The sequence below is a fragment of the Polaribacter sp. M10 genome (assembly GCF_054968445.1).
This window is the reverse complement of record NZ_JBSSBG010000016.1, coordinates 1-94,866: the sequence shown is the minus strand read 5'-3', so window position 1 is coordinate 94,866 and position 94,866 is coordinate 1. Positions and strand designations below refer to the sequence as shown.

At 30.0% G+C, this 94,866-nt stretch carries 99 protein-coding genes, 1 tRNA gene and 3 pseudogenes; 35 read left to right on the top strand and 68 right to left on the bottom strand.

Going from position 1 to position 94,866, the window contains the following annotated elements:
• Positions 1 to 284: pseudogene (locus ACWYN7_RS13745) on the top strand (sodium/glucose cotransporter); the annotation flags it as partial.
• Between the two features lie 60 nt (positions 285 to 344).
• Here ACWYN7_RS13745 and ACWYN7_RS13740 read toward each other — a convergent pair.
• Positions 345 to 791 carry an acyl-CoA thioesterase gene (locus ACWYN7_RS13740; protein WP_462860548.1) on the bottom strand — a complete coding sequence of 149 codons (447 nt, stop codon included), beginning with the start codon at positions 789 to 791 and terminating at the stop codon, positions 345 to 347.
• Between the two features lie 71 nt (positions 792 to 862).
• Positions 863 to 3,001 carry a carboxy terminal-processing peptidase gene (locus ACWYN7_RS13735; protein ID WP_462860547.1) on the bottom strand — a complete coding sequence of 713 codons (2,139 nt, stop codon included), beginning with the start codon at positions 2,999 to 3,001 and terminating at the stop codon, positions 863 to 865.
• A gap of 338 nt (positions 3,002 to 3,339) precedes the next feature.
• On the opposite strand from ACWYN7_RS13735, the gene surE reads away from it, so the two are divergent.
• Genes surE through ACWYN7_RS13710 form a run of 5 tightly spaced genes read left to right on the top strand, consistent with a single transcriptional unit; the run spans position 3,340 to position 8,050 of the window.
• Positions 3,340 to 4,110 carry a 5'/3'-nucleotidase SurE gene (surE, locus tag ACWYN7_RS13730; protein WP_462860546.1) on the top strand — a complete coding sequence of 257 codons (771 nt, stop codon included), beginning with the start codon at positions 3,340 to 3,342 and terminating at the stop codon, positions 4,108 to 4,110.
• Positions 4,098 to 4,385 carry a hypothetical protein gene (locus ACWYN7_RS13725; protein ID WP_462860545.1) on the top strand — a complete coding sequence of 96 codons (288 nt, stop codon included), beginning with the start codon at positions 4,098 to 4,100 and terminating at the stop codon, positions 4,383 to 4,385. The genes surE and ACWYN7_RS13725 overlap by 13 nt, the downstream gene beginning before the upstream one ends.
• Positions 4,385 to 5,497, top strand: coding sequence for a lipid-A-disaccharide synthase (lpxB, locus tag ACWYN7_RS13720; RefSeq protein ID WP_462860544.1), 1,113 nt, complete (start codon positions 4,385 to 4,387; stop codon positions 5,495 to 5,497). The genes ACWYN7_RS13725 and lpxB overlap by 1 nt, the downstream gene beginning before the upstream one ends.
• A 4-nt stretch (positions 5,498 to 5,501) precedes the next feature.
• The gene (locus ACWYN7_RS13715) at positions 5,502 to 5,993 is read left to right on the top strand and encodes a C40 family peptidase (protein ID WP_462860543.1); all 492 of its coding nucleotides are present in this window, start codon (positions 5,502 to 5,504) and stop codon (positions 5,991 to 5,993) included.
• Between the two features lie 38 nt (positions 5,994 to 6,031).
• A complete protein-coding gene (locus tag ACWYN7_RS13710; protein WP_462860542.1) occupies positions 6,032 to 8,050 on the top strand; it encodes a ComEC/Rec2 family competence protein in 2,019 nt (672 codons plus the stop codon).
• Here the strand turns inward: ACWYN7_RS13710 and ACWYN7_RS13705 are convergent.
• The 3 genes from ACWYN7_RS13705 to ACWYN7_RS13695 form a co-directional block, all read right to left on the bottom strand.
• Positions 8,047 to 8,571, bottom strand: a complete 525-nt coding sequence (locus tag ACWYN7_RS13705) for a thioredoxin family protein (protein ID WP_462860541.1) — start codon at positions 8,569 to 8,571, stop codon at positions 8,047 to 8,049. The genes ACWYN7_RS13710 and ACWYN7_RS13705 overlap by 4 nt on opposite strands.
• Before the next feature lie 121 nt (positions 8,572 to 8,692).
• Positions 8,693 to 10,117, bottom strand: coding sequence for a peptide MFS transporter (locus tag ACWYN7_RS13700; RefSeq protein WP_462860540.1), 1,425 nt, complete (start codon positions 10,115 to 10,117; stop codon positions 8,693 to 8,695).
• 35 nt (positions 10,118 to 10,152) lie between these two features.
• Positions 10,153 to 12,339: a S9 family peptidase gene (locus ACWYN7_RS13695; RefSeq protein ID WP_462860539.1), complete on the bottom strand. Its 2,187-nt coding sequence runs from the start codon at positions 12,337 to 12,339 to the stop codon at positions 10,153 to 10,155.
• Between the two features lie 143 nt (positions 12,340 to 12,482).
• Between ACWYN7_RS13695 and ACWYN7_RS13690 the strand changes: the two genes are divergently transcribed.
• Complete coding sequence (locus ACWYN7_RS13690; RefSeq protein ID WP_462860538.1) at positions 12,483 to 14,210, top strand: hydroxymethylglutaryl-CoA reductase, degradative; 1,728 nt, start codon at positions 12,483 to 12,485, stop codon at positions 14,208 to 14,210.
• 3 nt (positions 14,211 to 14,213) lie between these two features.
• Here the strand turns inward: ACWYN7_RS13690 and ACWYN7_RS13685 are convergent, their stop codons facing one another.
• Positions 14,214 to 15,416 carry a C40 family peptidase gene (locus tag ACWYN7_RS13685; protein ID WP_462860537.1) on the bottom strand — a complete coding sequence of 401 codons (1,203 nt, stop codon included), beginning with the start codon at positions 15,414 to 15,416 and terminating at the stop codon, positions 14,214 to 14,216.
• Between the two features lie 115 nt (positions 15,417 to 15,531).
• On the opposite strand from ACWYN7_RS13685, the gene ACWYN7_RS13680 reads away from it, so the two are divergent.
• From ACWYN7_RS13680 to ACWYN7_RS13625, 12 genes are all read left to right on the top strand, one after another.
• A complete protein-coding gene (locus tag ACWYN7_RS13680; protein WP_462860536.1) occupies positions 15,532 to 16,335 on the top strand; it encodes a M23 family metallopeptidase in 804 nt (267 codons plus the stop codon).
• 56 nt (positions 16,336 to 16,391) lie between these two features.
• Entirely contained in the window at positions 16,392 to 17,651 is a 1,260-nt protein-coding gene (kynU, locus tag ACWYN7_RS13675) for a kynureninase (RefSeq protein WP_462860535.1), read from the top strand.
• Complete coding sequence (locus tag ACWYN7_RS13670; protein ID WP_462860534.1) at positions 17,648 to 18,859, top strand: S41 family peptidase; 1,212 nt, start codon at positions 17,648 to 17,650, stop codon at positions 18,857 to 18,859. The genes kynU and ACWYN7_RS13670 overlap by 4 nt, the downstream gene beginning before the upstream one ends.
• Entirely contained in the window at positions 18,843 to 20,267 is a 1,425-nt protein-coding gene (locus ACWYN7_RS13665; protein ID WP_462860533.1) for an FAD-dependent oxidoreductase, read from the top strand. The genes ACWYN7_RS13670 and ACWYN7_RS13665 overlap by 17 nt, the downstream gene beginning before the upstream one ends.
• A gap of 142 nt (positions 20,268 to 20,409) precedes the next feature.
• Entirely contained in the window at positions 20,410 to 20,931 is a 522-nt protein-coding gene (locus ACWYN7_RS13660; protein ID WP_462860532.1) for a DUF1697 domain-containing protein, read from the top strand.
• A gap of 1 nt (position 20,932) precedes the next feature.
• Complete coding sequence (locus ACWYN7_RS13655) at positions 20,933 to 21,337, top strand: RidA family protein (protein ID WP_462860531.1); 405 nt, start codon at positions 20,933 to 20,935, stop codon at positions 21,335 to 21,337.
• Positions 21,338 to 21,426: 89 nt separating this feature from the next.
• Positions 21,427 to 22,869 (top strand): aldehyde dehydrogenase, encoded by a 1,443-nt coding sequence (locus ACWYN7_RS13650; RefSeq protein ID WP_462860530.1) that lies wholly within the window; start codon positions 21,427 to 21,429, stop codon positions 22,867 to 22,869.
• On the top strand, positions 22,862 to 23,080 hold the full coding sequence (locus ACWYN7_RS13645; protein ID WP_462860529.1) for a DUF6500 family protein: 219 nt from the start codon (positions 22,862 to 22,864) through the stop codon (positions 23,078 to 23,080). The genes ACWYN7_RS13650 and ACWYN7_RS13645 overlap by 8 nt, the downstream gene beginning before the upstream one ends.
• A 2-nt stretch (positions 23,081 to 23,082) precedes the next feature.
• The gene (locus ACWYN7_RS13640) at positions 23,083 to 23,859 is read left to right on the top strand and encodes an SDR family oxidoreductase (RefSeq protein ID WP_462860528.1); all 777 of its coding nucleotides are present in this window, start codon (positions 23,083 to 23,085) and stop codon (positions 23,857 to 23,859) included.
• Between the two features lie 149 nt (positions 23,860 to 24,008).
• Positions 24,009 to 24,539, top strand: coding sequence for a 3-hydroxyanthranilate 3,4-dioxygenase (locus tag ACWYN7_RS13635; RefSeq protein ID WP_462860551.1), 531 nt, complete (start codon positions 24,009 to 24,011; stop codon positions 24,537 to 24,539).
• On the top strand, positions 24,540 to 25,382 hold the full coding sequence (locus tag ACWYN7_RS13630) for a metallophosphoesterase (RefSeq protein WP_462860527.1): 843 nt from the start codon (positions 24,540 to 24,542) through the stop codon (positions 25,380 to 25,382).
• Positions 25,383 to 25,419: 37 nt separating this feature from the next.
• Positions 25,420 to 26,505, top strand: coding sequence for an amidohydrolase family protein (locus ACWYN7_RS13625; RefSeq protein WP_462860526.1), 1,086 nt, complete (start codon positions 25,420 to 25,422; stop codon positions 26,503 to 26,505).
• A gap of 115 nt (positions 26,506 to 26,620) precedes the next feature.
• Here the strand turns inward: ACWYN7_RS13625 and ACWYN7_RS13620 are convergent, their stop codons facing one another.
• The 12 genes from ACWYN7_RS13620 to dnaK all read right to left on the bottom strand — a co-directional run bounded on the left by ACWYN7_RS13620 (position 26,621) and on the right by dnaK (position 40,211).
• Positions 26,621 to 27,244 carry a tetratricopeptide repeat protein gene (locus ACWYN7_RS13620; RefSeq protein WP_462860525.1) on the bottom strand — a complete coding sequence of 208 codons (624 nt, stop codon included), beginning with the start codon at positions 27,242 to 27,244 and terminating at the stop codon, positions 26,621 to 26,623.
• A gap of 11 nt (positions 27,245 to 27,255) precedes the next feature.
• Positions 27,256 to 27,873, bottom strand: coding sequence for a DUF2306 domain-containing protein (locus tag ACWYN7_RS13615; RefSeq protein ID WP_462860524.1), 618 nt, complete (start codon positions 27,871 to 27,873; stop codon positions 27,256 to 27,258).
• Positions 27,873 to 28,295, bottom strand: coding sequence for a DUF2141 domain-containing protein (locus tag ACWYN7_RS13610; RefSeq protein ID WP_462860523.1), 423 nt, complete (start codon positions 28,293 to 28,295; stop codon positions 27,873 to 27,875). The genes ACWYN7_RS13615 and ACWYN7_RS13610 overlap by 1 nt, the downstream gene beginning before the upstream one ends.
• A 251-nt stretch (positions 28,296 to 28,546) precedes the next feature.
• On the bottom strand, positions 28,547 to 30,703 hold the full coding sequence (locus ACWYN7_RS13605) for a TonB-dependent receptor (protein WP_462860522.1): 2,157 nt from the start codon (positions 30,701 to 30,703) through the stop codon (positions 28,547 to 28,549).
• Positions 30,704 to 30,797: 94 nt separating this feature from the next.
• Positions 30,798 to 31,157 (bottom strand): hypothetical protein, encoded by a 360-nt coding sequence (locus ACWYN7_RS13600; protein WP_462860521.1) that lies wholly within the window; start codon positions 31,155 to 31,157, stop codon positions 30,798 to 30,800.
• 1 nt (position 31,158) lies between these two features.
• Positions 31,159 to 31,458 (bottom strand): hypothetical protein, encoded by a 300-nt coding sequence (locus ACWYN7_RS13595; protein WP_462860520.1) that lies wholly within the window; start codon positions 31,456 to 31,458, stop codon positions 31,159 to 31,161.
• 7 nt (positions 31,459 to 31,465) lie between these two features.
• Positions 31,466 to 32,752 carry an NAD(P)/FAD-dependent oxidoreductase gene (locus ACWYN7_RS13590; RefSeq protein WP_462860519.1) on the bottom strand — a complete coding sequence of 429 codons (1,287 nt, stop codon included), beginning with the start codon at positions 32,750 to 32,752 and terminating at the stop codon, positions 31,466 to 31,468.
• Between the two features lie 51 nt (positions 32,753 to 32,803).
• Positions 32,804 to 33,337: a hypothetical protein gene (locus ACWYN7_RS13585; RefSeq protein ID WP_462860518.1), complete on the bottom strand. Its 534-nt coding sequence runs from the start codon at positions 33,335 to 33,337 to the stop codon at positions 32,804 to 32,806.
• On the bottom strand, positions 33,338 to 34,225 hold the full coding sequence (locus tag ACWYN7_RS13580) for a metallophosphoesterase (RefSeq protein WP_462860517.1): 888 nt from the start codon (positions 34,223 to 34,225) through the stop codon (positions 33,338 to 33,340).
• Between the two features lie 298 nt (positions 34,226 to 34,523).
• Complete coding sequence (locus ACWYN7_RS13575) at positions 34,524 to 35,264, bottom strand: LytR/AlgR family response regulator transcription factor (RefSeq protein WP_462860516.1); 741 nt, start codon at positions 35,262 to 35,264, stop codon at positions 34,524 to 34,526.
• Complete coding sequence (locus tag ACWYN7_RS13570; RefSeq protein WP_462860515.1) at positions 35,257 to 38,148, bottom strand: sensor histidine kinase; 2,892 nt, start codon at positions 38,146 to 38,148, stop codon at positions 35,257 to 35,259. Before ACWYN7_RS13570 ends, ACWYN7_RS13575 begins: the two co-directional genes overlap by 8 nt.
• A 155-nt stretch (positions 38,149 to 38,303) precedes the next feature.
• Positions 38,304 to 40,211 (bottom strand): molecular chaperone DnaK, encoded by a 1,908-nt coding sequence (gene dnaK, locus ACWYN7_RS13565; RefSeq protein WP_462860514.1) that lies wholly within the window; start codon positions 40,209 to 40,211, stop codon positions 38,304 to 38,306.
• 249 nt (positions 40,212 to 40,460) lie between these two features.
• Between dnaK and ACWYN7_RS13560 the strand changes: the two genes are divergently transcribed.
• The gene (locus tag ACWYN7_RS13560; protein ID WP_462860513.1) at positions 40,461 to 40,799 is read left to right on the top strand and encodes a DUF2853 family protein; all 339 of its coding nucleotides are present in this window, start codon (positions 40,461 to 40,463) and stop codon (positions 40,797 to 40,799) included.
• 87 nt (positions 40,800 to 40,886) lie between these two features.
• A complete protein-coding gene (locus tag ACWYN7_RS13555; protein WP_462860512.1) occupies positions 40,887 to 42,311 on the top strand; it encodes an L-serine ammonia-lyase in 1,425 nt (474 codons plus the stop codon).
• A 65-nt stretch (positions 42,312 to 42,376) separates the two neighbouring features.
• Here the strand turns inward: ACWYN7_RS13555 and yaaA are convergent, their stop codons facing one another.
• On the bottom strand, positions 42,377 to 43,135 hold the full coding sequence (yaaA, locus tag ACWYN7_RS13550) for a peroxide stress protein YaaA (protein WP_462860511.1): 759 nt from the start codon (positions 43,133 to 43,135) through the stop codon (positions 42,377 to 42,379).
• Between the two features lie 214 nt (positions 43,136 to 43,349).
• Here yaaA and ACWYN7_RS13545 point away from each other — a divergent pair, with 214 nt between their 5' ends.
• From ACWYN7_RS13545 to ACWYN7_RS13515, 7 genes are all read left to right on the top strand, one after another.
• Positions 43,350 to 43,859, top strand: a complete 510-nt coding sequence (locus ACWYN7_RS13545; RefSeq protein ID WP_462860510.1) for an RNA polymerase sigma factor — start codon at positions 43,350 to 43,352, stop codon at positions 43,857 to 43,859.
• A gap of 41 nt (positions 43,860 to 43,900) precedes the next feature.
• Positions 43,901 to 44,434, top strand: coding sequence for a hypothetical protein (locus tag ACWYN7_RS13540; RefSeq protein ID WP_462860509.1), 534 nt, complete (start codon positions 43,901 to 43,903; stop codon positions 44,432 to 44,434).
• Positions 44,435 to 44,517: 83 nt separating this feature from the next.
• Positions 44,518 to 45,393: a hypothetical protein gene (locus ACWYN7_RS13535; RefSeq protein WP_462860508.1), complete on the top strand. Its 876-nt coding sequence runs from the start codon at positions 44,518 to 44,520 to the stop codon at positions 45,391 to 45,393.
• Between the two features lie 45 nt (positions 45,394 to 45,438).
• Entirely contained in the window at positions 45,439 to 45,912 is a 474-nt protein-coding gene (locus ACWYN7_RS13530; RefSeq protein WP_462860507.1) for a hypothetical protein, read from the top strand.
• A 13-nt stretch (positions 45,913 to 45,925) separates the two neighbouring features.
• Positions 45,926 to 46,846: a hypothetical protein gene (locus ACWYN7_RS13525; protein WP_462860506.1), complete on the top strand. Its 921-nt coding sequence runs from the start codon at positions 45,926 to 45,928 to the stop codon at positions 46,844 to 46,846.
• Between the two features lie 92 nt (positions 46,847 to 46,938).
• Positions 46,939 to 47,265 (top strand): ArsR/SmtB family transcription factor, encoded by a 327-nt coding sequence (locus ACWYN7_RS13520; RefSeq protein WP_462860505.1) that lies wholly within the window; start codon positions 46,939 to 46,941, stop codon positions 47,263 to 47,265.
• Between the two features lie 21 nt (positions 47,266 to 47,286).
• Positions 47,287 to 47,754, top strand: a complete 468-nt coding sequence (locus ACWYN7_RS13515) for a DUF6428 family protein (protein ID WP_462860504.1) — start codon at positions 47,287 to 47,289, stop codon at positions 47,752 to 47,754.
• A gap of 91 nt (positions 47,755 to 47,845) precedes the next feature.
• Here the strand turns inward: ACWYN7_RS13515 and ACWYN7_RS13510 are convergent, their stop codons facing one another.
• From ACWYN7_RS13510 to ACWYN7_RS13385, 26 genes are all read right to left on the bottom strand, one after another.
• Positions 47,846 to 48,208, bottom strand: a complete 363-nt coding sequence (locus ACWYN7_RS13510) for a SnoaL-like domain-containing protein (protein ID WP_462860503.1) — start codon at positions 48,206 to 48,208, stop codon at positions 47,846 to 47,848.
• Between the two features lie 116 nt (positions 48,209 to 48,324).
• Complete coding sequence (locus ACWYN7_RS13505) at positions 48,325 to 49,626, bottom strand: cryptochrome/photolyase family protein (RefSeq protein ID WP_462860502.1); 1,302 nt, start codon at positions 49,624 to 49,626, stop codon at positions 48,325 to 48,327.
• A gap of 30 nt (positions 49,627 to 49,656) precedes the next feature.
• Positions 49,657 to 50,127: an SRPBCC family protein gene (locus ACWYN7_RS13500; RefSeq protein WP_462860501.1), complete on the bottom strand. Its 471-nt coding sequence runs from the start codon at positions 50,125 to 50,127 to the stop codon at positions 49,657 to 49,659.
• A gap of 5 nt (positions 50,128 to 50,132) precedes the next feature.
• Positions 50,133 to 50,930 carry a DUF3050 domain-containing protein gene (locus tag ACWYN7_RS13495; protein ID WP_462860500.1) on the bottom strand — a complete coding sequence of 266 codons (798 nt, stop codon included), beginning with the start codon at positions 50,928 to 50,930 and terminating at the stop codon, positions 50,133 to 50,135.
• Positions 50,931 to 50,944: 14 nt separating this feature from the next.
• The gene (locus ACWYN7_RS13490; protein WP_462860499.1) at positions 50,945 to 51,406 is read right to left on the bottom strand and encodes a TspO/MBR family protein; all 462 of its coding nucleotides are present in this window, start codon (positions 51,404 to 51,406) and stop codon (positions 50,945 to 50,947) included.
• A gap of 2 nt (positions 51,407 to 51,408) precedes the next feature.
• Positions 51,409 to 51,579 (bottom strand): Lacal_2735 family protein, encoded by a 171-nt coding sequence (locus ACWYN7_RS13485; RefSeq protein WP_462860498.1) that lies wholly within the window; start codon positions 51,577 to 51,579, stop codon positions 51,409 to 51,411.
• Position 51,580: 1 nt separating this feature from the next.
• On the bottom strand, positions 51,581 to 52,054 hold the full coding sequence (locus ACWYN7_RS13480) for a glutathione peroxidase (protein WP_462860497.1): 474 nt from the start codon (positions 52,052 to 52,054) through the stop codon (positions 51,581 to 51,583).
• A 14-nt stretch (positions 52,055 to 52,068) separates the two neighbouring features.
• Entirely contained in the window at positions 52,069 to 52,752 is a 684-nt protein-coding gene (locus ACWYN7_RS13475) for an SDR family NAD(P)-dependent oxidoreductase (protein WP_462860496.1), read from the bottom strand.
• 5 nt (positions 52,753 to 52,757) lie between these two features.
• The gene (locus tag ACWYN7_RS13470; protein WP_462860495.1) at positions 52,758 to 52,973 is read right to left on the bottom strand and encodes a hypothetical protein; all 216 of its coding nucleotides are present in this window, start codon (positions 52,971 to 52,973) and stop codon (positions 52,758 to 52,760) included.
• Between the two features lie 77 nt (positions 52,974 to 53,050).
• On the bottom strand, positions 53,051 to 53,278 hold the full coding sequence (locus ACWYN7_RS13465; protein ID WP_462860494.1) for a hypothetical protein: 228 nt from the start codon (positions 53,276 to 53,278) through the stop codon (positions 53,051 to 53,053).
• A 3-nt stretch (positions 53,279 to 53,281) separates the two neighbouring features.
• Positions 53,282 to 53,980 (bottom strand): GTP cyclohydrolase I FolE, encoded by a 699-nt coding sequence (gene folE, locus ACWYN7_RS13460; protein ID WP_462860493.1) that lies wholly within the window; start codon positions 53,978 to 53,980, stop codon positions 53,282 to 53,284.
• 58 nt (positions 53,981 to 54,038) lie between these two features.
• Positions 54,039 to 54,311 (bottom strand): TIGR03643 family protein, encoded by a 273-nt coding sequence (locus ACWYN7_RS13455; RefSeq protein ID WP_462860492.1) that lies wholly within the window; start codon positions 54,309 to 54,311, stop codon positions 54,039 to 54,041.
• 11 nt (positions 54,312 to 54,322) lie between these two features.
• Entirely contained in the window at positions 54,323 to 54,757 is a 435-nt protein-coding gene (locus ACWYN7_RS13450) for a hypothetical protein (RefSeq protein ID WP_462860491.1), read from the bottom strand.
• 90 nt (positions 54,758 to 54,847) lie between these two features.
• Entirely contained in the window at positions 54,848 to 56,335 is a 1,488-nt protein-coding gene (locus ACWYN7_RS13445; protein WP_462860490.1) for a cryptochrome/deoxyribodipyrimidine photo-lyase family protein, read from the bottom strand.
• Positions 56,325 to 57,812, bottom strand: a complete 1,488-nt coding sequence (locus ACWYN7_RS13440) for a cryptochrome/photolyase family protein (RefSeq protein ID WP_462860489.1) — start codon at positions 57,810 to 57,812, stop codon at positions 56,325 to 56,327. The genes ACWYN7_RS13445 and ACWYN7_RS13440 overlap by 11 nt, the downstream gene beginning before the upstream one ends.
• A complete protein-coding gene (locus tag ACWYN7_RS13435; RefSeq protein WP_462860488.1) occupies positions 57,813 to 59,123 on the bottom strand; it encodes a DASH family cryptochrome in 1,311 nt (436 codons plus the stop codon). It lies immediately after the preceding gene.
• Positions 59,093 to 59,233 carry a DUF2256 domain-containing protein gene (locus ACWYN7_RS13430; RefSeq protein ID WP_462860487.1) on the bottom strand — a complete coding sequence of 47 codons (141 nt, stop codon included), beginning with the start codon at positions 59,231 to 59,233 and terminating at the stop codon, positions 59,093 to 59,095. Before ACWYN7_RS13430 ends, ACWYN7_RS13435 begins: the two co-directional genes overlap by 31 nt.
• An 11-nt stretch (positions 59,234 to 59,244) precedes the next feature.
• Entirely contained in the window at positions 59,245 to 60,666 is a 1,422-nt protein-coding gene (locus ACWYN7_RS13425; protein WP_462860486.1) for an SDR family oxidoreductase, read from the bottom strand.
• Positions 60,663 to 61,292: a flavin reductase family protein gene (locus tag ACWYN7_RS13420; protein WP_462860485.1), complete on the bottom strand. Its 630-nt coding sequence runs from the start codon at positions 61,290 to 61,292 to the stop codon at positions 60,663 to 60,665. The genes ACWYN7_RS13425 and ACWYN7_RS13420 overlap by 4 nt, the downstream gene beginning before the upstream one ends.
• On the bottom strand, positions 61,292 to 62,596 hold the full coding sequence (locus ACWYN7_RS13415; RefSeq protein ID WP_462860484.1) for an ABC1 kinase family protein: 1,305 nt from the start codon (positions 62,594 to 62,596) through the stop codon (positions 61,292 to 61,294). The genes ACWYN7_RS13420 and ACWYN7_RS13415 overlap by 1 nt, the downstream gene beginning before the upstream one ends.
• A 6-nt stretch (positions 62,597 to 62,602) precedes the next feature.
• A complete protein-coding gene (locus ACWYN7_RS13410; RefSeq protein ID WP_462860483.1) occupies positions 62,603 to 63,259 on the bottom strand; it encodes a TetR family transcriptional regulator C-terminal domain-containing protein in 657 nt (218 codons plus the stop codon).
• A gap of 401 nt (positions 63,260 to 63,660) precedes the next feature.
• A complete protein-coding gene (locus ACWYN7_RS13405) occupies positions 63,661 to 65,385 on the bottom strand; it encodes an alpha-amylase family protein (RefSeq protein WP_462860482.1) in 1,725 nt (574 codons plus the stop codon).
• Positions 65,386 to 65,416: 31 nt separating this feature from the next.
• Positions 65,417 to 66,355, bottom strand: coding sequence for a carbohydrate kinase family protein (locus ACWYN7_RS13400; RefSeq protein ID WP_462860481.1), 939 nt, complete (start codon positions 66,353 to 66,355; stop codon positions 65,417 to 65,419).
• A 52-nt stretch (positions 66,356 to 66,407) separates the two neighbouring features.
• Positions 66,408 to 67,724, bottom strand: coding sequence for an MFS transporter (locus tag ACWYN7_RS13395; RefSeq protein WP_459485637.1), 1,317 nt, complete (start codon positions 67,722 to 67,724; stop codon positions 66,408 to 66,410).
• Positions 67,714 to 68,079, bottom strand: a complete 366-nt coding sequence (locus ACWYN7_RS13390; protein WP_462860480.1) for a glutaredoxin family protein — start codon at positions 68,077 to 68,079, stop codon at positions 67,714 to 67,716. Before ACWYN7_RS13390 ends, ACWYN7_RS13395 begins: the two co-directional genes overlap by 11 nt.
• A gap of 172 nt (positions 68,080 to 68,251) precedes the next feature.
• Positions 68,252 to 70,876 (bottom strand): TonB-dependent receptor domain-containing protein, encoded by a 2,625-nt coding sequence (locus ACWYN7_RS13385; RefSeq protein ID WP_462860479.1) that lies wholly within the window; start codon positions 70,874 to 70,876, stop codon positions 68,252 to 68,254.
• A 180-nt stretch (positions 70,877 to 71,056) separates the two neighbouring features.
• On the opposite strand from ACWYN7_RS13385, the gene ACWYN7_RS13380 reads away from it, so the two are divergent.
• Positions 71,057 to 72,088 (top strand): LacI family DNA-binding transcriptional regulator, encoded by a 1,032-nt coding sequence (locus ACWYN7_RS13380; RefSeq protein WP_462860550.1) that lies wholly within the window; start codon positions 71,057 to 71,059, stop codon positions 72,086 to 72,088.
• 238 nt (positions 72,089 to 72,326) lie between these two features.
• Here the strand turns inward: ACWYN7_RS13380 and ACWYN7_RS13375 are convergent, their stop codons facing one another.
• Positions 72,327 to 72,524, bottom strand: a complete 198-nt coding sequence (locus tag ACWYN7_RS13375; protein ID WP_298765752.1) for a hypothetical protein — start codon at positions 72,522 to 72,524, stop codon at positions 72,327 to 72,329.
• Positions 72,525 to 72,682: 158 nt separating this feature from the next.
• Here ACWYN7_RS13375 and ACWYN7_RS13370 point away from each other — a divergent pair, with 158 nt between their 5' ends.
• The 3 genes from ACWYN7_RS13370 to ACWYN7_RS13360 are packed head-to-tail and all read left to right on the top strand — an operon-like array spanning position 72,683 to position 74,056.
• Entirely contained in the window at positions 72,683 to 73,438 is a 756-nt protein-coding gene (locus tag ACWYN7_RS13370; protein WP_462860478.1) for a hypothetical protein, read from the top strand.
• Between the two features lie 2 nt (positions 73,439 to 73,440).
• Entirely contained in the window at positions 73,441 to 73,878 is a 438-nt protein-coding gene (locus ACWYN7_RS13365; protein WP_462860477.1) for a DUF5675 family protein, read from the top strand.
• Positions 73,841 to 74,056 carry a hypothetical protein gene (locus ACWYN7_RS13360; RefSeq protein ID WP_462860476.1) on the top strand — a complete coding sequence of 72 codons (216 nt, stop codon included), beginning with the start codon at positions 73,841 to 73,843 and terminating at the stop codon, positions 74,054 to 74,056. Before ACWYN7_RS13365 ends, ACWYN7_RS13360 begins: the two co-directional genes overlap by 38 nt.
• A 220-nt stretch (positions 74,057 to 74,276) precedes the next feature.
• Here ACWYN7_RS13360 and ACWYN7_RS13355 read toward each other — a convergent pair whose 3' ends face one another.
• Together ACWYN7_RS13355 and ACWYN7_RS13350 are read right to left on the bottom strand one after the other, a co-directional pair.
• Positions 74,277 to 74,627: a DUF2493 domain-containing protein gene (locus ACWYN7_RS13355; RefSeq protein ID WP_462860475.1), complete on the bottom strand. Its 351-nt coding sequence runs from the start codon at positions 74,625 to 74,627 to the stop codon at positions 74,277 to 74,279.
• A 39-nt stretch (positions 74,628 to 74,666) separates the two neighbouring features.
• A complete protein-coding gene (locus ACWYN7_RS13350; RefSeq protein ID WP_462860474.1) occupies positions 74,667 to 75,173 on the bottom strand; it encodes a DUF6943 family protein in 507 nt (168 codons plus the stop codon).
• Between the two features lie 371 nt (positions 75,174 to 75,544).
• Here ACWYN7_RS13350 and ACWYN7_RS13345 point away from each other — a divergent pair, with 371 nt between their 5' ends.
• The 3 genes from ACWYN7_RS13345 to ACWYN7_RS13335 are packed head-to-tail and all read left to right on the top strand — an operon-like array spanning position 75,545 to position 77,019.
• Positions 75,545 to 75,763, top strand: a complete 219-nt coding sequence (locus ACWYN7_RS13345; RefSeq protein ID WP_462860473.1) for a helix-turn-helix domain-containing protein — start codon at positions 75,545 to 75,547, stop codon at positions 75,761 to 75,763.
• A complete protein-coding gene (locus ACWYN7_RS13340; RefSeq protein ID WP_462860472.1) occupies positions 75,750 to 76,085 on the top strand; it encodes a HipA N-terminal domain-containing protein in 336 nt (111 codons plus the stop codon). Before ACWYN7_RS13345 ends, ACWYN7_RS13340 begins: the two co-directional genes overlap by 14 nt.
• The gene (locus ACWYN7_RS13335) at positions 76,078 to 77,019 is read left to right on the top strand and encodes a HipA domain-containing protein (protein WP_462860471.1); all 942 of its coding nucleotides are present in this window, start codon (positions 76,078 to 76,080) and stop codon (positions 77,017 to 77,019) included. The genes ACWYN7_RS13340 and ACWYN7_RS13335 overlap by 8 nt, the downstream gene beginning before the upstream one ends.
• Before the next feature lie 800 nt (positions 77,020 to 77,819).
• Here the strand turns inward: ACWYN7_RS13335 and ACWYN7_RS13330 are convergent.
• From ACWYN7_RS13330 to ACWYN7_RS13235, 20 genes and pseudogenes are all read right to left on the bottom strand, one after another.
• Complete coding sequence (locus tag ACWYN7_RS13330; RefSeq protein WP_462860470.1) at positions 77,820 to 78,479, bottom strand: P-loop NTPase family protein; 660 nt, start codon at positions 78,477 to 78,479, stop codon at positions 77,820 to 77,822.
• A gap of 78 nt (positions 78,480 to 78,557) precedes the next feature.
• Positions 78,558 to 79,094, bottom strand: coding sequence for a hypothetical protein (locus ACWYN7_RS13325; RefSeq protein ID WP_462860469.1), 537 nt, complete (start codon positions 79,092 to 79,094; stop codon positions 78,558 to 78,560).
• A gap of 78 nt (positions 79,095 to 79,172) precedes the next feature.
• Positions 79,173 to 79,439, bottom strand: coding sequence for a helix-turn-helix domain-containing protein (locus tag ACWYN7_RS13320; protein ID WP_462860549.1), 267 nt, complete (start codon positions 79,437 to 79,439; stop codon positions 79,173 to 79,175).
• A gap of 185 nt (positions 79,440 to 79,624) precedes the next feature.
• Positions 79,625 to 80,166 (bottom strand): annotated as a pseudogene (locus ACWYN7_RS13315) (RteC domain-containing protein).
• 30 nt (positions 80,167 to 80,196) lie between these two features.
• Positions 80,197 to 80,481, bottom strand: coding sequence for a hypothetical protein (locus tag ACWYN7_RS13310; RefSeq protein WP_462860468.1), 285 nt, complete (start codon positions 80,479 to 80,481; stop codon positions 80,197 to 80,199).
• Positions 80,482 to 80,665: 184 nt separating this feature from the next.
• Positions 80,666 to 81,409 carry a LytR/AlgR family response regulator transcription factor gene (locus ACWYN7_RS13305; RefSeq protein WP_462860467.1) on the bottom strand — a complete coding sequence of 248 codons (744 nt, stop codon included), beginning with the start codon at positions 81,407 to 81,409 and terminating at the stop codon, positions 80,666 to 80,668.
• Positions 81,390 to 82,388: a sensor histidine kinase gene (locus ACWYN7_RS13300; protein WP_462860466.1), complete on the bottom strand. Its 999-nt coding sequence runs from the start codon at positions 82,386 to 82,388 to the stop codon at positions 81,390 to 81,392. Before ACWYN7_RS13300 ends, ACWYN7_RS13305 begins: the two co-directional genes overlap by 20 nt.
• Positions 82,388 to 83,056: an ABC transporter ATP-binding protein gene (locus ACWYN7_RS13295; RefSeq protein WP_462860465.1), complete on the bottom strand. Its 669-nt coding sequence runs from the start codon at positions 83,054 to 83,056 to the stop codon at positions 82,388 to 82,390. The genes ACWYN7_RS13300 and ACWYN7_RS13295 overlap by 1 nt, the downstream gene beginning before the upstream one ends.
• Positions 83,057 to 83,066: 10 nt before the next feature.
• Positions 83,067 to 84,302: an ABC transporter permease gene (locus tag ACWYN7_RS13290; RefSeq protein ID WP_462860464.1), complete on the bottom strand. Its 1,236-nt coding sequence runs from the start codon at positions 84,300 to 84,302 to the stop codon at positions 83,067 to 83,069.
• On the bottom strand, positions 84,299 to 85,372 hold the full coding sequence (locus ACWYN7_RS13285; RefSeq protein ID WP_462860463.1) for an efflux RND transporter periplasmic adaptor subunit: 1,074 nt from the start codon (positions 85,370 to 85,372) through the stop codon (positions 84,299 to 84,301). Before ACWYN7_RS13285 ends, ACWYN7_RS13290 begins: the two co-directional genes overlap by 4 nt.
• A 1-nt stretch (position 85,373) precedes the next feature.
• Positions 85,374 to 86,717, bottom strand: coding sequence for a TolC family protein (locus tag ACWYN7_RS13280; protein WP_462860462.1), 1,344 nt, complete (start codon positions 86,715 to 86,717; stop codon positions 85,374 to 85,376).
• Between the two features lie 138 nt (positions 86,718 to 86,855).
• Entirely contained in the window at positions 86,856 to 88,028 is a 1,173-nt protein-coding gene (locus tag ACWYN7_RS13275) for a hypothetical protein (protein ID WP_462860461.1), read from the bottom strand.
• Between the two features lie 189 nt (positions 88,029 to 88,217).
• Positions 88,218 to 88,664, bottom strand: a complete 447-nt coding sequence (locus ACWYN7_RS13270; protein WP_462860460.1) for a hypothetical protein — start codon at positions 88,662 to 88,664, stop codon at positions 88,218 to 88,220.
• Positions 88,665 to 88,685: 21 nt separating this feature from the next.
• Entirely contained in the window at positions 88,686 to 89,345 is a 660-nt protein-coding gene (locus ACWYN7_RS13265) for a hypothetical protein (RefSeq protein ID WP_462860459.1), read from the bottom strand.
• Entirely contained in the window at positions 89,332 to 89,757 is a 426-nt protein-coding gene (locus ACWYN7_RS13260) for a hypothetical protein (protein WP_462860458.1), read from the bottom strand. The genes ACWYN7_RS13265 and ACWYN7_RS13260 overlap by 14 nt, the downstream gene beginning before the upstream one ends.
• Before the next feature lie 42 nt (positions 89,758 to 89,799).
• The gene (locus ACWYN7_RS13255; protein WP_462860457.1) at positions 89,800 to 90,177 is read right to left on the bottom strand and encodes a DUF2147 domain-containing protein; all 378 of its coding nucleotides are present in this window, start codon (positions 90,175 to 90,177) and stop codon (positions 89,800 to 89,802) included.
• A gap of 157 nt (positions 90,178 to 90,334) precedes the next feature.
• Positions 90,335 to 93,142, bottom strand: a pseudogene (locus ACWYN7_RS13250) (TonB-dependent receptor).
• Positions 93,143 to 93,312: 170 nt separating this feature from the next.
• On the bottom strand, positions 93,313 to 93,867 hold the full coding sequence (locus ACWYN7_RS13245; protein ID WP_462860456.1) for a site-specific integrase: 555 nt from the start codon (positions 93,865 to 93,867) through the stop codon (positions 93,313 to 93,315).
• A 53-nt stretch (positions 93,868 to 93,920) separates the two neighbouring features.
• Entirely contained in the window at positions 93,921 to 94,559 is a 639-nt protein-coding gene (locus ACWYN7_RS13240; RefSeq protein ID WP_462860455.1) for a phage integrase SAM-like domain and Arm DNA-binding domain-containing protein, read from the bottom strand.
• A 231-nt stretch (positions 94,560 to 94,790) separates the two neighbouring features.
• Positions 94,791 to 94,865: transfer RNA gene (locus tag ACWYN7_RS13235), tRNA-Pro, on the bottom strand.
• Position 94,866: the final 1 nt, after the last annotated feature.

Sequence of the window (94,866 nt, the reverse complement as noted above, 5' to 3'; positions counted from 1 at the left end):
CCAACAACGCAGCAATTTGGGGAGCTATTTTATCAATTCCGATTGCATTAGCATTAAAGTTTTTACCAATTGCGGCTTTAGAACCTTGGATGCATCAAATGGGAATTGCAACTTTATTATCTATGGCAGTAACTATGATATTAAGTTATTTACAAAACAAAGGTGCAGATGATGAAAAAGGTATAGAGATTTCTAAAAACCTATTTAAAACAACTCCATTATTTAATATGGGGTCTATAGTAGTCTGTATTTTATTAGCAGTGTTGTATTCGTTATTTTGGTAAAATAACTTACCATATTCATTTTTACAGAAAACGCCTAATATTTAAATTAGGCGTTTTTTTTTATTTCTTTTTGATGATGATTTCTTCAAAGTCATCAGTTTTGTCAACATTTAAAAAAAGATTTTGAGCTTCTTTTGGTGGTAATGTTAATTTACGAGTTCTTAAATCTAACCAAGCTCCATATACTTTCACAATTGCTGATAATTGCCCTTTTTGATTAAATATTTCGTGTGTTATCTTCCAGCGTTCGTTGTTTTTAGAAAGACCTGAAACTTTAAAGTTTGCAGAAATATTTTCGCCCATATAAATTTCTTTTCTAAAAGAAGTTTCTTCTGTAAAAAGTATTGGTCCAATATTGTGTTTGCTAAAATCTTCTAGTGTAAAGTTTTGGCCTGCAAAAAAACGAACTCTAACTTCTGCTGCATAATCATTGTAAGCTGTATGACGCATGTGTCTGTTTGGGTCAAAATCAGACCATTTTGTTGTAAAATCTACTTTAAATTCCATATTATTTTAAAATAAAAAAAAGCCTGTTAGGTTTAGAACCTATCAGGCTTATCAATTAATTTTAAGGATTGTTAGTTTTTAACAATCTCGCTTTTATCTTTTAATTTTAATTCGCTTAAAACATTTAGTGCTTCTGATACATACATATCTTTAGATAAATTTTTGTGCCAAGCGACTCTTTTATCCTTTAAATCTTCATTTTCTTTAAATAAAGATTGCTCGTATTTTGGCGAAGTAAATGTTAAGTTTGATTTATAATCGAAAACAGATTTAAATTTTTCTGCTTCTTTTTCTCTCATTTCACTTTCTTTAAAATAGGTTTTATAATTTAAAGAATACGAAGTATCATCTTGATTTTTCTTTAGCCATTTTGCGTATTCATTTACCAATTTAAAGTTTGTACTATTGGCAATTCTTTGTTTGCTATTGTAAACAACATCATTAAAATTTGCATAGGTATTGGTTTGTGTATAGTTGGCTTGTGGTACTTTATCCCAATCTAGAGCATCTTCTAAATCGCGTTCGCCATATTTCATATAACTTAATCTACTTGGCATTGCTATATCTGAGTAAACCCCTTCTTTTTGAGTAGAACCACCATTAACTCTATAAAATTTTTGAATGGTCATTTTTAAGTATCCTAAGTCATTTTTATATTTTGGATAAAACTGATTGATAGGCAATACATTTTGTACAGTTCCTTTACCATAAGTTTGGTTACCACCTAAAATAACTCCTCTTTTATAATCTTGCATTGCTGCTGCAAAAATTTCTGAGGCAGAAGCAGAAAATTCGTTTACCAAAACAACCACAGCTCCATCCCATTGAGTTTTAGGATCTATATCATTTTTAATAATAGGGCTTTCTCCTCTATATTTAACTTGTACAATTGGTCCTTCATCAATAAATAATCCAGATATTTCTATGGCAGTTTTTAAAGAACCACCACCATTATTTCTTAAATCTATAATTAAACCATTTACACCTTCTGCTTTTAATCTTTCAATTTCTTTTTCCATGTCTTTTGCAGAATCTCGATAGTTATTATCAGAAAAGTCGATGTAAAAACTTGGTAAATCTATAATGGCATATTTTTTTCCATCTTTTTCTACAATGCTCGATTTTACAAAAGTTTCGTCTAATTGCACTACATCTCTAATTATAGAAATTACTTTTGTAGTTCCATCTAACTTTTTCTTAACCGTTAATCGAACTTCAGTTCCTTTTTTACCTTTAATAAATTTTATGGCATCATCTAAACGCATACCCACAATATCTAAAGGTTCTTCATCACCTTGAGCTACTTTTAAAATAATATCTCCAGGTTCTAATTCGCCTTGTTTAGAAGCAGGGCCACCAGCAACCAATTCAAATACGTGTGTGTAAATTCCTTTCTTTTGCAAACGCGCTCCAATTCCTTCTAACTTACCAGAAATGGTTTGGTCAAAACGTTCTTTTATAGAAGGGTCCATATAAGTTGTATGAGGATCGAAAGCACCAACTACCGAATTTAAGAATGTAGAAAACCAATCATCATGTTCTAATTCTTCAATTCTAATGTATAATTCATCCATGTTTTCTAGCACTTTAGCTCTTGCTTCTTTTTCTAAAGTGGCAAAAGATTTTGGCTTGAATGATTTGTCTTTTTTAAGTTTTTCTTCTTGTAAATTGGTTTGTTCTTCAATTCTACTTAATGTTTGTAGTTTTAATTGTTTTCTCCAATAATCAATTAATTCGTTATCATTTTTAGCAAAAGGAACTTTTTCATAATCTAAATCGATTACTTCATTTTTATTAAAATTAAAAGGTTGTGCTAATAATTCTCCATAATAAGATTTTGCATTTTTAATTTTGGTTAAAAAACGGCCATAAACTAAATTGTAAAAAGATAAATCGTCTTGTAAAAGCTGATTGTCTATTTGGTATTTGTATTTAGAAAATTCCTTAATATCTTTTTGCGTAAAGTATCTTTTGTTGCTGTCTAAACCGTCTATAAAAGAATTAAAAACGTGTTCAGAAAAATCATCATTCATATCTTTTACAACAAAATGTCCTCTAGTTAAAATGTTTTTTAAAACATAAATTAAAACTTTGTCTTTTTCTGGATCAAGATTTGTTATTTCAAGTTTTTCTGATGCGTTAATTGCAATACTATTTATCAACAAAACAATTGCTAATAATAAGGTGCTAAATTTAAATTTCGTCTTCATAAACCTACTGTCGTTATTTGTATTTAAAAATTACTAATCTTACTTGCTAATCTACTAAAATAGTGCCAAATTTTTTAGAAACCAACTCTTTTTAAAAATACTCTTAAAATTTAAGAATTGATTATGTTTTATCTTCTTTAGTCTAAAAAAATATGTAAAGAAATTAAATTAAGAAAAATTAAGAATTATAATCTGCTCGCTTTAAATTATTTATTTAACTAACAATATTACTTAAATTTTAAGGTATTCGTTCTTTATAAAATGTTAAAAAGAAAATCAATTAAAATAAATTAGATTTAAGCAAAAGACTTAAATTTAGAGTTTAAAAATGATTCTTTATGAACGAAAGACCTTTGATTTTAGTAACCAATGATGATGGCATTACTGCTCCAGGAATTAGAGCTTTAATTAAAATAATGAACAAAATTGGAGAAGTTGTAGTGGTTGCTCCTGATAGTCCACAAAGTGGAATGGGACATGCAATTACTGTTGATAATGTATTGACATGTAATCCTATAACTATAGATGATGGTCCGCAATTAGAATATACTTGCTCTGGTACGCCTGCAGATTGCGTAAAAATGGCAGTTAGCGAAATTCTAAATAAAAAACCAGATTTGTGTGTTTCTGGTATTAATCACGGACCAAATTCTTCGATTAACGTTATTTATTCTGGAACAATGAGTGCTGCAATAGAGGCTGGTATAGAAGGGATTCCTGCAATTGGTTTTTCTTTATTAGACTTTAAATGGCATGCAGATTTTAAACCTTGCGAAAGCTTTGTTAAAAATATTACCTTAAATACTTTGTTAAACGGATTGCCAGAAGGAATTGTTTTAAACGTAAATATTCCTGATTTAAAGAAAGAAGAAATTAAAGGAACCAAAATTTGCAGACAAGCAATGGGAGTTTGGAAAGAAGATTTTGACAAAAGAAAAAGTCCTTTTGGTAAAGAATATTATTGGCTTTCTGGCGAATTTGTAAACAGAGATAAAGGTCAAGACACAGATATTTATGCGTTAGAAAATGGTTATATTTCTATTGTACCTGTTCAATTCGATTTAACTGCACATCATATGATTCAAAAATTAAATTCTTGGGAACTGTAAAAAAAGAAATATTAATAGGAGTTTTAGTTGCTGTATTTGCCACACTTGCTGGTTGTTATTTATATGTAGAATATTTTTCTAATGTGGGTTTTAACGAAACTCTACAATTGATAGAAGATGGAGATTTATATGGCAAAATACTATCTATAGCTGCAATTCCTAATTTATTTGTGTTTTTAGTTTTTATTAAAAAAAAGCAAGACAATAGAGCTAAAGGTGTTTTGTTAACCACAATAATTATTGCTTTAACCACCTTAATTTTAAAGTTTATCTGATGAAATATTACATTATTGCAGGTGAAGCCTCAGGAGATTTACATGGTTCTAATTTAATGAAAGCTTTGTACAAAGAAGATGCTGATGCAGAAATTAAATTTTGGGGTGGTGATTTAATGAAATCAGTAGGAGGTACACTTGTAAGTCATTATAAAGAAAGAGCTTTTATGGGTTTTTTCGAAGTGCTAAAAAATCTAAATAAAGTACTTGTTTTTATTAAGTTTTGTAAAAGCGATATCGAATTATTTCAACCAGATGTAATTATTTTTATCGATAATTCTGGATTTAATTTGCGTATTGCCAAATGGGCAAAACAAAAAGGGTATAAAACCAATTATTATATTTCTCCTCAAGTTTGGGCAAGTAGAGCTACAAGAGTAAAAGCCATAAAAAATGATGTAGACAAAATGTTTGTAATTCTCCCTTTTGAAAAAGAATTTTACAAAAAATATGATTACGATGTAGATTTTGTGGGTCATCCTTTAATTGATGCCATTGCAGATCGAGAACAAACTGATGTAGAAAAATTTAGAGAAGAATATAATTTAGGAGACAAACCCATTATTGCATTATTACCAGGAAGCAGAAAACAAGAAATTACCAAAATGCTTTCTGTAATGTTATCTTTAGTAGATGATTATCCTTATTATAAATTTGTAATTGGTGGTGCTCCAAGTCAAGATTTTTCTTTTTATCAAAATATAATCGGAACCAAAAAAGTAAGTTTTATCAATAATAAAACCTACGATTTACTATCCATTTCTACAGCAGCTGTAGTTGCTTCTGGTACAGCAACTTTAGAAACCGCTTTGTTTAAAGTGCCTCAAGTGGTTTGTTATAAAGGTAGCTTTATTTCGTATCAAATTGCAAGACGAATTGTAACTTTAAAATACATTTCTTTAGTAAATTTAATTATGGATAAAGAAGTGGTTACAGAATTAATTCAGAACGATTATACCAAAACAAATCTTAAAAAAGAATTATCTAAAATACTTGATGAAGAACACCGAGAAAAATTGTTTTTGGATTATTTTGAATTAGAAAAAAAGTTAGGAGGTAAAGGTGCATCAGCAAAAACAGCGAAACTAATTATACAGAATTTAAAGCCTTAAGGCTATGAATAAAAATTTACTTTTTATTATACTATTACTTTTTATTTTAAGTTCTTGTTCTTCTACTAAAAGTGTTGTAAATAATCATAGCAAAACAAAATCTAAATCTATTTCTAAAGCAGATCTTGTTGTTGCAAATGCGTTACAATATAAAGGTGTAAAATACAAATACGGAGGCACAACAAGAAAAGGAATGGATTGCTCTGGTGTAGTTTATGTTTCTTTTGGAGCAGAAAATATTCCATTACCTAGATCTTCTAGATACATGGCAAAAGAAGGTAAAAAAGTTGCTTTAGGTAAAGTTAAAAAAGGCGATTTATTATTCTTTAAGATAAGCAAAAATTCCAACCAAATTAATCATGTGGGCTTGGTAACTGAGATTAAAAACGGACAAATTTTCTTTATTCATTCTACAAGTTCTAGAGGTGTAATTGTTTCATCAATGTCGGAAAAATATTGGAAAAACTCCTTTGTAAAAGCAACTAATATACTGTAAGAAAGTCTGTTAAAATTTTAGTATCTTTATCAAGCTATATGAAAAAGATACTGAGTTATTTACCTCTTCACTTCGTGATTTTTATAATTTTAGGAATTATAACACAATTCTATACAAGTATTTGGCAGTTTGGTTTTGCTAAAATTACGGTCTTATTCTTTATTTTTTTAAGTTTATTGTTGTTGATAAATCAAAAAGTTATCAGAACTATTTTAGCATTTATTTTTTTCTTTTGTATAGGGATTTTTACTGTTTTTGTAAACAACAATTTGAATTATGAAAACTATTATCAAAACCATTTAAGTGATAAGTCTGTAGCTATTTTAAAGGTTGATAAAATTTTAAAACCGAGCATTTATCACTATAAATTTGAAGCTGAGGTTTTGCAAGTTAATCGCATTAAAACAAGAGGTAAAGTACTTTTAAATTTATCAAAAGATAGTGTAATAGAACCTTTTAAAGTAGATGAATTATTAAGTGTACCAGCTGATTTTATTCCAATTCAAAAGACTTTAAATCCACATCAATTTGATTATCGATTTTATCTGCAAAAGCAAGGAATTCATCAACAAGTATACCTTACAAAAAATAACTTTTTAAGAGTAGGTTTTAAAAGCTTTTCGTTAATTGGTTTATCAGCAAAAGTTAGAAGTAAAATTCAAGAATCATTAAAAAAGTATCAATTTAAAGAGGATGAATTAGCAGTAATAAATGCGCTTTTATTAGGGCAAAGACTAGAAATTTCTAAAGAACTTTTAGCAAATTATTCTAAAGCAGGCGCCATTCATATTTTAGCAGTTTCTGGTTTACATGTTGGTATAATTTTGTTGATTTTATCGTGGTTCTTAAAACCTTTAGAAAGGTTAAAAAAAGGAAAACTCATAAAAACCATTTGTATTGTTCTATTACTTTGGATGTTTGCCTTTATTGCTGGTTTGTCTGCTTCTGTAACAAGAGCTGTTACTATGTTTACTTTTTTAGCAATTGGCATGTCTTTTCAACAGAAGAATATTTCTTTATTTTCGTTATTAACATCGATGTTTTTCTTATTGATTTTTAAACCAATGTTTTTATTTGATGTTGGTTTTCAAATGAGTTATTTAGCAGTTTTCGGAATTATTTTAGTGCAACCCAAATTGTATAAAATTTACATACCTAAATTTAAAATTGATAAAAAAATCTGGCAATTAACTTCGGTTTCAATTGCAGCTCAAATAGGAGTTTTGCCTTTAAGTTTGTACTATTTTCATCAGTTTCCAGGATTATTTATGCTTTCTAATTTAATCATTATTCCGTTTTTAGGAGCTATTTTAATTTTCGGAATTTTAATTATACTATTGGCCATATTTGGAGTTTTACCTCAATTTTTGGCAAACCTTTATGGTGATGTTATCTCTACCATGAACAGTTTTGTAAGTTGGGTTTCGCATCAAGAACAATTTTTATTCAAAGAGATTTCGTTGTCATTTTTTATGATGTTGTTAACCTATGCTGTAATTGTATTCGGAATCTTTTTTTTGACGAAAAAATCGCCCAAAAGATTCATTTATTTTCTGGCTTCTGTTTTTGGTGTACAAAGCTTTTTTCTGTTTGAGAATCATCAAAAGAAAACAAAAGATGAATTTATAGTTTTTCATAAAACTAGAAATTCAGTTCTTGGAAAAAGAATTGGAAATCAAATTGAAATAAATCACGACTTAGATTCTTTAGTTATCCAAAATACGGGTTTGTTAGTGTCTTATAAAATAGGTGAAAACGTAAAGGAAACTATAAAACATCACATTGATAATGTTTATCAATTTAAAAATAATACAATTTTGGTGGTAGATAGTTTAGGTGTGTATCAATTAAATGGGTTAAAAAATCCGATAGTATTGTTGCAACAATCACCAAAAATAAATTTAGAAAGATTGATAAGAATAATTGAACCCAAACAAATTATTGCAGATGGTTCTAACTACAAAAGTTATGCAAAAAGGTGGCAAAAAACAGCTAAGAATAAAAAAACTCCTTTTCATGACACTGCAGAAAAAGGAGCTTATATTTTAAAGGATTAACTTTTTATATTGCTTTTAAAATCTTTTTCAAAATTAATCCATTCTTGATCTTTATACGCTTTGGTGTTAAAAAAAGCGAGAATTTTCTCAAATCTCTCAGCAGATAAATAACCAGGTATTTTTTGTAACATTTCTTCTTCTGCAGACATAAATATTGTTGAAGGATAAGATAATTTACCTTCTAATAAAGCCGCTGATAATTCATGAAATTCTGTTCTGCCTTCTTTTTTATATTTAAATGTGTAGCCTTTGTAATTTATATCTTCTTTGCCTTCTCCGTTTAATTTAATGGCATAAAAATTTGCGTTTACATAGTTTATAATTATTGGATTAGAATAAGTTTCTTTATCCATTTTTTTGCAATAACCACACCAATTTGTATAAACATCTATTAAAATTGGTTTTGGGTTTTCTTTGTTTAAAGCGATTGCTTTTTCGAAAGAAAGCCAATTGATTTCGTTTTGTGCATTGCTTGTAAAACTAGCGAATACTATCAGTATTAGTAAATATGCTTTTTTCATGAATGAACATTTACAAAGTATACACCAAAGTTAATAAATATCTGCTGATTTAAAATTTTCCTTATTTTTGAGCATAAAAAAAAACTCATTAATTTTAGTTTATGAGGTTTTATAATACTATTTATTCATCAGCTAATTCGAATCCTTCAGTTTCTTTGTCTCCTGTAACAGCAATGTTTTCTGCTCCATGAGTTAATCTTTTTAGAGGTTTAAGAATAGCTATAATTAATAGACCAAAAAGGGTACAAGTAATTGCTATTCCAGTAAATACTTCAAAATCTCCAGCATTTTCAGATAAACCACCAATTAGACCAGCTACTTTATTACCTAAACCAGTAGCAGCAAAATAGGCTCCCATCATAAAAGATGCATATTTAATAGGAGCTAGCTTTGTAATGAATGATAATGCTACAGGAGATGCACAAAGCTCTCCAATAGTATGGAATAGATAAGCAAGTACTAACCAGATCATTGCAGATTTTTCTGCAATTTCATCTCCATTCATAATTACTTCTGATGCAGCTTTGCTCATAAAGAAAAAACCAAATGCCATAATAATTACACCAATTGCCATTTTAAATAATGATGATGATTCTTTTCCCTTTTTTTTCCATCTATGCCAAAAACCTCCAACAGCTGTACCTAAAACAATTATAAAAAATGCGTTAATAGATTGAAAAACAGCAGCAGGGATTTCATTACCAATTAAAGGTAGTGTAAAAGGTATAATTCTATTTGTTTTTTGCTCAGTATATAAACTCATTAATCCTCCAGCTTGTTCAAAAGCTCCCCAAAAAACAATAATTATTAAAAATGATAGAAACATTACTAGCATTCTATCTTTTTCTATTTTATTTAAAGGTTTTTTTAATAAATCTTTATCTGGAGAATCCGCTTTACCAATAAAATCACCAACAGTTCGTAAATATTTTAACCCATACATATATACAATTTGACCTAATGCCATTCCAATACCAGCTAATCCAAAACCATAATGCCAACCATATTTAGCAGCAACAGCACCAACAATTAAAGCACCTAAAAAAGCTCCAAGATTAATACCTATATAAAAAACGTAAAAACCTCGATCTCTTCTATCATCACCTTGTTTATACAAACCGCCAACCATTGTAGAGATGTTTGGCTTTAGAAAACCTACTCCTATAACAATAAAAACTAGTCCTGTAAAGAATGCCCATTGCGCATCAACTGCTAAAATTCCATGGCCTATACAAAGAAGGATTCCACCTAACATTACTGCTTTTTTCTGTCCAATAAACTTATCTGCAACCCAGCCTCCTGGAATAGAAGTTAAATAGACAAACATTGTATAAGTACCATAAAAAGAAAGTGTTTCTCCATTTGTCCATCCAAAACCAGATTGAGGGTTTCCTAAAATAACAGGAGCTGCAAGATATAATGTTAAAATTGCTCTCATTCCATAGTAAGAAAATCTTTCCCACATTTCTACAAAAAACAAAACATACAATCCTGCAGGATGTCCAAATAGTTCTTTTTGATGTGGTAGTTTAGCTGTATTGCTCATAAAATATATCCTTTTATTTCTTTAGTTTTATTCGATTATTTTAATAAATGTTCTACAACAAAATTAGTCATTTTGGTGTATAAATTTAATCTTGTATTTCTTCCTTTGTAAATTCCGTGAGTTCTGTCTGGTACAATAAACATATCGAATTGTTTGTTGGCTTCAATTAAAGCATTTATCATTCTCATTGAGTTTTGCACGTGTACATTATCATCTCCAGTTCCGTGAACCAATAAGTAATTTCCTTCTAGTTTATCTGCATAATTTATAGGAGAATTGTCATCATAACCACTTGCATTTTCTTGTGGAGTTTGCATATAACGTTCTGTATAAACAGTATCGTAAAAACGCCAAGAAGTAACTGGAGCTACAGCAATTGCAGTGGTAAAAATATCATTACCTTTTAGCAAAACATTTGTGCTCATAAAACCACCATAAGACCATCCCCAAATACCAATATTCTCTTTGTCTATATAAGGCAATTCTGCTAATTTTTTAGCAGCTGCTATTTGATCTTCAACCTCAAATTTACCTAGTTCTTTTTGAGTAACTTTCTTAAAATCTGCACCTTTTAAACCTGTTCCTCTACCATCTACACAAACTACAATCATTCCTTTTTGGGCTAACATATTATGCCAATAATCGTTTGCAGCATTCCATCTATTACCCACTTGCTGAGAACCTGGTCCAGAATATTGAAACATAAACATTGGGTAAGATTTGCTTTCATCAAAATCTACAGGTTTAATCATCCACATGTTTAAATCATTACCATTAATATTAATGGTAGAAAATTCTTTAGGACTCATTTTGTATGCTGCTAATTCTTCCTTTAATGCTGCATTATCTTTAATCACCTTTAGCATTTTTCCTTTGGCATTGTATAAAGAATAAATTGGTGGAGTTTCAGCAGAGGAATACGTATTGATAAAGTAATTTAAATTGGTGCTAAAAGCGGCAGAATTTTGCCCATCTTCATTACTTAAAAGCTTTTTGTTTTTTCCATTTAATTTGATAGAATAAACACCTCTGTTGATAGATCCGTTTTCTACAGATTGATAATAAATTGTTTTTTTAGATTCGTTAAAACCATAATAACGAGTTACTTCCCAATTTCCTTTTGTAATTTGATTGATTAATTTTCCATCAAAATCATAATGATAAATATGGTTGTACCCATCTTTTTCGCTGGTCCAGATAAAAGAATTATCAACTAAAAAAGTAAGGTTGTCTGTAATGTCTATATACGCTTTATCAGTTTCGTTTAATAATACAGATGTTGTATTTTTTACTGCATCAACTTTATGTAATTTTAAATCATTTTGATGACGATTTAAAGTAGTTGCCACTAAAATTTTATCATCATTAGACCATTTTATTCTTGGGATATATTCATAATCACCCAAATCGATTTTTTTACTGTTTTCTGATGCAATTGTGTACATGTGTAAAGTAACCACTGCATTTGTTTCTCCTGCTTTTGGGTATTTAAAAACTTGTTGACTTGGGTATAAATCTTTCCCAACAATATCCATAGAAAAAGTGGGTACTTTGCTTTCATCGAAACGTAAATACGCTAAATATTTGCTGTTATTACTCCACTCAAAAGCTCTAACAAATGCAAATTCTTCTTCGTAAACCCAATCTGTAATACCATTTATAATGCTGTTCTTTTTTCCGTCTTTGGTTACCTGAATAATTTTGTTTTCAGAAAAATCTTTGATAAAAAGATCGTTGTTTTTAGCGTAAGCTACTTTTTGATTGTCAGGAGAAAAAATCGGCTCTTGAATATCTTCGCCTATTAAAGTTGCTTTTTTTGATGCAATATCGTAAGCATAATAAGTACCTGTATAAGAATGTCTGTAAATCTTTTTAAAGTTTGTGCCTAATATAATTTTGGTTTCATCATTGTTAAAACTGTAAGATTGAAATCCATCAATTTCTGGTAAATCTTTGCTATTTACAATGGTTTCTACTTTTTCTAAAGTGGCATAACTATATTTATCAACAGAGCTGTTTTTGTCTTTATCTCTATTTAAAAGCGAATAAAAATCGCCATTCATAGAGTTTAAAGAGTTCATTCTTTTGGCAGAAAAAGTCCCATCCCAAATTTCTTCGAGAGTAATTTCTTTGGTGCCAGAAGTGTTTTTTGATGCTTGTTGTGAGTAATTTAAAGAAGTGATCAATGTGAAAATTGTTACTAAAATGGTGCTTTTTTTCATTTGAGACTTTGTTTTTAATAAAGATTTGCCAAGTTTACGGAAAAATCCACAAAAAATATCTTAAAAACCCAGAAAAGTTGATTATATCATACTTTTTGCAAGGTTTCAATTATATTTGTTCTTTATAGCTTATAGATATTTAAATGAGTAAAATTATATCTGGTTTTTCGAAGTTTACCAAAGAAGAAAAAATTGATTGGTTAACTAAAAACTACTTTCACAATCAAACAGAAACTGTAAATATTATCAAGCAATATTGGAATGTTGATACTGATTTACAAGATTTACACGACGATTTTATAGAAAACACAATTTCTAATTTTTACATGCCTTATGGAGTTGCGCCTAACTTTGTAATTAATGATAGAACCTACGTTATTCCTATGGTTGTAGAAGAAAGTTCTGTGGTGGCTGCAGCGTCTTTAGTAGGTAAATTTTGGAGCACAAGAGGTGGTTTTAAAACGACTGTAATTTCTACAACAAAAATTGGTCAGGTTCATTTTATGTTTGCTGGCAAAAAAAATGATTTAGAAACTTATTTTAATCAAAATAAAACTGAATTGTTTGCAGCAACTGCTTCCATCACCAAAAATATGAAGAAAAGAGGTGGAGGAATTTTAGATATAAAATTGATTGATAAAACTGATAAGCTTGCCAACTATTATCAATTGCACGTAACTTTCGAAACTAAAGATTCAATGGGTGCAAACTTTATTAATTCTTGTTTAGAAGCAATTGCTAAAAAGTTTGAGAAAGATGATATCGAAATTGTAATGAGCATTTTGTCTAATTATGTGCCTGAGTGTTTGGTTAGGGCAGAAGTGAGTTGTAAAATTGAAGAATTAGGAGGAGAAAATCCGCAAAAATTTGCAGAAAAATTTTATCAAGCTGTACAAATAGCAGAAGTTGAACCTTATAGAGCAGTTACGCATAACAAGGGAATTATGAACGGAATTGATGCTGTAGTTTTAGCAACTGGTAACGATTTTAGAGCAGTAGAAGCTGGTGCACATGCTTATGCTTCTAGAAACGGTTCTTATTCTAGTTTGTCTCATTGTTCTATAGATGATGGCATTTTTAAGTTTTGGATAGAAATTCCTTTAGCATTAGGTACAGTTGGTGGTTTAACAGCTTTGCATCCTATGGCTAAAATGTCTTTAGAAATGTTGCAAAAACCATCTGCAAGAACTTTAATGCAAATTATGGCAGCAGCAGGTTTAGCGCAAAATTTTGCAGCTTTAAGAGCATTAACCACCAAAGGAATTCAGCATGGACACATGAAAATGCACTTGCAAAACATTCTAAATCAATTGGGTGCAAATGAGCAAGAAAAAGAAGAAATTACCAAATATTTCGAAACCAGAACTGTTTCTCATTCTGCTGTGGTTACTCAATTTAATCAATTAAGAAAACCGAAAATAAATTGGGTAGATTTTTTAAATATAGATGAAATTTCTGATAAATTAAGTGGTTTAACAAGAACAACAAAACCTGTTTTTGGTAAAATGAATGGGCAACAAGTTATTGAGCATTTAAGTTTGTTGATGCAAATTTCTAACGGAAAAATTGATGCAGATTATTATGTTTCTGATGAAAAAACGGCCAGAAGAAAACCATTTTTAGATACAGATGGCGAATTGCATATTGGTTTTAGAGCAGCAATCTTGTCTGACGAACCAACTCCAGAAAAATTTAATTCTATTTCAGAAGCGATAGCTGATTTAGTTAAACAAATAACTGATTTTAAACATCATTTTAAAACTGCTAAAACAGAAAATCATCCGTTTTTCGGTGAATTAGATTTCGAGTATTGGAAAAAATTTCACGTAAAACATTTTACGCATCACTTTAAACAATTCAATTTATTGTAAAATTTAATGCTTAAATTTTTGGTTGATAAAATTTTGGTTTTCATTACCTAAATATCTTCTGCTGCCTAAGTATCTGTTTTTATTAAAATCATCATAATTGGGTTCATTAACATCCATAGAAGAAATGTGCACATTACCTGAAGCATGAATAAATTCTTGTTTTCCATTGCCTAACCAAATACCAACATGTGTTACACGTTGTTTTGTATTTGATGTTGACTTTTTGCCAAAAAACAATAAATCACCTTTTTCTAAACCTTCAAATTTTAATTTTTTATCTACAATTTTACCGGCATTTATTTGTTGAGAAGCATCTCTAGGAATGATAAAACCATTCATTAAATACACCATTTTTGTAAATCCACTACAGTCTATACCTTTACTAGACGTACCACCCCATAAATAAGGAAAACCCAACATTTTTTTGGCTTCTAATTCTATGTTTTCTTGTTGACTTGTTTGTACAGCATTAGAAAAATTATAGAGTTTTTCTTGCCAAAGATCTCTAATAGAAGCTTCATCAATTTTAACAAAGCCAATTCTTTTATCAGGATAAACTACTTTATAAAATTCTTTATCTTCTTTCAGTATTTTTAAACTGCCTCCTAAAGTAATATCTGAAACAATTTCTTTAAAATTAGAATCGGCATATACATAGCCAAAGTTTTGGGTAAAAGTTATTTTTTTTGATGTGTTCCATTTATCAAAAACAACTTTGTTCATTCTTGTAATTCCGCCTTTATCAACCCAAGAAATATATTTATCAGGAGTTTGAACTCTATAAAAATCGCCTTTTTTATCTAATACTTTTAAAGGCATTCCTAATAAACCTTGTGTGCCTAATTCTGCAGAATGTTTGGGTTGAGAACGAATGTTAATTACAGAATTTCGAGCTACAGCATATTTTAAATCTCCAACAGCAGTATCTGGTAAAACACGAATATTGTTAATGAATTTTAAGTTTCTATTTTGTAAACTATCCAACAAAAAAGTATACGCTTTTTTCGAGGTAGTTTCTCCTTCTATAATGAGTTGATTGTCTGTTTGTTCAAAATGAATATCAAACAATTCAACACGTTTGTCTGGTGCAAATTCTTTTTTTATGGTAGAATGAATATTTTGTAATTCATTTACTAAATTCGAATTTTCTGAACAAGAAAGAATTATAAAACAAAGTGAAAAAAGTAAGAATTGTATATTTTTCATTTTTCTGATTTTTAGCGAAAATACAAAAAATATTATCTCAAAAAATGGATTTCAACTCCAGAAAACTTATTTTTAAACCATATTTTAGTTACTAAAACTTATTGAAAAATAATCTATGAAAAAAATCTATGTATTAGTTCTATTTGTAATTTCTATAAAAAGTTACAGCCAAATAAAGTTAAAAATTTATAACGATAAAATTAAAGGAGGTTATCAAATTTTTGCAGATAACCAAGAATATTGTCCTGTTGCAGTAAAAATTGATTTTACTCTGAAAAACATGAGTTCTTCTATGGGTAACCATAAGATTTTTGTAATTCCACCAAGATCTGAAAGAAATTTTATTTCTGAATTAAAATTGATTAAAAATGGTAAATATGGTTTCAGTTATCAATCAAAATTTAATTATGGAAATCCAGCTTTAAAAATAGACACAAGTTATGTTTATACTTTGCCTTTTAAAACAACAAATTCTTTTAAAATTTCTCAAGGTTATTTTGGTAAAAGAACACATATCAGAGAAAGAGCATTAGATTTTTCTTTACCTATTGGCACTCCAATTTATGCAGCTAGAGAAGGGGTTGTGGTTAAAGTAGTAGATAAGAATACCAAAACTTGTTACAAAAAAGAATGTGCTAAATTTAATAACGTAATTATTATTTATCACAAAGACGGATCGTTTTCAGATTATGCACACATAGATACAAATTCTGCTCAAGTAAAAGTGGGGCAACAGGTATTAAAAGGTCAGCTTATTGCAAAAAGTGGTAATATTGGTTGGTCTTCTGGTCCTCATTTACATTTTTGCGTTTACACTCAAATATTGAGTAAAAGAAAATTTTATGAAACTAAATTTCAATTTTATGAAGATGGAGTACCAGTTGTTTTAAGAAGGGAAGGACTTTATTATTTGGATTAAAATTAATATTCTAATTTTAGATTTTTTATATTTGAGAACAATCCTATTTTTTATTGATGATTTACAAAAACACATTGGCTTTTGCCCAACAATTAGATAAAGAAGATCCGCTAGCACATTTAAGAAATCAATTTTACATTCCGAAAGACAAAAACGGAAACAATTGGTTGTATTTTACAGGCAATTCTTTGGGTTTACAGCCAAAATCAACAAAAGAATACATCAATCAAGAATTAGAAGATTGGGCAAATTTAGGTGTAGAAGGTCATTTTGAGGCTAAAAATCCGTGGTTAAATTATCATGAATATTTAACAGAAAAAATGGCAAAAATTGTAGGAGCAAAACCAATTGAAGTTGTGGTAATGAACACCTTAACCACAAATTTACATCTGTTAATGGTGTCATTTTACAGGCCTACAAAATCAAAATACAAAATTGTAATTGAGTCAGATGCTTTTCCTTCAGATAGATATGCTGTACAATCGCAATTAAAATTTCACGGTTTTTCTGAGGATGATATAATTGAATGGAAACCACGAAATGGAGAGGAATTATTACATATTCATGATTTAGAAGAAATCGTTAATAAACATGGTGATGAAATTGCTTTGTTGTTAATAGGTGGCGTAAATTACTATACAGGTCAGTATTTAGATCTTAAAAAAATTGCTGAAATAGGGCATTCTAAAAATTGTGTAGTAGGCATTGATTTAGCTCATGGAGCAGGAAATATTCAACCCAATTTACACGATTCAGGTGTAGATTTTGCTGCTTGGTGTACCTACAAATATTTAAATTCAGGTCCAGGAAGCTTAGCAGGTTTATTTGTTCACGAAAAACACGCCAAAAATAAAGATTTACCACGTTTTTCAGGTTGGTGGAACCACAACAAAACCACTCGTTTTAACATGCGAATGCCTTTTGATGTTATGGAAGGTGCAGAAGGATGGCAATTGAGTAATCCACCAATTTTATCTATGGCAGCCATAAAAGCATCATTAGATTTGTTTGATGAAGTTGGGATGGAAAGTCTACGAGAAAAATCAGAAAAATTAACAGGTTATTTCGAGTTTTTAATCAATGAAATTGGGGCAGATAGCATCAAGATTATTACACCAAATAATCCGAAAGAAAGAGGTTGTCAATTATCCATTCAAGTTAAAAATGCAGATAAAAGCTTGCATCAAAAATTAACAGCAAAAAATATTATTACAGATTGGCGAGAGCCAGATGTAATACGTTGTGCGCCAACACCAATGTACAATTCTTTTGAAGATGTTTATAAAATGGTAGAAATTTTAAAAGGCATTTTATGAAAAAAAACATCATTTTAATTTATACTTTGCTGCATGCTGTTTTTGTTTTTTCTCAAAACAAGTACCAATCAGATTTCAATTATTTTTGGGAAACCATTAAAATGGAATATGCTTATTTTGATGTAAAACAAACCAACTGGCAAAAGGTAAAAGATGTTTATGGCAAACGCTTAAAATCGATAAAAGAAGATTGGGAGTTTACTTATTTAATTGAGTTAATGAAACACGAACTTTATGATGCGCATTTTACATTAAATAAAAATCTTACTTTTTCATTTCGATTAATTCCTAATGATGTGGATGCTTTTGTATCAGTAAAAAACAATAAATATTATATTTCAGATCTTAGAGAAAATTATACAATAACCAATTTTAATATCAAAATTGGAGATGAAATTGTTGCTATAAATGATGTTTCTTTTGCTGATGTTGTACAGATGAATTTGCCAGTATCAATAGAAAATCCAGACCATAAAGTAAAAGAATATTTTGCCAATTTAATTTTTGCAGGCAAACATAATCAACCAAGAAAAATCAAAATAGTACGCAATAAAAAAGAAATTACGTTAACATTGCCAAAGCCAAAATTGAAAAAAGAAGCAGCTAACCTAATAGATTATAAAAGATTGCACAATAATATTGGTTATGTGTTTTTTAATAATTCTTTAGGAAATAATAATGTTATCAAACAATTTCCGAAAATAATAGACACTTTACAAAACACAAATGCTTTAATTATCGATTTAAGAAATACTGCAAACGGAGGTAATACAGATGTAGCAAAATCTATTATGGGTAAGTTTATAAAACAAGAAATGCCTTACCAAATTCACGAAAGAGTAGGTTTAGAAAGAGAATTTGGTATCAAAAGAAAATATATAGAAATCTTATCTCCACTTCAAAAGCCGTACCTAAAACCAGTATATGTTTTGGTAAGTAAATGGACAGGAAGTGTGGGAGAAGCTATTGCACAAGGGTTTTCTAATATAGATAATGTAACTGTTGTAGGTACAACAATGGCGCAATTATTAGGCGCTATTAAGTGCAAACAATTGCAGAATTCTGGCATTAGATTTTGTTATCCTTTCGAAAAATTATACAATATAAATGGTGTGCCAAGAGAACAATTTACAACAGATGTTATAACAGAAAGTTATAAAGAAACATATACAAAAGCATTAGAATTAATCAATGAAAAAACAAGATAAAATACTGATTATAGGAGCAGGATTGTGTGGTTCTTTACTCGCTTTAAGATTAGCACAAAGAGGCTATAAAATAGATTTGTACGAAAGCAGACCAGATTTAAGAAAAGTAGATATTTCTGTTGGTAGATCTATAAATTTGGCATTATCAGACAGAGGTTTAAAAGCGTTACGTTTATGTGGCATGGAAGAAAAAGCCAAAGAAATTAGCATACCCATGTATGGCAGATTAATGCATGATAAAGAAGGCAATACGTTTGCATCAAATTATTCTGGTAGAGAAGGTGAGTACATTAACTCAATTTCTAGGGGAGATTTAAATGCAATTTTGTTAGACGAAGCAGAAAAGCATGAAAATGTGAATATTTATTTTAACTGTGCTTGTAAAAAAGTAGATATAGAAAATACGCTTGCTCATTTTAAAGACTATACAACCAAGAAGAAATTTTTTGTAAAAGCCGATGTTATTTTTGGTGCAGATGGTGCAGGTTCTGCCTTAAGAAAGAGTTATATTTCTGAACGTAAATTTTTGTTTAGTTATTCGCAAAACTATTTAAATCATGGGTATAAGGAGTTAGAAATTCCTGCAGACAATTTAGGCAAACACCAAATTAGCAAAGATCATTTGCACATTTGGCCAAGAGGCGATTATATGTTAATTGCATTGCCAAATATGGATGGCAGTTTTACAGTAACACTCTTTTTAAGTTATAATCAAGGCAAATTCAATTTCGAAAATTTAACATCCGAAGAAAAAATAACAAGCTTTTTTGAGGAAGAATTTCCAGATGCATTGGCTTTAATACCAAACATAAAAAAGGAATTTTCGAGCAATCCAACTGGTGCGTTAGGTACTATAAAATGCAGTCCTTGGTCTTATTTGAGCAAAACTTTATTAATGGGTGATGCAGCTCATGCCATTGTTCCTTTTTACGGCCAAGGTATGAATGCTTCTTTCGAAGATGTTTTTGTGTTCGATAAAATTCTAAATGAATTTGAGAGTAATTCAGCAACAAATACTTGGAAAGATGTGTTTAAAGCTTATCAAAAAAATAGAAAAAAAGACACAGATGCCATTGCAGATTTAGCTATTGACAACTTTTACGAGATGAGAGATCATGTAGCAAATCCGTTGTTTAAAGAAAAAAGAAAAATTGAAATGGACTTAGAAAAAATGTTTCCAAATCAATATTTTTCCAAATATTCTTTAGTCACTTTTAATGAAAATATTGGGTATTTTGAGGCTATGAAAAGAGGTAGAGCTCAAGACAAAGCCTTGTTAAATTTAATTGTAGATAATGAAGTACACACCCATTTAAATATGACGAAAGAAGAACTTAGAATTATTTTAGACAAAGTAATTCACGAAACAGATAAAATATTAGAAGAAGATAAAATTGCAGGTTTGTAGTTTATAAATTTTTGTTTTTTGTAGCTATTTCCTGCTTTCGGCAGTCGCTCTTTTCAAGGAGCTCCAACAAAGCCTCAATCAGGGCTAAACTGATTAACCAAGGTTAGTACTAACAGAAACACAAAGAAAGTTTATACATCAAATGAAAAGATACATTGTTTTACTTCGCGGAATAAATGTTTCAGGTAAAAATAAATTACCAATGGCAGAATTGCGAGACATGTTAAACGAGTTGAACTATAAAAATGTACAAACTTACATTCAAAGTGGAAATGTTATTTTAGAATCAAGTAAAACAAAATCAGTAACTTGTAAAACAATAAAAATAGGAATTAAAGATAAATTTGGTTTTGATGTTCCTGTAATTGCAAGAACAATTCCAGAATGGGAAAAAGCGATTAACAATTATCCGTTTTCAACAGAAAACGAAAAAATAGTTGCTTTTACTTTTTTAGAGCAATCATCAGAAGAAACAATTCTAGATATTAAAAGTATAGGCGAAGATCAGTACAAAATTGTTAATGATGTTGTGTATTTATATTGTCCTTCAGGTTTTGCAAAAACAAAACTAACGAATAATACTATTGAGAAAAAGTTAAAAGCAATAGCAACAACAAGGAATTTAAGAACCACTTTAAAATTGCTAGAGTTATCAAAAAAATAATATGTCAGAAAAAAAAGTAACACCAAGAGGCGAATATCCACACGTAAAAGTTGTGGGAGATTTTATTTTTGTTTCAGGAACAAGCTCAAGAAGAGCAGATAACACCATTGCAGGCGTTGATATTATTGATGAAATGGGAACTAAAAAAATAGATGCTTATATACAAACTAAAGCTGTTTTAGAAAACATCGATAAAAATTTAAAAACTGTTGGTGCAAGCATAAAAGATGTAGTTGATGTTTCTTCGTTTTTAGTAAATATGAACGATTTTGCAGAGTACAACAAAGCCTATGCAGAATTTTTTGACAAAGAAACTGGTCCAACAAGAACCACAGTTGCTGTGCATCAATTGCCACATCCAGATTTGGTTGTTGAGATTAAGGTAACAGCTTATAAAAAAGAATAATTGAATATTAATAATAAAGAATAGAGCGTCTATAATAAAGATTGCAGTGGTCTTTTTCTCTCTTCTTTTTTCTTTAATCTTTTAATGAAATGAAAATTCAAAACTATATCAATGGTAAATTTATAAATCCAACTTTAAATGATTGGATTGATAACTATAATCCTTCAAATGGAGAAATATATTCTCAAACACCAAATTCATCAAAAGATGATGTAGAAAAAGCTTACCAAGCTGCAGCAAAAGCCTTTCCAAAATGGAGTAATTCTACCTTAGAAGAAAGAAGTAAAATATTATCTAACATAGCAGAGTTAATTTTAGAAAAAATAGAATTTTTAGCAGCAGCAGAATCTAAAGATAATGGAAAGCCAATAAGTCTAGCAAAACAAGTAGATATACCAAGAGCAGCAAGTAATTTTCAATTTTATGCAAATGCTATTACACAGTTTTCTACTGAAGCTCATGAAAGTGTGGGGTTAAATGCCATTAATTTTACATTGCGACAACCAATTGGAGTAGTGGGCTGTATTTCTCCTTGGAATTTACCACTCTATTTATTCACTTGGAAAATTGCTCCAGCTATTGCAGCAGGCAATTGCGTAGTTGCAAAACCAAGTGAAGTTACACCAATGACAGCTTTTTTATTGGGCGAAATTTGTAACGAAGCTGGCCTACCAAAAGGAGTTTTAAATATTGTTCATGGTATAGGGGCAACTACAGGTCAAGCAATTGTAGAACACTCAAACATCAAAGCAATTTCGTTTACAGGAGGTACAAAAACAGGAGTGCATATTGCTAAAATTGCAGCACCAATGTTCAAGAAAGTATCTTTAGAATTAGGTGGAAAAAACCCAAATATCATATTTGCAGATTGCGATTATGATAAAATGTTAGCAACCACTGTTCGTGCTTCATTTGCCAATCAAGGGCAAATTTGTTTTTGTGGCAGTCGAATTTTAGTTGAAGAGAAAATCTATGAAAAGTTTAAAACAGATTTTATCAAAAAAGTATCTGAGTTAAAAATTGGTCATCCATCAGAAGAAAATACAGATTTAGGCGCTTTAGTATCCAAAGAACATTTAGAAAAAGTAAAAAGTTACATAGATAGTGCGGAAAAAGAGGACGCTAAAATAATTTTTGGTGGTAAAAAAGTAGTGGTAAAAGGTGCTGAAAGCGGTTACTATTTACAACCTACAATTATTGAAGTTACAGACAATAAATGCAAACTAAATCAAGAAGAAATTTTTGGTCCAGTAGTAACATTAATTTCATTCAAAACCGATAAAGAAGCCTTAACTTTAGCCAACGATACCAAATATGGTTTAGCAGCAATGCTTTGGACAAACAATTTAAACAGAACCATGCAATTTTCAAAACAATTACAAACAGGCATTATTTGGGTAAATACTTGGTTGTTAAGAGATTTAAGAACCCCTTTTGGTGGAGTTAAAAATAGTGGAATAGGTAGAGAAGGAGGTTTTGAAGCCTTACGTTTTTTTACAGAACCTAAGAATGTTTGTATCGCTTATGAATAAAGAAATCAAAGAAAAAATCATCCAAGTTTGTAATGATAAAATTGCCAAAAAAGGAGAAAATGTTGGTTTGTCTTTTTATGCTTTTTTCAAAAATAAAAACGATAATCCAAAATTATTAATGCAAGTTGCCACTTGGTGGATAGAAACACATCAATTAGATCATTTTGAAAAGGCAATTAAGATTAAAAGTATGATTCAGAAAAATTTATAAATATGAATTTAGAACTTAAAAACAAAAACGCATTAATTTGTGGTAGCACACAAGGCATAGGTAAAGCAGCTGCAATTTTATTAGCAGCAGAGGGTGCAAATATCACATTGTTAGCCAGAAACGAAGATAAATTGCAATCAGTTTTAGCAGAATTGCCAAATTCAGACCAAAAACATAATTATTTAGTTGCAGATTTTTCGCAGCCAGATGAGTTAAAAAAAGTGTTAGAAACATCAAGTTTACAGTTTCATATTTTGGTTAATAATACAGGAGGTCCTGCAGGAGGTCCAATTTTTAATGCAGAAATTTGTGAGTTCGAAAGAGCATTTACCCAACATTTAAAATGCAATCATATTTTAGTACAAACTGTGGCTCCATTTATGAAAACGCAATGTTTTGGTAGAGTAATTAATGTAATTTCTACCTCAGTAAAACAACCTTTAGAGGGTTTAGGAGTTAGTAATACAATTCGTGGAGCAGTTGCAAGTTGGTCTAAAACCATGGCAAATGAGTTGGGCGAATTTGGGATAACCGTAAATAATGTTTTACCAGGAGCCACGAATACAGAACGTTTAAACGAAATCATTAAAAATAAAGCAGAAAAAACTGGCTTAGCAGTAGAAAAAGTAGCAGAAATTATGATGAATGCTTCACCAGCAAAACGTTTTGCAAAACCAGAAGAAATTGCAAATGCTATTGTGTTTTTGGCTAGTGAAAAAGCAAGTTATATTAACGGAATTAACGTGCCTGTAGATGGTGGAAGAACAAAAAGTTTGTAAGCCTATCCCTAACCCTTCCAAAGGGAAAGGAATTAAGTTCTGAAAAATAATTACATTAGTAATTGAAATTTAAAAAAAATATTAATCAAGAATTCCAATTCCCACCCAGATTGGAGTTCCTTCCTTTTGGGAAGGTTAAGGATGGGCTTATTATGAATCTAGTACAACCAATAAATTTTAAAAAATGGATAGATGAACATCGTCATTTATTAAAACCTCCAGTAGGTAACAAACAAGTTTGGGATAATGGCGAATATATTGTTATGGTTGTTGGTGGGCCAAATAATAGAAAAGATTATCATTATAACGAAACACCAGAATTTTTCTATCAATTAGAAGGCAATATGATTTTAAAAATCATAGACGATAAAGGCAAACAGATTGATGTAGAAATTAATGAAGGCGATATTTATTTACTGCCAGGTAAAGTACCACATTCACCACAAAGAAAAGAAAATACAGTAGGTTTGGTAATTGAATATCCACGTTCAGAAGGTATGTTAGATGCTTTAGAATGGTATTGCGAAAACTGTGGAAACCAATTGTATAGAGAAGAGTTTAAACTCGATAATATAGAAACAGATATGCCTGTTATTTTCGATAAATTTTATTCTGATAAAGAAAAATGTACTTGTAGTAATTGTGGAACGATAATGCAAAAACCGCAAAAAATAAAATAAATGAATAGAAAAGCTTTTTTAAAAAAAAGTATGTATTCTGTTTTAGGGCTCAGCCTATTTACAGGTTTTTATTCTTGGCAATTAGAACCATTTTGGCTAGAATTTGTAAACCTAAAAATGCCAATCAAAAATTTACCAGAACATTTGGTTGGTAAAAAATTAATGCAAATTAGCGATATTCATGTAGGTAATCGTTTTGATTATAATTACTTAATAGACTCTTTTAAAAAAGCACAAAAGTTAAATCCAGATTTTGTGGTTTATACTGGAGATTTTATCGACTACGAAAGCGAAGAGCAATTTACCCAATTAAGGGCAGTTTTAAAACACGTAGTTACAGGTAAATATGGCACTGTAGGGGTTTTAGGGAATCACGATTATGGTAAAAATTGGTCAGAAGAAAATGTTGCACAAAATGTAATTTCTGTTTTAAAAGAACATAACATAGATGTGCTAAGAAATAGTAAAACTAGTTACCAAGGGTTAAATTTTATTGGTGTCGATGATTATTGGAGCACTAATTTTTATCCGAAAGAAGCAACCAAAAATTTTGATGTAAACCAACCTTATGTAGCATTGTGTCATAACCCAGATGTTTGTGATTTAGATGTTTGGAATGGTTATAATAGTTGGATTTTATCTGGTCATACACATGGAGGTCAAGTAAAACCACCTTTTTTACCACCACCAATTTTACCAGTAGAAAACGAGAGATATTCAGCAGGTAAAATAGATTTAGAAGATGGTAGAACATTATACATTAATAGAGCTTTGGGGTGTTTAAGACAAGTAAGATTTAACGTAAGACCAGAAATTACCATATTCGAATTAGAACAAGCATAAATAATTACTTTTTCAATAATTTAATTTTAAATTAAAAATGTCAAAAAGAAAATTACGCATTAACGGACATTCGCATTTGTTGCCTTATCCAGAAGAAATTCCTCAGTTTATGAAGGAAAAAGAAATTTTTTGGGTAGATGATGAACGAAAACACATGTTGCAAAAAGGCTGGAAAAGACCTGTAACAGACTCTAGTTTCTTTTTAGATGAAAAGCTAAAATGGATGGAAAGAAATAAACTAGATCATGCTGTTGTGCTGAATCTTTCTCAGTTATATGGTAATGGTTTGCGTTTAGAAGAAATGAAAAAAGCCTTGCGTTTTCAGAACGATTTTAATGCTAAAATTCAAAAAAATCATCCAAGTAAATTTACTTGTGGTTTTGTGGTTCATCCTGGTTTTATTTATGGTGCTCTAGACGAAATTAAACGTTGTGTAGAAGAATTAGATTTAAAAGTACTTTGTTTGCCAACACATTTTATGGATTCTATTGGACAATGGAGATGTGTTTTTGATAAAGAAAATGATCGAATTTTTGAATTGGCAGATCAATATAAATTGGCCATTGAAATTCATCCTTATGATGGAGATAAAATGATAAAATTAGAAAATACCAATTGGCGTTTTCATTTAATTTGGATGCTGGCACAATGTGGAGATGCTTATCATTTTTATACGTTAAACGGAATGCAAGAACGTTTTAAAAATATTAGAACTTGTTTTGCGCACGGAGGTCAATTGGCACAAATGAACTTAGGAAGAAGAATTCAAGGTTTTGATGGCAGACCCGATTTGTTTGAAGGTAAATACCATCCTAGAAAAGCTGTGGGGCATAAAAATATCTTTTTTGATACTTTAGTACACGATACAGATTCATTAAAATTGATGTTACAAAGACAAGGAACCAAACAAGTGTTAATGGGCTTAGATGATCCTTATCCTTTAGGAGAAATGGAAAGTGATAAACAATCTTCTTATCCTGGTAAAATTTTAGATCTAGCTATCGAAAAAAATATAATTTCTGAAGTAGAAAAAGGTCAGATTTGGGAAGATAATGTATTGCAATGGCTTTTTGGTGATGATGAAGTTGCAAAACAAAATTTAATTGATAAAATTCTTAGTTAGTATTATAGTTCTCAGTCTACAGTCTACAGTCTACAGTCTACAGTCAGCAGTCAGCAGTTGACAGTTCTTAAATTACTGCTAACTGCTAACTGCTAACTGCCTACTGTATACTAAACTATCCCTCACATTTTTGTAAAACTTCTTCAGCTCTTTTTAGTTGAAATTTAGGATAAAACTCTTGCTCTACTTTTTCAGCTTTTCCTAATTCAATTGCTCTTTTTATAGCATCGCAATAAGGTTTTGTAGATTTACCAAAGAATTTAGCAGCACCCATTTCCCATTCTGCTTTTCCTAAAATTACTCTTGGGTTATTTGGCGCAATTTCTAAAGCCTTAGCATATAACATATTGTTTTTTCCAGAAAGTGTCATTCCATATTTTTGACCATCAAAAGCAATATATCCTAAATTTAATAAAGCTTGAGTGATGATAAGTTCTGGATTATTTTCTGAATTTGATTTTGCTGCATCTAAAAACTCTTGAGCTTTGGTTAATTTTGCAGTTAAAACAGTTTCATCTTTTACCCCAAAACTGCTTATAATTTCTACAGTTGCTGCATAATAAGCAGGTAACCAATTTTCTGGTTCAGCTTTAGAAATACGCTCAAATAATTGCGATGCTTCTGTTAATTTATTTTGGTTCCATAAATCGAATGCTTTTTGCATTCCTTTTTGATATTTTGTTTGCGCAGAAATCCCTGTCGCAATAAAAATTGCGATGATAATTGTAAATTTTTTCATGATGTAAAAGTTTAAGTTGTTTTAAATTGATATTTAATAATAAAGTAGGCTACAATAATATTAGGAACCCAAGATAACCAAGCTACAATTCTGTATGCAGGTAAAAATTCGCCTAAAAAATTTGATAGAATTGGTAACCAAATTCTTAATGTAACAGCAGAAAAACATGCTGCATAACTGTAAATCATTAGTTTTTGATGTTTAGTTACATTACCTTTTGTAATACTCGTAAACCCAAAAAAAGTTGTAAAGAACCAAACTAAAGCCATTGTAGTAAATCCTAGTTTGGGACTAATTCCTCCAGTTGCGTGTAAGCCAATGTAGAAACCAGAAATAGCACTTAATAAAACAGAAATCACATAGAATTTACCAATTATTCTGTGAAGTTTAATGTTTTTTAATCTTAATTTTTTGTTGAATTGCAACCATCCTATAAGTAATGCAATTCCGCCTAAAACAATATGTGTGTAAAACATAATGTTCCAAAGATTGTTGGCTAAAAGTTCTGCGGATTTACTTGCCAATAATCCGAATTTTCTATCAGGAACTATAAAATATGCAAAAGGATATAAGCCTATTAAAACCCCACATAAAGCAATTAAATAAAAAGATGTTTTTTTAAGTAGCATTAGTTTACTTTTAAGGCTATTGTTTTGTTTTCAGCTAAATGAAACTTTGCGTCATCGTATTTTGGAGGGCCCATAAAACCTGTTGCGTTGTTAGAGCATCCATAATCTTCTTTTGGTATTCCTAGAAAATTGGTGTCCATTTTTTTATTGTCATTTTCGTCGTGTACAAAAGAAACTGCATATTCTCCTTTTGGTAGATTTTTAAAAACTACCACAGATTTTTTGTTTTTAATTTTTGCCAGATTTCCTTTAAATTGTTTTTTTAAGAAATCTTCTTTTTTGTTGTAAACAGCAACCATTAAAGTTCCTTTGTCAGAATTTAATTCTGATATGTTAACTGTTAAATCAAAGGTTTCTTCTTGTGCAATTGTTGATGAAATTCCGCTAAAGATAAAAACGATGATTAGGATTAGTTTTTTCATAATGTTATTTTTTATTGTTTTTGATTGATGATTCAAATATCTGATGTTTTTGCTTTAAATAAACAAGAAACATACCGAATTGTAATTTTTTGTTTCTGAACTGTTATTAAGGTTCTTTAATAGTACTATATTAACAATTCTGCCATTTGTTGATAAATAGGTTTAGCCCTGATTGAAGCATTTGTTTGAGCTCTTTTTTCTTTTTCAGAAAAAAAGCGAGTGCGAAAAGCAGGAAATAGCTTCTAAAAATATTATAAATTATCTAACTGATTCGATTTTTTATCATCGCTAATGGTCCAGAAAAAGCCTACAAAAAAGAAGCTGTCTGCATTGGGTACAATGGCTTGCCTATCGAAATTTCCATTGGTATTTGGTGTGTTTTTATAATTGTAGCCAAAAACATTTTTGGTACCTAAAGCGTTGTTTACAGAGAAATACAAAATCTTTTGTTGGTCTATTAAATACGCCCAGTTTAAACTCACGGAATTGTAATTTTTAGTTTTTTTGTTTAAAAAACCGGGCTCATTTGGGTTTGTGTAGGTTCTACCAGATGCAAAATTGTAAGTAATGCCTAATTGACTTTGCCATTTTTCTACCCAATGTTTACCCACAATCGATAAATTATGTGCAGATGCAAAATTGGGTGTTGCTGAGGTTGTGTAGTTTCTGTAATCTCTTTTTGTGTCTAGGAATGAGTAAGAAACCCAATAATCTGTGTTTTTAATTTTTTGATTTTGTCTCCAAAAAATATCAATTCCTTTGGCATAGGCAGATCCGTTATTTGAAAAATTAGAATCGAAACTAGCTATTTCTGAATCGTACTTTACCAAATCTTTATAGTCTTTATAATAGGCTTCAATTCTAAAGATTTGATTCTTTTTTGTATGTTGATAATTGGCAATTAAATGCGAAGTATTTTCTGCTTTAAAATCTTGATGAAACTTTAAATAATTATTGCCAGGATTTTGATAAAACAGACCATAAGCCAATGATAATTGCGAATTTTTACCAGTTTTATAAGATAAAGACGCTCTTGGTGCTATTGTAAACTCGTTTAGTAAATCAGAATTTTCTGCTCTAACACCAATTTTTGCGGCTAAATTTTTAGAGAAAAAGACATCTGTTTCTGCAAAAGAAGCAAATAGATTGTTATTGAAACCATACTCAAATTTTTGATTGTTGATAGGTGTGTAATCTTCGTTAAAATTGGTAATAAAATATTCAGAACCAAAGGCAATTCTAAATCTGCTAGAAAATTGTTTTCTTATTTTTACTTTAAAATGTGCCGAGTTTTCTGTGTTGTTTGCAACATCATCTATAATTTTTACGGTAGAATGATCATTGGTAAAACTTATACCACTTTCTATTTTCCAATTGTTGCCAAATTTATTCTTGTAGGTACTATTTATGTAGAGGTTTCTGTTTTGTAGGCCAAATCGAAATCCGTCTTCGAAATTAATATCCTCTTGAATAACATCCAAATCTGTATAGCTAAAAGCGCCATATACTTTTAACATAGAATCATCTTTAAAATTGTGTCTGTAAACAGCTTCTCCACTTGCAGCTTGGTAAGGTTTTAGCCAATGATTTCTATCTGGAAATGCAGCTGTATAAGGACCAAGATTTATGTAAGACGTATTTATACTTAAAGAATTGTTATCCCAAATTTGTGTGTTACCCACACCAACACCCAATGTCATTAAAGAAATGTCTGTTTTTTCTTGGTCTGGTTTGTCTATGGTTGTTAAATCTAAAACACCAGATAAAGCTTGCCCATATTCAGCAGAATAACCACCTGTAGAAAAGGTAATTCCTTTGAATAAAAAAGGAGAATAACGTCCACGAGTTGGAGTGTTGTTTGGTGTTGGGCTGTAAGGTGTAAACACACGAACACCATCTATAAAAATTTGCGTTTCTTCTGCATTACCACCTCTAACAAAAAGACGACCATCTTCTGCTGCTGCAGAAGTTCCTGGTAAGGTTTGTAAAGCTCCTAAAACATCGCCAACAGCACTTGCTGTTGTAACAATATCTAAAGGTTTTAAAACGGTTACTTTTGCTTTTTCATCAGCTTTAAAAGTACCTGCGTTTATAGTTACTGCATCTAAAGCATTTACATCGTCTCTTAATTTTATTTGTAAGTTTTTGAATGTAGAAACATCATCTATTTTTACAAAAGTTTCAAAAGAAACAAAAGAAATGACTAAGGTTTGTGTACCAATTTCTTCTGTTGTAAAAGAAAATTCACCTTTTTCGTTGGTTGATGTTCCATCGTAAGTGCCTTCTAAATATACACTTGCGCCTAAAATTGGTTGTTTTTTGGTGTCTGTAACTTTACCAGATATTGTGGTTTGGGCAAATAAAGAAAATTGAGTTATGGTTAATAATAAGCATAAAATTCGTTTCATCATATTTCATTTTTTATGCTACAAAGATGTTCTGATAAAACGTTAAAAAATAAAAAGAAATACTGAGTTGTAGTTTTTGATTGATGAATTGTAGTTATCTTTTCTCTGGATTATTTTGTAAAATATAAAAGATAAATCCGCCAGAAAAATATAAAAGGATGTCTAGATAATCTTTAGTATATCTTGGTAAATATTTAGGAAAAACAAATTCGAATAAAACACTATACATACAACAGATGTATAGAATTATGGAGATTTTTAAAGTGAAATTTGGATTATTTCTAGACCATCTTAAAAAGTACAAACTTAGATAAAGTACAATAGGTATAATTAAAAAATCATTCAAATAATTATTAATGATTTTGGGTAAAGAAATATTAAAATATTGAAAAAGATAAGTGGTAATACCTAAAAGAATTGATGAAATGCAATAAATAGATAATTTTTTATTCATGTTAACCAGCTGCAACCATTGCAATAAACCAAGCTAAACCAGCACCAATAGCACTTACCACAGTAATTACAGAATATAATACCCAACCAACAGCTTTAAAAAATAAATTAGGATGTTTTTTTAAACGTTCAGCTAAATTAGGATTTTCTATTTCGTGCTTAGCTTCATTAATTCGCTTTTGCTTAACTTCTTCTACTTTAATTTCCCTTTTTTTCTGATATGAGATTAAATGACCACAATTTTCACAATAGTCTTTATTGGTATTAAAAACTCCACAATTTGGGCATTTTATGCGTCTCATAATTTTTTTAACTTAATTTATTTTTCTTTTTATAAGGACGAATAATTAATCGAGTTTCTCTATCAAAACGAATGTAATTGTACACCCAATTTAAAAATACGATGGCTCTATTTCTAAAACCAATTAAAGAAAAAAGATGCACAAACATCCAAACAAACCATGCAAAAACTCCTTGAAATTTCCATTTTGGCAAATCTACAACAGCTTTATTACGTCCTATGGTTGCCATTGAACCTTTATCATTATAAACAAATGCTTTTTGTTTTTTATTAAAAAGTTTTGCTAAGATATTTTTTGCCACTAATTTACCTTGCTGAATAGCAGGTTGTGCCATCATTGGATGTCCATAAGGATTTTCTTTAGAAACCATACAAGCAACATCGCCTGTGGCATAAATATTTGGGTGATTTACAACCTGATTAAATTCGTTTACTTTTACTCTAGCTGCTCTTTCAATTACACATTCCGCTTGTAAACCCTCTACCATTTCTCCTTTAACACCAGCTGCCCAAATAACAGTTTCTGCTCTAAAATGATCTTCGCCATTAGTGGTTACAATTTTACCATCATAATCTAAAACACGTAAATTTTTCCAAACATTAACGCCTAATTTTATCAAGAAATCTTCGGCTTTTTCAGAAGCTTTTGCGCTCATCCCTTTTAAGATTTCTCCAGAACTTTGTATCAGATTAATGTTCATTTGCCTAATATCTAAATCAGGATAATCTTTAGGTAAAATTCCTTTTTTCATTTCTGCTAAAGCACCAGCTAACTCAACTCCAGTTGGTCCACCACCCACAATTACAAAATTCATTAAGGCTTTTCTTTCTTCTAAGTTTGACGTTAAAAGTGCTTCTTCAAAATTTTCTAAAATTAGACTTCTAATGTTTAAAGATTGTGGCACAGATTTCATTTCCATGGTGTTTTTTTGGATGTTTTTGTTTCCAAAAAAGTTGGTTGTAGAACCTGTTGCAATAATTAGTTCATCATAATCTAGATTACCTATAGACGTTTCAATTTCGTTTTTATCAGGGTTAATTTTGATAACATTTGCTAATCTAAAGTAAAAATTCTCTACATCATTAAAACGTTTTCTTAACGGAAATGCTATAGAATCTGGCTCTAAACCACCTGTTGCAACTTGATAAAGAAGAGGCTGAAAAGTATGATAATTGTGTTTGTCTATTAAAACTACTTGCAGTTCTTGTTTTTCTAAACCTTTTGCTGCTGCCAAACCTGCAAAACCACCACCAATAATTACGACTCTAGGAAAACTTGATTGTGGAATATTCATAGTAGAATTTTGAATTTTAAAAAAACAAATTTACTGAAAACCGATCATTTCTTATTTGAAACTTCTTTTTATTTCTTGTAATGCTTTATCAGAAGAAATAAATTCTGATATTATTTTAAAACGTAAATCTTTGATTGGTAAATTAAAATAAGCTGCCCATTTATCATCTTTAAATAAAAGATTGATTTGTTTTACCCTCTTTTGAGCTTCAGAGTAATTAAATAAATGTTGTTGATTTTCTTTTTTCTTTGGATGAATTTTTACAGTTTTATCATCGAAATTAACAGCAATACTAAAGTTTTTTTCGGTTGAATTTATAGGATGAAAATCTGACCATTTTGCAAAACCAATAATCGTTTTTTGATTTTTGTAAGTATCATTAGCAATGATTTTCCATCTGCAATTGGCAACTCTTCCCCAATGATTGGATTTTCTGTAAACTCCTTCATCAGTATAAAAATACAGGCTTTCAGATTTACTTTTATAATTGGTGTTTTCTGGAAAATGAAAATTATCTACTTGTTGAAACTCACAAAAAGTATGTTTAAAAAAGTTTTTTGAATTGTATTTTTTTGATGTATTCATTTACTGAATCACTAATTTTCTAGAAGGTTCTCTTTCAAAACCCTCAACAAAAACGGTGTCTTTGCTAAATTTCACTTTTGCAAAAGCAGAGGTGTTTTCGGTATCAACCATACCTTTAAAAGTAAGGTAATGTACATTATCTACAAACTCGTATGCGCCTGCATGATTATGGCCATTAAAAAATAATTTTACGTTTTTATAAGGTTTTATAAGCGATAAAAATTGTTCTCTATTCCAGATATTATGTTGGTCTATAGGATAAATAGGAAAGTGACAATAAAAACCAACTTTTTGATTTTTTTTAGTAGCTAAATCTAATTCAGATTTTATCCAAGCTAATTGTTTATTGCTTAAAGCTCCGTTCCATTTTTTTACATAAGGTAAATTTTTGTTTTTTAATAGATTAAAAAGTGAGTCTGTTTGCTGTTTTTTATCCGAAGAAATTGCACCATGAAAACTTAAATCATTACCATCTAAAATAATAAATCGCCAATCATTTTGTATAAAACTATAATATCTATTTTGTAGGTTTAGTTTAGAAATAATCTTCTCTTTATTAAGCTCATCAACATCAAAATCGTGATTTCCTAAAACGTGATAAGTGTTCGATTTTAAACTGTTCCAAGTGGGCAAAATACTATCTAAACTAGCCATTTTTTGATCTATAAAATCGCCCAAATGAATGGTATAACTTAAAGAATCTTTATTTAATTTTGCTACAGCTTCTTTTAATCTTTGTGGAGATTTTTTGTAATATCGATCCCATTTTACATCGCAATTACAATATTGGCAATCTGAAATTACACCAATTTTAAACGGTTCATTTTTGGAACTTTTACAAGCGAATCCGATAGTTAATAAAACTAAAAATAAAAATAGTTTTTTCATAATTTGGTTTTGTTTGCTACAAAGATATTGGAATAAGCACGGCTATCAAATTAATGCTAATGTTTTCGTATTTAGAAAGGTAAACTTTAATTTTATATATTTAAAACACAAAAAAAAACCGAATTGTTAAGAAACAATCCGGTTATTATTTTAAATAAACTATCCCCCAATAGTGTATTCAAAAAATCTATATATTCAATTTTAACGCTAAATTATAGAATTTATTAGTAATTCTTTGGTATTAGTTTCCGAACTACAAGTTATAGTTTCCGAATATAAATTTAAAAAAAATGTTTTTTTATTGGATTTGATCTGTAAAAGCATTTTCAAAATCATCTTTATGGCCTCTGCTAATTGGTATTTTAGAATTATTTATCAGAATCGCCTCTTTGTCTTTTTTAGAATATGTTTTTATTTTATTAATGTTAATAATCCAAGATCTGTGCGCTCTTACAAAACTGGTGTCTTCTAAAAACAACTTTTCGTAGTAACTAAGTTTTTTAGTAACCAAAAATGTTTTGTCGTCTATTAAATGAATTTTAGAATACATTCTATCTGCTTCTATGCATAAAATGTCGTTTATTTTTACAATTACATAATCGTTTTTATATGGAATTGCAATTTTTCTATTGTTTTCTTCTAGCAATTTATAACGCAGAATAGCATTTCTGTTTTTTATGTTTTGTGCCACTTTAGCAACAGCCTCTTTAAGTAGATCTATATCTATAGGTTTAAGTAAATAATCTACGGCTGCCACCTGAAATGCTTTAATTGCATAATTATCGAAAGCCGTTACAAAAATTACTTGAAAGTTAATTTCATTGAATTGTTTTAACAATTGAAAGCCGTTTTTTTGCGGCATTTGTATGTCTAAAAACACTAAATCTGGCTTTAGGCTTTTTATTAAGTGTACAGCATCATCTACATTTGCGGCTTCTGCCAAAATAGTTACATTGGTGCAAAAGTCGTTTAATAAAAACCGTAGGTTTTCTCTTGCATTAATTTCATCATCAACAATTATGGTACTAATTTTATTCATCTGAAAAAGAGTAAGGTATGTTTATAATTACTTTGGTTCCGTTTTCTATTTTTTCATATTTATAACCAATATTTGTTTTATAGTGGTCTTTTAAAATTTTTAGTTTGCTACTTATTGAGTTTGTTGAAAAAGATTTTTTGGTTCTATTATTTTTAGTATTAATAATTGTAGAAGCTTCTATGCCTATGCCATTATCAATAATAACACATTTTAATGTTTCTTTTAAATAAAATTTAATTTCTATTTTACCAATACCATCAGTTTTATGCAGCAAACCATGGTTTATGGCATTTTCTATAAACGGCTGAATAATCATAGTTGGTATTTTTACATTATCTATTGTTTCTGCACCTGTAATTTTATAGGTAAATCCATTTTGAAACCTCAATTTTTCTAATTCTAAATATTTTTTTATGATGGACAATTCTTCATCAAAATACACAAAACTCTTGTTGCTTAACATTAAGTTTTCTCTTAATAATGATGAAAATTTTGTAAGGTAATTATAGGCATCTTGTTTTTTACCTTTTAAAACTAAATTCTGTATAGAGTTAAGTGCATTAAACGTAAAATGAGGATTCATTTGAGATTGTAACGTTTCTAATTTAGAGGAAATTAACTCTCTCTGCATTCGTTCTTTTTCAATAACTTGCTGCTGTTTTCTTTGTTTTTTTCTTAAATTTCTTAAGATTATAAACCATAAAATAATAAAGCAAAAACTAATCATTAAAAATAAAAACCAAAGTTGCTTGTAATAAGGTGCTTTAATATTTAGCTTTATTTGCTTAACCATAGCTTCTTTTTCTGGTCCTTTTTTGGTGGCTTTTAATTTGATGATATAATTACCTGGGGCTAAATTGTTAAACGTAATTTGGTTTATCCCTTTCTCTATGGTGTTCCATGGACTTGTTTTTCTACCGTCTAATAATTTGTAAGAATAAATAATATCATTATCACCTAAAAAACCATTGGTTTGAAAATTAATTTTAATTTTATTTTCGTCGTGATTTAATATGTAGTTCTCTTGTTCTTTTACTTTTTTATCATTAATTAAGATAGAAGTAATATAGAAATCTAGATTTTTTCTTGTTATAAATACTTTTTCTTTATGTGCTTTAAACAATCCTATATTAGAACTAAAGTAAATGTGATTTTTAAATGGAATAATTTCTGAAATATTGAAAGAGTTTATTCCGTCTTTAAGTGTTATATTTTTAAATTTTCCTGTTTCTGTGTTTAATAATTGTAGGCTTTTATCTGTTGCAACCCATAGAAAATTACCATCTCCTTTTATTTTACCTGCTTGGTTAGATAATAGACCATTATTAGCTGTATAATTATATAAGATTTTATTGTTTTTAATACCTATAACCCCATCTTTTAAAGTAGAGATCCAAATTATTCCGTTATCGGTTTCATCAATATCTATGGCTATTATGGGTTGGTTTTTAAAATCAATTTTTATGCTTTTGTTGTTATTTGTGTGTTTTCTAACACCATCTAAATAACCTACGAAAATTTCATTTTTTTTATTAATATGTACGGTATAGGCTCTAGTTTTTCTTAAAATTGTTCTTTTTTTACTATCAATATTCGTAATTCGAGCACCATTATGGGCAGCATAAAGAACATCATCATTATCAGTTACAATAAAATCTTTTGCATTATCTAAAAACCTGTGTACTGAATATTTTTTTTTCTTTTTGTTATAAATTAACGAAAATTTACTTAAGCTAAAAAAGATGTTATCTTTACTAGCTTCTATATCATATACTTTATATTTTGCTTTCTTTTTTAAATAATTTAATTTGTTACTTGTAGTATTTAACGCAATTAAATCGCCATTTACAGAACCAATAAATAAAGAATCTTTTCCAACTCTGGTCATTGCACTTAGGTTGTTCTTGTTTTCTGGAATTTCATATTTTTCTATGTGCAAATTTGGCATAATATAAATACCATTTCTTAAAGAGATAAACCAAAAATTATAATCTCTATCTTTTAATAAGCCGCCAATATCTTTTCCTTTAAAATAGGTTGTAATGGGGTTTAGTTTTCCGTTTTTAATGGTATAGGTAAAAACACCTATATAGGTACATAACCAAAGCTCATTATTTACTTCGTAAATGTTTATAATTTGGTTATTGTCAAAAATTTTTGGGAGTTTAATTTCTTTAAGTTCATGATTAATTTCATAAAACAATTTTGGTTTTATTTTACTATTGTTTACCCTATATGTGTAGATTAAATCTTTGTTTTGATAAGAATAAATAAACCATTTGTTTAGATTTAGTTCTTTGTGTTTTTCTAAATTATACCTAATCTTAGGTCCTGTCTTAGCGGTTGATAATATTATTTTATTGTCTTTAAAAGTGTATAAACTATCGTTAAAGGTTTTTTGTTTAAATAGTGTCCCGTTACTAAATATTTGTTTTTTTTTAGAGTTATTAATAGAGCAACTTACAATTCCAGAAGTTGTATTTACCAGTATTTTATCTTGATAAAAAGTATAAAATGTTAATTCTCCATTCGTTTCATCTCCTAAATCTGCGAAAAGGTTTAATTTATTATTTTCGATAAAAAAAAATTGTCCAGAAATATTATTACACCAAATTCTACCTTTATCATCTTTTTTTAATCCAAATACAGAAAGTCCTCTTTTATTTTGATGTGTATAGTTTGTAAATACTTTTCCATCGTATTTAAAAAGACCTTTGTCTGCAGCCAACCAAATAAAACCTTTATCATCTTCTAAGATATCATAAAACTCAATATCTGGTAAACCGTCTTTTTCTGTTAAGTGATAATAAACAGGGTGTTGCGCTATAGTTTTAGCACTAATAAGTAAAAGACCGAAAAAAAGATAGAAAGCAATTCTTTTCATAAAGTTTATAAACAGAAGTTTCAAAAATAGTTAATATAAATAATAAAACCCATTGCAAAAAATTGCAATGGGTTTTTTGTATATAGAAAAGTTGTTTTTCGTTAATATCAGAATTATTGATTCAGATAAAAGCGAATAAAACTTCTGTTTTCTAATTATTTTACTTCTTCAAAATCTACATCTTCTACATTGTCTCCTTGGTCTGCACCAGCTTCTGGTTGTCCTTGAGCTTCTGCACCTGGGTTTCCTGCTTGAGCAGCTTGTTCTGCAGCATACATTTCTTCAGAAGCAGCTTTCCAAGCTTCATTAATTTTTTCCATTGCAGCATCAATTTGTGCAAGGTCTTTAGAAGCATGTGCAGCTTTTAATTCTACTAAAGCAGCTTCAATTGGTTCTTTTTTATCAGCCGATAATTTATCACCAAATTCTTTTAATTGCTTTTCTGTTTGAAAGATCATAGAATCAGCTCCATTTACTTTTTCTGCAGTTTCTTTAGCAGCCTTATCAGCATCAGCATTTGCTTCTGCATCACGTTTCATTTTTTCGATTTCTTCTTCAGATAATCCAGAAGAAGCTTCGATTCTAATTTCGTGAGATTTGTTTGTTCCTTTGTCTAAAGCAGAAACTTTAATAATACCATTGGCATCAATATCAAAAGTTACTTCAATTTGAGGCACACCTCTTTGTGCTGGTGGTAAACCATCTAAATGGAAACGACCAATTGTATTATTATCTGCAGCCATTGCTCTTTCTCCTTGTAAAACGTGAATTTCTACAGAAGGTTGATTATCTACAGCAGTTGAAAATACTTGCGATTTTTTAGTAGGAATTGTGGTGTTTGCATCAATTAATTTTGTGAAAACATTCCCCATAGTTTCAATACCTAAAGATAAAGGTGTAACGTCTAATAACAATACATCTTTTACATCACCAGTTAAAACTCCACCTTGAATAGCAGCACCTAAAGAAACAACTTCATCTGGGTTTACACCTTTACTTGGTGCTTTACCAAAGAATTTTTCTACAGCTTCTTGTATTGCAGGTATTCTAGTAGAACCACCAACTAAAATAATTTCATCAATTTCTGAAGTTGATAAATCAGCATTTTTTAATGCAGTTTTACAAGGCTCAATTGTTCTTTTGATTAAATCGTCAATTAATTGTTCAAATTTTGCTCTAGATAAAGTTCTTACCAAGTGTTTTGGGCCACTAGCAGTAGCTGTTACATAAGGTAAGTTAATTTCTGTTGATGTAGAACTAGATAATTCAATCTTTGCTTTTTCTGCAGCTTCTTTTAAACGTTGTAAAGCCATTGGGTCTTTACGTAAGTCCATGTTTTCATCTGCCTGAAACTCATCTGCTAACCAGTTAATGATTTTTTCATCAACATCATCACCACCTAAGTGTGTATCTCCATCAGTAGCTAATACTTCAAAAACACCATCACCTAATTCTAAGATAGAAACATCATGTGTACCACCACCAAAGTCAAAAACAACAATTTTTTTATCGTCATTTGCTTTGTCCATACCATAAGCTAAAGCAGCAGCAGTAGGCTCATTAATAATACGTTCTACTTTTAAACCTGCAATTTCACCAGCTTCTTTGGTAGCTTGTCTTTGAGCATCGTTAAAGTATGCAGGTACAGTAATAACTGCAGCAGATACATCAGTTCCTAAATAGTCTTCAGCAGTTTTTTTCATTTTTTGCAATACCATTGCAGAAATTTCTTGAGGTGTATATAAACGACCATCAATATCTACTCTAGGTGTGTCATTATCACCTTTAACAACTTTATAAGGTACTCTTTTTACTTCTTGTTCAGACTCAGAAAATTTGTTACCCATAAAACGTTTAATAGAATAAACAGTTTTAGTTGGGTTTGTTACTGCTTGTCTTTTTGCAGGGTCACCAATCTTACGTTCTCCACCTTCTACAAAGGCAACAATAGATGGTGTAGTTCTTTTTCCCTCAGCATTAGGAATTACAACTGGCTCATTACCTTCCATAACAGAAACACACGAGTTTGTTGTTCCTAAATCGATTCCGATTATTTTACTCATAATAATTTATTTATGTTATTTTTTTATTCAATTTTACGTTTACTATTTGTCAAAGGCTGTGCCAACTGCTTTTTACATAGAAATTGTCAGTTTTTTAAAAAAAAGACATTCATAGTTATGACAATATGACACAACTTGCAAAACATGCAACTGAACGAATTCTGTTTTACTTAACGCATTAATTTTTATATATTTGGGTAATTCATAATGAATTAAAAAGAATCTTATATTAAACATAAACAAAAAACAATGAGTAAATTTGACGAGAAAGTAGCGCAGTATTCTAAATTTATGGATGAAAAAGGACTAAAATATGATGCAGACTTATTAAAAGCTGTAACAAAAGGTTTAGGCCCATCTATTTACAAAAGAGATGCAGAAACTGTATCTGGTTCAGATGCTAAAGAATTGGCTACTGTAAAAAAGAACTTTTTAATAAAAAAGTTAGGTTTAGAAGATACACCAGCATTAGATGAAGCTATAGCAAAAGTAATTGAAGCTATTGGTAAATCTGAAAGAAGTAAATATAGAGCTGTTGTTTATTACATGTTAGCTGTTGAATTTGGTAAAGAATCTATTTATAGTTAAAATAGATCTTTATATTTAATATAAAAAATCCAACTCATTGAGTTGGATTTTTTACTTTTACAGCATAAACTTTAATTGTTTTTACGAATGTCACAATTTATTAGTGTTTTTGATATGCTTAAAATTGGTGTTGGTCCATCTAGCTCGCATACTTTAGGTCCTTGGAGAGCTGCCCAAGAATGGATTAGTAAATTGAGAACTACTAACTTGTTTGATAAAATTGATGCAGTAAAAGTAGATTTATACGGTTCTTTGTCTTTAACAGGAAAAGGACATGCTACAGATTTGGCCATTTTATTGGGTTTAAGCGAAGCTGACCCAGAATACATTCCTATAGAAGATATTGCAATTATTGTAGATCGAATTAATACCCAACAAGAAATTTATTTTAAAGGAGGTAAAAAAATACCATTTTACAAAGATGCTATTGTTTTTAATCGAGATTTTTTGCCTTTCCATTCTAATGGTGTCACCTTTAGAGGTTTTTCTGATGGCATAGAAATATCAACAGAAACGTATTATTCTATTGGAGGTGGATTTATTGTACAAGAAAACAATAATTTAGAAGAAGAAATAGAAATTAATAAAACTAATTTCCCTTATCCTATAAATCGTGCAAAACAATTAGAAGAGTATTGTGAAAAAGAAAATTTGCTAATATCTGACATCGTTTTTAAAAATGAATTAGAAATTAATTCAGCAGAAAAAATTGATGCTGAATTGCATAGAATTTGGGATACCATGTTAGAGTGCATGTACATTGGCTGCCATACAAATGGTATACTTCCTGGTGGATTAAATGTAAAACGTAGGGCTTTTGATACCCATTTAAAATTGATAAAAGATGCAGCATATACCAATCCTAAAGAATGGATTACTGCCATAAGAAGTTCTGAAGTTAAATTTAGAGAAATTTTAAAATGGGTAAGTTGCTTTGCGCTTTCTGTAAATGAAGTAAATGCAGCTTTAGGTAGAGTAGTAACAGCACCAACAAATGGAAGTGCAGGAGTTATACCAGCAGTTTTAATGTATTATTTGGTGATTGAAAATCATGATGCAGATTTTAAACAAATCAAACAATTTTTATTAACAGCTGGAGAAATTGGCAGTATTTTTAAGAAAAATGCTACAATTTCTGCAGCTATGGGTGGTTGTCAAGCAGAAATTGGTGTGTCTTCTGCTATGGCTGCAGGCGCATTAACAGAATTGTTAGGAGGCACACCTGCTCAATCTTTAGTGGCAGCAGAAATTGCTATGGAACATCATTTGGGTTTAACTTGCGATCCCATAGGAGGTTTGGTACAAGTGCCTTGTATTGAACGTAATTCTATGGGAGCAATAAAAGCGATTAATGCAGCAGAAATGGCCTTAGAAACAGATCCTAAAGAAGTAAAAGTACCATTAGACAAAGTGATTGATACCATGTGGGAAACAGCAAAAGACATGCACAAAAATTATAAAGAAACTTCTGAAGGTGGTTTAGCCATTCATGTTGGTTTGGCTGATTGTTAATTCAGTATTCAGTTGCAGTTTTCAGTTTCACATTGTAGACTGCAACTGAATACAGAGAACTTATTTTATCTAGTAAAAACCAATTCTGTATCACTAGACATTTCTTCAGAAAAACCATAACCTTCAACATTAAAACCTTTTAAATCTTCTAAAGTTTTTACGTTATTTTCTATAATATAACGTACCATATAACCTCGTGCCATTTTAGCATAAGTCATAATGGTTTTATATTGTCCGTTTTTAAAATCTTTAAAAACTGGAGTAATCATTGGTACTTTTAAAACTTTTTTTGGCACAGCTTTAAAGTATTCTGTACTTGCTAAATTTATGAGTAATTCATCATCTTCTAATTCATCATTTAAAGATTTAGCTAAAGTGTCATCCCAAAATTTATATAAATTATCCCTTCTACCAACTTTTAATTTTGTACCCATTTCTAATCTGTAAGGTTGTATTAAATCTAAAGGTTTTAGTAAACCATATAAACCCGATAAAATTCGTAATCGATCTTGTAACAAAGGCAATTTTTCTTCTTCCAAAGAATTTACATCAATACCTTGAAAAACGGCACCTGTAAAGGCATAAATAGCTTGTTTTGCATTTTGTGGTGTAAATGGTGTTTGCCATTCTTGGTTACGTTGATAATTTAATCTTGCTAAATCATCAGAAATAGACATTAAATCTGATAACTTATTTTTAGAAAGTGTTTTTAGTTTTTTGTTTAGTTTTTCAGATTGCTCTAAAAAACGAGGTTGTGTATGTAAACTTGTAGGCACTTTACTTTCAAAATCTAAAGATTTTGCTGGAGATATAATGATTTTCATTTGTTTCTATTTTACTACTGTAAAAATACTAATGATTCTAAAATACCTAAAACAATGTTATCAATTTATATTGATAAAACTATTACAAAAATTGATGCAATTTTCTATTTCGACTTTTTTGTAATTAAAATCCAAACTATTTCATTTATATTGGGTCTAATGATTACAATTAACCAAAAATAACTTGAGTAAAGACGCTGAACTTGTAAAAAAGTTGAAGAATCCTGCACTAAAAGAAAAAGCTTTTAGTGAGTTGCTTAACGTCTATCAAGAACGTTTGTATTGGCATATCAGAAAAATTGTGGGAACGCACGAAAATGCAGATGATGTGTTGCAGAACACCTTTATCAGAATTTATAAAAGTATTTCTAAGTTTCAAGAAAAGAGTAGTTTACATACTTGGATGTATAGAATTGCCTATAATGAGTCTATTCGTTTTTTAGACAAAAACAAGAAAAGAACTCATCAAAATATAGAAACGGTTGCAGAAACTACTTTGCAAGTTTTGTTTGAGGATGAATATTTTGATGGTGATGAAATTCAGAAAAAATTAAACACCATAATAAACGGATTTAAAGAAAAACAAAAACGGGTTTTTCAAATGAAATATTTCGATGATTTAAGTTTTAGGCAGATTTCCGAAATTTTAGATGTCTCTGAAAGTACACTAAAATCTACTTATTATGCTGCTGTAAAAATTATTGAGCAAAAAATATTTTTATAAATTAAAACTAATTAGAGTTATCTAGGTCTAATCAATAGAATATGAAAAAGTCAACAGAAAATAATAAACAAAAAAACTTTTTAAAAGAAAGTTTGCAAAATGATGTTTCTAAACATCATGAAGCCTATTTAGGAACAACTGTACCTGATAATTACTTTGCAAAATCGAAACTGTCTATTTTAGAGCAAATAAAAGAAGAAGCTAAAAAAGAAGAAAAACCTAAAAAACAATTGGTTTTCTATTTACAACCACAATTTAAATATATTGCTGCAGCTTCAATCGTTTTTCTTTTAAGTATTACTGTTTGGCTACAAAATAGCAACAATTCAAATGTAATTAATGAACCTAATCTAGAAGAATTTGCTTTTTCAGATGATGTTTTAATCAACGCTTTATTTGTAGAAGATTCAGAACTAGATGCGTTTACAGAAGCCACATTATTTAATGAAGTGGTTATTAAAGCAGAACTTACTGAACAAAAAATGGACAATTTAATTTTAAATACTTTAATAGTAGAAGACTCATTATTAGATGATTATATAGATGATGAATTGCTGAAAACCATCATTTTGTAAAAAAAAATAAAAATTTTTTCAAACTATTTTAAAATTTGTAGTTCTAACTAAATAGTAACAAAAAATAATTAAAAACTAAAATTATGAAGATCACTATTTCTAAAGAAAACGTTTTAAAATCGAGTATTCTATTTTTTACAATAACTGCGTTTATTTTATCGGCATTATTATTTACTTCTTGTTCAGATTCTGAAGATGATGAAATTGTAGTTGATGATGAAGAATTAATAGAAAAAATTGAAAGTGCAGAAAAAACTACAGTAGAAGAAGCAAGTTTACCATCAGCAACAACATCAACATTAAATGGAGATTTAGCAGACACGTATGTAGAAACTGTACAATTGGCTACAAACCTAGGGTATCAAGTTTCTTTAATTTCAGACAACCTTTCTTTAGAAGATACAAAAAGTGTTGTTTACTTTAGTTTACAAGGCAGACAATTGAGTAGTAAAAGCTTTAAAAGAGCTAAATTTAGAAGTAAATGTTTCGAGTTTGTGTATCCTATTATTTTAATTATGCCAGATGATTCTTCTATTACTTTAAATAGTGAAGACGAATGGAGTTTAAAGAAAGATTGGTATGCTGCAAACCCAGATGCTACAGAAAGACCAGAATTGGTGTATCCTGTAGATGTAACTTTAGAAGATGGTACTGTACAAACCTTATTAGATAGTGATGAGTTAACTACTGTAAGATCTTCTTGTAAAAGTGGCAAAGACAAAAGAAAATGTTTTAAATTGGTATTGCCTGTAAGTTTTACAATGGAAGATGGAACAGTGATTGAAGTTACAGAGAGATCTGATTATAAATTGATAAGAGAATGGAAAAAAGCAAATCCAGATTCAACTGTAAAGCCAGCTAAAATTTTTCCATTAGATATTGAATATAGAGATGGTACAATTGCAACAATAGAAGACGAAACTGCTTACGAAACTGCAAAAGACAGTTGTTCAATTTAATTTGTAAATTTGTACTTTAGATTTTTTGCAGTGTAAATAATAAAAATGGAATTAAAAAACATCATATTAATAGTTAGCTTTTTAGGTTTGATGCTATTTAATACAACACTTTTTGCGCAAGATTCTAATTATAATTTGATTCAAAAGGAGCTTACCCAAAAGCAAATCGATTTGTTGCAGAAAGAAAGAGAAGTTATGAAAACAAATCGCGAGGCTTTTAAAGCATCTTTAACCACAGAACAATTGGCTATTTTAAAAGATAAATCCATTTCTAAAATAGAAATGAGACAACGTTTGGTAGCTACTTTTACTGATGATCAAAAAAAAATGGTTCAGAATCAGCAGATTCGTTTAAGAAAAACTAGAGAAAGTTTTAGAAAGACGTTAACTAGCGAGCAAAGAAAAATGCTAAAAGAACGAATAAATAAAATCAAAAATTCTAAAGATCGAGGAGAATTGAAAAATGGACCAAGAATAAATAACGAAAAAAATAAAAAAGTTAGAAATTGGAGGGATTAACTTTTGGCTATTTATGGTGCATTTATATCAAGGATTAAAGACAACTTTACAAATCTATGGGTTGCTATTTTTTTCAATAGCAACCTCTTTTTGTTCTTACACACAAGATAAAAATTCAGAAGATTTTAATGATATAGATAGCTTAATAGATGAACTTTTTTTTAACGATCAACAGTTTTTAGACGAACTCTTAGAAAGCCAATTATCTTATAATTTCTTATACACTTCTTTGTCTTACAGCAGCAATACTTTTTTTTCGGGTAGAGATTTTGGTACAGATCAATTTAATTTAATTCCGCAAGTTTCATATTATCATTCTTCTGGTTTTATTGCCAGTATTTCAGGGATTTATTATCAAAAATTTGCCCCAAGTTGGGATTTTACAAGCTTTTCTTTAGGTTACTTTAATACCATAGGTAAAGCTAAAAAGGTTAGTTATAATCTTGGTTATACCCGTTTTTTGTATTCTGATGGTTACAATGCTTTTACCAATTCTTTTGATCTTAGTTTAGGACTTAGAAACACCAAAAGAACTTTAGGCACAATATTAACACTGTCTTATATTTTTGGAACAGACAAATCGTATCAAATGGTATCTAATACATTTGCCAACATCACTTTAAAAAGAACATCAAATTTTGCCTTAAGATTTAAACCAAATATTAGTTTTATTCTTGCCAATCAGAATATTACTTTTAATGTACCTACAAGAACATATTTAAGTTATCAAACCGTAACATATACCCAAGAAATCTTTGATTTATTAAATACACAAATCTCTTTTTCAGTTTCGCTTTCTACCAATTCTTGGGATTTTGAGTTGGGTTATAATTTAAATTTACCCAAAGAATTTAACAACGAAATTGACTTAAGTACAACAGGTTTTTTTAATCTATCTATAGGTTATATGTTAGAGTTAAACAAAAAACGATAATTTATTTTACTTTTTACAAATTAATAAATGATAAAAATATACCTAATAATTGTATAATTAATCGTAATATTGCAATAAATAAATATATTAGAATGGGTTTAACTAAATCAGAAATTTTTACAGACGAACAAAATGAAATTGCAGCTATTGCAAAGGTATTAGGCCACCCAGCAAGAATTGCTATTTTAGATTATATTATAAAATTAAAAAGTTGTGTTTGTGGCGATTTAGTAAAAGAAATAGGTTTGGCACAACCCACTATTTCTCAGCATTTAAAAGAATTAAAAAAAGTAGGAATTTTAAAAGGCACAATAGAAGGTACAAGTGTTTGTTATTGTATAGACGATAAAAAATGGAAAGAAATTAATACCAAATTGAGTCTGTTTTTAAATAAAAATCCTACAGAAACTTGTTGTTAAATTAAAAAAAGAAGAAAAATTATGAAATTATCAGAAATTAAGAATCATTTGCAAAGTTTAAAAACTATTGGTTTTCAGTTGCCAAATGGCGATTTAGTTCCTGCTCATTTTCACGTAACAGAAGTGGGGAGAATTACCAAAGATTTTATAGATTGTGGTGGTAAAGTAAGAAGCGAAACCGTTATTAATTTTCAACTTTGGGAAGAAAATGATTACGACCACAGATTGCATCCAGAGAAATTATTAAAAATTATTGAATTGTCTGAGCGTATTTTTAAGTTCGAAGATTTAGAAATAGAAGTAGAATACCAAGGTAAAGAAACCATTGGTAAATACAATTTAGACTTTGATGGTAAAAACTTTTTATTAACCTCAAAAATTACTGCTTGTTTGGCTTTAGATGCTTGTGGAATTCCAGAAGCAAAACCAAAAGTTAAATTGTCAGAAATTCAAAACTCTTGTTGCAGCCCAAGTTCTGGTTGTTGTTAATAAAGAAATGTAAATTCTAAATTAATTTATCGTAGAAAACATAAAAAAAGCTTCAAGAAATTGAAGCTTTTTAAGTCAAGAATAATAAATTTTACATCGAATAGAAAAATTGCTCAGTTGCAATTTTACCATCTTCTACACTAAAAACGCAAACTTCTTCCATTTGTTGTCTTCCTCTACTTTTAAATGTTACATCAAAAGCCATTTTACTAGAAAAATGTTTACCAGCTATTAAAGGTTCAGAAATTTCATTACTATGAAATTCAATAACATCATCTAACCATTGTTTGCTTTTTTCTAAAACATTTTGTTTGCCAGAAACAACTTCGCCATAAGGTACGCCTGGCATTTCTTTACTAACAATATTATCGGCATATAATTCTTCTATACATTCTAAATTTTTACCTTCTAAACACATTTGTTTCCATTTATTTGCAACTTCTAAAGTATTCATAATTTTAAGTTTTTAGTGATTGCTTAAAGTTATAAAAAATTGAAATACAAATTATTAAATAAATGTTAGTTTTATTGATTTAAAATTAAATCGCAATTTTTAAGCACACAAGCTTATTAAGAAACAGCTTCTTTGTATACTTTTAAGCAACGTTCTCTAGCCAATTTATGATCTACAATTTCTTTAGCGTAGGTTAATTCTTCAAATTCTGGCACCCATTTTTTTATGTATTGCAAATCTTTGTCAAACTTTTTAATTTGAGTTGTAGGATTAAATATTCTAAAATAAGGTGATGCATCAACTCCAGAACCAGCAACCCATTGCCAATTACCAACATTACTTGCCATTTCATAATCGTGTAATTTTTCTGCAAAATAAGCTTCACCCCATTTCCAATCGATTAATAAATGTTTGCATAAAAAACTACCCACTAGCATACGCACTCTGTTGTGCATAAATCCAGTTTTATTTAATTCTCGCATACCAGCATCAACCAAAGGATAACCAGTTTTTCCTTTACACCAAGCTTTGAATTCGGCTTCGTTATTTCTCCAAATAATTCGATCGTATTTGGGTTTAAAACTAGCATTTACGGTATGTGGAAAATGCCAAAGAATTTGCATAAAAAATTCTCTCCAAATTAATTCTTTTAAAAAAGTAATATTATTACTGTTGCTGGCTTTTTCTACTATTTTTCTGATGCTAACAGTACCAAATCGTAAATGTGTTCCTAATTTTGATGTTGCATCTTTTGCTGGGTAATTTCTAGTTTCTTCATAATTATCTATCAATTGTTTAGAAACTTTATAAGAGGTAACTTTTATATTAGATTTTGTAAAACCAATATCAGATAAACTTAAAAAAGGGTGATTTTCATTTTTGATAAAATTGCCTAATTTTTCTTCTGATGGATAAAATTGAAGTCCTTTAAACTCAAACGCTTCTAGCCATTTTTTAGAATAAGGTGTGTAAACTTTGTAAGGTGTTCCATCTTGTTTTACAATTTCATTTCTTTCAAAAATTACTTGATCTTTATAAGTATTAAAATCAATTTCTTTTGATGCTAAAAAATCTTTAATCTCTGCATCTCTTTTTGTAGCATAAGGTTCATAATCGTGGTTTGTAAAAACAGCCTCAATATTATATTTATCTGATAATTCTTGATAAATTTCTTTTGGTTTTCCATAAAAAATAGCCAAAGAACTTCCTACTTTTTTTAATTGATTATTAATGTTTTCTAACTCTTGATGAATAAAAGTAACTCGAGAATCATTAGAAGGAAGTTTAGAAAGAATATCATCATCAAAAATGAAAATTGGAAGTACTTGTTTACCAGAATTTAAAGCGTGATATAATCCGCAGTTATCCTCTAAACGTAAATCTCTACGAAACCAAAAAATATTTATTAAATTTTCCATTTTAATAATTGTCAATTTTTTTAAAGAAAATTAATCTTCTGTAAACTCGCCAAAAAGTGCTGTTAACTTTTCTTGTCTGTAATTAAATATTTCTTCCAATTTTGGTTTAACCAAAAAAGGATGTACCAGTTGTCCTAAAATACCAAAAGGCACTTTATAATGGATTATGTCTTCGAATTCTACACCGCCTTTAACTTCTTTAATAAAATGTTTATGATCCCATAAAGCATAAGGCCCATACAATTGCTCATCTACAAAGTAATCTTTTTCTTTAACTTGTGTAATTTTTGAAACCCATTTGGTTTTAATTCCGAAAAGTGGCGTAACAATATATTCTATAATTTGGCCAGCATATAAAGGTCTGTCTGCACCAGAAGCAATGTTAAAACCCATATAATCTGGTGTAATAATTTTAAGATTTTTAGGGTTAGATAAAAAATCCCAAGCTTTGTCTAAAGTTATTGGGAATTTTTGCTTTCTATGGAAGGTGTAGATTTTCATAATCTTTATTTGTAAACAGGTTTTATTTGGGTAGAATTTTCTTTTGTGATGTTGTCATTAATACAATCCCAAAGATGAATTCTTTTTAAAAGCGATTGTTGCGCAACAATATTAGCACTTTCCCATTTTTTAGAATCATTACCACAAAGTTCTGCAACCATTTTTAGAGAAAGTGGTCCATGTTCATCTCCATCCAATTCTATATGGCGTTCTAAATAATATTTTAATTTATTGTAAGTTTTGTTTTCGGCATCAGCATTTTTTAAGATTTCGATAAATAAATCAGGAATAATATCTTCTCTACCAAATGTAAATGCAGCTGCAATAAGATGCGGTTCTTTTGTTTCGATGATAGAAAATGTAAATTTTACAAAGTCTACAATTCTTTTGTCTATTTCTATATGATTTAAAGCATAAAAAACAGAGTTTCCAGCTTTTAATAAATTTATAAAATTAAAAATATTTGTGGTATTTGCTCCCATTTGATGCATGGCATCAACGTACATTTCATAATGACTTTTTGCTTCACCAAGTTCGTTAACATCACTTTCTTCTCCATGAACAATTTCGTTGATAAATCTCGATAAAGTTGGATTTTTAGGAGGTGTCCAAGGTACTTGAACATTGGTTAAATGGTTTTGCAAACTTTTTAAGAGAGACATAAAATCCCAGACAGCAAAAACGTGATGCTCCATAAAAACCTGAATATCATTAACAGTATTTAAATTTTTATAAAGATCGTGATTTTGAAGCTGAAGCCTCAAATTTTGTATATTATGTTCTATGTTTTCAATTTCTTTCATAAAGTAGTTGGTGTCTAATTATGGATAAAAATATAAAGATTCAAAGAGGTAGCAATGCACAACCAAATGATATATGGCAAGAGTAAATATTTAAAATTATTCACTTTTTTACTCCATTTAAAAAAATAGATAAATAGGAGAGAAGTTAATAAAACAATAGTTACTAAACCTAATAAATTAAGGTGTTTGTTAAAGAATATGTAGTTCCAACTTACGTTTAAAATAAATTGTAAAATAAATACAATTTTCATTTTTAGTGTATTTTCTGCGCTAAAGAGTTTTGCCAAATAGACAGAGAAAAAAATCATAATTGTTGTCCAAGCCACACCAAAAACCCAGCCTGGAGGTGTCCAAGGAGCTTGGTTTAAATTGGTGTACCATTCTGTCATTGGTCCATTATTCATTAACCAGCTACCAATGGCCAAACCACCAAAATTAATTACTAAAAATAAAAAAGTAAGTTTTATTAGTTTCATATTTATTTGGCTTGTAAAGCTTCTATTTTCTTTAAGAGATTGTCTGCTTCTAAATATTTTTGATCGCTATCACTTCTGTTAACAGATTGTAATTTATAAGCTTCTTCCATCAACTTTTTATAGTTATCTTGAAGCTTTTCTAATTCCGTTTTCTTTTTAAATAATCCAAACATTTTAGGTAAAGTGTTTTGTAATTTTAGTACTAAGAGGTTTTGTAATCGAAAAATAATAATCAATTAATTTACCTTCTGGAGAAACGATATATTTTTGAAAGTTCCATTTTACTGAAGAACTTTTTGTATCGTTAAAATCTTTTTTAGTAAGCCAAGAATATAGTGGATGTTGGTTAATTCCCTTTACATCAATTTTTTCAGTAATTAAAAAAGATACTCCATAGTTTACTTGGCAAAATTGTTGAATTTCTTCTGATGATCCTGGTTCTTGACTTCCAAATTGGTTACAAGGAACACCAATAACAACTAACTTATCTTTGTAAGTTTGATGTAGTTTTTCTAATTCTTTATATTGAGGTGTAAAACCGCATTTAGAAGCCACATTTACAAATAAAATGTGTTTCCCTTTAAAATCAGATAATTGTATAGGATTATTTTGGAGATCATTGATCTCTATATTATAAATATCAGTCATAAATGTAAATGTTGTTATATTTTAAAGCTTACAATTCCACAGTCTAATTCAAAAATTTGACCAGAAATGGATTTTGCTTTATCAGAAATTAAAAAAGTAGCAAGATCTGCCACTTCATCTGGAGCTAAGAATTTTTTAAGAGGATGACGTTCTTTGATACTTTCTATTAAACGTTCGTTTCGTAATAATTTTGCAGCTAAATCTGTGTCTGTAACAGTAGGTGCAATTGCGTTAACACGAATTGTAGGTGCAAATTCTGCACCTAAAGATTTTGTAAGACCTTCTACAGCAGATTTTGCTGCTGCTACACTTGCATGAAAAGGCATACCTAATTTGGCTGCAACTGTACTGAATAATAAAATAGAAGGATGATTTCCTTTTTTTAAAGCAGGTAAATAGTTTTGAATTGCTTTTACAGCACCAATTACATTAATTTCAAAATCGCTTCTAAAATCGTCTAATTGTAATCTAGAAATTGGTTTTAAATTGATGCTACCAGGACAATAGATTAAAGTATCTATTTCATCTATATTTGGTAAATCATCTGTAAGAATATCACACGAATAGTGTGTTAAATTATTGTGAGGCTGCAAAGGTGCAGTTCTGCTTAAATTAATTATTTTGCTTGTATTAATTAAGGCTTTGATAATTGAATTACCAATTCCTTTGCTTCCTCCAATAATTAAAATTTTATTCATTTGCTTTAAGGTCTTCCTTTCAAGCGCTTTTCAATTTTTTGTTTAACTGCAGTTAAGCGCTTCATTAGATCCATAATTTCTGGATCTTTTTCTAATTTATAAACTTCGTTAAGCTCTAATATTAAAGCTTTTACCTCTCTAGAGGCTAAAATACGATCACTTGTTGTTTTAAATGAGAATTTTCTATTCTCAAATTCTACAGCTCTTTCTAATAAATTCATTCTTTCGTTTCTCTCTTTTTATCTAATTTGGCAATATAAATATAAAAGTTAGAACTGCAAGAATAATATGAAAAATATTATGCTGCTGTTAATGGTTTCCCTTTTAAACGTTTTTCTATTCTTTGTTTAATAGCGGTTAAACGTTTCATAATATCCATTATGTTTTTGTCTTTATTTTTTTTGTAAATTTCATTTAAACTTAAAATTAAAGACTTTGCTTCTCTTGCTGCTAAGATTCTGTCGCTTGTAGTTGGGAATCTCATTTTTCTTTTTTCGAATTCTAATGCTTTGTCAATAAGTTCCATAACTTAATATTTTAATGTGTTTTGTAGTTCGATTATTTTATCTTGATTGTTAAATGTACCACCAAAGTAAGAGGTTACTGTGGATGATGTATCATCTTTAATTCCTCTAGATGATACGCATAGATGTTTTGCATCGATAATTACGGCAACATCTTCTGTTTCTAAAATACTTTTTAACTCTTCTGCAATTTGGTTGGTTAAGCGTTCTTGTACTTGAGGTCTTTTGGCATAATATTGTACAATTCTATTTAGTTTAGAAAGGCCAATCACTTTACCAGAAGAAACATAAGCAACATGTGCTTTACCAATTATTGGTACAAAATGATGCTCGCAATTAGAGTAAAAAGTAATATTTTTTTCTACCAACATTTGGTTGTATTGGTATTTATTATCAAACAATGCAACTTTTGGTTTGTTGGCAGGATTTAATCCTGAGAAAATTTCATCAATATACATTTTGGCTACTCTTTCTGGTGTACCTCTCAAAGAATCGTCTTGTAAATCTAACCCCATAACATCCATAATTTCAGAAAATAGCCCTGTAATTTTAGCTTTCTTTTCTGTGTCAGAAAGTACAAAAGCATCTTTTTTCATTGGTGTTTCTAAACCTGTGTATAAATGATCGTCTCCAATTTCTTCGAACGAAAACCCATTTAATTTTTGGTCTGTTTGTTTCTCTTTTAATACTACTTCTGAAATCATAATTTGTCTTTTTAATGTGCTGTCTTTAAGTACTCTAATCTTAAAAGCAAAGCACTAGTTATCTTTTTGCTATAGAGTTGTTTGATATTGATTTTTGTCTAGAACATTTAAACCTACCTTTGGTAAAAGTTCTTAATTTTTCGTGTTTTGTTTTTCTTCCTTGTACTCTTTGCCTCCACATTTTAAAACTAGAAGGCTTCATTTCTTTTCGCATTAAATCAATTACTTCTTGTTCTTTTAATCCGAATTGAAAATGTATGGCTTCAAAAGTTGTTCTGTCTTCCCAAGCCATCTCTATTACTCTATCAATTGCTATTCCATCTAACTTCATTTTTCATAGAATTAACTTATATCAGTATAGAAATCGTATTCTTTATCGTTTTCTATTTTTAGGTTGATTATTTTGTCGAGAAACTTCTTGTTTTCTTTCAATAATTTATTGTTTTTAAAACGAACAAAATTTCCTTGAGCATGAATGCTAAAACCTGTTGTTTTATAGGTATGCAACTGATAAAAAGGAATTGCCCAACTGAAGTTTTGCAAGCCTTTGTTTATGTGTACAAGTATGCCTTTTTGTCTTATTTCGATATTTCCGTAATTAATATCTGCAACAGTATTCATAAACTTCATGAAACCAGGGCTCACTTGATCGATCATCATTCTTTTAGAACCAGTACCTCCCATTTTTATCGATTGAAAAAATGTAAAAGGCTTACCTAGTAAATCGTTAAAAATCGATTCAGCTTCTTTATTTGTATGTGTTGTGTTATAAATCATTGACACATCAAATATAATAATGTTTAATGAAATATAAAAATAGTTAAACAAAAATTAACAGAGTATTATAATTTGTTCAAAAACTTTTGCTTAATTGCTGTTTAACATGCGTTTTCTGTCTGATAAAGTGTGTTTTTTTAGAATTCTAAAATTTTCTGATATAACTTCAGGATTTGTTCGCATAGCAAAAAGAATATCACTCGCTTTTTTTCTTGCAGTTTTTCCATCAACAATAGGTAAAGGATAATTTTCACCTAATTTAAAATTGTTAAATTGCTCATCCATAGGCGTCATTAAATACGGTTCGTGAATAAAAGCTAAAGGTAAATTAGCCAATTCTGGCACCCATTTTTTTATGAATGTTGCATCAGCATCATGTTCTAAACTATTTTTAATAGGATTGTAAATTCTGATATTATTAATGCCAGTTTCTGCGGCTTGCATTTGCAACTGAGGAAAATGTATACCAGGTTCAAAATCTAAAAATTGTTGCGACAAATGATGGGTAGCAGCTTGCCAAGGTTGCCATAAAATATGCGTAAAAAAGGAAACTAACATAGAGCGCATTCTAAAATTTAAATAACCAGTTTCTACCAAACAACGCATGCTAGCATCTACCAAAGGAAAACCAGTTTGGCCTTCTTTCCATGCTTTTTGATAGATTTCAGAAAGATTTTTCTTTAATTTATGATAGCCTTTATTTACACTGGCTTCTTCCATGGTATGTTCCATTTCAAATTTTTGAATAAAATGTGCCTGCCATCTTAATCTAGACATAAATGCACCCAAATGTTTTTTATTTTCATCGGTAATGTATTCTTGTGTTTTTTGATAAATCTGACGAATGGAAACATTTCCCCAAGCAATATAAGGCGATAATCTGCTCGAACTTTCTCTAGACAATGCTGGTTTAGAAATATGATACATGTAGTTTTTGTGCCTTTCTTTAAAAAAACCATTGGCATATCTCCAAGCCATTTTTGTGCCTCCTTTTTGAAAATAAGGATGATTTTCTGTTTCTAAATCTGTGGTAATAAATCTCTTTTCTAGTGCTACAATTTCATCGCTATTGATAAAATTATCACTTTTAAAATTAGATTTAAATAGATTGGCGTTCATATAATCATCCCATTTTTCGAACCAATCTTCTCTGTTTAACAATCCTCTTAAAACTCCATTATTGTTGTTTTCTATCCAATTGATATTATTGTTTCTGCAATATCTTTTAAAATCTTTATCGCGATTGTAGGTAATTAACAAGCCTGTTTCTTGATGCGAAAAAACAGTATTAATTTTATAATTGTTTTGCAATTGATTAAAAACATTGATGACTTCTGAAGTTACCGCTAAAATTTTGGTATTGTAAGTTTCTAAATCTTGATTAAGATCTTGAATCGATTGTTTTATAAAGTCCCAATGACGTTGGCTATAATGTGCATCGTTTAGTAAAGAGTTTTCAAAAACATACAAAAATAAAATTCTTTTATTTGCTTGTAAAGCATTGTAAATTGCCTCATTATCTTGCAAACGTAAATCTCTTTTTAACCAAACAATATGTATTTCTTCTCTATTGCTCATTGTCTAATTGTTTAAAAAATTGTTCGGCATTTTTAAAATGAGTTTCTTTTTTATCTTGTGCCATTTTGTCAAAAGTTCTAATTAACATCCCTAATCTTGGGTTGCTTAAAAAGAAATCTCTGTGTTTGTCCATAAATGTCCAAAACAAACCATCCCATGTTTTTTGCCAATTTCCTTTTTTGTAATTACTCATTTTCATAAGATAATTACTGCTACTTATGTAAGGTTTTGTGCTCATTAAACCACCATCTGCAAACAAACTCATTCCATACACATTTGGCACCATAACCCAATCGTAAGCATCTATAAAAAGTTCCATAAACCATTGGTAAACTTCATCCGGATCAAATTCGCACAACACCATAAAGTTACCTAAGATCATTAATCGTTCTATGTGATGTGCATACGCAGTTTTGTTTACTTTTTTAATAACATCGTCTATTGGTTCTATGCCTGTTGTTCCGTTGTAAAAAGATTTAGGAATTTTTCTAGAGAATTTCCAGAAATTTTTGGTGCGTTCTTCAGAACCTTTGGCTTCATAAACACCTCTAATAAATTCGCGCCAACCTAAAATTTGACGTACAAAACCTTCAGTAGAATTTATAGGAATATCATTTTTAGTTGCAAAATCAATGGCCTTTTCAATAACAACTTTTGGGTGTAACAATCCTACATTAATTAAAGGCGATAACAAACTATGATTTAAAAAATGGGCTTCTTTTACAATGGCATCTTCATATGTACCAAAATCGTGAAAACGGATTTCAAAAAAATCATTCAACCATTTTTCTGCGGATTTAAAATCGATAGGATAAGCAACAAAACCATTTAATTTTCCATAGTTTTCTTTAAAATTTTTAAGCACATATTTTTTGGCTTCTTTGTGATATGCTGTTTCTTCAGGAAAATTTATAGGTGGCGCTATTTTATCTTTTGGATATTTTTTTCTGTTTTCATCATCAAAGGTCCATTTACCACCTGTCGGAATTTTTCCATCCATTAAAATATCTCTTTCTTTTCTTTCGGATTTGTAAAATGAAGTCTGAAAATATTTCTTTTTAGTGGATTTAAAAAAACTAGATAATTCTTCTTTTGTGTTGATAAATAAAGGATTATTGTACCAAATAATTTCTAAATTCCCTTTTTTTTGATGAATGTGTTTCTGTAGCCAATTGTCTGTAGGATCTATCAAATGGATTGTAGTAAAACCTTCTTTTTCTAAATTTGGAAGTAGATTTCTTACATCATTTAAATTATCAATTGCATTTATATAGCGAACATTTTTGCCTAATTGAATTAAATAATTTTCATAAGCTTTCATTGTAGCTCTGTGAAAACTTATTTTTTGCTGATGAAATTTATATTGATTAAAAAACAAATATTCTTCAACCAAAATAATATCATCAACTTTATTTAAAACCTCAGAGTTTTTAAACAATTGATGTGGAAAAATGATATGTATTTCAGCAATTTTCATCTAAAATAAAGTTTTTGTTAACCATAAATTTCTGAATTTATGATTGCTATCATAACGTTCTGCTTGCAATTCAGTATTAAATTTTCGATCTCGAGGATCATTGCCAACTCCAGCAACATACATCCAGTTTCCGTAATTGCTGTGCACATCGTAATCTAATAACATCGACTCAAAATAAGCAGCTCCAATTCGCCAATCTTGTAACAATTCTTTAGCAAAATAAGAAGCCACATTTTGTCTGCCTCTGTTGCTCATCCAGCCAGTTTGCTGCAATTCTATCATATTTGCATTTACAAAATCGTCTTTGGTTTCTCCATTTATCCAATTTTGTATAATTTCTTTATTGGAATTCCAATGATAATTTCTGTCTAAAATTCCACCAATTTTAAAGATTTTAGCATTGTATTTTAAAGAAATAAATTTGAAATAATCTCTCCAAATCAACTCAAAAATTACCCAATACGTAGATTGACTTTTACCAAATTCGGCTTCGTATTTTTTAACTTGATGATAAATTGTTTTGGCTGATAAACTTCCGTTTGCTAACCAAGGAGAAAATTTTGTAGAATAATCTGTACCTACTAAACCATTTCTTGTTTTTTTATAAAAACTAACTTTTTTACTATCAAAAAAATAATAATTTAATCTTTGTAAAGCTGCAGTTTCTCCACCTTTAAATGGAAAAGCCGTTTTAGGATGGGTTTCAAAATCTGAAAAACCTAAATCTTTTAAAGTTGGAATTTTAGTTGGATTGTTAAATGTATTCGTTTCAGGAAGCTTGGAAAAAGTTGCAACTTCTTGAATACGAACATATTTTTCTAATTTCTTTCTGAACTGCGTAAAAACATCAGGAATATTACTAAAATTATTAGAAACGGTGTCAGGATGATATAAAAACTGATCATAATCTTCAATAAAATCAATAGTATTTTTTAGATTTTTTTTGATCAAATCATTCGTGTCAGTTTCTTCTTTTGTCCATTCTTTTTGAGTGTAAATGGCATCAACCAAAAATTCATCACATAAAAAATGAATTTTATTTTCAGGAGCATCAAAATAGGTGAGGAGGGTTATGTTTTGTTTTTCTAATTGCTCTTTTAAATTTGTTATTGTTTCTATTAAAAATTTGGCTCTAAATTTTGCAGTTTTTTGAAAACCAAATTCATCCACCATAAAATATTTTGGGTCTAAAAAATAGACAGCAATTACTTTTTTATTTTGATTAATTGCTTTTTGTAAAGAAACATTATCAGCTATTCGTAAATTATTACGAAACCATATTAAGCCAGTTGTGTTTTGTTTCTTCTGCATTTTTCGCTGCAATATTTAACGTTATCCCAATCTTTTTCCCATTTTTTTCGCCAAGAAAAAGGTCTTTTGCAAACCAGACAATCTTTGCTGGGTAAATGTTCTTTTTTCAAAAAAAAAAATATTATTTATTAATGTTGTTTATCATGCCATTAAAAACAAACCAATGAAAAGGCATTACTGAGTACCAATACAATCTGCCAGCCAAACCATGAGGTCTAAACGTTGCAGTTTGGTACAATTCTCCTTTTTCGATTTTAAATTCTAGCCAAGCCTCGCCAGGTAAAATCATTTCTGCATAAAGTAGTAGTTTGCCTTTTTCTTTATCAGCATAAATAACGCGCCAAAAATCTAAAGCATCACCTGCATTTAATTCTGTAGGGTGCCTTCTTCCTCTGCGTAAACCAGCGCCACCAAAAAGTTGATCTAAAAAGCCGCGAATTTTCCATAGAAAATTGCCATAATACCAACCTGTTTCTCCGCCAATTGCCCAAATTCTGTCTAAAGTTTGTTGTTTGTTTTTTAGGTTTCTTTTCTTGATATCTCTAAAACAACCATATTGAGGAACATTGATAAACTCATCCACATAATTTTTAAGTTTTCCACTACTGATGTAAGAATCTTTCCAACTAGAAATGATGCTATTTTGCTCTATTTTATTAAACGCCAATTGCACAGCTTCTTTGTAAGCCATTGGATTGATGTCTAAAATTTGATTGATGTTGCTCTTTTTGCCAATAACTTCTACACCCATTGAATTTACTAAAGAAGTTGCCAGTTTGTAAGAGGTAGAAGTAACAAAATAAAGCCAATATGAAGATAATTTCGGAGTCATTACTGGTACTGTTAAAATCCATCTTTTTAATTTTCTTACTTCTGCAAATTGCAACAACATTTCTTTGTAAGTTAAAATTTCTGGCCCAAAAATATCGTAAGAAGTATTGTACATTTCTTGCCTGCCTAAAGCTTTGTGTAAAAATGATAAAACATCTCTAATTGCTAAGGGTTGTGTTTTGGTGTTTAACCATTTAGGGGCAATCATTGCAGGTAATTTTTCTACAATATCTCTAATAATTTCGAAGGATGAACTACCTGAACCAACTATAATTCCTGCTTTAAAAGTGGTTAAAGCATATTTTTTAGAAGCTAATGTATTTTCAACATTTTTTCTAGATAATAAATGCTTTGAAAGTTTTGTGTCGTTTGTAATTCCGCTTAAATAAATTACTTGTTTTATAGATGTAGATTCTGCAAATCGCTTAAAATTAAATGCACATTTTTCTTCTAAAACGTGAAATTCTTTTGCAGAATTAGACATAGAATGAATTAAATAATAAGCGGCATCTATATCTTTAGGAATGTTCTCTAACGATTCTATGTTTAAAAAATCAGCCTCAAAAAGGGCTATATTTTTTTGTTCTTTGTAGTAATTTTCTGCTCTTTTTTTATCTCTAACAGGGCACACTATAGTATGACCGTCGTTTAATAATAAAGGAATTAAACGCTTGCCAATATAACCTGTTGCGCCTGTTACAAGAATTTTCATAAGCTATTTATTTCTTTAGGTCTTTGATAACCCAATTGAGTTTTAAATTTAGGAATGGCATAAGTATCTAATCCATTTATGGTAGCTACGTTTCCTTTAGATAAGTTGATTAAACCATCTTCTTGTAGTAATTTATCATGAACGTACAGTTCTTGAATTTGAGCTACAATCAACATAACATCGTTAGAAGGCACATAAATTTCTTCTATAAATTTCATGTTCATTTGTACTGGTGCATTTTTTACAAAAGGAGCTTTGAAGTTTCCCTTAAATTCAGGTTCTAAATTTGTCATATCAAATTCAGAAATTTCCTTTGGATATTTTGCTGAAGTATGATGTGCGTCTTCTACAATTTCTTCCCAAATATGATTAATTGTAAAATAACCAATGTCTTTTAAGTTTTGATGCGTATTTCTTGGCACAGTTGTAGGTCTTAAAATAAAACCCAAAGTAGGTGGATTAGACCCCAAATGTGTAACAGAACTAAAAACGGCAACATTAGTAGTTCCATCTTTAGAAATAGAGCCAATTAAATTGGCCGATTTAAAGCCAGAGCAACTGTTTATAAGGTTTATCTTATAAATTTTTTCTAAAGCATTAATGTCATCAAAATTAAAAAAAGCCATTACAAATTGTTAAAATTATTAATCACTACATTTTTCGCTTTTAAATCGTGCATTAAATTATACAAGCCAAAAAATGTTCTGTTGATGTAAATAAAATGTTTAGAACCTCGATTGCCATTCATGTTTTTAAGCTCTGTACTTTTTGCATATTTCTGACCTAGATCTGATATTTTTCCGAAAAATTCTTCATCAGAAAAATCGAAAGTTTCTTCGTTAAAAGGTTGAGTAAATAGGCTTAACATTTCGTGAAACATAGCTCTAAAAAAATCTAATTCTTCTTTAGAATCATCCTCACGTAAAATTTCTAATTCAAATAATTTTTGTTCAAAATAAACAGGATCAGAAATGTTTTCTTGTTTTGCTAATTCAAAATAAGGTACATAAAAACTATTAGGAATGGTTTTCATACAGCCAAAATCGATTACAATTAAATCGTTTTCTGGTGATATTAAAAAATTTCCAGGATGTGGATCTGCATGAACTTTCTTTAATTTATGGATTTGAAACATGTAAAAATCCCACAAAGCTTGTCCTAATTTATTGGCAACTTCTTGATTATCTGTGTAAAATTCTGATAAATGCACGCCATTCATCCAATCCATAGTTATAATTCTATCCGAAGATAAATCTGAATAATAATTTGGAAATTTTAAATTGGGTATGTGCGCACAGGCTTTAACAATGGCTTTACTTTGCTCAACTTCTAAAATATAATTGGTTTCTTCAACCAATTTATTTTCTACTTCTTTAAAATATTTATCAGAATCTTTGCCTTTAATATTAAACATTTTAATGGCAATTGGTTTTACCAAAGCTAAATCTGATGCAATACTTTCTGCAACTCCTGGATATTGAATTTTAACCGCTAATTTTTTTCCATCTTTTTCAGCTTTATGCACTTGGCCAATACTTGCTGCGTTTACAGAAACTGATTCGAACTTATCGTAAATTTCGTTGGGATTTTTACCAAAATACTTTTTAAAAGTTTTGGTTACCAATGCAGGCGATAAAGGAGGTACAGAAAACTGAGAAAGCGAAAATTTTTCTACATAAGCTTGTGGTAAAATGCTTTTTTCCATACTTAACATTTGTGCTACTTTTAAAGCACTTCCTTTAAGTTGTTTTAAGCCATCGTAAATATCTTCTGCGTTGTTTTCGTTTAATTTCGATTTTGCTTCGTCTTCGGTTTTGGTAATTTTATCACCATAATATTTTAGGTAATTTACCCCAATTTTTGCTCCAGTAGTAACTAACTTAGAAGCCCTCTGAATTTTAGAAGTTGGTATAGAATCTATTGTTTTCATAGGCTTTTAATTAAAGTTAACTTTTTCTTTTAGGATGAATTTCCCAAAATCGATAATGCTTTTCAGTGGTTTTATGTCCATTAAATCAAAACGAGCGTTAATGGATTTTTCGATAAAAATATCTGTTTTTTCAAAGGATGCAGAAGTATCATCCAACCAAAACTTCATAGTCACTAATAAGTGGAACCAAGAAGATTCTTGTATGCTTTTGTCTTGAATTTTTTCTAGCTTTTCTTGTTTTAAATCTAATTTTTCTATGCCCAAATTTTTGATGTAGGTGATATAATCTTCACGTAATTTTTTTAGTGATTTTAACTTTTTAAAATCTTTTTGGCTGTTTTTTAAGGCATAAACCACATAACTTCTATTGGCAGTTAAGATTTCGAAAAAAGTAAAGTAAAAACTTAATAATTTGTTTCTAGCATCAAAGCTTTCATAGTCTTCACTTTTTGCTAAAACGTTCATGGTATGATGAAAGAATTCTGAAAAGATGGCTTCTTCAATAGCTTCAAAAGAAGCATAATATTTGTAAAAATCACTTTCTTCAAAATTATTGTCTTTTGCAAAACTAAAGACAGATTTTGGTTGATGATTATTTTCTAAAACAAATTCCATGTATAACGAAATAATGTTTTCTTTTGATATTTTGTTTTCTGTAGCCATAATTATTTATTTTGTACAAAGATACGAAATGTTTAATTAATTTTAGAATTAGTTAAACAAAAATTTAAACTGTAAGATTACAGATAATTACAACCAGAAATTAGTAAGAATATTGGCCTCTATAAGGAATTTGAAAGTAGTTTGGTTTTTATTTTATTGATGAATTAAAATAATGTACTTTTTTTAAGATTAAAAGAGTTACTCCTGAGATTTAGAAAAACCTTGTGGTTATTAAATAATAATTTAATTGTGATCACTTTTAGATGATGTTTTAGGAAAGCGTATCTTAATTAAAAGTAAAAACCTCGATATCATTTATCGAGGTTTAATAATTGGGGGTATCTTATCAAGTAGTCTGAATTGATCAAAAAACTTAAATGTATGATATACTTACTATCAAGCTAAAAATCTAAGCTCTTACTCACATTATTTTCAGTGTATGAAATTGAGAAATTAAAGGTTTTTAAATTAGCTTCTAAATGGGCTTCAGACTCATTGTTTAACCATGAAATGCTTAAATTTTCTTTAGAAACATCGTTAATTTTTATTTGTCCAGAAAATGCTTTTAAAGTATTTCTTAATCGCATTATCTTTAGCTGATCCTTAACAATATCTGTTTGTAAACCTTCTTCTATCTCTTGCTGAGAAAGTGTTGTTCTGTTAATTTCTTTATGGCCACCACTACCACCTTCATCAGCAGCCTTATAGTTGTTTTTGCCGGCAAAGATATCTAGATACCAAATTTGAGGAATACCAGGCGTAAACAGTTGTATTGCTCTGGCTAAAAGTAATTTTTGTTCGTTTTCTCCTAAAGCGCTAAAAAATGTTGCATTAATTTGGTAATAAGATATTTTTTTACCAGAAGGATCATATAAATTCTTTACTCTTCCACCACGCTCCATAATTGTATTCATTATGGATTCTATTTGCTTATCTTCTAGTAAACCCTTGTTATAGCTGCCATTAACTTCTTTACCTTTTAAATCTAAAACAGGAATTCCATCATGACAACCTAACATGTTTACAGTTTTATATTCTTTGGTTATAATTTCGTTAATCCAAGTTAATAACGCTGAATTGTCTGCAGTTTCTAAGGTATGAATTAATAATCCTGGTAAGAAAAAATCATAAATAGGGTAGTTTTGGCTTGCTACTTCATTGTGTAGGTTTAAACCATATTCTGCATGAATTTCTGGTAATAGAACTAAATCATTCTTTTTAGCAATTTGGTTAATTCTTTCTAAATATTGCCAAGTACCAGGTTTGTTAAAAAAATTAGTTTGCCCTATTTCTTTATGTAAATATGCAAAAGCATCTAATCTTAAAATTGAACATCCAAAGCTTTTTACTTTGGCTAAAGTTTCTTCGTAAAATTCCCATACCAATTCAGATTTAGCATTTACATCCATCTGACCTAGATAAGTTGCTTTACGGGCAACTAATAACAATACATCTTCTTTATACTCATCAAGTTCTTCAAAGTTTATAGCAGATAGGTTTTCTTTTTTAAGAATAGCTGAATTGATTTTTTCACAAATCAATTCAGCTTTATTAGAAATTTGTGGGATAATTTCAATAATATCTTGTTCTGTAATTTTGTTGTATTTAATTTCTTGATAAAAGGTATTCCAATATGGTTTTTCAGTTCCATCTGGAAAAGGAACTTTTAAAATTGGAAGTCCTGATTTTCTCATAAATAATTTATTGAGAAATTCTTCTTTTGGAATAACGATATCATCATCATTAACCTCTCCATTACCTTTCCAGAACTCATTCCAGTTGATAAAAAAATCTTTGAATTTAGAATTTTTTCCGTTTTTTAAAAGATCTTTAAATTGAGGAGAAGCTACAGAAAGATGATTTAAAACAATGTCAAATTTTAGATCTATATTTAATTCTTTTAGAGCTATTAAATCGTCTTTAGAAACTAATTCTTTATTGATGTTATAATCAATAATAGAAAAACCTCTATCTAAATCACTATTAAAAAAAGTAGGTAGTACATAAAATAAAGAAAAAACATCTTTAAATTCTGGCTTTTGCAACATTTTAATGGTGTCACTTAATTTATGACCAATGCTATCTGGGTATGCATTTAACATTACACCATTTGAGATACTCTTCATTTTTTCTTGATACATAATTTGTTAATTATAATTATAAGAGTTTTGATAAAATATTGATATTATCTGGTAATCTACCTACATTTTGTAGTTTTAATGCTGCTAATTTTAATGCAATTTGTAAGCATTCTTCGATGGTTTTTTCTTTCATGTATGCAAATAAAAAACCAGACCAAAAAGCATCTCCAGCTCCTGTTGTATCCATTACCTTTTCTATTTTTATAGCGGGTAATTGAATCAAATTTTTTCCTTTTTGAGAAAGTTTTACACCTTCACTTCCAAGTGTAAGGCATACAGTTTCTACCCCTAAATTGTGAAAGAACTCAAAAATTTCTTCATGAGGAAGTTGTTTTTCGAAAAGACGTAACATATCATCTTCACTAATTTTAATTAAAGGGTTTAAACTGCAATAGGTTTTAATAACATCTAGCGCTTCTTGCTTGCTAGACCAAAGTTTTTTAGCATAATTAATATCAATACTTAATTTGCACCCATTTTTAACGGCTTCTTTTGCTTTTTTAAGAATTGTGGTTTGCGCTGGGTTTTTGCTTAATGCAAAGCAAGTTGTGTGAAATATTTTTGTTTTTGATAACATTTCAGCAGTAATTTGATCTTCTGAAATGTGATAATCTGCATTTCTGTAAGGCATAAAATCTGGTGTGCCATTAGAACGAGATACAAAAATTACGCTCGTAGAATTATTTTCTGATTTTTTTAAATGGTTTGTGTTTACTTTTACTTCATTTAGTCTTTTAAAAATGTATTCTCCAAAACCATCATTTCCAACTGCAGAAATCATATAAGGATTTAATCCTAATCTTGCTGAATTCATGGCAACATTGGCAGGAGATCCTCCTAAATAGCGATGGTAATCTCTTGTTTCGTTGATGAGTACGTTATTTTGATGGCCTATAAAATCGATTAAGACTTCGCCAACGCATAAAATATCTATATTTTTATTACTGTTTTTCAAAATTAATTTCTTTATCAGTTATTTCTTTTTAGATGCAAATTGCACCTTAAATTTAGTCTGCAATTGATTTTGGTTCTTTAAGTCTAAGTGCTAAAAAACCAGAAATTATAAAAAAGGCGCCTCCTAATAAAATGGCATTTATTGCACTATTATTTAAAAGGTTTTTTACAATTGGCCCAAAAGTTAAAGTTTGAATTCCCATTGGAATTACAATCATCATATTTAAAATACCCATATATACACCACGTCTTTCTTGAGGTACTATTTTAGAAACCATAGAATACGGAATACCCATCATTGCTGCCCAACCAATACCAAATAAAATCATAGGTAAAATAACTAATGTTGGGTCTTGAATATTGGGTATGCTTAACATAGCAATACCTGTTAAAAAGAGACTAATTACATACACCTTTTTACCACCCCATTTTAGAGCAAAAGGCACTAATGCCAAAGCAAAAACAATGGTAGAAATATTATAGGTTGTATTCATTTTTGCGGCCTGACTTAATGCTTCTGATTTATTAAAACCCATACTTTCTTCGAACATTGGCGAAATAAATTGCCAATAAATAAATAGGGCATACCATTGAAAAAGATAGACTCCTGCTAACTTCCACATAAATTTTGGCATGTCTTTTATAGCGCCAACTATTTCTTTAAAAGGCGTTTTTACTCTATCTATAAAAGATAGTTTGTTGTGCTGTTCTATTTCTTTTAATTCTTCTTCTGATGGAGGTATTTCTGGAGTTTTTACTACCGACCAAAGTATGGTTGCAATAGATAAAATTGCGCCTATAAAAAAGGAGTAATACAACCATCTAGGAATTGCTTTTACAGTTTCATCAACATTTTCTGCACCACCAAATTGATCTTGAAAAATAAATATAGATGCGTTTGCCAAAACAATACCTGCACCAACAAATAAACTTTGCATTTGATAACCAAAACTTAATTGTTTATTTGGTAGTTTATCTCCAACAAAGGCTCTATAGGGTTCCATTGCCATATTGTTACCTACATCTAAAATCCACAGTAAACCTACAGCGAACCATAAAGAAGGGCTGTATGGAAATGCGAATAAACACAAACTACCAATTAAAGCTCCTATTAAGAAAAATGGTTTTCTTCTTCCAAAACGTGGAGACCAAGTTTTATCTGAAATTGCGCCTATAATTGGTTGAATAATTAAACCTGTTACTGGACCTGCCAAGTTGAGTAGTGGCAAATCTTCGTGATTTGCTCCTAAAAAAGAGAAGATTGGATTTACCGCAGTTTGTTGTAAACCAAAGCTAAATTGAATGCCTAAGAAACCAACATTCATGTTAAATATTTGCCAGAAACTTAATGTGGGTTTTTTAATTTTCATTTTCTTCAATTTTTTTACCTAATACGATTAGAAATTCTTTAAGATTACCTTTGTTTAAAAATACATCTCCTTTGTTGTCTATTACTGGTAAACTTAGAGTGTAAATAGGAATGTTAGCTCTTTGCAGTTTTACTAACATTTCTTGCTCTTTCACTTTATTTACATCGATGTCATAATAAGTGAATTTTATATTTTTTTCTTTTAAAAAAGCTTTTGTATCTAAACAACTATGGCAACTATCACTACCATACACAATCATTTTTTCTTTTTCTGAATCTTTCTTTTGATGCACCACTTCTTGAGCAATATTTTGTAGTGAGGCAAATAAAAGTATGGCAATTATTAAATTTTTCATTTTAAAAATAGATTTATATATAAAGTGTGTTTGGGTTTAATGTAAATATAGCTAATTTGATACTTTGGCTTTTTGTTTTAGCTTTTATAAGTTTTAAAAATAGAGCCAAAAAATTACTAATTGGCTCTATTTCAAAACTTAAATCAATAAAAAATAATAATGAACTTTTTTCTTAAAAACTATATTGCAATGTCATTGTTGTAGAACGACCAGAAATTGTTCTTGCAGCGGCTAAACCAGCAGCAATGTTTCCATTTCCTTCTACTTCAGTAACACCAATTGTATCGAATAAATTGTTTGCGTTTACACTTAAAGATAATCCTTTTGTTAAGCTAACTTTTGCTACAGCATTAATGTAAGCGTAACCAGGCATTACAAGGTCGTTATCATCTTGTGCAAAAGATTTAGATGTACCTAAAACTGTAATTCCTAAAAGGTGTTGTTTTTCGGCTCCAAAAGAATAAGTTGGTGCTAAGTTGTATACAAAGTCTGCTTGTCTTCTTGGTTTATTACCTTTATTTGCACCACCATCAATTTCTGCTTTTGTATAAGTAACAGATCCATTTATGCTAAAATCTCCAAATCCTAAAGCAGATTCTACCTCTAAACCTAATGCTTTAAAAGGGTTTCCTACAGTTCTGTTTAACTCGTTACTAATACCTTCATCTGTGTTACTAACAAACCCTGTAACATTTAAAACACCATTCTCTAATCTCTTTTTTAAACCAAATTCAAGTTGCGAGATTTCATCAAACTGTACATCAGCTAAGCCGTCTGAACCATAAGTATTTCTGTCTGCAGCTCTACCAGATGCACCTTTACTATATCTACCAAAAACAGCTGCTCCGTCATTAATTTTATAATTTAAACCTGCAGAATAAGAAACAAAATTATAATCATCGCTAATTGCTTGTCCTGGATTACCTGCTATTGTAGGTATTGTAGATTCAAAAGGGCTAATCACTCCATCACTGTTATAGTCAAAACCAATTAAATTTCCGTTTGCATCTAAATTACTTAATTGTCCTGAGTTTATTGAACCGTTTACATTTACGTTTTCGAAACGTACACTACCATCAAAGTTTAATTTTTCAGAAATTTCTGCATCAACACCTACATAAGGAGAATTTACATTGTGTACAGTATTGTATTTTCTTTGGCAACAGTTACCCCAAACTGGTTGACCATAAGAGTAAGCTCCACCTTCAGAGAAACCTTCAAAAACACCTAGTCTAGCTTGACCATCTCCTGCTACTTCAGAAATTGCAGAACTCCATTGCCAACCAATTTTAGTGTTTTGTGTTGCAGAGAACATACCCACTGTAAGACCAATATTATCATTTAAAGCTTTTGTTACTTTAATATCGCTAAAAAAGTTACTTAAATCTTCGATAGTAACATCAAAATATCTAATATCTTGAGCCAATCCATTTGCTGGATTAAATGGTGTACCATCTTCAAAAGTTAATGCACCTGTTGCTCCAGAAGCACCTCTAACTAAAGCTTCTATATCTGCAACAGTACCAACATTTGCTGTAAATGGAGCGTTCCATTGACCTGAGTTGTTTGCGTATCTTGCTTTTCCATTTACTTTCCAGTCATCTCCTAAATCAAAAGAAAACTCTGCACCAACTGAAGTACTAACAGGATTGTTACCACTTCTCATATCATTTTGTGTAGGATTACCATCGTAAACACTGTATGTATTTTGCATGTTTACTGAGTGTGGACTATCTGAAGTTATGTCAAAACCAGGTAGATTACCAAAAGTTGGATCAGCATTTGTACCTGTTAACGCTACTGGCATAGGCATGTACATTACAGATCTGTCATTTAAATATTTGAAGTACGTACGTACATAACCATTTTTAAATTCTTTAGTTATGTTTGCTTTTAGCTGACCACCTTTGTTACCTTGATAACCAATGTCTCTAGGACCTTCTCCAACTCTCATAAAACCACCAATGTGATAATATAATCCTTCTCCAATTGGAGTACCATATTCAAAATCTAATCTACTAGTTTGAAAATCTAAACCATAGGTTGCACCAATTGTACCACCTTCAACTCTACCAGTTTTACTAATCATATTAATAATACCAGCTGGACCATTAGAAGTTTGCGTAGATGCAGAACCACCTCTAATAGCTTCAACTCTTCCGATATTAGAATCTATACGTAAAAAGTTATCGGCATTACCAAAAGAAGTATCACCAAATAACATTAAAGGAAGTCCGTCTTCTTGTAATTGTAAATATCTAGAACCACCAGAAGAAACTGGTACACCACGTACGTTAAAATTGGCATTACCTTCACCACCAGAAGATTCTGCACGAATACCAGGAATACTTCTAAATAGTTCACCAGCAGATCTTGGTGATGCTTGTTCTATTTGTTTAATACCAACACTAGATACAGAAACACTTGATTCTAATTTAGATTTAGGATTTACAACTCCCGTTACTATAATTTCATCTAATGATTGTGCGTTTTCTTTAATTACTATATCTAATTTTAGGTTACCATTTACCGTAATTTCTTTAGTAAAGCTATCATAACCAATATATGATGCTACAATTGTATATGTTCCGTTAGTTACATTTACAATTTCATAATTACCATCAAAATCTGTGGTTGCCCCTTTAGTGGTTCCTTTTAAAAGGACATTTACACCAGGTATTAGATTGCCACTGTTGTCTTTTACAGTACCAGAAATTGTTGACTGGGCAACAAAAGCTGTAGATGATAACAATATCATCATCAAAAGCAAACTTTTTAAATTTAATTTTTTCTTCATTTTAGTGTGAATTTAATAAAATAGTTAATTATTTTTTATCAAATGTATTTTTATTAGACTCTATTTTGTGAAATAAATAAATCGAAAACGTTTTCGATTTACCGAAAACGTTTTCGATTAAGATAATTTACTATATTTATAGGGTAAAAGAGTGAAGTTTAAATTTTATTAAAAAAAAATATTGTGGTTACACTAAAACAAATTGCAGAAGAATTAGGAATTTCTATAACAACAGTATCAAAAGCCTTAAAAGAATATCCAGATGTAAGTAAGAAAACAAGAAAATTAGTTAGAGAAACAGCTGCTATGCTAAATTACAAACCTAATTCTTTTGCTGTAAACTTAAGAACAAAAGAATCGAAAACAATTGGTTTGATTATTCCTGAAATTGTACATCATTTTTTTTCAAGTGTTATTAAAGGGATTATTTCTCAAGCAGAAAAAAAAGGATATTTGGTAATTACACTTCAATCTAACGAATCTTATGAATTAGAAAAAAAACAGATAGATTTACTTATTAGCAAAAGAGTTGATGGTATTTTAATTTCTTTAGCTAACGGTACTGCAGATTACAAACATATCTCAGCAATAAAAGATCAAGAAGTACCTGTAGTAATGTTCGATAAAATTGCAAAAGTTATAAAATGTTCTAAAGTTATTATTGATGATAGAAAAGCAGCATATAGAGCTACTCAATATTTAATTGATATTGGTTGCAAAAGAATAGCTCATTTTAGAGGGCCTTTATTTCCTCAAAATTCAATTGACCGTTTTTTAGGTTACAAGCAAGCATTATTAGACAATAATATAGCTTTTGATCCTTCTCTAGTTTACTTGTTAGATTATATGAGTTTTGAAGAAGGAAAATTTTATGCCAATAAACTTTTAAAAGAACATACCAACGTAGATGGAATATTCATTAATACAGATTTAGTAGCTATTGGAGCTATATCAGAATTTAATAATCAAGGCATAAAAGTACCAGAACAAATAAATGTTATTGGTTTTAGTAATTGGTTTATGGCTTCAGTAATTTCTCCATCTTTAACAACTATAAATCAACCAGGATTTGAAATGGGAAAAAAAGCGTTTAAATTATTGTATAAAGAAATTCAGGATAAGAAAAAAAATAAACCAATTAACTACAAAGATATTGTTCTTGAAACCGATTTAATTTTAAGAGAATCTACCAAAAACCACAAAACCTTGTAAATCATACAATTTACAAGGTTTTAGTTTCTATTGGTATTCATTTTAGTCGGGGTGGCAGGATGATAACTAAACCGCCACTATGCAGTAAAATCAATACTTTAGGAAAAGTGCTAAAACAGTGTGAACCGAATTGTAGACCTAATAGTTAAATTGAAATAGTATGTTTTGTTTAAACGTCTAAAACAAATTTACGATTTTAACTTCATTAAAACCAAACAAATAGCCTCAAATATTATGATTAATCTATTAAATATTTATTAATAGTTTCTTCCTCAATACCACTATAATTAGCAAAATCTTGTACTGTTATAAATTGATGAGGTTCTTTGTCTAAATATTCTTTAATCTTATTAATAAGCTTACGACAATAACGCTCACTACGTCCTGTAATGCGTTGAATGTCCTTTGGGTATATACAAGCTCTCTTTGTAATCATCATACATTATCTATGCTTTATCCATACTTAAAACAAGAAGTACCTATTTAGGATTATTTAGGTTTAATCGGTAAGGATGGATTAAAGCGGTTTCTCTTTTTGCTAAGTGTGTTATAAAGTTACGTGATTTGATGTATTAATCAAAAAAAACTAAAATTATGGCAAAACAAACAGGAATTATCAAATTAAAAGGAACTATTGGAGGAATTTCATTTTACAAAACTTCTGATGGGCATTTGGCTCGTGAAAAAGGTGGTGTAGACAAAAGTAGAATCCAGAATGACCCAGCTTTTCAAAGAACTCGTGAAAATGGTTCTGAATTTGGAAGAGCAGGTAAAGGTGGTAAAGTTTTACGAAATGCAATTCGTGTGTTATTGCAAAATGCTAAAGACAAAAGAGTTGTATCTCGTTTGACCAAAACTTTAGTAGTAATTACAAAAACTGACACTACTAATGATAGAGGTTCAAGAACTTTACAAGATGGAAATTTAAGCTTGTTAGAAGGTTTTGAATTCAATTTGAATGGAAAGTTAGGATCAACTTTGTTTGCTTCATTTACAAAAGCTTTTGACAGAGTATCTGGTGATGCAACTTTAGATTTGCTTGCCTTTTCGCCAACAGTTAGAATTGCTGCGCCTGCAGGAACAACTCATTTTAAAATTGTTATGGGGGCATCTGAATTGGATTTTGTAAATGAAACCTCAACATTTGAAAATGATGAAACTGCTATTTTACCTTATTCTGCTGCTGATACTGCTGCTATTTCTTTATCAGCAACAATTACTGCGAATTCTACATTACCAGTGGTTCAGGTTTTAGGAGTAGAATTTTATCAAGAGGTAAATGGAGAAATGTATGCGCTTAAAAATGGGGTTTACAACGCTTTGTCTGTAGTTACTATTGATACTCCATAATTATGGATTTAGTACTGCAAAGAGCTTATTTTAAAGAGGGTACTAATGGTACTCTCTTTTCTTCAGATACGTTTTTATGTTTTACTATTGAATTACCCTGGAGAACTAACAAAAGAAATATTTCTTGTATTCCTGAAGGTGAATATGAAATAATACCTCGATTTTCAAAACGATTTCAGCATCACTTGATTTTGAAAAATGTAAAAGGCAGAAGCTTTATTTTATTTCACCCTGCTAATGATGCTAAACGAGATTTAGAAGGCTGTATTGCCCCTGTAACTTACTTGAGTGGCATTGGAAAGGGCATTTATTCAAAAGATGCCATGCAAAAATTATTGGCTTTGGTTTATCAAGCTCAAGATCGAAAAGAAAAAATAACATTAACCATTACATCACAGAATTATGAAAATTATAGAACGTTATCAAAAACCAACACCTAAGTTTTTTAAAAAACTACGAAATATCGGTATTGCATTGGCTACTACTGGTGGAGCCATAATAGCTGCACCCATTGTATTACCTGGTGCTTTAGTAACTGTTGCCACGTATCTGACAGTTGCAGGAACTGTTGCCACAGCTGTAAGCCAAGCCGTTGTTTCAGACAAAAAAACCGAATAAAAAGATGATACTAAATGACTTTCAAATCCGATCGAGTTTTATCGGTGGTACTCTTTTATCAACTGCAATTAATATTAATACCCAAAATATTGTATTTACCGTTATAATGGCAACTATTGGAGCGGTTGTGAGTTTTTTTGTTTCCTATATTCTTCGAAAACTATTTTCGGACAAATAAAGAAAAGCATCTCTTCTGAGGTGCTTTTTTTTGGAACTAAATCTAATAATAGTAAATATAAACTAGTAACCCTTTATTTTTAGCAAATCTTATTATGCTTGCTGTTCCTTTACTTTTTCTATCCCAAAAAGCGATTAAAACATCTGCATAGTTTACCATTTGTTTATTTCTGATGGGACCTGCAGCTTTTCCGAATTTGTTCCATTCTGCAGGAAATTTTATTAGGTTCAAACCTTTTTCATTTGCATATTGAATTCCTAATTTGTCAGCACCTTTATAATGATCACCAGATACAATTACGATGTTTTTTTGATCCTGGAGGAATTGGTCGCATTCTTTTTTTAGTTTTTGATAATCTGTGAAGTATCTAGAACCTGCTATAATTACTTTCATTTGTTAGTTGTTAGTTTTTGGTTTTTGGTTTGTGGCAGTTTAAGATCTTAGTAAAGCAATTTTTAATTTTGAAATAGTTGCCAATTGGTGTTTTAGGTTTTCTTCGAAAGTTGTTATTTTTTTGAGTTTTTCAACTTTTTTTTGCCATTGCTGCTCTTCGTAATTTTGTAACGCTATATTGATTACTTTTTTAGCATCTGAGATGCCAATAAATGGAATGACAGAACCTTTTAGATAATAGGCAAAGAACTGCCCTACCTTTAAGGATAAACACAAGTAATACAGGGATTCTCTTTCTGCTCCTGTGGTTGTGGTAATTACAAAGCAATTTGGACAAGGCTTTTCTAGCGGTTTGCCAGAATTTAGCCCTTTGTTTAAAATAAAAAAATGAGGAGTTGCGTACGTGCGACCTGGTTGGTGTGTTTTGATTTGAAAAGTTGACATGGGTATCCAATTTAAAATTATGCTTCGCTGCTCTTCGCACATAATTTTTTTGGAACTAAAAAGAGATATGCCTATATAAAAGTGCCTTGGATAGGCTGTCAAGGTTTTTAGATAAAAGTTTTTTTATACAAAAGCTGATTTAAAAAGAAAAAGGCTATTGAAAAAAGTTTTATTTAAAACCCGAAGGGCTTGACCTTTATAGCCTTTTAGCGTTGGATGAAGTGAGGCACTTATATTTGCTATCTTTTTTTATTTTATTCTACTTCTAAAATGTATGAATTAAGTGTAGCTTTTACCTCTATATGAAAAACGAAGGTAATTTTTATTAAAATTTACCCTTGTTCTTATTAATTAGATCCTTTTAGACATAAATATTATATTTAAAAGCATATAAAATTATATTATTTTACTATATTATATCTAAAAACATATAAATTAGTATATTTGCTTATATTTATATTTAAAAGCATATAATGAAGTTATTATCAGAGTTTGTAAAAAAGCGCAGAAAAGAAGTGCATCTAACACAAGAGGAGTTTGCAGAACGTGCAGGAGTTGCTTTAACAGTAGTGCGTAAAATAGAACAAGGTAAAACCAATTTGAACTTAGAAAAAGTGAATTTGGTTTTAGCGATGTTTGGACATGAATTAGCACCTGTAGAAAGAAAAAAGATAGACGATGAGACAAGGTAATGTATATTATAAAGACATACTTGCAGGTAAAATTACAGAAACTGCAGAAGGAGCCTATGTTTTTACATATGATGCTACTTATGTAACCCACTACCCTAAGCAATTTATCACATTTAGTATGCCCGTAAAAACTGAAGCTTACACCTCTGATCGATTGTTTCCTTTTTTTGAAGGATTGATACCAGAAGGATGGTTGTTAGAAATTGCCACCAAAAATTGGAAAATAAAAGCCAATGACAGAATGGGATTGTTGTTAGCTTGTTGTCAAAATTGTATTGGAGCTGTTAGTGTTGTACCTATAAAAGAAAACGATGATGTCTAAAAAAAACTGTTTGTATTGTTACAAAACATTGACTAATGAAGCTGATTTTCATGAAAAATGTGCCTTAGAATTCTTTGGAACCAAAGAAGTACCAAAGATTCCGTACAGTCTTGAAGATATGGGTGCACTCGCAAAAAATGTTGTAGAAAGAAGTATTGCAGTACCAGGAGTACAACCAAAACTATCTATGTCTTTAGTAAAAGATACTGAAACTAAAGAAACACCAAGACTTACTGTGGTTGGTGCTTTGGGAGGAAATTATATTTTTAAACCACCTACACCACAATATAGAGAAATGCCAGAAAATGAACATTTGACCATGCGTATTGCTGAGGCTTTTGGTTTAAACACTGTACCTTCAAGTTTGATACGTCTTGCTTCTGGAGAACTCGCTTATATTACCAAAAGGATTGATAGAACCTCTGAAGGAGAAAAAATACATATGTTGGATTTATTTCAAGTTACTGAAGCCTATGACAAATACAAAGGCTCTATGGAAAAAGTAGGCAAAGCCATTGGTCAATATTCTACAAATACTTTACTTGATAAAATCTTCTTTTTTGAATTGGCTTTATTTAGTTTTTTAACTGGTAATAATGACATGCACTTAAAGAATTTTTCTATGATAGAAAGTGTTTCAGGATGGATTTTGGCACCTGCATATGATTTGTTAAATGTTAGCATTGTTTTACCAGAAGACACAGAAGAATTAGCGCTTACACTAGCAGGAAAAAAGAGAAAGTTACAAAAGGAACATTTTGAAAAACTAGGACAACTTTTAAATTTAACAGACAAACAAATTAAAGGTGTTTTTAAACGAATGTTCAAAAATAAAACGAAAGCGAACCAATTGATCAACGCTTCTTTTTTATCTGATGAAATGAAAACAGCTTATAAAACTGTATTAGAAAAAAGATATCAACGTATTGAATAATTGAAACTAACTTTCAGGGGAAATATGCGTAGGTGGAGGTAATTAGGGATGTTGTAGAAGTGAAAAAATAAATAAAGGACGTTTTGAGTAAAAACGTTCTTTTTTTATGCGCGGTGTTGAGGTTGTTGAATGGAATGAAACAACCGCAGGCACATGGCAAACATTACTAATTGCTGTAACCTACACCTTAACAACGCGACAAGCTGGCCTCTTCACTAAAACAGTCTACTAGACTGTTTCTTAACGTTCGATCTGGTGGGGAAAGTGGACTAAAATTTATTGCTTAGCGAAATGAAACAAACAAAGACTTGAGATAAGGAATACTTGGATACTACGACTACGCTCAGCACAGGCTTAGCGATGGTTTTGTGCAGCTTGAATGAGATAAGTGATAGATTTCACTTACGAATTTTAGCATTGGATGAGCGACTATTTAGTTCATGACTTTTTTATTTTTACGGGAGTTCATGAATAGCGGTAATTTTGTTAGTAGTTGGAATTTTAGCTCAAGGAAGCCGCTATTTTACATAATGGCGTTATAGACCAGAAAGTGAATGAATGTGTGTATAACTACCCGTTATGTAAACATAGCTTTGGGTAGTTTTTGGTGTGAGGGTTGGAAACAGCTCTTTGCTTTTTTGCTGTACCAAATTGTGCAAATAATTCTTTTAAGCAAAACAAGCAATGTGCTGTGTGAGGGTTGGCAGCCAAAAACTACAAGCGCGTTGGCGAGCGGAACAAACCAAAAGACAGAGGATTTTTGCTTTTTGCAACAAACTGGGTTTTGGTTTGTGGGGAATTCAAATTCTTTTATCCTTACTTTCCTTATCAAAAGCTATCAAATTGAAGAGCTGTCGCATTCTGGAACGGACTCTGTTTCCATAGCGTTCTTCGAGTTCTTGTGCGTTTAAGTTTGTTGTGGCGTGGGTTCTGATTTTTCGCTGAAGAAATAAATCGTAACGTGATAAGAGGATTTCTCCCATAACGTTGCAGTCCTTTCCAAAATGTCTGCCGGTTGTTTCTACGCCTAAATCATCAAAACAATAGAAATTGCTGTTGCCGTATTCTTGAATGGTTTTGTAGCCAATGTTATTGAAAGCAAATGTGATGTTTCTTGCTGGAATTAGTTCGTAAGATTTTTGGTGTGGTACGATGTGTCTTAACAGTTTCATTAAACTTGTTTTACCACAACCAACTGGACCAGATAACAGAATGCCTTTGTTGGGATCTATATTTAATTTTGCGCAGGCATCAAAATCGCGAATGAAATAAATACACAACTTGTAAAGGACAACCTCATCTTCTTCATAAATCTTGAAGTTTTTACCAAACATCATTTTTCCTTTGGCATCAAGGTAAAGTAGAATGCTTTTGAAATCGTAATTGATCTGATTATCATGTAGTTCTCCAAGTTGATATTGAACGCCTTTTTCGATGATTATGTGAGGTTGATTATTCATTGTTATTCTGGTTTAAGACTTCTCGACTGCGCTCGAAGTGACGATGTGATTCTGAATCAAGTTCAGAATGACAAAAAATTAAAGTGGTTCGTTGTAGTTTTTGTTTTTAGTTGTCTTAAGGTTGTCCATATTTGGGACACTGCTGTTGCGTTTGCCATTTTTTTCAGAATCATTAAAATCTGAATTTTTAAAATTTTCTTCTTTACTGTTTATATTGTTTATTACTGTTTTATTATGTTTATATTTAGGTACCAATGCTTGTCTACTACTTGTCCTGATTTTGGGACTGTACTGGTACAGAGCTTGTCCTGCGCTTGTCCAATTTTTAATCAATTTAATTTTGCTACCCCTGTACGGATTGTGTGATGGTTCGTATTGTATATATCCGTATTTGTGTAACTCTTTTAAACAGCGATGATAGGTTGATTTTGAACCTATTTTGGATTGTTTCATAACCTCATCACGTATTACAAAAAACTCTTCAGGAAACCGTGTACTATTCCAAACTTGAAATAAGGCCATATATAGACTTATATGTGTTGGGTTTAACCGGTTGTCTTCTAAAAAATGTTGAAATATGGTGTTAAGGTGTTTGATGTAGTTTACTTCTTCCATAAAAAGACCCTCTTTTTAGCTTCGCTATGTACTTTCAATGAAAATATATTTTCATTTCAGTAATGCTCGGGGTGACAATTAGAATCTATTATGGATGCGGTTTTCTTCCATTACTTTTAGTATTTCTTGGTAGTCGTAATAGATAACGCCGCCAACTTTTGTATAGGGTAGTGTTCCATTGATGCGAAGATTTTGTAATGTTCCTGGTGAGATACTTAAGAGATTTCGAACCTCTGGTGATTTTAACCATTTTTTGGGTGTAAACCCAGATTGGTGGTTAATGATTGCTTTAATGTCTTCCAGTAATTCTTCTTTGAATTCGCGAAGATCTTCTGTAGTAATAATTGTTGCTGCCGTAGTAAAGTTTTAAGTTAAATAGCTACCGCCTTGAACTCTCATTCTTGGCAGCAGCTATTAATATGATTTGACTTTCGTTTGGCTAAAATGCTGTGAATTAGTAAAATTTACCCCCAAGTTAGTAATAGATTGGGTGAAACTTTAACAGTTAAGAGAATATACTCGAACAGAATTTAATACTTAAGATCATCTTGATTCATTTTATTTTCGAGACTTACTTTTAAGTTATTTATGAATTTTGTCCTATCCATTTTACGTTCTCGTATTTCTAGGTATGTTCTGTAAAAATTACCTAAGTCCATAGAGAATACTTTTTCACAAATTGATGCTATGAATTTAATATCTGAATTACCGTTCTGAATTGCTCCAACAGCCTGTAAAGCGTATATTAATTCTACCAAATCTGTTTTGCTTGCTGTCCAAGAAAAATTATCTATTGAAGGAAGAAGTGATTTTTTAGTAGAATGATACAACTCTTTGCGTCGTAAGTAACTTAACTCAGAATTATAATGATTGATTAGTAACTCTACTGCTATAATTTGTGCTACCGTATTATCGTGACTAGTAGAAATTCAGGATCTGTATAATAGTGCGAAGTTTCAGAAATTAACTCCAAAGAATCTTTACCTCTAACAAAATAATATTTGTCTAATGTTGTTTGATTTTGCAAGTAATATTTTTCAAAATAGAGATAGGGTTTTCGCCGTTCTTCGATGTTGTTTAATTGTTCTTCAATATGTTTTCTCTACCTTTTTGTGGGGCCATTTGGTTTTTCTAAAGTATATCTGTGTATTTTCACAAAGAATTTTAGTCTACCATAAACATATGGTTTATGTATTTTGAAAAAATCAATTTCATCTTGAATGGAATCAAAATCATTTTCCCTCACCAATATGCGTAATTTTTGAATGTATTTTCTTGAAATTTTTATTCCCTTTGATGAGTTTTTTGGTTCTGATAAGTTAGATTCTTGTACAAAGTGGATTTCACTTTTATAATCATCAAGTATTTTTAAAATTTGTTTAATCATATTAGTGTTTACTAACCTTAAATACTAACATTGTTAAATAGGTGCATAGAATATATACACCGTAATGTATTAGTCATCAAGACATGTGTAATGTATCTTGTTTTTAGCTATATTTTACTCGATGCTTTTCTTAAGAAAATATTATAAGTAAAGGTCAGAGTATTTATTAGTTGTATTAGGTAAGTTATTGCTCTAACCATTTTTTAAATTCTGAAACTTTTAAACGACTTACTATTGGTTTTTCGTCAACTTTTGCTGATATATTCAGAATAATTTTTCTATTAAAATAAGGTTGATATGAATTTATAGCTGCTCTATTAACCAACATCTGCCTATTTATTCTAAAAAATTGTTTTGGGTCACAAACGGATTCAATATACTCTATCTTCTTATAAACAGGTGATTTCTTACCATTGAATGCATGAAGATATGTTACTTCATTTTGAATACTAAAACAAGCAATTTCATCTACTTTAAAAACAATGGTTTTTTCTTTAAATTGACTTAAAAAGTTTTGCTGAAAACTTGGGGCTGGTTTATTAAATTCAACTAATTTATTTGTGTTTAAATTAGCTTGCAATGTTTTATACTTTCCTAAAGCACTATTGATTTCTTCATTCCTAAAAGGTTTAAGAATATAATCTATTCCATTATTTTTTATGGCTTTCATTGCATATTCATCATAAGCTGTACAGAAAACAACAGGTGTAATGATGTCTACATGATTAAAAATTTCAAAACTCAAACCATCTGACAGTTCTATATCAAAAAACAGTAAATGTAAATTTTGTTGATGCTTTACCAGATAATCTACAGCATCAACTATACTTTCAACTATGTTCACAACAAGAAAATCTCCACTATCTTCAATTATTTCTTTTAAAAGATTAGCTGTGTGTAATTCATCTTCAACTATTAATATATTCATTAGCTGGGTTAATTAATTTTAATTTTACTTGAAAAATATCGTCAAACTTTGAGATAACCACACCTTTATTTTCACCTAAAAGCTTGTACCTTTTTTTTAACAATGTCAATCCAGTACCTGTTGTCTGGGTTTGCGTTAATTTTTCTTGGATATTATTACTTACTTCAATGTAGTCATTTGACACGCTAACTATTTTAATTCTAAGTGGTTTATTTGATGACATACTATTGTGCTTAAAGCAATTTTCTACAATATTCTGAAGCGCAAAAGAAGGAAGACGATATAAATTGTATTTTTCATCAATGTCAGAAAGATCAAATTGAACAGCTTTTTCGTTTCTACTTTTCATCAGATTTAAGTAAGAATTTAAAAAGGAAAGTTCTTCTGATAATGATAGTGTATTTTCTTCGTGATGCTTTAGGGTATTTTTGTAAAAATCTGCCAAACTTAATATAAATTCCTCTGATTTATCATGCTTTTTCCTAACCATGGATCTGAGGGTATTTAAACTATTAAATAAAAAGTGAGGGTCTATTTGTCTGCGAAGACTTTGTAATTGTGCTTTATAGTTTTCTTTAGAAAGTTGCTCTTTTTCAATTTTTAATTTATCAAGTTGTTTTTGAGATTCAATACCATATTGTATGGTCAAGAATATAAAGGTTAGGAATAGTATTCTAATCGATTCTTTTAATTCAAAATTTAAATCCTCTTTAATGCCTATTGAATAGGCTAAAAATGACACCAATATTAAAAAAACAGGAATACAAACCACTAAAAAAAGAAGGCGCTTGTATAGTGGTTTAAGCACCCAAGAAAACACTAATAATTGCCACAAAGAATAAAGAACAATAGATGTGTATATCCATTGATATATCATTGGAATAGCACCTGTCGTTTCTACTTCAGATAAAAAAAAACCAACCCCAGGAATGGAAACAGATATTAATATAGGAAGTATTTTATTTATTCTTAATTTCATCATACTATTCTACCATCGGCTAATTCTATTATTCTATCACAATTAGAAGCAAAATCATCATCGTGAGTAACAGCTATAATTGTCTGTCCACGATCTCTTGCCAACCTTTTAAATATATCAAAAATATTATTAGTATTTTTACTATCTAAATTACCAGTAGGCTCATCTCCCATAACTATAGCAGGTGAGTTTATTAAAGCTCTTGCAATAGCTACACGTTGCTGTTGCCCACCAGATATTCGGGATGCTTTTTTATGCTCTTGACCTTTTATATCGAGTAATTCTATTAGCTCCATTGCTTCATTATATATTTCTTTTTTACTTTTCTTATTCAACTTTAGAGCAGGTAACATAATATTATCAAGTACAGTAAACTCTGTTAAAAGATAATGAAACTGAAAAACAAAACCAATATGCTCATTTCTAAAACTAGCTAATCTCTTTTTTTCTTGATTCGTTATTTTTGTTCCATTGATATTTATATTTCCACTATAATCAGTATCCATAGTAGACAGTAAATATAATAAAGTAGATTTACCTGAGCCAGACTTACCTGTTACTGCAATAAACTCTCCCTTTTCTACTTCAAAAGAAATATCTTTTAAAACGTGAAACTCTGTTGGTGTGTAAAAGTATTTGTTAATATTTTGGACTTGTAGTGCTTTCATAATTTAATGTTTATCCTCTTAAAGTGTCTACAGGATCTAATTTTGATGCTCTTAAAGCAGGCAAATATCCCGCAACAAAAGTTATCATAATACCGAATAGAAATGCTAGAATATAGTCTTTTGGGTTATAGTTCATTGGTAGCGAATCCATGATGCCTAAATCAAAAGGAAGCGCATCTATAATTCGTGAAAAAATATATCCAAAAACTAATCCAAATAATCCTCCTATAACTCCAATAAAAATTGATTGTAAAAGAAATATCTCTATAATATCACGACGATTAAATCCCATTGCGTTAAGTATTGCAATCTCTTTTATTTTTTCATTAACAGTCATCGTCATAATATTGTAGATTCCAAAACCTGCAACAATTAATATAGTTAACGAAGTAGCTAATGCGATTATATTTCGCAAAAGTTCTCCTGAGTCCATTTGAGCATTACCTTCTTGCCAAGGTTCTACCTTATAATTGGTTAGCGGTTGGATTTTCTCTGCAACATTAATTGCATTTTTATGTTCGTCTATATCAATCATTAATTCAGTAGCATAACTCTTATTCTTACCTAATAGTTGACGGGCAACATTTATATTTACCAAAGCACGAGATCTATCTAAACCTGCTGCACCTGTTTCTATGGTACCAACAACTTTAAAAACTTTTGAAACACCGTCTGAAGTTTGAATTGTAATATTATCATTTAAACTTACTCCGACTATTTCTGCAAGACCAGTACCTAGAATAACACCGTCATTACGTTTATCTAATTCATATAAATCTCCTTGAATAATGTTATCATTAGTACCAAATAATTGATTCTCCTGTTGAGTTTCTATCCCAGAAAGGGTTGCATTTATTTTAGTAACACCATTTCTTATAAAAACGTTTTGATTAAGTTGAGCTGCATAACCCGTAACTTGAGGTATTTTTTTCAACTTATTTTTAATAGACTCAATATCCTTAATACCTTCAGTATATCTAATACTTTTAGCATTACTAACTAAAATCAGTTCGTCGGTATTCTTTTCAGTACTAATTTTTCTTGGTTCGCCTTTGAGTTCATTATAAATTTTTATGTGCGACATTGCAGAAAATGTGATATCTGTTTGAATAGTATTTACGCCATCCATAAAACTATTCATAAATACGTACATAGAAATACCGAACATAACACTAAGCACAGCAGCTATCAGTTGTTTAATACGAGCCGTTAAAAAAACCTGAACTATTTTCTGATTGGTTGTCATTGTTTTACGATTATATCATTTTCATTGATACCAGATTTTACCTCGGTCCATTCATTATTACTAAATCCTATTTCAATAGGGATTAAGTCGCCGTTTTCTAACTTCACTTTATTGTTTTTTAAAAAAGCTGTTGGTATCAATAAAACATCTTTTTTTTCATCTATTTCAATATTGGCCTGTAATTGAGTGCCTGAAAATAATTTCTCTGGTAGTTCATCAAATCTAGCTTCGATTATATAAGACTGTTCAGATTCATTAAAGCTTGGATAAATTTTTGAAACTTTTGCTTTAAATGTTCTGTCTAAATATGTATTCAAACTCACAATGACTGTTTGATCTAACTGGATTTGTGTAATATCTTCCTCTGAAACATATAACTTAATAATGTAGTTACCACTACCAATTTTTAAAACTTCTTCGCCTCTGCGTACTAGTTCACCAGGTTCTTTGAATACATTAGTTATAATTCCGTTGCTTTTGGCTTTTAGCGTATAATCATTAAGCATTGCTTGTTGCATATTTACTTGTTCTTTATTTCTTTGAACACTTAATTGCAATGCGTTTTTACGATCTTCATAGTTTTCTTGTAAACCTAATAGGTTGCTTTTGGACGTTTCGAATTGCAGTTTCTTTTTTTCATAATCTAGCTGTGACACTGATTTTTTATTCCACAAGTCTTTGTATGTATTGAACTGTTCTTCGTCAAACAAAAGTTGTTCTTGAGCTTGAACAATTTGAGCTTTTAGATTCTGCAGCTGTGGCGAAGAAGGCATTGCATTCATTTTTGAATCATTAAATACAATTACTGACTCTTTTAGTTGACTCTTTTGCACCTCACTATCAAGTATAGCGATGGTTTGGTCGTTAGCAACGCTATCTCCTTCCTTTAAATTTAACTGCGTTAAAATAGCATCTACTTTAGCCGAAAGAAGGTATTCATTTTCCATTTCCATAATACCACTTGCAAAAACAACCTCTTGAACGTTCTTTTTTATTGGTGATACCGATTCTTCTTTCCCACAACTTAATAGCAGAAGAAAAACACTTATGTATATAAAATTTGTTTTCATTTTAATTAGATTCAAAGTCAATTTGACGAATGTATTTTTTATATTTTGATAACATTAATGATGCTAAACTGTTTAAATAATTATTTTGAGTATAAAGTAGTTCTTTAAATTTTTCCAAGCGATTATCTAAACTTATTACGCCGTTCTGGTATAAATTTTCTGTGTGCTGGTCATTCTCTTTTTGTAATGCTAATATTGTCTTATCATCTTCAAGCTGTTCCATGCCTTGCACAAACTGTAATTGTAATAACTCATCTTCTTTTTGAAATTGCAACTTGGAACTTTCTAGTTCTAGCTTTTGAAGCTCTATATTGATTTTAGATTGTTGAATTTTTTTCTTCCGCGAAAAGTCAAAAGGATTTAAGTTTATCGTAACTCCAAAAAGTTGTTGAGGTAAATCATTAGCGTCCGAAAAATCAAAAAACTCATCCGTTGCCCAGGTTTTGGTATCCTGATAAACTAAACTCAACGTAGGGTAGCGTAATGCTTTTGTTTGTTTTAATTGCGCTTCTACACCCAAAAGATTAGCTTCTTGAAGCAGAATTTCAGGATGTGTTTGTGTACTGTTTAAACTAAATTCATCAAACACTTCAAACCTATCATTTACAACAATACTATCTTGTGTGTCTAGTTGAGTTTGCAATTGTATTATATATTGTTTTAAAGAGCTTTTACTTGATTTCAGTTGACTTCCTATCTGTTTGAAATTAATTAAAGCTTGATTGTATTCGGACTTACTTATTATTCCTTTATCAAATTGATTTGATGCATTTTCAAGAATAGTTTTAGATGTTCGTTCATTTTTTTCATAAACCTTTATACTTTCTTGAGTAAGAATTATTGAGTAGTATGTAGAAGCTAATTGATTATATAAATTGAATCTATTTAACTCTGTACTTGCCTTTGCTTTAGAAATATCTAATTTTGATACTTCGACAGCAAATATCTTCTGAAAATTAAGCACGTCCCATTGCGCCTGCATAGTACGTGAATATTGATATTTTGTACCAAATACAATCTCTGAGAATTCTCCTTCTGGTGCTGTTGGGTCAAAAATTTGTGCTGGTATTAAACTAGGTTGTAATGTAATGTTATCATTATAACCAAGAGATGTATTTATATCTGGTAATAGATTTGTTTTACTTTCTTTATTTTTTGACAAATACAACTGCTCATTTAAATCGGAAGTTTTTAGGAGAATAGAATTATCATCAGCATAATTAAAAAGCTCTTGCAATGATGAAAACTCTATTTGACCGTGAACCGAATAACAAGTGAAAACATAGAGACAAACTAAAACAAGTTTACTCTTGGATCTTTCTTTTATCAGTTTAAAAATAGTCATGCTTATTATCGTTTTTTAATTTGATACAAAAATGCTTTAAGAAATGAAGCTCAACAAGCAAAGAATTAGTGAACTGAACATTTTAGAGGACTAATTGAACAATGAGAACAATAGTGTATTAAAAAGGTGAGATTTCACTTAAAAACTAAGCCCTAAACCAACACTTATCGAATATCCTGTAAAACCTCTTATAGAACCAATATTGTTATCAAATTTCGAATTGGTATATTCGAAGTTTCCATTACAATACACAACTTTACCTAGTCTGTAGTTTGTGCCTAAAGAAAATGATAAAAAATTACTTTTTTCTGCACTCTCGTTAAAATTTTGACCACCAAATAAACTACCAGATCCACCACCAGCTTTTGCATTTATAGCACCAATGGTTAAATCTGTATAAATACTCCAATTATTTTTTAAAAAAGGGATATATCTTAACCCTAAACCTGTTTTAAAGATCCCTGCACCATAACCAGAACCACTTATATCACCACCACTGAATTTAATTTCTTGATCTTTGGTTGAGAGCAAAGTAAAATCAATTAAAGCACCAAATCTATCTGTAAACATATATCCAAAATCAAAATTCCATAAACTGTTAATGTCACTGATATCTACCAAAGTTTCTTCATCAAAGTCAGTTTTATAATTACCATCGATAAAATTTTGACCAAAAGAAACGGTTAGAAAAAACGTTTTTCTCCAAGAAGCTAAGCCGTTAATCATTTTATAATATTCTCTCTGTTGTCTTGCACTTTCATGATCGGAAATATCATATTTTTCTGAGGTAACAAGGCTTTCGTTTTTATCTGTATTATCGGTTATAATAAACCTACTTTTACAATCGAGTAACCTAGATGATTTTGATACCAAAATTTTAGCAAAAGTTAGATTTAAACGAGATAAAGAGGCACAATTAAGGGGCATTATTTCTTCATTTAAACTTAACGATACTGTGTTTCTATCAAAAAAATCTTGTCTGTAATTAGTCTTCACAAATTTTTGTAAAAACTTTATATAATGGTTAACATTTTTTAATCGCGGTAACTTTACATAGTAATAAAATGTATGGTCTTTTCTTGCCTCTGATTGATTTTTTATGTTGACAAATTCTATATATTTATTCACAATTGTATCATCTTTCACCAAAATAATTTTTGCATTGTGATTTGGAAAAGCTTGGAGACCAGAGCTCATATTCGTAAAACAAATGTATTCGATTATATCATTATTAAATGTAAAACTTCTTTTTTCTTGAGCATTGTAATATGTTAGTTTTATTATAAAAACTAATAAAATTAAAATCTTCATCTTGGACATAAGTGAAATAATTTTAATGTAGGATTGTAATTGTTTTTTACTAATATTAGTAATGGTAGGATATAAAAAAGACATCCACATCAACCAATGATGTGGATGAATAGTTAACAAACAATTCAAAAAATTGAATATTTAGCAAAAACAGGTTTACCAAATAAAAACTTAATAGAAAATTATTTTCTAATATTTAAGCCATTTTTTATATTGCTTTTCGTTTAAAATCTTATTTAACTCAATATCTAAGTGTTTTTTAAATTTCTGAACATCTAAACGGATTGGTGGTATTATTTTCTCAATTTTTGCCTTTACACCATCCATTTGACTGGGGTCTCTGTTTTGCATAGCAATCCTTACATTTCTATCAAATTCATTTTCTAAGTCTTTCAGTGTGTCAGAATGCAACAACAAAAGGTTGTCCATTTCTTGGTTATAGACCTGAATATGTCTTGTAATTTGACCTCTCAATTCTTCTTCAGTAACCTTTAATTTTTTATTTACTTTTTCCGAGTCGTATTTTTCAATACCAGCTCTTTTCAAAGCATTAAAATCTGGTGGTTGTTGCGCTTCTATTTTTAATGTTGTAAGACCAAAAAACACTACGAGTAATATTTGAATTTTTAAGTTCATAAACTTCATTTTAAATTTAAATTAATACCTCTTTTTATACCTTAAAGTGATAAATAGTTGAGAACCGAGAGTTGTAGAAAGAATTATAAAAAATACCAGATATTCTAGTTGGCTAGGCATAATCTTGCGCTCTGTCGGATAAATAATGGTCTTTGCAAGCGATGCGTGCTTGTACTCAAGATTTTTGTTGAACTGCTCATCGGTTGCGAGTTCCATCATTGTTCGAATATTTTTATATCTGACTATAGCAGCTTCTGACCAGCCCTCAGAATCTTCCTCATTTACACCCCAAGCCGCAGCTGTACCTCCTAAAGCACTCCCTAAAAATATAGGATAACTACCGTGTTGTATTAGAAATTTACCAACATAGTTGTTATAGGTTTTAACCAACTTTCTCGCTTCTACGTTATTCTTTTGACGCTTAAGTTTGACAGGTTCATCAAAGTATTTAATAATATTTACCATGTAAATGGGCCTACCATTATCATCTGCTAATAGTTTTTTATAGGCTTCAATAGTCTGCTCTGGGTTACGTTTATGTAACGCACTGGCATATAATTCAATTTCTTCAGATGAAAGCGGACTACTCAAGTTGCCATGCCAAACTAAAAACGTCAAGAATAAAGAAAATGCAAGACCCCAATTTGCTAAGGTATATTTGTGATACTTATTTATTTTCATTTCTGAGTTTGTTAACAATTATTACTCCGAAATAAAATAAGGCTACCAGCAAGCATATAGATAAGTAATAGTGCATAATGTATTGTCCTCTAAATTTATCCGCCGGTAAAACCACATTTGAATAGCGCAAACCTATACCACCTAAAAAATAGCTTAATGGAATTATCAATAGTACATAGGGTACAATATTTTTTGCCTTCCAAACTATTAACAGGTAGAGGAAACCTGTAAGGAAATTGGAAATACCAAAGGCACCCATTAAGACTAAACTGTCTGTAACTGGTTCAATTTTAGCACCATTTAACATCGCATATTTAATTCGAAATGTGTGTAAAACTCCTCGTAATATATCCATTAGTCCAACCAATAAAAGCACTATTGAACTATTTTTAAGAGCTAATTGTTTATTCATAATTTATGGGATTAACAAACAGTTTTCTAAATTTTAATTTTCTTAAATTCTATTCCAAGTAATAGATTTACTAAACCATCCTTTTTTTACTTTAAGAATAATGGTGTTTTCGTCTTTAAGCTTTAAACTCGCTGAAGCTTTCTTTTTATTTTTTGGTGAAATAAAACTACCACAACAATATGTTTTACTTGATTCTTCCTGTAAATCTCTCAATAAAATAATACTTTCTTGTTCTTTTATTTTTTCATCTTCTTCTTTGTTATTTGAGCCAATTAACTGTCCATAGAATTTTCCATTCTCTTCGTAAATTTTGAAGATAGCATCTTTACCTTCTGGCTGCCAAGTACCTTCTATACTACTTTGAGAAAAAGTAACCATAGTTGCTAATAGACAAGTAATCATTAAGAATATTGATTTCATAATTCAATAATTTTTATTTTTAATCAAATATGAGTATTGAAATCAGATGTGAATTAGTTCAATTAACTGAATTGAACAAAACCAAAGTCTAATTGAACAAATGTGGTCTAAGCTTAATTATTTTTAGCCATAAAGGTCTAGTCGGAATCTAGATATATTAGAATTTATCAATAACTAAAGACAGGTAATACTGAGATCCTATAAAACCAGTTCCAAAGGCTGTGAAATACTCATCACCCAATAAATTTGTAGCGCCCAGTTTAAATGTAGATTTTAAACTAGGAATTCGATAATTTATTTGAGCATCAACGACGTGGTAAGCAGGCACATTACCATCACCAAAAGATGCTTCCCAAAAATATGAATCGCTCCACTTCCAAGAGGTATTAAAACCAAAGTTTTTAAAAAGATTAGTTTTTCCAAAAGATGCTTTTACTTTATGTTCTGGTGTGTTGAAATTTGTTCTAAAGTCAGAATTAGCATTCTTATCGAAATCTAATTTAGCATAGGTATAATTTAAACCAAAATCAAAGCCATTAAAAACCTTTGTAGAAAGCCCAATTGCAGCACCATAAGACACAATATCCTCATCTGCATTTGTATAAGTTTGGTATACTTCGCTATCGCCATTTACAATTGCTGCAACAGCTAGTGGTGTACCATCTGGTAAGGTTTGTGTTAATTGGACATCTCCATAAAATGGTGACGATACAGTCTCATTATAGATAAAATCTTTAAACTGATTATAATAAACTGAGGCATCCACTATTATTGAATTAATTTTACCTCGATAACCCAATTCGAATGAAGAAGTTTGTTCAGGTTGCACAAAATTTGAATTAGCAATTTCTAAATCTGCAACATCGCCAGTTTCTGCAAATCGTAGAACAGAGCTCGCAAAATAGGAATTGTTGTATGCACCTTCTGCTGTTACGTCAAGATTAGTTTGCCCAGTAATCGCTTGTCCAGAAGGGCTTAGCGCATAATTTCTAATGTCTCTTGATGGATTATCTGATGCACCTCCAACTAATATGGCACGACCTACATCTAGCCCAATGTATAAATCTTGAGTTGTAGGGTTTCGGAATCCAGTTTGAAAAGATGCTCTAATATTATGATTTTCATTAATAGTAAAACCTGCCGATAGTCTAGGTGAATAAAACCCATCGAATAATTCTGATTTATCATATCTTAAGGATGCAGTAAGTTTCATATCAACGTTATCTGAAAGTTCAACATCCTTTTGTAGCTGTGTATAAATTCCTAGTTCTTCATAATTAATTGGTCCATTTTTATCTGTATAAATAGAACCAGATGAGTTAAGCTCATATTTTCTGTAAGAACCTCCTAATTGAACTTCAGCCCAATCCCAAAGATGTCCAAAATTATAATTAATATCTCCATGATAAATTTTAGAATTGTCTTGAAACTTAGAACCTGTATTTAAATCTGGGTCATTGGTTACTTGATCAAAAGCTGCTTGAAAGTCTGCTGAACCAGGTTCAAACCTACCTGTATCTGCAACAGTACGTCCTGTAATATGCGCTTCTGCATCTGTTGCACCTCCTAGAATAGCATTAAGATAGCCACCAACATAATCACCATACCAAGTGTTGTCATCTTTCCAAACTCGATTAATATTGATTCCCGTAAATACCATATCATAAGAATCACCCGCTTTATCTTCTGTCACATAGCCTCTAACAAAGAAGTTATCATTTCTTATCTCAATCTTATGCTGTTGTAAAAAGAAATTCTTTATGTTGTAGCGATTTGCTCCTTGATATATTGTATTACCAGATCCTACTTTTCCAACATATTGAATTTCAAAATCATTTGCCCAAGGTCTAAAATACAATCCCCAATCAGCTTTTACGCTTTCAGCATTATAATTTGTAAGATCTTGTTCATTATAACCTGTTCTACTCACATCCACAGAAGGTACAAACGCGGAAGAACCTGCAGGAATAAGCCCAAGCTGTTCTAATGATTGCGCAGCTGAATTAATATTGGAAACTACCTCATCTCCGTAAACATTAATTCCGTCATAATTAAGATCATTTCTTGTAAGGCCTCTATTAAATCTATCGGCTTCACTGGTTGCAAACCAATCTGTACCTTTCAAAAAACCAAAATTTACTTTAGCAGCAAACTTATCACTAAACTTGTAAGCCATTCTAATTCCTAAATCTGTGTAAGCATTATCTCCTGCAGCTTCTTACGATGTTATACCACTTTTGATATATCCACTTATTCCTTGATGATCAAAAGGGCTTTTACTCCTCATAAAAAGAATTCCATTAAAGGCATTTGCCCCATATAATGCTGATGCTGCACCTGGTAATATTTCTACACTTTGAACATCTGTTTCTGTCATTCCTAATAAATTTCCTAATGGAAAATTTAATGCAGGTGCTGAATTATCCATACCATCAACTAGTTGCATAAATCTTGTGTTGGCGAATGTGGCAAAACCACGAGTATTGATTGACTTAAACGTTAAACTATTTACATTGATATCAACACCTTTAAGATTTTCTAACCCATCATAAAAATCGACAGAGGCTGTATTTTTAATTTCTTTTAAGCCAAAACGTTCTACAGTTACTGGTGATTCAAAAATTCGTTCTGGTGTTCTAGATGCAGAAATTACGACTTCATCTAAAGCATTTCCTTCAATAAGTATAACATTAATATTTAGACTACTACTTGTACTGGTTATCTCAATCGTTTGATCTTGAAAACCAGTATAGCTAATTCTAATTTTAAAAGGTGCGGTTTGTTCAGTAGTTAAAGTGTAATTCCCATCAAAATCAGCTGCTACACCATTTGCTGTGCCAACTATAATAACATTAGCACCTGGTAAAGATAAACCTGATTCATCAGTAATTTTCCCTTTGATTGTGGTTTGAGCCAAAAGAGCTGTGCTAAAAAGCAATATTAAAGTCTTTAAAATAATTTTCATTCGAATAAATTTAGTTCTGGTTATATAGTTATTACCATAAAAAAATAGAAATGATAAAATATCAACCAGCTAAATCATATGAATTGAACAAAGTGATTATTAAAATGTATAATTTTGCAAATGAATTGAACAAGTGTTTTTTCAAAAATCTATAAAGAAAAGAGAATTTCTTAACTAGTTTGTTTCTTCAAATGTTTATTTGAAAGTTTTTGTTTGAGGCAATTAATATCTTCGCTCACCTTTCTTTCAATAACTCTTGCATAAATTTGAGTAGTAGCAATTTTTGTATGACCTAATAATTTTGAAACAGTTTCTATTGGCACACCATTACTTAATGTTATAGTTGTAGCAAAAGTATGTCTAGCAATATGAAAAGTAAGATTCTTTTTTATGCCACATAAATCTGCAATTTCTTTCAAGTAAGAATTTAGTTTTTGATTTGAAATATTAGGAAAAAGACTTTTTGTTTTCTTTGTTTTAATATGGCCTTGATATTTTATTATTAATTCTTCAGCTAAAGGAAGTAAAGGTATTTTTACCTTATTATGTGTCTTCTGTCTATTTGTGACAATCCATTTACCACCATCAATCCCTAAAGCTATACTATCTTCATTTAGTTGCATAACATCAATGTAAGATAAGCCTGTGTAACAACTGAAAATAAACAAGTCTTTCACTAGAATTAATCTTTTTATATCAAATTCTCTTTCAATGATTTTTTGCAATTCATCTTCTCTTAAAAACTCACGTTCATTTTTTATATAAGTCGGTTTAAACTTTATAAAGGGTCTTTATCAATCCACTCCATTTTAAATGCAAGAGTAACCATTTTACGAAGCCTTTGAATATGTTTCATTACTGTATTGTTTTCCATTTTCTTTTGATGGTCTGAAGGAACATATGAACTCAAGAATTTTTCAAAGTCAACAACAAAACGATATGTTAATTGAGATAAATATATGTCTTGAGTTTTTCTTTTCTTAGTTAAAAATAGTTTGATATACTTTTGAGTAGTGAAGTAGTTTTTTAAGGTGCCATAGGATAAAGATTCACTCATTTGTGTATTATGATAATCAACTAATGTCAATAATGAATACTCTTCATTGTCTTCACCTAAAAAACGAGCTTTGATAGATTGTGAGCAGATAAACGCTTTTTCTTTTATAAGTTCATCATAAGCTGTATAAACTCTATTTTTAACCTGGTCTAAATATCTATTGAGTAAACGTGATTCTTGCTTGTTACCTTTTGCTCTTCCTCTTCTAGAATCCCATTCAGATAGAATAACTTTTCGTTGTAAGCTAATGTTTGCCCTTTTACCATTAACAGTTATTCTTCCATATACAGATACTTCGTTGTTTTTAATACGTGTTGCGTTTACCCAAAAAGATAAAGTAAAATTAATTTGTGATTGCATAGTTGTCGTCTTTTAATTAAACATTCTTCTAGACGAAAGTCAAATCAACTATTTCAATTATAGTTTGTTAAGGTTTAAATTGGTTCACACTTTTTGTGTTTTGAAACTGTGAACCGAATTGTGAACCAAACTAAACTATATTAATTCAATTCTTATGATAACCCAAAAACCACAAAACCTTGTAAATCATACGATTTACAAGGTTTTAATTTCTATTGGTATTCATTTTAGTCGGGGTGGCAGGATTCGAACCTGCGACCTCCTCGTCCCAAACGAGGCGCGATGACCGGGCTACGCTACACCCCGA

What these genes read in the sequence shown, in the direction of transcription:
- ACWYN7_RS13330 (WP_462860470.1), bottom strand. Translation starts at nt 78,479, where the DNA reads ATGAATAATCAACCTCACATAATCATCGAAAAAGGCGTTCAATATCAA.
- yaaA (WP_462860511.1), bottom strand. Translation starts at nt 43,135, where the DNA reads ATGAAAATCATTATATCTCCAGCAAAATCTTTAGATTTTGAAAGTAAA.
- ACWYN7_RS13360 (WP_462860476.1), top strand. Translation starts at nt 73,841, where the DNA reads ATGAAAATTATAGAACGTTATCAAAAACCAACACCTAAGTTTTTTAAA.
- ACWYN7_RS13520 (WP_462860505.1), top strand. Translation starts at nt 46,939, where the DNA reads ATGGGTTTAACTAAATCAGAAATTTTTACAGACGAACAAAATGAAATT.
- ACWYN7_RS13695 (WP_462860539.1), bottom strand. Translation starts at nt 12,339, where the DNA reads ATGAAAAAAAGCACCATTTTAGTAACAATTTTCACATTGATCACTTCT.
- ACWYN7_RS13325 (WP_462860469.1), bottom strand. Translation starts at nt 79,094, where the DNA reads ATGGAAGAAGTAAACTACATCAAACACCTTAACACCATATTTCAACAT.
- ACWYN7_RS13590 (WP_462860519.1), bottom strand. Translation starts at nt 32,752, where the DNA reads ATGAATATTCCACAATCAAGTTTTCCTAGAGTCGTAATTATTGGTGGT.
- ACWYN7_RS13405 (WP_462860482.1), bottom strand. Translation starts at nt 65,385, where the DNA reads ATGAAGAGTATCTCAAATGGTGTAATGTTAAATGCATACCCAGATAGC.
- ACWYN7_RS13560 (WP_462860513.1), top strand. Translation starts at nt 40,461, where the DNA reads ATGAGTAAATTTGACGAGAAAGTAGCGCAGTATTCTAAATTTATGGAT.
- ACWYN7_RS13505 (WP_462860502.1), bottom strand. Translation starts at nt 49,626, where the DNA reads ATGGAAAATTTAATAAATATTTTTTGGTTTCGTAGAGATTTACGTTTA.
- ACWYN7_RS13705 (WP_462860541.1), bottom strand. Translation starts at nt 8,571, where the DNA reads ATGAAAAAAGCATATTTACTAATACTGATAGTATTCGCTAGTTTTACA.
- ACWYN7_RS13665 (WP_462860533.1), top strand. Translation starts at nt 18,843, where the DNA reads ATGAAAAAACAAGATAAAATACTGATTATAGGAGCAGGATTGTGTGGT.
- ACWYN7_RS13625 (WP_462860526.1), top strand. Translation starts at nt 25,420, where the DNA reads ATGTCAAAAAGAAAATTACGCATTAACGGACATTCGCATTTGTTGCCT.
- ACWYN7_RS13410 (WP_462860483.1), bottom strand. Translation starts at nt 63,259, where the DNA reads ATGGCTACAGAAAACAAAATATCAAAAGAAAACATTATTTCGTTATAC.
- dnaK (WP_462860514.1), bottom strand. Translation starts at nt 40,211, where the DNA reads ATGAGTAAAATAATCGGAATCGATTTAGGAACAACAAACTCGTGTGTT.
- ACWYN7_RS13260 (WP_462860458.1), bottom strand. Translation starts at nt 89,757, where the DNA reads ATGAATAAACAATTAGCTCTTAAAAATAGTTCAATAGTGCTTTTATTG.
- ACWYN7_RS13370 (WP_462860478.1), top strand. Translation starts at nt 72,683, where the DNA reads ATGGCAAAACAAACAGGAATTATCAAATTAAAAGGAACTATTGGAGGA.
- ACWYN7_RS13700 (WP_462860540.1), bottom strand. Translation starts at nt 10,117, where the DNA reads ATGAGCAATACAGCTAAACTACCACATCAAAAAGAACTATTTGGACAT.
- ACWYN7_RS13445 (WP_462860490.1), bottom strand. Translation starts at nt 56,335, where the DNA reads ATGAGCAATAGAGAAGAAATACATATTGTTTGGTTAAAAAGAGATTTA.
- ACWYN7_RS13275 (WP_462860461.1), bottom strand. Translation starts at nt 88,028, where the DNA reads ATGAAGATTTTAATTTTATTAGTTTTTATAATAAAACTAACATATTAC.
- ACWYN7_RS13530 (WP_462860507.1), top strand. Translation starts at nt 45,439, where the DNA reads ATGGAATTAAAAAACATCATATTAATAGTTAGCTTTTTAGGTTTGATG.
- ACWYN7_RS13415 (WP_462860484.1), bottom strand. Translation starts at nt 62,596, where the DNA reads ATGAAAACAATAGATTCTATACCAACTTCTAAAATTCAGAGGGCTTCT.
- ACWYN7_RS13340 (WP_462860472.1), top strand. Translation starts at nt 75,750, where the DNA reads ATGAGACAAGGTAATGTATATTATAAAGACATACTTGCAGGTAAAATT.
- ACWYN7_RS13710 (WP_462860542.1), top strand. Translation starts at nt 6,032, where the DNA reads ATGAAAAAGATACTGAGTTATTTACCTCTTCACTTCGTGATTTTTATA.
- ACWYN7_RS13555 (WP_462860512.1), top strand. Translation starts at nt 40,887, where the DNA reads ATGTCACAATTTATTAGTGTTTTTGATATGCTTAAAATTGGTGTTGGT.
- ACWYN7_RS13485 (WP_462860498.1), bottom strand. Translation starts at nt 51,579, where the DNA reads ATGTTTGGATTATTTAAAAAGAAAACGGAATTAGAAAAGCTTCAAGAT.
- ACWYN7_RS13375 (WP_298765752.1), bottom strand. Translation starts at nt 72,524, where the DNA reads ATGATTACAAAGAGAGCTTGTATATACCCAAAGGACATTCAACGCATT.
- ACWYN7_RS13335 (WP_462860471.1), top strand. Translation starts at nt 76,078, where the DNA reads ATGTCTAAAAAAAACTGTTTGTATTGTTACAAAACATTGACTAATGAA.
- ACWYN7_RS13570 (WP_462860515.1), bottom strand. Translation starts at nt 38,148, where the DNA reads ATGAAAAGAATTGCTTTCTATCTTTTTTTCGGTCTTTTACTTATTAGT.
- ACWYN7_RS13540 (WP_462860509.1), top strand. Translation starts at nt 43,901, where the DNA reads ATGAAAAAGTCAACAGAAAATAATAAACAAAAAAACTTTTTAAAAGAA.
- ACWYN7_RS13390 (WP_462860480.1), bottom strand. Translation starts at nt 68,079, where the DNA reads ATGAAAAATTTAATAATTGCCATACTTTTATTTGCCTCACTACAAAAT.
- ACWYN7_RS13255 (WP_462860457.1), bottom strand. Translation starts at nt 90,177, where the DNA reads ATGAAATCAATATTCTTAATGATTACTTGTCTATTAGCAACTATGGTT.
- ACWYN7_RS13310 (WP_462860468.1), bottom strand. Translation starts at nt 80,481, where the DNA reads ATGATTAAACAAATTTTAAAAATACTTGATGATTATAAAAGTGAAATC.
- ACWYN7_RS13455 (WP_462860492.1), bottom strand. Translation starts at nt 54,311, where the DNA reads ATGAAGTTAGATGGAATAGCAATTGATAGAGTAATAGAGATGGCTTGG.
- ACWYN7_RS13620 (WP_462860525.1), bottom strand. Translation starts at nt 27,244, where the DNA reads ATGAAAAAATTTACAATTATCATCGCAATTTTTATTGCGACAGGGATT.
- ACWYN7_RS13600 (WP_462860521.1), bottom strand. Translation starts at nt 31,157, where the DNA reads ATGAATAAAAAATTATCTATTTATTGCATTTCATCAATTCTTTTAGGT.
- ACWYN7_RS13615 (WP_462860524.1), bottom strand. Translation starts at nt 27,873, where the DNA reads ATGCTACTTAAAAAAACATCTTTTTATTTAATTGCTTTATGTGGGGTT.
- ACWYN7_RS13450 (WP_462860491.1), bottom strand. Translation starts at nt 54,757, where the DNA reads ATGATTTATAACACAACACATACAAATAAAGAAGCTGAATCGATTTTT.
- ACWYN7_RS13640 (WP_462860528.1), top strand. Translation starts at nt 23,083, where the DNA reads ATGAATTTAGAACTTAAAAACAAAAACGCATTAATTTGTGGTAGCACA.
- ACWYN7_RS13515 (WP_462860504.1), top strand. Translation starts at nt 47,287, where the DNA reads ATGAAATTATCAGAAATTAAGAATCATTTGCAAAGTTTAAAAACTATT.
- ACWYN7_RS13680 (WP_462860536.1), top strand. Translation starts at nt 15,532, where the DNA reads ATGAAAAAAATCTATGTATTAGTTCTATTTGTAATTTCTATAAAAAGT.
- ACWYN7_RS13305 (WP_462860467.1), bottom strand. Translation starts at nt 81,409, where the DNA reads ATGAATATATTAATAGTTGAAGATGAATTACACACAGCTAATCTTTTA.
- ACWYN7_RS13595 (WP_462860520.1), bottom strand. Translation starts at nt 31,458, where the DNA reads ATGAGACGCATAAAATGCCCAAATTGTGGAGTTTTTAATACCAATAAA.
- ACWYN7_RS13475 (WP_462860496.1), bottom strand. Translation starts at nt 52,752, where the DNA reads ATGAATAAAATTTTAATTATTGGAGGAAGCAAAGGAATTGGTAATTCA.
- ACWYN7_RS13425 (WP_462860486.1), bottom strand. Translation starts at nt 60,666, where the DNA reads ATGAAAATTCTTGTAACAGGCGCAACAGGTTATATTGGCAAGCGTTTA.
- ACWYN7_RS13490 (WP_462860499.1), bottom strand. Translation starts at nt 51,406, where the DNA reads ATGAAACTAATAAAACTTACTTTTTTATTTTTAGTAATTAATTTTGGT.
- ACWYN7_RS13605 (WP_462860522.1), bottom strand. Translation starts at nt 30,703, where the DNA reads ATGAAACGAATTTTATGCTTATTATTAACCATAACTCAATTTTCTTTA.
- ACWYN7_RS13715 (WP_462860543.1), top strand. Translation starts at nt 5,502, where the DNA reads ATGAATAAAAATTTACTTTTTATTATACTATTACTTTTTATTTTAAGT.
- ACWYN7_RS13435 (WP_462860488.1), bottom strand. Translation starts at nt 59,123, where the DNA reads ATGCAGAAGAAACAAAACACAACTGGCTTAATATGGTTTCGTAATAAT.
- ACWYN7_RS13345 (WP_462860473.1), top strand. Translation starts at nt 75,545, where the DNA reads ATGAAGTTATTATCAGAGTTTGTAAAAAAGCGCAGAAAAGAAGTGCAT.
- ACWYN7_RS13240 (WP_462860455.1), bottom strand. Translation starts at nt 94,559, where the DNA reads ATGCAATCACAAATTAATTTTACTTTATCTTTTTGGGTAAACGCAACA.
- ACWYN7_RS13740 (WP_462860548.1), bottom strand. Translation starts at nt 791, where the DNA reads ATGGAATTTAAAGTAGATTTTACAACAAAATGGTCTGATTTTGACCCA.
- ACWYN7_RS13285 (WP_462860463.1), bottom strand. Translation starts at nt 85,372, where the DNA reads ATGAAAACAAATTTTATATACATAAGTGTTTTTCTTCTGCTATTAAGT.
- ACWYN7_RS13480 (WP_462860497.1), bottom strand. Translation starts at nt 52,054, where the DNA reads ATGACTGATATTTATAATATAGAGATCAATGATCTCCAAAATAATCCT.
- ACWYN7_RS13365 (WP_462860477.1), top strand. Translation starts at nt 73,441, where the DNA reads ATGGATTTAGTACTGCAAAGAGCTTATTTTAAAGAGGGTACTAATGGT.
- ACWYN7_RS13385 (WP_462860479.1), bottom strand. Translation starts at nt 70,876, where the DNA reads ATGAAGAAAAAATTAAATTTAAAAAGTTTGCTTTTGATGATGATATTG.
- kynU (WP_462860535.1), top strand. Translation starts at nt 16,392, where the DNA reads ATGATTTACAAAAACACATTGGCTTTTGCCCAACAATTAGATAAAGAA.
- ACWYN7_RS13510 (WP_462860503.1), bottom strand. Translation starts at nt 48,208, where the DNA reads ATGAATACTTTAGAAGTTGCAAATAAATGGAAACAAATGTGTTTAGAA.
- ACWYN7_RS13355 (WP_462860475.1), bottom strand. Translation starts at nt 74,627, where the DNA reads ATGAAAGTAATTATAGCAGGTTCTAGATACTTCACAGATTATCAAAAA.
- ACWYN7_RS13650 (WP_462860530.1), top strand. Translation starts at nt 21,427, where the DNA reads ATGAAAATTCAAAACTATATCAATGGTAAATTTATAAATCCAACTTTA.
- ACWYN7_RS13465 (WP_462860494.1), bottom strand. Translation starts at nt 53,278, where the DNA reads ATGGAACTTATTGACAAAGCATTAGAATTCGAAAAAAGAAAAATGAGA.
- ACWYN7_RS13610 (WP_462860523.1), bottom strand. Translation starts at nt 28,295, where the DNA reads ATGAAAAAACTAATCCTAATCATCGTTTTTATCTTTAGCGGAATTTCA.
- ACWYN7_RS13270 (WP_462860460.1), bottom strand. Translation starts at nt 88,664, where the DNA reads ATGAACTTAAAAATTCAAATATTACTCGTAGTGTTTTTTGGTCTTACA.
- ACWYN7_RS13500 (WP_462860501.1), bottom strand. Translation starts at nt 50,127, where the DNA reads ATGAAAATCTACACCTTCCATAGAAAGCAAAAATTCCCAATAACTTTA.
- ACWYN7_RS13690 (WP_462860538.1), top strand. Translation starts at nt 12,483, where the DNA reads ATGAGTAAAATTATATCTGGTTTTTCGAAGTTTACCAAAGAAGAAAAA.
- ACWYN7_RS13470 (WP_462860495.1), bottom strand. Translation starts at nt 52,973, where the DNA reads ATGAATTTATTAGAAAGAGCTGTAGAATTTGAGAATAGAAAATTCTCA.
- ACWYN7_RS13645 (WP_462860529.1), top strand. Translation starts at nt 22,862, where the DNA reads ATGAATAAAGAAATCAAAGAAAAAATCATCCAAGTTTGTAATGATAAA.
- ACWYN7_RS13440 (WP_462860489.1), bottom strand. Translation starts at nt 57,812, where the DNA reads ATGAAAATTGCTGAAATACATATCATTTTTCCACATCAATTGTTTAAA.
- ACWYN7_RS13575 (WP_462860516.1), bottom strand. Translation starts at nt 35,264, where the DNA reads ATGAATAAAATTAGTACCATAATTGTTGATGATGAAATTAATGCAAGA.
- ACWYN7_RS13300 (WP_462860466.1), bottom strand. Translation starts at nt 82,388, where the DNA reads ATGAAATTAAGAATAAATAAAATACTTCCTATATTAATATCTGTTTCC.
- ACWYN7_RS13420 (WP_462860485.1), bottom strand. Translation starts at nt 61,292, where the DNA reads ATGGCTTTTTTTAATTTTGATGACATTAATGCTTTAGAAAAAATTTAT.
- ACWYN7_RS13580 (WP_462860517.1), bottom strand. Translation starts at nt 34,225, where the DNA reads ATGAAAAAACTATTTTTATTTTTAGTTTTATTAACTATCGGATTCGCT.
- ACWYN7_RS13265 (WP_462860459.1), bottom strand. Translation starts at nt 89,345, where the DNA reads ATGAAAATAAATAAGTATCACAAATATACCTTAGCAAATTGGGGTCTT.
- ACWYN7_RS13735 (WP_462860547.1), bottom strand. Translation starts at nt 3,001, where the DNA reads ATGAAGACGAAATTTAAATTTAGCACCTTATTATTAGCAATTGTTTTG.
- ACWYN7_RS13395 (WP_459485637.1), bottom strand. Translation starts at nt 67,724, where the DNA reads ATGAAAATTAAAAAACCCACATTAAGTTTCTGGCAAATATTTAACATG.
- ACWYN7_RS13295 (WP_462860465.1), bottom strand. Translation starts at nt 83,056, where the DNA reads ATGAAAGCACTACAAGTCCAAAATATTAACAAATACTTTTACACACCA.
- ACWYN7_RS13525 (WP_462860506.1), top strand. Translation starts at nt 45,926, where the DNA reads ATGGTGCATTTATATCAAGGATTAAAGACAACTTTACAAATCTATGGG.
- ACWYN7_RS13660 (WP_462860532.1), top strand. Translation starts at nt 20,410, where the DNA reads ATGAAAAGATACATTGTTTTACTTCGCGGAATAAATGTTTCAGGTAAA.
- surE (WP_462860546.1), top strand. Translation starts at nt 3,340, where the DNA reads ATGAACGAAAGACCTTTGATTTTAGTAACCAATGATGATGGCATTACT.
- ACWYN7_RS13280 (WP_462860462.1), bottom strand. Translation starts at nt 86,717, where the DNA reads ATGACTATTTTTAAACTGATAAAAGAAAGATCCAAGAGTAAACTTGTT.
- ACWYN7_RS13585 (WP_462860518.1), bottom strand. Translation starts at nt 33,337, where the DNA reads ATGAATACATCAAAAAAATACAATTCAAAAAACTTTTTTAAACATACT.
- ACWYN7_RS13495 (WP_462860500.1), bottom strand. Translation starts at nt 50,930, where the DNA reads ATGAAAGAAATTGAAAACATAGAACATAATATACAAAATTTGAGGCTT.
- folE (WP_462860493.1), bottom strand. Translation starts at nt 53,980, where the DNA reads ATGATTTCAGAAGTAGTATTAAAAGAGAAACAAACAGACCAAAAATTA.
- ACWYN7_RS13630 (WP_462860527.1), top strand. Translation starts at nt 24,540, where the DNA reads ATGAATAGAAAAGCTTTTTTAAAAAAAAGTATGTATTCTGTTTTAGGG.
- ACWYN7_RS13685 (WP_462860537.1), bottom strand. Translation starts at nt 15,416, where the DNA reads ATGAAAAATATACAATTCTTACTTTTTTCACTTTGTTTTATAATTCTT.
- lpxB (WP_462860544.1), top strand. Translation starts at nt 4,385, where the DNA reads ATGAAATATTACATTATTGCAGGTGAAGCCTCAGGAGATTTACATGGT.
- ACWYN7_RS13670 (WP_462860534.1), top strand. Translation starts at nt 17,648, where the DNA reads ATGAAAAAAAACATCATTTTAATTTATACTTTGCTGCATGCTGTTTTT.
- ACWYN7_RS13535 (WP_462860508.1), top strand. Translation starts at nt 44,518, where the DNA reads ATGAAGATCACTATTTCTAAAGAAAACGTTTTAAAATCGAGTATTCTA.
- ACWYN7_RS13290 (WP_462860464.1), bottom strand. Translation starts at nt 84,302, where the DNA reads ATGACAACCAATCAGAAAATAGTTCAGGTTTTTTTAACGGCTCGTATT.
- ACWYN7_RS13655 (WP_462860531.1), top strand. Translation starts at nt 20,933, where the DNA reads ATGTCAGAAAAAAAAGTAACACCAAGAGGCGAATATCCACACGTAAAA.